The organism is Enterobacter cloacae complex sp. 277I4, assembly GCF_050031465.1.
Lineage (GTDB): Bacteria > Pseudomonadota > Gammaproteobacteria > Enterobacterales > Enterobacteriaceae > Enterobacter > Enterobacter cloacae.
The window spans coordinates 3,997,491-4,112,833 of record NZ_JBLGWC010000001.1 but is presented as its reverse complement, the minus strand read 5'-3'; the positions used below and the strand labels follow the sequence as shown (position 1 = coordinate 4,112,833).

The 115,343-nt window shown below is 55.3% G+C and carries 103 protein-coding genes, 2 tRNA genes and 1 pseudogene (2 of these 106 cut by a window edge); 72 read left to right on the top strand and 34 right to left on the bottom strand.

Annotated features, from left to right (window positions below; genetic code table 11):
* Both ACQG19_RS19985 and ACQG19_RS19980 read left to right on the top strand, forming a co-directional pair.
* Window positions 1–406 carry the 3' portion of a helix-turn-helix domain-containing protein gene (locus tag ACQG19_RS19985; protein WP_058650435.1) on the top strand. It extends 224 nt beyond the left edge of the window, so 406 of the gene's 630 nt are visible here — the last part of the coding sequence; its start codon lies beyond the left edge, outside the window; its stop codon occupies window positions 404–406.
* A gap of 93 nt (window positions 407–499) precedes the next feature.
* Complete coding sequence (locus ACQG19_RS19980) at window positions 500–1,114, top strand: outer membrane beta-barrel protein (protein WP_013098588.1); 615 nt, start codon at window positions 500–502, stop codon at window positions 1,112–1,114.
* Between the two features lie 58 nt (window positions 1,115–1,172).
* Here ACQG19_RS19980 and ACQG19_RS19975 read toward each other — a convergent pair whose 3' ends face one another.
* Window positions 1,173–1,571, bottom strand: a complete 399-nt coding sequence (locus ACQG19_RS19975) for a hypothetical protein (RefSeq protein WP_013098587.1) — start codon at window positions 1,569–1,571, stop codon at window positions 1,173–1,175.
* Window positions 1,572–1,816: 245 nt separating this feature from the next.
* Between ACQG19_RS19975 and yjdI the strand changes: the two genes are divergently transcribed.
* A complete protein-coding gene (yjdI, locus tag ACQG19_RS19970) occupies window positions 1,817–2,047 on the top strand; it encodes a 4Fe-4S mono-cluster protein YjdI (protein ID WP_013098586.1) in 231 nt (76 codons plus the stop codon).
* A 10-nt stretch (window positions 2,048–2,057) separates the two neighbouring features.
* Window positions 2,058–2,330, top strand: a complete 273-nt coding sequence (locus ACQG19_RS19965; RefSeq protein WP_013098585.1) for a GNAT family N-acetyltransferase — start codon at window positions 2,058–2,060, stop codon at window positions 2,328–2,330.
* Window positions 2,331–2,357: 27 nt separating this feature from the next.
* Here ACQG19_RS19965 and ACQG19_RS19960 read toward each other — a convergent pair whose 3' ends face one another.
* Entirely contained in the window at window positions 2,358–2,969 is a 612-nt protein-coding gene (locus tag ACQG19_RS19960; protein WP_020687110.1) for a LysE family translocator, read from the bottom strand.
* 114 nt (window positions 2,970–3,083) lie between these two features.
* Here ACQG19_RS19960 and ACQG19_RS19955 point away from each other — a divergent pair, with 114 nt between their 5' ends.
* A complete protein-coding gene (locus tag ACQG19_RS19955) occupies window positions 3,084–3,536 on the top strand; it encodes an Lrp/AsnC family transcriptional regulator (RefSeq protein ID WP_013098583.1) in 453 nt (150 codons plus the stop codon).
* 39 nt (window positions 3,537–3,575) lie between these two features.
* Here the strand turns inward: ACQG19_RS19955 and ACQG19_RS19950 are convergent, their stop codons facing one another.
* Both ACQG19_RS19950 and ACQG19_RS19945 read right to left on the bottom strand, forming a co-directional pair.
* Window positions 3,576–4,805: an amino acid permease gene (locus tag ACQG19_RS19950; RefSeq protein WP_023620440.1), complete on the bottom strand. Its 1,230-nt coding sequence runs from the start codon at window positions 4,803–4,805 to the stop codon at window positions 3,576–3,578.
* A gap of 120 nt (window positions 4,806–4,925) precedes the next feature.
* A complete protein-coding gene (locus ACQG19_RS19945) occupies window positions 4,926–5,387 on the bottom strand; it encodes a multidrug/biocide efflux PACE transporter (protein ID WP_020687112.1) in 462 nt (153 codons plus the stop codon).
* A 105-nt stretch (window positions 5,388–5,492) separates the two neighbouring features.
* Here ACQG19_RS19945 and ACQG19_RS19940 point away from each other — a divergent pair, with 105 nt between their 5' ends.
* From ACQG19_RS19940 to ACQG19_RS19930, 3 genes are all read left to right on the top strand, one after another.
* Window positions 5,493–6,359 carry a LysR family transcriptional regulator gene (locus tag ACQG19_RS19940; protein WP_246932425.1) on the top strand — a complete coding sequence of 289 codons (867 nt, stop codon included), beginning with the start codon at window positions 5,493–5,495 and terminating at the stop codon, window positions 6,357–6,359.
* 93 nt (window positions 6,360–6,452) lie between these two features.
* Entirely contained in the window at window positions 6,453–7,631 is a 1,179-nt protein-coding gene (locus tag ACQG19_RS19935) for an acetyl-CoA C-acetyltransferase (protein ID WP_023620438.1), read from the top strand.
* Window positions 7,632–7,874: 243 nt separating this feature from the next.
* A complete protein-coding gene (locus ACQG19_RS19930; RefSeq protein ID WP_020687115.1) occupies window positions 7,875–8,558 on the top strand; it encodes a porin in 684 nt (227 codons plus the stop codon).
* A 107-nt stretch (window positions 8,559–8,665) separates the two neighbouring features.
* Here ACQG19_RS19930 and ACQG19_RS19925 read toward each other — a convergent pair whose 3' ends face one another.
* Window positions 8,666–9,841, bottom strand: a complete 1,176-nt coding sequence (locus tag ACQG19_RS19925) for an oligogalacturonate lyase family protein (protein ID WP_013098577.1) — start codon at window positions 9,839–9,841, stop codon at window positions 8,666–8,668.
* Window positions 9,842–10,140: 299 nt separating this feature from the next.
* On the opposite strand from ACQG19_RS19925, the gene kduI reads away from it, so the two are divergent.
* The 3 genes from kduI (at window position 10,141) to araE (ending at window position 13,530) form a co-directional block, all read left to right on the top strand.
* Complete coding sequence (gene kduI / locus ACQG19_RS19920) at window positions 10,141–10,977, top strand: 5-dehydro-4-deoxy-D-glucuronate isomerase (RefSeq protein ID WP_013098576.1); 837 nt, start codon at window positions 10,141–10,143, stop codon at window positions 10,975–10,977.
* 63 nt (window positions 10,978–11,040) lie between these two features.
* A complete protein-coding gene (gene kduD / locus ACQG19_RS19915) occupies window positions 11,041–11,802 on the top strand; it encodes a 2-dehydro-3-deoxy-D-gluconate 5-dehydrogenase KduD (protein ID WP_013098575.1) in 762 nt (253 codons plus the stop codon).
* Window positions 11,803–12,096: 294 nt separating this feature from the next.
* Entirely contained in the window at window positions 12,097–13,530 is a 1,434-nt protein-coding gene (gene araE / locus ACQG19_RS19910) for an arabinose-proton symporter AraE (RefSeq protein WP_286012102.1), read from the top strand.
* 69 nt (window positions 13,531–13,599) lie between these two features.
* On the opposite strand, the gene ACQG19_RS19905 is transcribed toward araE, so the two are convergent.
* The 4 genes from ACQG19_RS19905 to ACQG19_RS19890 are packed head-to-tail and all read right to left on the bottom strand — an operon-like array spanning window position 13,600 to window position 17,822.
* A complete protein-coding gene (locus tag ACQG19_RS19905) occupies window positions 13,600–14,886 on the bottom strand; it encodes an ABC transporter substrate-binding protein (RefSeq protein WP_040021666.1) in 1,287 nt (428 codons plus the stop codon).
* 13 nt (window positions 14,887–14,899) lie between these two features.
* Window positions 14,900–16,024, bottom strand: a complete 1,125-nt coding sequence (locus ACQG19_RS19900; protein WP_058679598.1) for an ABC transporter ATP-binding protein — start codon at window positions 16,022–16,024, stop codon at window positions 14,900–14,902.
* Window positions 16,025–16,036: 12 nt separating this feature from the next.
* Complete coding sequence (locus ACQG19_RS19895; RefSeq protein WP_023620436.1) at window positions 16,037–16,939, bottom strand: carbohydrate ABC transporter permease; 903 nt, start codon at window positions 16,937–16,939, stop codon at window positions 16,037–16,039.
* A complete protein-coding gene (locus tag ACQG19_RS19890; RefSeq protein ID WP_013098570.1) occupies window positions 16,932–17,822 on the bottom strand; it encodes a carbohydrate ABC transporter permease in 891 nt (296 codons plus the stop codon). Before ACQG19_RS19890 ends, ACQG19_RS19895 begins: the two co-directional genes overlap by 8 nt.
* Before the next feature lie 408 nt (window positions 17,823–18,230).
* On the opposite strand from ACQG19_RS19890, the gene wzz(fepE) reads away from it, so the two are divergent.
* Window positions 18,231–19,355 (top strand): LPS O-antigen length regulator Wzz(fepE), encoded by a 1,125-nt coding sequence (gene wzz(fepE) / locus ACQG19_RS19885; RefSeq protein ID WP_013098569.1) that lies wholly within the window; start codon window positions 18,231–18,233, stop codon window positions 19,353–19,355.
* 40 nt (window positions 19,356–19,395) lie between these two features.
* On the opposite strand, the gene ACQG19_RS19880 is transcribed toward wzz(fepE), so the two are convergent.
* Window positions 19,396–19,719, bottom strand: coding sequence for a cupin domain-containing protein (locus tag ACQG19_RS19880; RefSeq protein WP_013098568.1), 324 nt, complete (start codon window positions 19,717–19,719; stop codon window positions 19,396–19,398).
* Window positions 19,720–19,854: 135 nt separating this feature from the next.
* On the opposite strand from ACQG19_RS19880, the gene ACQG19_RS19875 reads away from it, so the two are divergent.
* Window positions 19,855–20,547, top strand: a complete 693-nt coding sequence (locus ACQG19_RS19875; protein ID WP_038983872.1) for an aspartate/glutamate racemase — start codon at window positions 19,855–19,857, stop codon at window positions 20,545–20,547.
* Here the strand turns inward: ACQG19_RS19875 and ACQG19_RS19870 are convergent.
* Entirely contained in the window at window positions 20,542–21,468 is a 927-nt protein-coding gene (locus ACQG19_RS19870) for a LysR family transcriptional regulator (RefSeq protein ID WP_038983870.1), read from the bottom strand. The two genes, ACQG19_RS19875 and ACQG19_RS19870, sit on opposite strands and share 6 nt — an antisense overlap.
* A gap of 122 nt (window positions 21,469–21,590) precedes the next feature.
* Here ACQG19_RS19870 and lysA point away from each other — a divergent pair, with 122 nt between their 5' ends.
* Window positions 21,591–22,853: a diaminopimelate decarboxylase gene (lysA, locus tag ACQG19_RS19865; RefSeq protein ID WP_222168924.1), complete on the top strand. Its 1,263-nt coding sequence runs from the start codon at window positions 21,591–21,593 to the stop codon at window positions 22,851–22,853.
* Here lysA and ACQG19_RS19860 read toward each other — a convergent pair.
* Window positions 22,823–23,860: a LacI family DNA-binding transcriptional regulator gene (locus ACQG19_RS19860; RefSeq protein ID WP_222168925.1), complete on the bottom strand. Its 1,038-nt coding sequence runs from the start codon at window positions 23,858–23,860 to the stop codon at window positions 22,823–22,825. The genes lysA and ACQG19_RS19860 overlap by 31 nt on opposite strands.
* A gap of 300 nt (window positions 23,861–24,160) precedes the next feature.
* Between ACQG19_RS19860 and ACQG19_RS19855 the strand changes: the two genes are divergently transcribed.
* The 4 genes from ACQG19_RS19855 to ACQG19_RS19840 all read left to right on the top strand — a co-directional run bounded on the left by ACQG19_RS19855 (window position 24,161) and on the right by ACQG19_RS19840 (window position 28,258).
* The gene (locus tag ACQG19_RS19855; RefSeq protein WP_013098563.1) at window positions 24,161–25,486 is read left to right on the top strand and encodes a PTS sugar transporter subunit IIC; all 1,326 of its coding nucleotides are present in this window, start codon (window positions 24,161–24,163) and stop codon (window positions 25,484–25,486) included.
* A 7-nt stretch (window positions 25,487–25,493) separates the two neighbouring features.
* On the top strand, window positions 25,494–26,921 hold the full coding sequence (locus ACQG19_RS19850) for a glycoside hydrolase family 1 protein (RefSeq protein WP_222168926.1): 1,428 nt from the start codon (window positions 25,494–25,496) through the stop codon (window positions 26,919–26,921).
* 90 nt (window positions 26,922–27,011) lie between these two features.
* A complete protein-coding gene (locus ACQG19_RS19845; protein ID WP_013098561.1) occupies window positions 27,012–27,785 on the top strand; it encodes a GntR family transcriptional regulator in 774 nt (257 codons plus the stop codon).
* The gene (locus ACQG19_RS19840; protein ID WP_246932423.1) at window positions 27,782–28,258 is read left to right on the top strand and encodes a GNAT family N-acetyltransferase; all 477 of its coding nucleotides are present in this window, start codon (window positions 27,782–27,784) and stop codon (window positions 28,256–28,258) included. The genes ACQG19_RS19845 and ACQG19_RS19840 overlap by 4 nt, the downstream gene beginning before the upstream one ends.
* Here ACQG19_RS19840 and galR read toward each other — a convergent pair.
* Window positions 28,219–29,235 (bottom strand): HTH-type transcriptional regulator GalR, encoded by a 1,017-nt coding sequence (galR, locus tag ACQG19_RS19835; RefSeq protein WP_130626709.1) that lies wholly within the window; start codon window positions 29,233–29,235, stop codon window positions 28,219–28,221. The genes ACQG19_RS19840 and galR overlap by 40 nt on opposite strands.
* Window positions 29,236–29,657: 422 nt before the next feature.
* Here galR and aas point away from each other — a divergent pair, with 422 nt between their 5' ends.
* Window positions 29,658–31,817, top strand: coding sequence for a bifunctional acyl-ACP--phospholipid O-acyltransferase/long-chain-fatty-acid--ACP ligase (gene aas, locus ACQG19_RS19830; RefSeq protein ID WP_062730099.1), 2,160 nt, complete (start codon window positions 29,658–29,660; stop codon window positions 31,815–31,817).
* A complete protein-coding gene (gene lplT, locus ACQG19_RS19825; protein WP_038983856.1) occupies window positions 31,810–33,003 on the top strand; it encodes a lysophospholipid transporter LplT in 1,194 nt (397 codons plus the stop codon). Before aas ends, lplT begins: the two co-directional genes overlap by 8 nt.
* Window positions 33,004–33,093: 90 nt before the next feature.
* On the opposite strand, the gene ACQG19_RS19820 is transcribed toward lplT, so the two are convergent.
* The 4 genes and pseudogenes from ACQG19_RS19820 to ACQG19_RS19805 all read right to left on the bottom strand — a co-directional run.
* The gene (locus tag ACQG19_RS19820; RefSeq protein WP_013098556.1) at window positions 33,094–34,134 is read right to left on the bottom strand and encodes an NADP(H)-dependent aldo-keto reductase; all 1,041 of its coding nucleotides are present in this window, start codon (window positions 34,132–34,134) and stop codon (window positions 33,094–33,096) included.
* A gap of 132 nt (window positions 34,135–34,266) precedes the next feature.
* Window positions 34,267–34,485, bottom strand: coding sequence for a YgdI/YgdR family lipoprotein (locus ACQG19_RS19815; RefSeq protein WP_013098555.1), 219 nt, complete (start codon window positions 34,483–34,485; stop codon window positions 34,267–34,269).
* A gap of 128 nt (window positions 34,486–34,613) precedes the next feature.
* Window positions 34,614–35,306: a DNA mismatch repair endonuclease MutH gene (gene mutH, locus ACQG19_RS19810; RefSeq protein WP_013098554.1), complete on the bottom strand. Its 693-nt coding sequence runs from the start codon at window positions 35,304–35,306 to the stop codon at window positions 34,614–34,616.
* 154 nt (window positions 35,307–35,460) lie between these two features.
* A pseudogene (locus tag ACQG19_RS19805) lies at window positions 35,461–35,547 on the bottom strand (hypothetical protein); the annotation flags it as partial.
* A gap of 442 nt (window positions 35,548–35,989) precedes the next feature.
* Between ACQG19_RS19805 and rppH the strand changes: the two are divergent.
* The 12 genes from rppH (at window position 35,990) to recD (ending at window position 54,478) form a co-directional block, all read left to right on the top strand.
* On the top strand, window positions 35,990–36,520 hold the full coding sequence (rppH, locus tag ACQG19_RS19800; RefSeq protein WP_013098553.1) for an RNA pyrophosphohydrolase: 531 nt from the start codon (window positions 35,990–35,992) through the stop codon (window positions 36,518–36,520).
* 12 nt (window positions 36,521–36,532) lie between these two features.
* Window positions 36,533–38,779, top strand: coding sequence for a phosphoenolpyruvate--protein phosphotransferase (gene ptsP, locus ACQG19_RS19795; protein ID WP_246932420.1), 2,247 nt, complete (start codon window positions 36,533–36,535; stop codon window positions 38,777–38,779).
* Window positions 38,780–39,126: 347 nt separating this feature from the next.
* Window positions 39,127–40,002: a prolipoprotein diacylglyceryl transferase gene (lgt, locus tag ACQG19_RS19790; protein ID WP_013098551.1), complete on the top strand. Its 876-nt coding sequence runs from the start codon at window positions 39,127–39,129 to the stop codon at window positions 40,000–40,002.
* 6 nt (window positions 40,003–40,008) lie between these two features.
* On the top strand, window positions 40,009–40,803 hold the full coding sequence (gene thyA / locus ACQG19_RS19785) for a thymidylate synthase (protein WP_013098550.1): 795 nt from the start codon (window positions 40,009–40,011) through the stop codon (window positions 40,801–40,803).
* Window positions 40,804–40,987: 184 nt separating this feature from the next.
* On the top strand, window positions 40,988–41,452 hold the full coding sequence (locus tag ACQG19_RS19780) for a prepilin peptidase-dependent protein (RefSeq protein ID WP_047351683.1): 465 nt from the start codon (window positions 40,988–40,990) through the stop codon (window positions 41,450–41,452).
* Window positions 41,443–42,006: a prepilin peptidase-dependent protein gene (locus ACQG19_RS19775; RefSeq protein ID WP_222168927.1), complete on the top strand. Its 564-nt coding sequence runs from the start codon at window positions 41,443–41,445 to the stop codon at window positions 42,004–42,006. The genes ACQG19_RS19780 and ACQG19_RS19775 overlap by 10 nt, the downstream gene beginning before the upstream one ends.
* On the top strand, window positions 42,003–42,404 hold the full coding sequence (locus ACQG19_RS19770) for a DUF2509 family protein (RefSeq protein ID WP_102751621.1): 402 nt from the start codon (window positions 42,003–42,005) through the stop codon (window positions 42,402–42,404). Before ACQG19_RS19775 ends, ACQG19_RS19770 begins: the two co-directional genes overlap by 4 nt.
* The gene (locus ACQG19_RS19765; protein ID WP_013098547.1) at window positions 42,389–42,712 is read left to right on the top strand and encodes a prepilin-type N-terminal cleavage/methylation domain-containing protein; all 324 of its coding nucleotides are present in this window, start codon (window positions 42,389–42,391) and stop codon (window positions 42,710–42,712) included. Before ACQG19_RS19770 ends, ACQG19_RS19765 begins: the two co-directional genes overlap by 16 nt.
* Before the next feature lie 12 nt (window positions 42,713–42,724).
* Window positions 42,725–46,099: an exodeoxyribonuclease V subunit gamma gene (gene recC / locus ACQG19_RS19760; RefSeq protein WP_246932418.1), complete on the top strand. Its 3,375-nt coding sequence runs from the start codon at window positions 42,725–42,727 to the stop codon at window positions 46,097–46,099.
* Window positions 46,100–46,239: 140 nt separating this feature from the next.
* Window positions 46,240–49,122, top strand: a complete 2,883-nt coding sequence (gene ptrA / locus ACQG19_RS19755; RefSeq protein ID WP_246932417.1) for a pitrilysin — start codon at window positions 46,240–46,242, stop codon at window positions 49,120–49,122.
* Window positions 49,119–52,661, top strand: a complete 3,543-nt coding sequence (recB, locus tag ACQG19_RS19750) for an exodeoxyribonuclease V subunit beta (protein WP_246932415.1) — start codon at window positions 49,119–49,121, stop codon at window positions 52,659–52,661. The genes ptrA and recB overlap by 4 nt, the downstream gene beginning before the upstream one ends.
* Entirely contained in the window at window positions 52,658–54,478 is a 1,821-nt protein-coding gene (gene recD, locus ACQG19_RS19745; RefSeq protein WP_058679594.1) for an exodeoxyribonuclease V subunit alpha, read from the top strand. The genes recB and recD overlap by 4 nt, the downstream gene beginning before the upstream one ends.
* Before the next feature lie 54 nt (window positions 54,479–54,532).
* On the opposite strand, the gene argA is transcribed toward recD, so the two are convergent.
* A complete protein-coding gene (argA, locus tag ACQG19_RS19740; RefSeq protein WP_013098542.1) occupies window positions 54,533–55,864 on the bottom strand; it encodes an amino-acid N-acetyltransferase in 1,332 nt (443 codons plus the stop codon).
* A gap of 227 nt (window positions 55,865–56,091) precedes the next feature.
* On the opposite strand from argA, the gene amiC reads away from it, so the two are divergent.
* Window positions 56,092–57,345, top strand: a complete 1,254-nt coding sequence (gene amiC, locus ACQG19_RS19735; protein ID WP_013098541.1) for an N-acetylmuramoyl-L-alanine amidase AmiC — start codon at window positions 56,092–56,094, stop codon at window positions 57,343–57,345.
* An 88-nt stretch (window positions 57,346–57,433) separates the two neighbouring features.
* Here the strand turns inward: amiC and ACQG19_RS19730 are convergent.
* Window positions 57,434–57,510 (bottom strand) — tRNA-Met (locus ACQG19_RS19730).
* A gap of 33 nt (window positions 57,511–57,543) precedes the next feature.
* Window positions 57,544–57,620 (bottom strand) — tRNA-Met (locus ACQG19_RS19725).
* Between the two features lie 209 nt (window positions 57,621–57,829).
* On the opposite strand from ACQG19_RS19725, the gene mltA reads away from it, so the two are divergent.
* The gene (gene mltA, locus ACQG19_RS19720; protein ID WP_013098540.1) at window positions 57,830–58,927 is read left to right on the top strand and encodes a murein transglycosylase A; all 1,098 of its coding nucleotides are present in this window, start codon (window positions 57,830–57,832) and stop codon (window positions 58,925–58,927) included.
* 76 nt (window positions 58,928–59,003) lie between these two features.
* Window positions 59,004–59,810 carry a tRNA cyclic N6-threonylcarbamoyladenosine(37) synthase TcdA gene (tcdA, locus tag ACQG19_RS19715; RefSeq protein ID WP_014833111.1) on the top strand — a complete coding sequence of 269 codons (807 nt, stop codon included), beginning with the start codon at window positions 59,004–59,006 and terminating at the stop codon, window positions 59,808–59,810.
* Here tcdA and csdE read toward each other — a convergent pair.
* Entirely contained in the window at window positions 59,801–60,247 is a 447-nt protein-coding gene (gene csdE / locus ACQG19_RS19710) for a cysteine desulfurase sulfur acceptor subunit CsdE (RefSeq protein ID WP_023622033.1), read from the bottom strand. The two genes, tcdA and csdE, sit on opposite strands and share 10 nt — an antisense overlap.
* Window positions 60,247–61,452: a cysteine desulfurase CsdA gene (gene csdA / locus ACQG19_RS19705; RefSeq protein WP_246932411.1), complete on the bottom strand. Its 1,206-nt coding sequence runs from the start codon at window positions 61,450–61,452 to the stop codon at window positions 60,247–60,249. The genes csdE and csdA overlap by 1 nt, the downstream gene beginning before the upstream one ends.
* Before the next feature lie 192 nt (window positions 61,453–61,644).
* Between csdA and ACQG19_RS19700 the strand changes: the two genes are divergently transcribed.
* From ACQG19_RS19700 to rlmM, 4 genes are all read left to right on the top strand, one after another.
* Window positions 61,645–61,872 carry a YgdI/YgdR family lipoprotein gene (locus ACQG19_RS19700; RefSeq protein ID WP_008499648.1) on the top strand — a complete coding sequence of 76 codons (228 nt, stop codon included), beginning with the start codon at window positions 61,645–61,647 and terminating at the stop codon, window positions 61,870–61,872.
* Between the two features lie 349 nt (window positions 61,873–62,221).
* Complete coding sequence (gene gcvA, locus ACQG19_RS19695; protein WP_246932409.1) at window positions 62,222–63,139, top strand: glycine cleavage system transcriptional regulator GcvA; 918 nt, start codon at window positions 62,222–62,224, stop codon at window positions 63,137–63,139.
* Window positions 63,140–63,178: 39 nt separating this feature from the next.
* A complete protein-coding gene (locus ACQG19_RS19690) occupies window positions 63,179–63,574 on the top strand; it encodes a DUF423 domain-containing protein (protein WP_003862756.1) in 396 nt (131 codons plus the stop codon).
* Entirely contained in the window at window positions 63,567–64,667 is a 1,101-nt protein-coding gene (gene rlmM / locus ACQG19_RS19685; RefSeq protein ID WP_013098534.1) for a 23S rRNA (cytidine(2498)-2'-O)-methyltransferase RlmM, read from the top strand. The genes ACQG19_RS19690 and rlmM overlap by 8 nt, the downstream gene beginning before the upstream one ends.
* Window positions 64,668–64,709: 42 nt before the next feature.
* Here rlmM and xni read toward each other — a convergent pair whose 3' ends face one another.
* The 5 genes from xni to queF form a co-directional block, all read right to left on the bottom strand.
* Entirely contained in the window at window positions 64,710–65,465 is a 756-nt protein-coding gene (gene xni / locus ACQG19_RS19680; protein ID WP_044157526.1) for a flap endonuclease Xni, read from the bottom strand.
* 112 nt (window positions 65,466–65,577) lie between these two features.
* A complete protein-coding gene (locus ACQG19_RS19675) occupies window positions 65,578–66,945 on the bottom strand; it encodes an L-serine ammonia-lyase (protein WP_020689323.1) in 1,368 nt (455 codons plus the stop codon).
* A gap of 65 nt (window positions 66,946–67,010) precedes the next feature.
* Window positions 67,011–68,306: an HAAAP family serine/threonine permease gene (locus ACQG19_RS19670; protein WP_426725978.1), complete on the bottom strand. Its 1,296-nt coding sequence runs from the start codon at window positions 68,304–68,306 to the stop codon at window positions 67,011–67,013.
* A 511-nt stretch (window positions 68,307–68,817) separates the two neighbouring features.
* Window positions 68,818–70,182 (bottom strand): nucleotide 5'-monophosphate nucleosidase PpnN, encoded by a 1,365-nt coding sequence (ppnN, locus tag ACQG19_RS19665; protein ID WP_013098530.1) that lies wholly within the window; start codon window positions 70,180–70,182, stop codon window positions 68,818–68,820.
* Between the two features lie 116 nt (window positions 70,183–70,298).
* Window positions 70,299–71,141 carry an NADPH-dependent 7-cyano-7-deazaguanine reductase QueF gene (gene queF / locus ACQG19_RS19660; RefSeq protein WP_013098529.1) on the bottom strand — a complete coding sequence of 281 codons (843 nt, stop codon included), beginning with the start codon at window positions 71,139–71,141 and terminating at the stop codon, window positions 70,299–70,301.
* 68 nt (window positions 71,142–71,209) lie between these two features.
* On the opposite strand from queF, the gene syd reads away from it, so the two are divergent.
* The 8 genes from syd (at window position 71,210) to ACQG19_RS19620 (ending at window position 79,558) form a co-directional block, all read left to right on the top strand.
* Window positions 71,210–71,755 carry a SecY-interacting protein gene (gene syd / locus ACQG19_RS19655; protein WP_246932407.1) on the top strand — a complete coding sequence of 182 codons (546 nt, stop codon included), beginning with the start codon at window positions 71,210–71,212 and terminating at the stop codon, window positions 71,753–71,755.
* 630 nt (window positions 71,756–72,385) lie between these two features.
* Entirely contained in the window at window positions 72,386–72,715 is a 330-nt protein-coding gene (locus ACQG19_RS19650; RefSeq protein WP_013098527.1) for a YqcC family protein, read from the top strand.
* Window positions 72,712–73,497: a tRNA pseudouridine(65) synthase TruC gene (truC, locus tag ACQG19_RS19645; RefSeq protein WP_045902060.1), complete on the top strand. Its 786-nt coding sequence runs from the start codon at window positions 72,712–72,714 to the stop codon at window positions 73,495–73,497. Before ACQG19_RS19650 ends, truC begins: the two co-directional genes overlap by 4 nt.
* 15 nt (window positions 73,498–73,512) lie before the next feature.
* Window positions 73,513–73,959 (top strand): flavodoxin, encoded by a 447-nt coding sequence (locus tag ACQG19_RS19640; RefSeq protein ID WP_013098525.1) that lies wholly within the window; start codon window positions 73,513–73,515, stop codon window positions 73,957–73,959.
* Between the two features lie 334 nt (window positions 73,960–74,293).
* Window positions 74,294–75,649 (top strand): galactarate/glucarate/glycerate transporter GudP, encoded by a 1,356-nt coding sequence (gene gudP / locus ACQG19_RS19635; protein ID WP_013098524.1) that lies wholly within the window; start codon window positions 74,294–74,296, stop codon window positions 75,647–75,649.
* Window positions 75,649–76,989, top strand: a complete 1,341-nt coding sequence (locus ACQG19_RS19630) for a glucarate dehydratase family protein (RefSeq protein WP_222168934.1) — start codon at window positions 75,649–75,651, stop codon at window positions 76,987–76,989. Before gudP ends, ACQG19_RS19630 begins: the two co-directional genes overlap by 1 nt.
* 15 nt (window positions 76,990–77,004) lie before the next feature.
* The gene (gene gudD, locus ACQG19_RS19625) at window positions 77,005–78,342 is read left to right on the top strand and encodes a glucarate dehydratase (protein WP_094916385.1); all 1,338 of its coding nucleotides are present in this window, start codon (window positions 77,005–77,007) and stop codon (window positions 78,340–78,342) included.
* Window positions 78,343–78,418: 76 nt separating this feature from the next.
* Entirely contained in the window at window positions 78,419–79,558 is a 1,140-nt protein-coding gene (locus ACQG19_RS19620) for a glycerate kinase (RefSeq protein ID WP_040021628.1), read from the top strand.
* A gap of 70 nt (window positions 79,559–79,628) precedes the next feature.
* Here the strand turns inward: ACQG19_RS19620 and barA are convergent, their stop codons facing one another.
* Window positions 79,629–82,388: a two-component sensor histidine kinase BarA gene (barA, locus tag ACQG19_RS19615; RefSeq protein WP_013098520.1), complete on the bottom strand. Its 2,760-nt coding sequence runs from the start codon at window positions 82,386–82,388 to the stop codon at window positions 79,629–79,631.
* A gap of 57 nt (window positions 82,389–82,445) precedes the next feature.
* Between barA and rlmD the strand changes: the two genes are divergently transcribed.
* The 5 genes from rlmD to eno all read left to right on the top strand — a co-directional run bounded on the left by rlmD (window position 82,446) and on the right by eno (window position 90,126).
* Entirely contained in the window at window positions 82,446–83,744 is a 1,299-nt protein-coding gene (gene rlmD, locus ACQG19_RS19610) for a 23S rRNA (uracil(1939)-C(5))-methyltransferase RlmD (protein ID WP_040021627.1), read from the top strand.
* A gap of 51 nt (window positions 83,745–83,795) precedes the next feature.
* The gene (relA, locus tag ACQG19_RS19605; protein ID WP_013098518.1) at window positions 83,796–86,027 is read left to right on the top strand and encodes a GTP diphosphokinase; all 2,232 of its coding nucleotides are present in this window, start codon (window positions 83,796–83,798) and stop codon (window positions 86,025–86,027) included.
* 66 nt (window positions 86,028–86,093) lie between these two features.
* Complete coding sequence (gene mazG / locus ACQG19_RS19600; protein WP_029883908.1) at window positions 86,094–86,885, top strand: nucleoside triphosphate pyrophosphohydrolase; 792 nt, start codon at window positions 86,094–86,096, stop codon at window positions 86,883–86,885.
* 223 nt (window positions 86,886–87,108) lie between these two features.
* The gene (gene pyrG / locus ACQG19_RS19595) at window positions 87,109–88,746 is read left to right on the top strand and encodes a glutamine hydrolyzing CTP synthase (RefSeq protein WP_013098516.1); all 1,638 of its coding nucleotides are present in this window, start codon (window positions 87,109–87,111) and stop codon (window positions 88,744–88,746) included.
* Window positions 88,747–88,827: 81 nt separating this feature from the next.
* Entirely contained in the window at window positions 88,828–90,126 is a 1,299-nt protein-coding gene (gene eno / locus ACQG19_RS19590; RefSeq protein WP_013098515.1) for a phosphopyruvate hydratase, read from the top strand.
* Window positions 90,127–90,179: 53 nt separating this feature from the next.
* Here the strand turns inward: eno and ACQG19_RS19585 are convergent, their stop codons facing one another.
* The gene (locus ACQG19_RS19585; protein WP_155022581.1) at window positions 90,180–91,289 is read right to left on the bottom strand and encodes an SDR family oxidoreductase; all 1,110 of its coding nucleotides are present in this window, start codon (window positions 91,287–91,289) and stop codon (window positions 90,180–90,182) included.
* Between the two features lie 356 nt (window positions 91,290–91,645).
* The gene (locus ACQG19_RS19580) at window positions 91,646–92,470 is read right to left on the bottom strand and encodes a MurR/RpiR family transcriptional regulator (protein WP_029883910.1); all 825 of its coding nucleotides are present in this window, start codon (window positions 92,468–92,470) and stop codon (window positions 91,646–91,648) included.
* A gap of 166 nt (window positions 92,471–92,636) precedes the next feature.
* Here ACQG19_RS19580 and ACQG19_RS19575 point away from each other — a divergent pair, with 166 nt between their 5' ends.
* The 3 genes from ACQG19_RS19575 to queE are packed head-to-tail and all read left to right on the top strand — an operon-like array spanning window position 92,637 to window position 95,629.
* Window positions 92,637–94,196, top strand: a complete 1,560-nt coding sequence (locus tag ACQG19_RS19575) for a maltose/glucose-specific PTS transporter subunit IIC (protein ID WP_246932405.1) — start codon at window positions 92,637–92,639, stop codon at window positions 94,194–94,196.
* A complete protein-coding gene (locus ACQG19_RS19570; RefSeq protein ID WP_023620545.1) occupies window positions 94,196–94,903 on the top strand; it encodes an N-acetylmannosamine-6-phosphate 2-epimerase in 708 nt (235 codons plus the stop codon). The genes ACQG19_RS19575 and ACQG19_RS19570 overlap by 1 nt, the downstream gene beginning before the upstream one ends.
* Window positions 94,904–94,957: 54 nt before the next feature.
* Window positions 94,958–95,629, top strand: coding sequence for a 7-carboxy-7-deazaguanine synthase QueE (queE, locus tag ACQG19_RS19565; RefSeq protein ID WP_013098510.1), 672 nt, complete (start codon window positions 94,958–94,960; stop codon window positions 95,627–95,629).
* Between the two features lie 87 nt (window positions 95,630–95,716).
* Here queE and queD read toward each other — a convergent pair whose 3' ends face one another.
* Complete coding sequence (queD, locus tag ACQG19_RS19560; RefSeq protein ID WP_010434567.1) at window positions 95,717–96,079, bottom strand: 6-carboxytetrahydropterin synthase QueD; 363 nt, start codon at window positions 96,077–96,079, stop codon at window positions 95,717–95,719.
* 306 nt (window positions 96,080–96,385) lie between these two features.
* On the opposite strand from queD, the gene cysJ reads away from it, so the two are divergent.
* Genes cysJ through cysH form a run of 3 tightly spaced genes read left to right on the top strand, consistent with a single transcriptional unit; the run spans window position 96,386 to window position 100,653 of the window.
* Complete coding sequence (gene cysJ, locus ACQG19_RS19555; RefSeq protein ID WP_029883171.1) at window positions 96,386–98,191, top strand: NADPH-dependent assimilatory sulfite reductase flavoprotein subunit; 1,806 nt, start codon at window positions 96,386–96,388, stop codon at window positions 98,189–98,191.
* On the top strand, window positions 98,191–99,903 hold the full coding sequence (gene cysI / locus ACQG19_RS19550) for an assimilatory sulfite reductase (NADPH) hemoprotein subunit (protein ID WP_020689304.1): 1,713 nt from the start codon (window positions 98,191–98,193) through the stop codon (window positions 99,901–99,903). Before cysJ ends, cysI begins: the two co-directional genes overlap by 1 nt.
* Window positions 99,904–99,918: 15 nt before the next feature.
* Window positions 99,919–100,653 carry a phosphoadenosine phosphosulfate reductase gene (gene cysH / locus ACQG19_RS19545; protein WP_020689303.1) on the top strand — a complete coding sequence of 245 codons (735 nt, stop codon included), beginning with the start codon at window positions 99,919–99,921 and terminating at the stop codon, window positions 100,651–100,653.
* 71 nt (window positions 100,654–100,724) lie between these two features.
* On the opposite strand, the gene ACQG19_RS19540 is transcribed toward cysH, so the two are convergent.
* Window positions 100,725–101,768, bottom strand: coding sequence for an aminopeptidase (locus ACQG19_RS19540; RefSeq protein WP_013098506.1), 1,044 nt, complete (start codon window positions 101,766–101,768; stop codon window positions 100,725–100,727).
* 246 nt (window positions 101,769–102,014) lie between these two features.
* On the opposite strand from ACQG19_RS19540, the gene cysG reads away from it, so the two are divergent.
* The 13 genes from cysG (at window position 102,015) to rpoS (ending at window position 113,094) form a co-directional block, all read left to right on the top strand.
* The gene (cysG, locus tag ACQG19_RS19535) at window positions 102,015–103,364 is read left to right on the top strand and encodes a siroheme synthase CysG (protein ID WP_161496891.1); all 1,350 of its coding nucleotides are present in this window, start codon (window positions 102,015–102,017) and stop codon (window positions 103,362–103,364) included.
* A 9-nt stretch (window positions 103,365–103,373) separates the two neighbouring features.
* Window positions 103,374–104,282, top strand: coding sequence for a sulfate adenylyltransferase subunit CysD (gene cysD, locus ACQG19_RS19530; protein WP_008499613.1), 909 nt, complete (start codon window positions 103,374–103,376; stop codon window positions 104,280–104,282).
* Between the two features lie 9 nt (window positions 104,283–104,291).
* Window positions 104,292–105,716 (top strand): sulfate adenylyltransferase subunit CysN, encoded by a 1,425-nt coding sequence (cysN, locus tag ACQG19_RS19525; protein ID WP_246932403.1) that lies wholly within the window; start codon window positions 104,292–104,294, stop codon window positions 105,714–105,716.
* Entirely contained in the window at window positions 105,716–106,321 is a 606-nt protein-coding gene (gene cysC / locus ACQG19_RS19520; protein WP_013098503.1) for an adenylyl-sulfate kinase, read from the top strand. Before cysN ends, cysC begins: the two co-directional genes overlap by 1 nt.
* A gap of 58 nt (window positions 106,322–106,379) precedes the next feature.
* Window positions 106,380–106,706, top strand: a complete 327-nt coding sequence (locus ACQG19_RS19515; RefSeq protein WP_013098502.1) for a DUF3561 family protein — start codon at window positions 106,380–106,382, stop codon at window positions 106,704–106,706.
* Window positions 106,707–106,872: 166 nt separating this feature from the next.
* The gene (gene ftsB / locus ACQG19_RS19510) at window positions 106,873–107,184 is read left to right on the top strand and encodes a cell division protein FtsB (protein WP_003862095.1); all 312 of its coding nucleotides are present in this window, start codon (window positions 106,873–106,875) and stop codon (window positions 107,182–107,184) included.
* A 19-nt stretch (window positions 107,185–107,203) separates the two neighbouring features.
* Complete coding sequence (gene ispD, locus ACQG19_RS19505) at window positions 107,204–107,914, top strand: 2-C-methyl-D-erythritol 4-phosphate cytidylyltransferase (RefSeq protein WP_013098500.1); 711 nt, start codon at window positions 107,204–107,206, stop codon at window positions 107,912–107,914.
* Window positions 107,914–108,393, top strand: coding sequence for a 2-C-methyl-D-erythritol 2,4-cyclodiphosphate synthase (gene ispF, locus ACQG19_RS19500; protein ID WP_013098499.1), 480 nt, complete (start codon window positions 107,914–107,916; stop codon window positions 108,391–108,393). Before ispD ends, ispF begins: the two co-directional genes overlap by 1 nt.
* Window positions 108,390–109,439, top strand: coding sequence for a tRNA pseudouridine(13) synthase TruD (truD, locus tag ACQG19_RS19495; RefSeq protein WP_058683705.1), 1,050 nt, complete (start codon window positions 108,390–108,392; stop codon window positions 109,437–109,439). The genes ispF and truD overlap by 4 nt, the downstream gene beginning before the upstream one ends.
* A complete protein-coding gene (surE, locus tag ACQG19_RS19490) occupies window positions 109,420–110,181 on the top strand; it encodes a 5'/3'-nucleotidase SurE (RefSeq protein ID WP_029883175.1) in 762 nt (253 codons plus the stop codon). Before truD ends, surE begins: the two co-directional genes overlap by 20 nt.
* Window positions 110,175–110,801, top strand: coding sequence for a protein-L-isoaspartate(D-aspartate) O-methyltransferase (locus ACQG19_RS19485; RefSeq protein WP_020689296.1), 627 nt, complete (start codon window positions 110,175–110,177; stop codon window positions 110,799–110,801). The genes surE and ACQG19_RS19485 overlap by 7 nt, the downstream gene beginning before the upstream one ends.
* Before the next feature lie 116 nt (window positions 110,802–110,917).
* Window positions 110,918–112,042 (top strand): murein hydrolase activator NlpD, encoded by a 1,125-nt coding sequence (gene nlpD / locus ACQG19_RS19480; protein WP_023620533.1) that lies wholly within the window; start codon window positions 110,918–110,920, stop codon window positions 112,040–112,042.
* A gap of 59 nt (window positions 112,043–112,101) precedes the next feature.
* Entirely contained in the window at window positions 112,102–113,094 is a 993-nt protein-coding gene (gene rpoS / locus ACQG19_RS19475) for an RNA polymerase sigma factor RpoS (protein ID WP_013098493.1), read from the top strand.
* Window positions 113,095–113,145: 51 nt separating this feature from the next.
* Here the strand turns inward: rpoS and ACQG19_RS19470 are convergent, their stop codons facing one another.
* Window positions 113,146–113,523, bottom strand: coding sequence for a DUF4440 domain-containing protein (locus ACQG19_RS19470; RefSeq protein WP_246932401.1), 378 nt, complete (start codon window positions 113,521–113,523; stop codon window positions 113,146–113,148).
* Window positions 113,520–114,728 (bottom strand): MFS transporter, encoded by a 1,209-nt coding sequence (locus tag ACQG19_RS19465; protein ID WP_048971758.1) that lies wholly within the window; start codon window positions 114,726–114,728, stop codon window positions 113,520–113,522. Before ACQG19_RS19465 ends, ACQG19_RS19470 begins: the two co-directional genes overlap by 4 nt.
* A gap of 109 nt (window positions 114,729–114,837) precedes the next feature.
* Between ACQG19_RS19465 and ACQG19_RS19460 the strand changes: the two genes are divergently transcribed.
* Window positions 114,838–115,343 carry the 5' portion of a LysR family transcriptional regulator gene (locus tag ACQG19_RS19460; protein ID WP_246932399.1) on the top strand. 382 nt of this gene lie beyond the right edge of the window, so 506 of the gene's 888 nt are visible here — the first part of the coding sequence; the start codon lies at window positions 114,838–114,840; the stop codon falls past the right edge of the window.

The following is a 115,343-nucleotide window of genomic DNA, read 5'->3' as shown; positions in this document are numbered from 1 at the left end:
TGCCGAGATGATCCAGCCGACGCAAGGACATATACTACGCGCAGAACGGGAGTCTCTGATTTTGCGTGCTGATGCAGATGAAGCCGCCGCGCGATTTCGTGAACAGGGCGTCTGGGAGGATGTGGCAGCCTTGCTGTCGTACCATACGGCCTATCTCATTTATCGTGATGCCCAGGTTGTGCAGCAGCGCACCTATTCCGTGATTCGCAGCTATCTGCAGGAGATGATATTACTGCCCGATGAGGTGCGGATGCGAATAACTATTCTGGAATATATTCAGGATCGTACGCTTCTTTCCCGCAGCAGTATTCTCAATGTATTATCTGCACTTAAGCAAGGTAAATATATCGCGTTCAAACGTGGCGGATATTTACTGGAGGTAGGGCATTTGCCAGAGTCATTTTAAAATTTAAAAATAAACAGAAAATGATTTCGCGATCGTCGTGTTTGTCGATATCGTTTGCTCACTGAAATATTCAACAGAGTAAACGGGATTTCTATGAAAAAGACACTTGTTGCATTAATTCTGGCTAACGCTTTTACCGCAACGTCTGCATTTGCAGCGGCAGATACAGGCACCTGGTATAGCGGTGCTAAATTCGGCTGGTCACACTATTTTGACGCCAACACCGGCTCGAAAGCGAGCGATAATAATAATGGCTCGAACCAGTATAATATCGATCATGATAATGTCGGTGGTGGGGTATACGCGGGTTATCAGATGACTCCGTGGCTGGCACTGGAAGGCGGGTACGATTATTTAGGCAATATGCAGATTAAAGGCAAACATAGCGCGGGGGCACAAATGAAAAGCCAGGGGCTACAGATGTCCTTAAAAGCCAGCTATGCCGTGACCGACAGCTGGGATATCTATGGTCGTGCCGGGGCGATGGCCTATCGTGCTGAATCTGATGTAAGTGGTCACAATCGTTTTGAAACAGGCGTTCGCCCGCTTGCCGCAGTCGGGACGGAGTATGCGTTTAACAAAAATTTAGCGGGCCGTCTGGAATATCAATGGGTAAGCAACGTGGGTAATGCCAACCAGATTGGCGTCAGCAGCGACGTAAGCTCTGTGACTGCAGGTCTGACATGGCGATTTGGACAGCACGATTAATCTTTGCCATCCTTTCCGTTACAAAAGCCCGACTGTTCAGCAGTTGGGCTTTTGGCATTTAACCGGTGACTAAAGGTTGAAGGACAATGTTAATCTTTTGCAGTCCCGTGACGTTTTTATCTTTCAGGTACTGCTGATTAACCATTTCCAGCTGCTCAAGTTTAGTCAGCGAGGCGAAGACCGGCTGAACAGGGCTATCTTCGGTAAAAATATCTTTCGCGGTAGTCTGTTGTAAATAATCTGATTTCAACTGCGCTGTTAAACGGTCGATCTGAACTTTATTTTCCTGATACAGCGCAGCGATATGCGATGCCGGAATTTCTGGCGGTTTTTCTCCGGGTAAAACTAATGGGATCTGCAGATGATGGATTTGTTCAACCTTATCAGGCGCAGAAGCGCTGCAGGCGGTTAATAAACTGAGGCTGAGCAGAGTCAGTAATAATGACCGTTTCTTCATGGGGGACTCGTGTTAAATAAGCAGAGCGGACATTATCGTAAACAACCGATACATCTTCAGATTAAACTTGTTTAATTTTAAATATCCCGGCGGGAATAATCAGCCAGGCTGACGCAGCCACCCCGTCTGCGTCAGTCATGCACGCAGGGGAAACAATCCGGCAAGAAAACGCTATACGTTATAGCCATCAGGATCCCGTAAGGCTATGCTTCATTCAGCACGATAATAATTACAGAGGCAATGTCATGGATAAAGAACTACTGGATGCGGGTTACCGGGCCTATACCGGGGAGAAAATTGACGTCTACTTCAATACCGGGATCTGCAAACACTCCGGTAACTGCGTTCGCGGCAGCGCAAAGCTGTTTAATCTGAAACGTAAACCGTGGATCATTCCTGATGAAGTGGACGTGGAAACCGTTGTACGCGTGATTGATACCTGCCCGAGCGGTGCGCTGCAGTATCGCCAAAAATAAGCGAGGAACCATGGATATTCTGGAAGGCCATAACAAGTTTTATGTAAACGATGCGAACGGCAATCAGGTTGCAGAGATTGTCTTCGTGCCCACAGGTGAGCATCTGAGTATTATTGAGCACACTGATGTCGATCCGAGCCTGAAGGGGCAAGGGGTTGGTAAGCAGCTGGTGGCGAAGGTGGTGGAGAAAATGCGCGGTGAGAATCGCAAAATTATCCCGCTGTGCCCGTTTGCAAAGCATGAGTTTGATAACACGCGGGAATATGACGATATTCGGGCGTAAAACACACCGGCGATGGCCGGTGTTTTTTTATCTCACCTGCTCCAGCAGCAATCCCAGCGCGATCGCCACCATAATCCCCCCTGAGGCCATGCTCACCGCACGTGCCGCCTGCGGACGGGTCGCCAGCACCGCTTTCGAACCATACCCCACCAGCAAATAGACCAGTGTGCAGGTGATAAGATGCATCACACCCAAGGCTGACATCTGCGTGGCAATCGACCAGCTTCCCTTTGGATCGGTAAACTGCGGAAGCAACGCCAGAAACAGTAAGAAGACTTTTGGGTTGAGCCCGCTGATACATAATCCCTTCACCGCCCACTGTTTCCAGTTTCCTGCATGCTGCACGGTGCTTTCCGGCGCAGCAGGATGGCGTAACAGCGTGATGCCGAGCCACAGCAGATAAACCGCCCCCGCAATTGTCAGCCCTGATAATGCCAGTGGATGTTGAGCAATCAACACACCCACGCCCGCCACTACGACCAGCGTGGCGAGCAGATGCCCGGACATCAGCCCCATCACCGCCGGCACTACGCGCCGCCCGTTGATCCCGGCGCTGATCGCATAGGCCCAGTCTGCACCCGGTGTCATGATGAGCAGGAAGGACACCACCCAAAAACCGGCCACAATACTCATTTCCATCGTCTGTGAAACTCCTGTACCTGAATTACCCGGAGAGAAAGAATATCGGTATCGGTACGAAATGAGTTTTCAATGTTATGCTCATAAAACGCTAAAATTGAGAAAATCTTCCATATGGATAGCATTGATCGAAAAATTCTTGCTGAGCTGCAGGCTGATGGCCGTTTATCTCTTACGGAGCTGGCGGAGCGGGTGAACCTGAGTCTCTCTCCGTGTCACCGACGCGTACGTGCGCTGGAGCAGAGCGGAGCCATTACGGGGTATCGCGCCAATCTCGATCCCGCCAAAATGGGGTTTAATTTCCTGGCGATTGTGTTTGCCACCCTGAAAGAGGGTGATAAGAAAGCGGTCAGCGCGTTCGAAGAGGCGGTGGAAGAGATCCCGCAAATCGTGCTGGCCCAGCGATTATTTGGCGATCCCGACTACCTGATGCATGTTGTCACCCGCGATCTGTCGGCTTTTCAGAAACTGTATGATGAGAAACTTTCTGCCATGCCAGGCGTACAGCATCTTCGCTCTACGCTGGTGATGAAAACGGTCGTGCAGGACAGACCGTTTCCACTGTAAAAATCAGACGCGCCCGGCAGAAGGCCGGGCACGCGAGGGTTAGCCGACAAACATCACCGACACGCACAGCACGCCAACAATCAGCGTGAGCAGGCTGCCAATGGAGCGATACGGCTTCAGGGCGGGGATCAGGTACGTCGACAGCGTCGGCATGATAAACAGGATCATGGCGATAAGCGGACCGCTGATGGCGTAAATCATCGAAATGGCGTTCGGGTTAATGCAGCAGACCGCAAAGGTGATCAGCGACACGCCCAGAATAGAAATCGCACGGTTAAAGGCGCGGCTCTTCTTAACGCCGACCTGATTCAGCGACGACTTCACGATTTCCGTCGCCCCTTCAATCACCCCAAAATAGGTGCCCAGGAACGATTTCGACATGGCAATAATCGCCACAATAATGCCGGAAATGCCGAGCCAGGCCGGAGAAGAGGGCATCATCGACAGCGCTGACAGGATCGTCACCCCTTGCTCTTTTGCGGTCACAATATAGGACGGCGGAATCGAGAGCAGGCAGCTGAACACAAAGAACAGCACGCTCAGGCAGATGATCAGATACGCCACCTTCATGATTTTCTTGCATTTGTCCATGGCTGCGTCACCGAACTTCTCGCGGCGATCGACGGCAAAGGTGGAGATAATCGGCGTATGGCTAAACGCGAACACCATCACCGGGATTGAGATCCACACCTGATGCAAAGTGTGGCGATCAAACGCCATCTGGCTGGTGAGCAGTGAGGGTTGCCAGCTGCCGGTCAGGTACAGGGAGACAAACAGGAAATAGGCGATCAGCGGAAATACCAGGAAGCCCATCACTTTGATCGTGATATGACGCCCCATCAGGAAGATAAGATTCAATACCAGTACCACGCCAAAACTGACCAGCACGCGAGTGGCGGTATCCACTGTCATCCTTTTTGCCAGCTGCTCCGTTAATGAATTGGTGATGGCCACGGCGTAAATCTGCACCACCACGAAGAAGGCGATGAAATAGAGCGTGGTGATCAGATTCCCGATTTTCCTGCCGTAGTAGTGGGAGACCGCGCCAGTGATCCCTTCATTGCCTTTCGTTTTTGACGACAGGATAAATTGCGCCAGCGCTTTATGCGGCCAGTAGGTTAATGGGTAGGCCACAAGGGCGGTAATGAACAGGACAATAGCGCCTGCGGAGCCCAGCTGGATGGGCAAGAACAGCGTTCCTGCGCCCACGGCCGTGCCATAGAGAGCGAAACTCCACAGAGTCTCATCTTTTGACCAAATTTTCGACATTAGAGCAACGTATCAACTAGCAAACCATTCAGAATGGAGTGCAATTTACCATAGTTATGCGTTGAGAGCGCAGTTGCTTCGACGGAGTTTGGCCGGACCAGTCGTCCGGCCAGAGGGGAGTTAGCCCGCCAGGGCGCGTCGCTGCTGACGACGCTTCAGGAATTTCTCACGTAACGTGTCATACGCCCAGTTGTAGAACATGGTGTAGGGCAGGAAGAACAGGAAGAAACCTATTTCCAGCGTGAATGCCTGCAGCAGCGTGACGCCAAGAACCGCAGCGACAATCGACACGCCAATCACGATAAACCCACATTCGAACCCCAGGGCATGCAGCGCGCGGACTTTTGCCGTGCGTTTTACGCGCTGGACAGGCCAGAAACGGTCGAAACCGAAGTTATAGATAATGTTCCAGAGCATGGCCGTGGTGGCGAGGATAATGGTCAACCCACCCATCTCCACCACGGAACGCTGCATCAGCCACGCTGCCGTTGGGGCGAGGATCGCCGTGGCAATCCCCTCAAAGCAGACCGCGTGGAAGATCCGCTCCGGCAGTTTACGTTGGAGTGCATCCTGATGTTGCATAGCTTTCGACCTCGTTAATTCGCCGGTATGGGCGTTGATGGTGCCTATTTTTATCGCTAAAGGTGATATATTAAAGATGGTATCCATCGATAAAGTAGATAGGTTATGCGCTACTCACCTGAAGCCCTTACCGCGTTTGTTGAAACCGTGGCGGCGGGCTCTTTTTCTGCTGCCGCACGGCGGCTGCGTAAAAGCCAGTCAACAATCAGTACCTCGATTGCCAATCTTGAAGCTGACCTCGGCTTTGATCTGTTCGACCGTTCGGCGCGCCAGCCGGTGTTAACCGCTCAGGGAGAGCAGGTGCTGGGCTATGTCCAGGCGATCCTCGCCGCCAGCACGCGGCTGGACGAACTGGCGGTATCGTTGACCGCGCAAACGGAGGCGCGCCTGACGTTTGTCCTCTCTGATACGCTTAACCCGGACGTGCTGGAAGATCTGATGAACCAGTTTGACCAGCGTTTTCCCCATACGGAATTTGAGTGCCTGATTGGCGAGGAAGAGGACGTCATCGATCTGCTGCAAAAGGAGAGGGCGCAGGTTGGCCTGACGGAGGCGCGTGACGCTTACCCGACCGATATCGGCGTCACCCGGTTGCCGATGCAAACCCGGATGGCGATTTATGTCGCGACCACGCATTCTCTGGCCGGGCAACATGAAGTGCAGGCCGATGAGCTGCACGGCTGGCGGGAACTGCGGCTCAGCACCTATCTTGAGCGCGAGGCAACGCTCGCCCGGGGGCCGGTCTGGTCGGCACCGAATTACCTGTTACTGCTGAGTATGGCGGTGCAGGGATTTGGCTGGTGCGTGTTGCCGTGTGCGCTGGTGGAAGAATTTGCCGCCGCGAAATCGCTGGTGCAGTTGAATGTCCCTGGCTGGCCTCGCGCGATCGGTATCGATCTGCTGTGGAATAAACGATCCCCTCCCGGCGTCGCCGGAAGCTGGCTGCGGCAGTATCTGCAGGACGCACGCTGATCCTTGTGATTAAACTCACTATTTTTAAACAATTAAGATAAATGCCAGTAACAATCCTCTACTATCGTCATGTCCTTTAACGCAGAGGTGGTGATGAAAGATGTCGTTATAGTGGGTGCGTTGCGTACAGCTATCGGCTGTTTTCAGGGAGCGCTGGCGCGTCACTCGGCTGTTGAACTGGGTAGCGTGGTGGTGAAAGCGCTGGTGGAGCGCAGCGGGATCCCGGCACATGAAGTCGATGAGGTGATCCTCGGACAGGTCCTGACGGCCGGCGCCGGGCAAAACCCTGCCCGTCAGGCGGCGCTAAAAGGCGGCCTGCCCAACACCGTCTCGGCAATCACCATCAACGACGTCTGTGGCTCAGGGTTAAAGGCGCTGCATCTTGCCACGCAGGCCATCCAGTGTGGCGAAGCGGATGTGGTCATTGCCGGTGGGCAGGAGAACATGAGCCGCGCGCCGCATGTCCTCACCGACAGCCGCACCGGCGCGCAGCTGGGTAACAGCCAGCTGCTTGACAGCCTGGTGCATGACGGGCTGTGGGACGCGTTTAATGATTATCATATGGGCGTGACGGCGGAAAACCTGGCGCGTGAGTACGGTATAAGCCGTGAGCTGCAGGATGCTTACGCGTTGAGCTCGCAGCAGAAAGCGCGTGCCGCGATTGATTCCGGGCGTTTTCGCGATGAAATTGTCCCGGTGTGCACCCAGCGCCAGAACGGTCAGACGATTGTCGTCGACACCGATGAGCAGCCGCGAACCGATGCCAGCGCAGAAGGGCTGGCCATGCTCAATCCTGCTTTTGAAACGCAAGGGTCGGTCACGGCGGGAAATGCCTCTTCGATTAACGACGGTGCGGCGGCGGTGATGATGATGAGCGAAAGCAAAGCGCAGGAACTGGATCTCCCCGTGCTGGCCCGGATTAAGGCGTTTGCCAGCGTGGGGGTTGATCCGGCGTTAATGGGGATCGCGCCGGTGTATGCGACCCGCCGCTGCCTGGATCGTGCGGGCTGGCAGCTTTCCGATGTGGATCTGATTGAAGTCAACGAGGCCTTTGCCGCGCAGGCGATCTCAGTGGGCAAAATGCTGGAGTGGGATCCGCTGCGGGTCAATGTCAACGGCGGTGCGATTGCGCTCGGTCATCCCATCGGTGCTTCCGGCTGCCGCATTCTGGTATCGCTGGTTCACGAGATGAAAAAGCGTAACGCCCGTAAAGGCATTGCCACGCTCTGTATCGGCGGTGGGCAAGGAGTAGCGCTGGCTATCGAACGTTAATCCCTTCCTTCATAAAAAAACCTCCCATCGGGAGGTTTTTTTATGCGCGTTATTCCTGCCTGACGTGATCTCCCTCCATTAATTTCGCCTAAATCCCACTTGTTTGTTGACGTGTATCACGCCGATTTGTACCGAAAAAAATGAAACAAATAATTACGATCCTGCTCACTAAAATAGCATTTATTAAAAAATAAACTGCCATTTCATAAAAATGAAACATTATTTTAATTGAGGGTTTTTGTCATGTTTAACAAATCTCTGGTTGTAGCTTCTCTTATTGGTACTTCTTTCGCCGCGCAGGCGGTGACCGTCGATCTGCGTCATGAATACATCGACAACGGCGCAAATGCAGACCGTGTTTCAGTCTCGCATCGCTTTGCGAATGGCGTCGGTTTTTCTGTAGAAGCGAAATGGAAATCGGGTGGTGATAAGGCCGACCAGCCGTTTGCGGATGTGGTGGGTAACGGTCATGAAGATCAAATTAGCTGGCGCTGGAAAGCGACAGAGAATATTGCGCTGACTCCCGCGTTCACGCTTGAGAGTAACGACAGCCGTACCATTTATAAACCGAACCTGCACCTGCAATACAGTTTCGATAATGGCTTTTACGTGGCCGCGCGCTACCGTTATGAATATACCCGTTATCCGTCGAGCTCTAATAAAGACGATGACAAAGTTAACCGTGGTGATGCCTGGGTCGGCTGGGTCATGGGAGACTGGCGTACCGAACTGAATTATGTTTATGCAAAAAGTACGGAAGGGATGGTCCGTAATAATAATAAAGATTATTCCACCGAATATAACGCGAAGCTGGCGTATAAATGGGATAAAAACTGGGCGCCATATGTTGAGGTGGGTAACGTGGGTGTGAAAGAGAGCGATGAACGTCAGACCCGCTTCCGTTTAGGCGTGGCGTATTCCTTCTGATATTTCCCTCCAGGCCCGGTGAGCGCAGCGTCACCGGGCAAAACGTTCAGAGCAAAAAAAGCCCTCCGTAAGGAGGGCAAGGCCAGTTACAGAAACACATTTTTAAATCATGCAGACAACATATCCGGTTGCGCGGGGAGTTTCGCAATATAGAGGGCAGGTTTACCGTCTTTATCGGAACTGAATAGCACCGCTTTCTCGTCCGGTGTAAAGGAGGGATGCGGATGGGTGACCTGGCGGCTATTTTCTACCGTCGCCCAGGAGGTGTCATGACGGGCGATGCGATAGTAGCGCTTTTTGGCCACGTCAAAGGCGTAGAGATAGGGATCGTTATCGATGGTGTAACCGTGGGTGTCTTTCACATCCACCGGTGTGCCGGAACCGTCGCCTACCAGTAACGTGCCGTCGAAATTACTCATCAAATGTGAACAGGATGGCATCTGCATTATCGTCTCATTTACGCCGGTTTGTGGATCGAAGCGGCAGATGGAACGACCCTGCTGGCCTTTCAGATACGAGACGTATACCAGCGCGGAGCCATCCGGGACCCAGAATTCGTGGGTACAGCTTTCACCTTGTGCATGCGTTTTGACTTTACGTATGTCGGTGCCATCTTCGTTGACCAGCCACATCCGGGCATCGACCAGATCGTGTGGTCCCTCGTGACAAAACGCCACCGTATGGTCATCAAACGGACGATAAATAGGATGCCCCAGCCACTTCTTCTCTTCATGAATGATTGAGCTCTCGCCGGTTTTCAGATCCACGCGCAGCAGCCGGCAGTGTGGCCCTTTATGGAAGAAGTCGTGGAAAATTTGCCAGTCGTTCAGCGGTGTCCAGTCGCGTTTCGCAATTTCAATGCCCACAAGGCTGGTGCAGTCGCTGTTCGCCACCCAGGTGCCGTAACCGACCCAGTCATCCGGGACGCGGTACACTTCACGCTCTGCCCGTGTCTCAAGAGAGACCTCCAGAAGCGTGCGATCGTTCTTCACATAGTAGAAGGCGCGATCGTCCGGGGAGAGAAATCCGCCAAAGGTGTTATCGCCTGCGCCCTCCGTCAGCTGTACGGCTTCGGCGTTCTGCAGATCCAGCAGGTAATAGTTCCAGTGACCATCGAACGCTCCGGCGAACAGCAGATGACTGCCGTCATTAAAGAAGCACTTCTGGTAAAAGTAGTTGCGATGACAGGTTACTTCAGGCGGGGTCAGACGCGTGACTTCGACGCCTGTATCCGGATCCCGGCCGATCTCGTAGTTCAGCTTGACCCGCATACCTTTAGCCATAATGCGCTCCTTTCGGCAATAAAAATAAAATTAAAAAGCAGGTGTTAAATTATCAAAACACAGTTTTATTTAGTGTGACTTATCGCGCAGTTTGTCAGTTTGAGTGAGGTGAAGCGGCGAATCCTGACGCTTCCGTGATCGGAACACCATTTCTGGTATAAAGAATCACAAAAAATGAAACGATGTTTTAAATGTAATTGAAAACCCCATTATGGGCGTTTACACTGTGCTTATCCTTAAAACGGAACGTCGTTTCGTTAATTTTCTGCCTTCGGGCACGATCCATTCTGGAGGTTATCGTGGACGTCAGACAAAGCATCCACAGCGCGCACGCCAAAACCCTCGACACGCAGGGGCTGCGCAGTGAATTTTTAGTTGAGCAGGTGTTCGAAGCCGATCGCTACACCATGGTCTACAGCCACATTGACCGCATTATTGTGGGCGGAATTATGCCGGTGACCAAAACTGTCTCCGTGGGTGGGGAAGTGGGTAAGCAGCTCGGCGTGAGCTATTTCCTGGAACGGCGTGAACTGGGCGTGATTAACATTGGCGGGCCGGGCACCATTACGGTTGACGGTCAGTGCTACGAAATTGGTCACCGCGACGCGCTGTATGTCGGCAAGGGCGCGAAAGAGGTGGTTTTTGCCAGCGTCGACGGCAGCACGCCAGCGAAGTTTTACTACAACTGCGCCCCGGCTCACACCACCTGTCCTACCAAAAAAGTTACCCCGGCAGACGTAGCCCCGGTGACGCTGGGCGATAACCTCACCAGCAATCGTCGCACCATCAACAAATACTTCGTTCCGGATGTGCTGGAGACCTGCCAGCTCAGCATGGGGCTGACCGAGCTGGCGCCGGGCAACCTGTGGAACACCATGCCGTGCCATACCCACGAGCGCCGCATGGAGGTCTATTTCTACTTCAACATGGATGAGGATGCCTGCGTATTCCACATGATGGGGCAACCGCAGGAAACACGCCATATCGTGATGCATAACGAGCAGGCGGTTATCTCTCCAAGCTGGTCAATTCACTCCGGTGTGGGGACGAAGGCGTATACCTTCATCTGGGGAATGGTCGGTGAAAACCAGGTCTTTGATGACATGGACCACGTCGCGGTAAAAGATCTGCGCTAGTCGCGGGCAGTTAAGCATAAATCTGCCTGTTGCTGACAGGCATCGAAAGAGTAAGGAACAAACATGATTCTGGATGCATTCTCTCTGCAAGGTAAAGTGGCTGTGGTTTCCGGTTGTGACACCGGTCTGGGCCAGGGCATGGCGTTGGGGCTGGCAGAAGCGGGCTGCGATATCGTGGGCATCAACATCGTCGAGCCTACGGAAACCATCGAGCGCGTGACCGCGCTGGGCCGCCGTTTCCTGAGCCTGACCGCGGATCTGCGTAAAATCGACGCCATTCCTGACCTGCTGGATCGCGCCGTGGCGGAATTCGGTCATATCGATATTCTGGTCAATAATGCCGGGCTGATCCGCCGTGAAGACGCGATTAACTTCAGCGAGCGCGACTGGGACGACGTGATGAACCTGAATATCAAAAGCGTGTTCTTTATGTCTCAGGCGGCGGCGAAACACTTCATCGCTCAGGGGAATGGCGGCAAGATTATCAATATCGCCTCCATGCTCTCCTTCCAGGGGGGCATCCGGGTGCCGTCTTACACCGCGTCAAAAAGCGCAGTGATGGGGGTCACCCGTCTGCTGGCGAACGAATGGGCGAAGCACAATATCAACGTTAACGCCATTGCCCCGGGCTACATGGCGACCAACAATACCCAGCAGCTGCGTGCGGACGAGCAGCGTAGCGCGGAAATCCTTGACCGAATCCCTGCAGGGCGTTGGGGGCTGCCGGACGATCTGAAAGGGCCTGTGGTGTTCCTGGCATCGAAGGCGTCGGACTACATCAACGGTTATACCGTAGCGGTTGATGGCGGCTGGCTGGCGCGTTAATTCGCGCTGACGAAAGAGCCTCTGCCTGCGGGTGGAGGTTTTTTTTGCTCAAAAATTGTCATTATCCATATCGACAAAGATGAAAAATCCATACTAAAAAATCATAAATGACGCGCATCACAGTTTTATTACTTAAATATTAATCAATTAGTAAAATATGGCGATATTTCACCGTGAGTTGAAATTGTAATGTCCATCACAGATCGCCATGCCATAGCGAAATAATCCATATCTTCGCGAATTCAGGCCTGACACTTTTCTTCCCTATCTCGTAATTTCACTTAACGAATTTCTCTGTTCAGGCAGGAAACTATGACATCTATAAATGACTCTACCCTCATGCCCGCGGCGCTGCGCGATACTCGCCGCATGAACCAGTTTGTCTCCATTGCGGCGGCAGTGGCTGGCTTGTTATTTGGACTGGATATCGGCGTCATTGCTGGCGCATTACCGTTTATTACCGATCACTTTACGCTGAGCAGTCGCCTGCAGGAGTGGGTGGTGAGCAGCATGATGCTTGGCGCGGCCATCGGCGCGCTGTTCAACGGCTGGCTCTCGTTCCGTCTCGGGCGCAAATATAGCCTGATGGTTGGGGCAATTCTGTTTGTGGCTGGCTCCATTGGCTCTGCGTTCGCCACCAACGTGGAAGTGCTGCTGCTCTCCCGCGTCCTGCTGGGCGTGGCGGTCGGGATTGCCTCCTACACCGCGCCGCTGTATCTCTCGGAGATGGCGAGCGAGAACGTGCGCGGCAAGATGATCAGTATGTACCAGCTGATGGTCACGCTGGGTATCGTACTGGCGTTTCTGTCAGATACTTACTTCAGCTACAGCGGTAACTGGCGCGCCATGCTGGGCGTGCTGGCGCTGCCGGCGCTGTTGCTGATTGTGCTGGTGATTTTCCTGCCGAACAGCCCGCGCTGGCTGGCGCAGAAAGGTCGTCACGTGGAAGCGGAAGAGGTGCTGCGCATGCTGCGTGATACCTCAGAGAAAGCGCGTGAAGAGCTGAACGAGATCCGCGAAAGCCTGAAGCTGAAGCAGGGCGGCTGGTCGCTGTTTAAAGCCAACCGCAACGTGCGTCGCGCGGTGTTCCTTGGCATGCTGCTGCAGGCGATGCAGCAGTTCACCGGGATGAACATCATCATGTATTACGCGCCGCGTATCTTCAAAATGGCCGGATTTACCACCACTGAACAGCAGATGATTGCAACGCTGGTGGTCGGGCTGACCTTTATGTTTGCCACGTTTATCGCGGTATTTACCGTGGATAAAGCCGGTCGTAAACCGGCGCTGAAGATTGGCTTTAGCGTAATGGCGCTCGGTACGCTGATCCTCGGTTACTGTCTGATGCAGTTTGATAATGGCACCGCCTCAAGCGGTCTCTCCTGGCTCTCTGTCGGGATGACCATGATGTGTATCGCCGGATATGCCATGAGCGCCGCACCGGTGGTGTGGATCCTGTGCTCTGAAATTCAGCCGCTGAAGTGCCGCGACTTTGGCATCACCTGTTCCACCACCACCAACTGGGTGTCGAACATGATCATCGGCGCAACCTTCCTGACGCTGCTGGATGCCATTGGCGCAGCAGGAACGTTCTGGCTCTACACGGTACTGAACGTGGTGTTTATCGGGGTGACCTTCTGGCTGATTCCTGAAACCAAAGGCGTGACGCTGGAGCATATTGAACGCAAGCTGATGAGCGGGGAGAAATTACGTAATATTGGCGTGTAATGTTATTGCCCGGTGGCGCTTCGCTTACCGGGCCTACAATACCTTGTCGGCCCGGTAAGGCGTCGCCTTTTAACGCATCGCCCGCTTCAAAATACGCTCAGCCTGACGCTGGAAATCTGCAGCGGTCTCTTCCACCGATTTCTGACCATAGTCGATATACTGCAGCGAGGTGCCGAACTGCGCCACAATCTGCGGATCGTCAAAGTAAGGGGACACGCTGAGTTTTGCAGGCAGCGACTGCGCCAGACGCAGGCCTGCAACCGACGGGTCGTTTTCTTTAATGGTACCGGCTTCAGTCAGGTACTGAACCGCCACTTTGCTCAGCGGTACGCCACGCTCCAGGCCCAGCGTCTCCACGCCCTCTTTACTGTTCAGCAGGAAGTTAATCAGCTTTGCCGCCGCTTCCGGGTTTTTGGTCGATTTACCGATCGACAGCATCTGTGCCGGTTTGAAGAACAGGCCCGCATCCGTGGCACCCGGCAGCATCGGGTAACTGCCCAGCACCAGTTTTGCCGGTGGCTTGAGGTTATCGGAGTATTTGTTGATGGTGGAGTTCCACATATAGGTGCCGCCCCATTCCCCCTGGATCCACGGCTTCATCTCATACATGTTGCTCTTGCCAAACGACGCATAGTATTTGGTGTCCGGCATCACGTGGCTATCAATCAGTTTTTTGTAGGTCTGGAAGAACTCCACCCATTGCGCCTTGCTGTAGGTGAATTTTTTGGTTTTCTCGTCCACGGCAGGGATGTTGTATTTCTGAACCATGTAAGAATTCAGCAGCGCCAGCGTGTCCTGGTGTTCCAGTATGACAGGGTAATACTGCTTGCCGAGCTTGCTTTCGAAGGTTTTACCGGCGGCCATCAGTTCGTCCCAGGTTTTTGGGTAGTCGATGCCCGCTTTTTTCCACGTTTCGTCGTTAAAGTAGAAGACGCGCGCGGTCACGGAGATTGGGATCCCGTTCAGCTTGCCGTTGACCGTTGTGGACTGGAGCTCTTTGGCATCAAACTGGCTTAGATCTATCACGTCCTTCATTTTGTTCAGATCGTAAAAGCCGTCGCCGGTTTTCGAGAAGATCGGCAGCCAGTTCCAGTTGGTTTGCATCACATCCGGCTCTGTGCCGCCTGCAATCTGGGTGGTCAGACGGGAAAGATGCCCGTCCCAGCCGGTATATTCCGCCTTAACGTTAATGTCCGGGTTCTGTTTATGGAACTCTTCTAACGCTTTCAGCGTCACCTGGTGACGGCCATTACCGCCCCACCAGGACATACGTAAATCGGTATTTTGCGCCATCGATGGCAAAGCAGTAAGGCCCAGGGTCGCGGAGATTGCTGCGCTTAAAAGCACATTTTTCATTTTTCTTGCTCCATCAGAGAGAGAGGTTCAGTTCAGTTTTTGCGTCAAAAATATGGCACTTATTCATGTCGAAGCGGAAATAGACTTTGCGGTTAAGCCCTTTAGCAATCATCGGCTTAGCCTCTTCCGAAGGGATTCTGGCGGTCAGTTCGTTGTCCGCAACCTTCAGGTACACAAAGAATTCGTGGCCCATGTTCTCCACGCGCACCATTTCGCCGCTGCACCCATCCGGGAAAGGCGAGTCTGAGATCGACACAAATTCCGGGCGCACGCCGTAGAACACGTCCTGACCGGCGTAAGCAGCGACTTTTTCCTGCGTTTGCGCATTGAGCGGCATGGTTTCATTGCCGAGGGTGATGTGCAGTTGCCCGGCTTTTTCCACCAGCTGGCTTTTACGAATGTTCATCTCCGGTGCACCGATGAATCCCGCGACGAACATGTTGTTGGGCTTGTGGTAGAGGTTATCCGGGGTATCGACCTGCATGATGTGGCCCAGCTTCATTACACAGATACGGTCGCCCATGGTCATCGCTTCGGTCTGGTCATGCGTGACGTAGACGGTGGTGGCCGGTTTACCGGACTGCTTCAGCTGCTTATGCAGATCTGAAATACGAATACGCATCGAGGCACGGAGCTTGGCATCAAGGTTTGACAGCGGTTCGTCAAAGAGAAACACGTCCGGCTTTTTCACAATCGCGCGGCCAACCGCGACGCGCTGGGCCTGTCCACCGGAAAGCTGACGCGGCAGGCGGTCAAGCAGCGACTCCAGTTCAAGGATTTTGGCCGCTTCGTTTACCTGCGACTCAATTTGCTCTTTCGGCAGTTTGCTCAGCTTCAGACCAAAGGCCAGATTTTCGCGCACCGTCATGTGCGGGTAGAGCGCGTAGTTCTGGAACACCATCGCAATGCCGCGCTCCTTCGGTGCGAGGTTGTTCACGATCTTATCGCCGATCCGCACTTCACCGCCGCTGATGGTTTCCAGCCCCGCCAGCATGCGAAGGGTGGTGGACTTGGCACAGCCGGATGGACCGACGATCACCATAAACTCCCCCTCCGCGATCTTCAGGTCGATAGCATGTACGGCTTTGAAGCCGTTGGAGTAAACCTTTTCCAGTTTATTGAAGACAACTTCAGCCATGATATTTCCCTCTTAACCTTTAATTCCGCTGCTGGAGACGCCCTGCACGAAGTAGCGTTGGGCCAGGAAGAACACAATGATGGATGGCAGAATGGAGATGCTCGCCATTGCCAGAATTTCGTTCCACGGCGCACCTTCGGTAACGTCGATGGACATTTTCAGCGCTAATGCAATCGGGTATTTATCCACGCTGTAGACGTAAATCAGCGGCCCGATAAAGTCATTCATTGACCACATGAACTGGAACAGGGCGACGGAGATAATGGCCGGTTTCAGGATCGGCACCACCACGTACCACAGCACCTGAAGGGAGTTACAGCCGTCGATTTGCGCCGCCTCTTCCATGTCACGCGGCACGCCGCGCAGGAACTGGATCAGCATAAAGACGAAGAACCCCTGCGTGGCGAAGGCCAGCGGCAGGTACAGCGGCATGTAGCTGTTCAACATGCCCATTTCACGGAACATCAGGTACTGCGGAATCAACAGCACGGTGCTGGGCAGCAGCATGGTAGTGATGAGCGTGGCGAACCAGAATTTTTTCCACGGGATCTCAAAGCGGGCAAAACCATACGCCACAATGGTGGAGGAGATAATGGTCAGGATCACTTTGGGGATCACATACTTAAAGGTGTTCAGCATGTAATGGCCGAAGGTGTACTCGGTCCCGGTCTTCCAGCCGTTGATAAACCCGTCCCAGGTGGCATGTGCCGGCCACAGGCTCAGGGTAGTGAAGATCTCGTGGTTCGGTTTGAACGACGCTGAGAACATCCACACCAGCGGGTAGAGCATCAGCAGGCCGACAAACAGCAGGATCGTATAGCGAACGGTGGCGTTGATTTTCTCTCTGCGCTGCGTACGGGCAACCTCGCGTTCGGCAACGCTTCTTGCCGCGGAAAGGTGTTGAATATCAGCCATTTTTGCCTCCTTTATCGGCGGAGTAGAACACCCAGTATTTCGACGACTTAAAGGCGATACCGGCAAAGACGGCCACCACCAGGAACAGGATCCACGCCAGCGCCGCGCCATAACCCATATCGAAATATTTGAACGCCGTGTCGTAGATGTAGAGCGAGAACAGATAGGTCGAGTAGGTTGGCCCGCCGCCGGTAATGACGTACGGCCCGGTAAATTCCTGGAATGCCTGAGTGGTTTGCATGATGAAGTTGAAGAAAATCACCGGCGTAATCAGCGGCACGGTCACTTTCATGAACATTTGCCATCTGGACGCGCCGTCGATCATTGCCGCTTCATACTGTGACTGCGGAACGTTTTGCAGCGCCGCCAGGAAGATGACCATCGCGGAGCCGAACTGCCAGACGCGCAGCAGGGTCACGGACATCAGCGCCAGAGAGGGCTCACCCAGCCAGTTCACCGGGTCGAAGCCAAATACGCCAATAAAGCTGTTCAGCAGACCATCTATCGCAAATAAGGCGCGCCACAACACAGCAATCGCCACGGAACTGCCGAGGATCGACGGAATATAGTAAGCGGTACGGAAAAAGCCGATCCCGCGTAATTTGAAGTTGAGAACAAACGCAATCCCTAATGCAAACGCGAGCTTCAGCGGAATGGTCAAAAATACATACGCGAACGTGACACCCATTGATGTCCAGAAGAGCGTGTCTTCGGTAAACATATAGCGATAGTTTTCGATGCCGTTAAACACCGGTGGGCTCATCAAATCGTAATCCGTAAAACTGAGGAAAAACGATGAGACGAAGGGGAAAGCCGTAAAGAGTATCAACCCAATAATGTAGGGTGATATCCATGCGAGCCCCAGCAGCTTGTTTTCATTCATACAGACCTACCTGGCAATCAGTGGGTGAAATGACGGTATGAGTTTCATGACATCCGAACCGTAGTTTTCGAATAATAAAACAGTGTTTTATTTTATATTATGGCTATTTTTTCCCGCGTCATTCGCTTAATGATGGAAATGTGATCAGCATCGAAACGCTGTTTCAATAAAGTGAGGAGAGTGGCATTTTGCCGCTATTTCTGGCGATCAAGGCAGGTCTTGCATGTAAGCAGAAAGAAAAGCGGATGATTAATAACAATAATACCGGAAAGGTACTAACTACCAACTTTGATAGCCAGTACACAGATAGATCAATATCGCGTTCAGATTATTCTTACTTTCTTGTATCATCGGACCACTTGAACTCACGAGGCAGAAATTACCTGCACTCTTAACAGAAGAACGTCTATGTCAGCGATGGATTTCAAAAAAAACACGGACCTCGATTTTCCTTCTTATGCCACCCCGGCTGTCAGCACTAAAGAAATCGACCTTTTGGGGCTGTTAGACATCCTGCTTGCCGCCAAAAAACGCATCATCGCAATTGCGTTCGCGTTTGCGCTGGCCGGACTGGCGATTGCCTTTTTACTGCCGCAGAAATGGACCAGTAAAGCGGTGATCACGCCTGCCGAACAGACGCAGTGGAACCCGCTGCGCCAGATGATGGTGGCACTCCAGGTTTTGGATGTGGACGTAAAAGTGTCCCGTGATGAAGTGTTTGGACTGTTTATCAAAAAGTTTCAGTCGCAGTCATTGCTTGAAGAGTATATGAAATCCTCCCCTTACGTTATGTCACAGCTTGAGGGGACAAACGTGGATCCGCTGGAGCTGCATCGTGCGGTGGTCAATATCTCTGAGAAGATGAAAGCGATTGATAACACTCAGGTAAAAGACGCGGATAAAGCGCCTTACGTCTCCTGGACGCTCAGCTTTACCGCCCCCACGGCGGGAGATGCGCAAACCGTTCTGGAAGGGTATATCAAGTATATTGCCGCGATTGTCGAGCAAGAGATCATGCTGAATATCCGTAACCAGCTCGCCCTGAAAACGAAGGTGGTAGAGCAGCAGCTGGATCTGGATCGGGTGCGTCTGACCAATATTCACAACACCAATCTGCAGCGTCTTAACTATTCGCTGGAAGTGGCTAACGCGGCGGGTATTAAGAAACCTGTCTACAGCAACGGACAGGCCGTAAAAGACGATCCGGATTACTCCGTTGCCCTCGGCGCTGACGGTATCGCGCAGAAATTGCAGATTGAGAAAAATCTTAAGGATGTGTCTGAGCTGAATGCAGACTTCCAGAACCGTGAATATTATCTGGCGCAGCTGAAAAAACTCTCCGTTGAAGACGTTAAACTGGAACCCTTCAAGTATCAGCTTTCACCTTCCATGCCGGTGAAAAAAGATGGCCCGGGGAAAGCGCTGATTGTCATGCTGGCGGGGATCCTGGGTGGGCTGTTCGCCTGCGGTAGCGTGCTGCTTCGTGAAGCGATGCTTAGCCGTAACCCGCTGCCAGAGCCGGTAGCGGAATAACTGACGCAGAGAAAAAGGGCGCTGAAATCAGCGCCCTTTTTTATTGCAGAAAATCTTCCCGTACGGGGGTAAAGGTATCCAGCAGGGTGCCGGGTTGAAGACATACGCAGCCGTGCATGACATGCGGCGCTTTGTAGAGCGTATCGCCGGCCCTGACAATATGCTTCTCTTCACCAATGGTGAATTCGAACTCACCGGACAGCACATAGGTTAGCTGTTCATGCGGATGGCTATGCATCGGGCCAATCGCGCCCTGGGCGAAATTCACTTCAACCGCCATCATCTTACCGCTATGGGCCAGGATCCGACGGGTTACGCCGTTACCCAGATCGTCAAGCGTGGTCTCGTTGTGGAAAATAAACATGCCTTCCCTCATTATAAAATGAAATATTGTTTCATTTAATTTATATCACCTCTTTTTAAAAAGAAACGGCGCGACAAAGAACTGGAAACGCGATCACAAGTTTGCTTCACTGAGATAAACAGAGAAGGAGGGATAATGAAAACAATCGGCCTGCTGGGTGGCATGAGCTGGGAATCGACCATTCCCTACTATCGTTTAATTAATGAAGGGGTGAAGCAGCGCCTCGGGGGACTGCATTCTGCCAGTTTGCTGCTGCACAGCGTGGACTTCCATGAGATCGAAGCGTGCCAGTCGAGCGGTGAATGGGACAAAGCCGGAGAGATACTGGCGCAGGCGGCACTCGGGCTTCAGCGTGCCGGTGCCGAAGGGATTTTGCTCTGTACCAACACGATGCATAAAGTCGCTTCGCACATTGAAGCGCGTTGCCCGCTGCCGTTTTTGCATATTGCGGATGCGACCGGGCGCGCGATTGGCGCGGCGGGGATGCGTCGCGTGGCGCTGCTGGGTACGCGCTACACCATGGAGCAGGATTTTTACCGTGGCCGGTTGAGCAGTGAGTTTGGTATCGAAAGTCTGATCCCGGATGACGCCGACCGGGCGCGCATTAATCAGATTATTTTTGATGAGCTTTGCCTCGGCACCTTCAGTGAGTCTTCCCGGACGTATTACGTCAGCGTGATTGAACAACTTGCCCGGCAGGGGGCAGAAGGGGTGATCTTCGGCTGTACCGAGATCGGCCTGCTGGTACCGGCTGAGCGAAGCGCGATCCCGGTATTCGACACTGCCGCCATTCACGCTGCCGATGCCGTTGAGTTTATGCTGTCATAACGGATTTTGCCGGTCAGGTAAGCGAAGCGCCACCTCACGCGCATGCTCAATCAAATGCCCGGTAAAGGCATCTACCAGTGCCGACGCCGGGCGATGCAGGGGGCGGATCAGGCTGACGGTAAACGGGACGGAGAGGCTAAACGGGCGAATCACAATCTCGCTCCCGGCATAGTCCAGTGCCGTAAGCGGGTTAACCACGGCTACGCCTACCCCGGCACGTACCATCGCGCATATTGAGGCCGCGCTGTGCGTTTCCACCACCATCCGGCGTTTTACCTGATGTTCGGCAAACAGCGTGTCCAGCAGTTGTCGATAGCTGTCGGTCTGCGACAGGCTAATGTAATTTTCCCCGTGGAAATCAGCGGGGGTCAGCATTGCTTTACTGGCAAGCCGGTGCCCGGCAGGAAGCACGCAAACCTCATCCAGCGTGAGCAGTTCCGTGCGCTCCGTACCTGCGGGGGTAGTGAGGGTTTCGGTTAACCCCAGGTCGTGACGCTGCGCTGAAAGCCACTCTTCCAGCAGCGGAGATTCCTGCGGCACGATAGTGAGACTGACCTCCGGATAGCGGGCCAGAAAAGGCTGCAGCAGCATCGGTAAAAAGGATTGTGAAAAGACGGGCAGGCAGACAATCGACAGTTCGCCCTGACGAAACTCGCGCAGGCTTTCCGCCGCACTGACAATTCTGTCCAGCCCATACCACGAGCGCTGCACTTCCTCGAACAGACGCAGCCCTTGTACCGTTGGGTGCAGCCGGCCCCGGGTGCGTTCAAACAGTTTCAGTCCCAGCACTTTCTCGAACCGTGCCAGCTCGCGGCTTACCGTAGGCTGCGAGGTGTGCAGCATCTGCGCGGCTTCGGTGAGGTTGCCGGCGGTCATCACGGCGTGAAAAATCTCAATATGGCGTAAGTTGACGGCGGGCATAGGGCACCTGGAAGCGAAGGACTGTCCATATCATTTTTGCATAGACTCGCGATAAAACGATATTTTTTATTCTCTTTCTGCTGTGGCGTAATCATAAAAAAGATGACCACCCGGAGAAGACCATGCCACGCCCGCTTAACCAGACTGACACCGATTTAAATGCCGACAACCTGCTGCGCCTGCCTGCCGAGTTTGGCTGCCCGGTATGGGTCTACGATGCGCAAATCGTTCGCGAGAAGATTGCCGCGCTGCATCAGTTTGACGTGGTGCGTTTTGCCCAGAAGGCGTGCTCCAATATCCATATCCTGCGCCTGATGCGCGAGCAGGGCGTGAAGGTTGACTCCGTGTCGCTGGGTGAAATCGAGCGCGCGCTGGCGGCTGGCTTCGATCCTAAAACCGATCCTGACGCAATTGTCTTTACTGCGGATCTGATCGACGACGCGACGCTTGCCCGCGTGCATGAACTGCAGATCCCGGTTAATGCCGGGTCTGTGGATATGCTGGAACAGCTTGGACAGGTTTCCCCCGGCCACCGCGTCTGGCTACGTGTGAACCCCGGTTTTGGCCATGGTCACAGCCAGAAAACCAACACTGGCGGTGAAAACAGTAAACACGGCATCTGGTATGCCGATATGCCAGCCGCCCTAGAGGTATTACAGCGTTACAACCTGAAGCTGGTGGGCATTCATATGCACATTGGTTCGGGCGTGGATTACGGTCACCTGGAACAGGTGTGCGGCGCGATGGTGCGTCAGGTTATCGACTTTGGGCAGGATCTGGAGGCGATCTCCGCCGGTGGTGGCCTCTCGATTCCTTATCGTGAAGGGGAAGAGGCGATCGATACCGATCACTATTACGGCCTGTGGAGTGCCGCCCGCGACAAAGTTGTCGCGCATGTCGGGCATCCGGTGAAGCTCGAAATTGAACCGGGTCGTTTCCTGGTGGCGGAATCTGGCGTGCTGGTTGCTCAGGTGCGTAGCGTGAAAGAGATGGGATCGCGACACTTCGTGCTGATTGATGCGGGCTTTAATGACCTGATGCGTCCGTCCATGTATGGCAGTTACCACCATATTTCAGCGCTCGCCGCCGATGGCCGCGATTTAACCGACGCCCCACGTATTGATACGGTTGTCGCAGGCCCGCTGTGTGAATCGGGCGATGTCTTTACCCAGCAGGAAGGGGGTAAAGTAGAAACCCGCGCGCTGCCGGAGGTGAAACCCGGGGATTATCTGGTGCTGCACGATACCGGCGCTTATGGGGCGTCGATGTCTTCTAACTACAATAGCCGCCCGCTGCTGCCGGAAGTGCTGTTTGATAACGGCAAGGCGCGGCTGATCCGTCGCCGCCAGACCATTCAGGAGCTGCTGGCGCTGGAACTCGTCTGAGTAAAATATGGCCCCGTGGTTACCGAGTCGCGTAGTACCAGCGTACCGGTAAACGGCGGGATCGCTTCTACCGGCTGGTTTTTTGCCAGCCGGATCGCCTGGTCGATGGCCGTGACAATCATATTATCTATCGGCAGATAAACCGATGAGAGCGCAGGCTCCAGCCATTTTGCGCTGGGCGCATCGTCAAAGCCAAACAGTGAAATATCCTGCGGGATCTTCAGCCCTGCCTGGTGCAAGGCTTTGGAGGCTCCCAGCGCCATATCATCGTTACAGGCAAACAGGGCGCTAAACGGCACACCGTTAGCAATCAACTCCCTGCACAGTTCATACCCCCGCGTCATGCCCGCATCGCCGTACTTAATCCGGCGCTCATCCAGACGAATGCCGTGCTTTTCCAGCGCCTTACGGTAGCCCATCAGGCGGGCTTTACCGGTAGGGGTGTGGATAGGGACGGTAATACAGGCGATCTCCCGGTGGCCCTGGTTTATCAGGTAATCCACGGCCTTAAAGGCGGCATCCTGCTGTTCGAAGAAGACGCAGCGATCGGGAGCCTGGCTGACTTCCCGGTTGATGACCACCAGCGGGGTTTGCACGGAGTGGATCAACTTCATGATCGCTTTTTCGCTCATGTAGCGCGTGTAGAGCACAATGGCGTCACACTTGCGATCGGCCAGCATCTGTACCGCCTGTTCTTCCTGTTCCGGCGCGTCATGACCATCGGTGACGATCAGCTGCTTCCCGTGCGTTTCGGTCTGCCGGGAGGCCTGCTGAAGGAGGCGGCCAAAGTAAAAGCCATCGAAGGTAGAGACCACCAGACCAATGCTGTTGCTGGTCTGGTTAGCAAGCGAACGCGCGAGAAAATTCGGGCGATACCCCAGCTCTTCCATTGCCGCGAACACCTGCTGACGCGTGCTCTCTTTGACCTGACCTGTGCCGTTCAGCACGCGCGATACCGTGGCTTTTGATACACCTGCGCGCAGTGAGACATCCAGCATTGTTGCCATTAGACATTCCTGATTCCACGTAACGATCTGCAGTTTAACACAGACCATCCGGCGCATAAGCGACGCGGGAAGGGCAAAACGCCCATCACGATCACGCTTTTCAGTAACGATCTGTCAGAACCGAAGAAATGGCTGCAATTGGTATACCAAATTGGTCATAAATCACGATCTGGAATACCGCTGGTGGTGTTGAGAGCTTAATCACAGAACCATTACCCTCATAAAGCTATTTTTGGTATGCCAATAGTATCCGGCTGTACACCTTATCCAATAAAAGCCCTTTTACTGAGGTAATACCCTATGGCATTGCAGGAAAAACTGATCGACGCTCTGGGCAGTTTCGCCACTAAATTCAACAGTTATCGCTATATCATGGCGATCAAGTCAGCTTTCATTACCTTAATGCCGGTCATCATCGTTGGGGCGTTCTCTGTGCTGATCTCCAATATGGTGCTGGATCCGAAAAACGGCCTGGCGAGCTTCTCGTCGCTGTCGTTCCTCGCCGCGCTAAAGCCGATCACCAGCGCGCTGAATTACGCCACGCTGAACTTCCTTAACATTGGTGCGGTATTCCTGATTGGCATTGAGCTGGGGCGCATCAACGGTATCAAATCCCTTTTCCCGGGGCTGCTGGCGGTGATCTGCTTTATTTGCGTGACGCCCACCACCGTGGAGATGCTGGTGGATGGCGAAATGCACGTGGTGAAAGATGTGCTGCTGCGCCAGTTCTCAGATACCCGCAGCCTGTTCCTCGGCATGTTTATCGCCATTCTGTCCGTTGAAATCTACTGCTGGCTGGAGAACCGCCCGGGGCTGAAGATCCGAATGCCGGACACCGTGCCGCCTAACGTGGCCGCGTCGTTCTCCGCGCTGATCCCGGCGATTATTACCACCACTGCCATTGCCACGCTGGGGTTTGTGTTTCATCAGATCACCGGGATGTATCTCTACGACGCGGTGTATCAGGTGGTGCAACAGCCGCTGGAGCGGGTGGTGCAAAGTCTGCCTGGGATCCTGCTGCTGATGTTCGTTGCACAGCTTTTCTGGGTGATTGGTATCCACGGCAACCAGATGATCAAGCCGATCCGCGAGCCGCTGCTGCTGGGGGCGATCACCGTCAACATGAGCGCGTTTGAGCAGGGTAAAGAGGTGCCGAACATCATCACCATGCCGTTCTGGGATGTATATATGAGCATCGGCGGTTCGGGCCTGACTATCGGCCTGCTGATCGCGGTGATGATTGCCACCAAACGCAAGGAGATGAAAGAGATCGCCAAGCTTTCCATCGGCCCGGGGATTTTTAATATCAACGAGCCGGTGATCTTCGGTATGCCAATCATGCTTAACCCGATCCTCGCCATTCCCTTCATTATCACTCCACTGGTGACGGGCTCCATCGGCTACTTCGCCACCGTGACCGGGTTTGCCGGTAAAGCGGTGGTGATGGTGCCGTGGACGACGCCGCCGCTGATCAACGCATGGCTCTCTACGGCGGGTTCGATGGGGGCGGTGATCACCCAGCTCATCTGCATTGTGACTGCCGTCATTATCTATCTGCCGTTTGTGAAAATCGCTTCACGCCGCGCAGAGCAGGCCGCGCTGCAGCAGGCCACTGACAACCCGTGAGGATGCGATGAGCACAAAACAGATAGCCATACCGCAGGATTTTATTCTCGGCGCGGCCGCATCGGCCTGGCAGACCGAAGGCTGGAGCGGTAAAAAGCCGGGGCAGGATTCATGGATCGATCTCTGGTACAAGAATGACCGTCACGTCTGGCACAACGGCTATGGCCCGGCGGTGGCGACCGATTTTATCAACCGTTTTCGCGAGGATGTGGCCCTGATGAAGCAGGCGGGGCTGACGCACTACCGCACCTCGATCAACTGGTCACGCTTTTTAACCGACTACGAAAACGCGACGGTGGATGAAGAGTACGCTGCCTACTACGACGCGCTGTTCGATGAGATGCACCGTCAGGGCATTGAGCCGATGATCTGCCTCGAACATTACGAACTGCCGGGCGTGCTGCTGGATACCTACGGCGGCTGGGCGTCAAAGCATGTGGTTGAGCTGTTTGTCCGCTATGCGGAAAAGGTCTTTGCACGCTACCACGGTAAAGTGACCCGCTGGTTTACCTTCAACGAGCCGATTGTCGTCCAGACCCGCGTCTATCTGGACGCGCTGCGTTGGCCGTATGAGCAGAACACCGGCACGTGGATGCAGTGGAATCACCATAAGGTGCTGGCGACGGCAAAGGTGGTGAAGCTGTTTCGCGAGAAAGGCTATCGCGGTTCTGTGGGCTGTATTCTCAACCCTGAAGTGACCTATCCCCGCTCCCGCGCACCGCATGACGTGCGGGCCGCTGAGATGTATGACCTGTTCTACAACCGTCTCTTCCTCGACCCCCTGGTGCACGGGCGCTATCCCGCAGAGCTTTTTACCCTGCTGGAGCAGCATCAGGCTGAGTGGGAGTACACCGCGAACGAACTGGCGCTGATTGCGGATAACACCGTCGACGAACTGGGGATTAACCTCTACTACCCGCACCGTGTGAAGGCACCTTCCCGCGCCTGGCATCCGGACACGCCATTCCACCCGGCATACTACTACGAGCCGTTTGAACTGCCGGGGCGGCGCATGAACCGCTCCCGCGGCTGGGAGATCTACCCGCGCATTATTTACGACATGGCGATGCGGATTAAAAATGACTATCGCAATATCGACTGGTTTGTGGCGGAAAGCGGAATGGGAGTGGAAAACGAAGCGCAATTTCGCAATCGCGATGGGATTATCGACGACACTTACCGCATCGATTTCATCAGCGAACACCTCTACTACACGCTGCTGGCGAGGGAGGAGGGGGCGAACTGCCATGGCTATATGCTGTGGGCATTTACCGACAACGTCTCGCCGATGAACGCGTTTAAAAACCGCTACGGGTTGATTGAGATCGATCTGGATAACCAGCGTGCCAGACGAGCAAAAAAATCAGCCTCCTGGTTCCGGCAGCTACGCGATACGCGGAGGCTCACGCTTCAGGTTGATGATGAATGGAAGTAGGCGAAAAGCATGCCGGTTCTGGTAAAATAGCGCACAAACTGGCCGGGAGGACGCCCGGTCTGCGCATTAACTGAAAAAACAGGTGAAAACGTGGATAAGGCTGTCATCCTGCCGGAAAAAAAACAGTACCAGGAAATTGGCGAGGATTTACGGGCGCAGATTATCCAGGGGCACTATCCCGTTGGTTCGCGCCTTCCTCCTGAGCGCAATATTGCCGAGAAGTACGGCGTAAGCCGCACCATCGTGCGTGAGGCCTTACTGATGCTGGAGTTGCAGGGCACGGTGGATATACGCCAGGGCTCCGGTGTTTATGTGATGCGCATCCCCGAAGAGCATGAAAACGAAGAAGAGCGTTTTCTCAATAGCGACGTGGGGCCGTTTGAGATTTTACAGGCCCGTCAGCTCCTCGAAAGCAATATTGCCGCGTTTGCCGCCAAAATGGCGACCCGTGCAGACATCGACAATCTGCGCCGTATTATCGAGCAGGAGCAACGCGCGATTGCCGCCGACGATAATAGTCAGGACAACAATAAGATGTTCCATCTGGTCCTGGCGGGCGCGACGCAAAATCAGATGCTGCTGGCGACGGTGGAGAGTATCTGGCATCACATGGACAGCAGTCCGCTTTGGCAGCAGTTTAATGGCCACATCGCCAGCCGCGCGTACCGCCTGAAATGGCTGGGTGACCGGCAAACCATCCTGGCCGCGCTGCGCCGCCGTGACGTCATGGGCGCCTGGCAGGCAATGTTCCAGCATCTGGAAAACGTGAAAAAAAGCTTACTTGAACTCTCAGACGAAGACGCGCCGGACTTTGACGGCTATCTCTTTGAATCTGTGCCTATTTTCCAGGGGAAGCTGGTATGACTATTCTGCCGCTCTACGCCGCACCGCAGTATGCGGAGCAGGTGACCGACTGGATCTGGCAGGCCTTTGGCGACGGCCTGCCCCGGGCGTTTTTCCACAGTATTGTTGAGCACAGCCAGACGCCGGACGCATTACCGCTGACTTTTATTGCCCTGGAGAACGAACAGCTTGTGGGCACCGTGGGGCTCTGGCGCTGCGATCTGATCACCCGACAGGATCTTTGCCCCTGGCTGGCAGCCCTGTACGTGGATGACGCGGCGCGAGGCAAGGGGCTGGCGGGGCTGCTGCAAAAGCATGTTATCCACTATGCCGCACAGGCCGGGTATGACACGTTGCATCTCTGGTCTGCCTGCCGTGACTTCTACGAACGTTACGGCTGGCAGTATATCGGCGATGCGCTGGAGTACCCGGACAAAACGGTACATCTCTATCGCTATTCGTCCGGGGCTTCGGCGGGTGCCCCAACAGAGTGACGGCGCACTAACGTTGGACTAAACAGGTGGGTGATTTCCGGTGGCTGACGCTGCTCGGCGAGTGCTAACGCCAGCTCGGCCGCCTGCGTGGCCATGGTGATAATGGGGTAGCGGACGGTGGTCAGGCGAGGGCGCACGTAGCGGGAGACCAGCACATCATCGAAGCCAATAAGGGAAATTTCTCCCGGCACCTCAATCCCGTTGTCATTTAACACCCCCATAGCTCCGGCTGCCATTGAGTCGTTATAGCTGGCAACGGCAGTGAAATTCCTTCCACGTCCTAACAGCTCTGTCATTGCCTGTTCGCCGCCGCTCTCGTCGGGTTCACCGTAAGCCACCAGCCGGTCATTGCACGGCAGACCGTTTTCGCGCAGGGCATCGTAATACCCCAGCAGGCGATCTTCGGCATCGGAAATGGGGTGGTTTGAGCAGAGATAACCAATGCGGGTGTGACCCTGTTGAATCAGATGGCGGGTGGCAAGCCAGGCACCGTAGCGGTCGTCGAGCGCCACGCAGCGTTTCTCAAACCCGGGAATAATCCGGTTGATGATCACCATGCCGGGGATCTGCTTCATCAGATGAATGAGTTCGGCGTCGGGGATCATTTTGGCATGGACAACCAGCGCCGCGCAGCGGTGGCGGATCAGTTGCTCGATAGCCTGGCGTTCTTTTTGTTCATTGTGATAGCCATTGCCGATCAGCAAAAAATTCCCGGTCTGATAAGAAACCTGCTCAACCGCTTTCACCATGGCGCCGAAAAAGGGGTCAGAGACATCACCCACAACCAGCCCGATGGTTTCGGTTGACTGTTGAGCGAGCGCACGGGCGTTAGCATTAGGATGGTAGTTCAGAGATTCCATGGCGTTTTGCACCGCCTGGCGTGATGCGTCACTGGCTTTTGGGGAGTCGTTGATCACGCGCGACACGGTCGCGACGGAAACACCTGCCAGACGGGCCACATCCTTTATTGTCGCCATTCATTACCTTCTTAGTGGGGGTAAGCGTTTACACGCCAATAAGTGTTGCGGAAAAGCGCCGTGCATTCAAGGGGGACGCACTTTCCCTCTCCACAAACGTGACGCAGCACAACCCCGGCGGTGTAATCGTTACACGGCCAGACATGTCGGAATAATGTCAATCTGAACCTTTAGTTACACTTTGCCTCAGGCTGTTGCGATTGTCCGATAGCGGGAAAGAAGACGACATTGATAAAGTTGAGATCCCAGAGGTATTGATTGGTGAGATTTCTTAGTACGGTTTCGTACTCATCTCTTGCACCAACCTGCGCGGATGCGCAGGTTTTTTTTCGCCTCTATTTTTGCTGTCGCTCCTGTACCACTTCTCGTGTAATCTGCCACCATTTACTAACCCTTCACACTGGCTGGCAAAGGGAGTTGAGATGCTTTTTGGGTTCTTTCGCACACTGTTCCGTATCCTCTTTCGCGTCCGTTTAACGGGCGATGCAACGGCGCTCCGCGGCGAGCGTGTACTTATCACACCAAACCATGTTTCCTTTATCGACGGCATCCTGCTGGCGCTGTTTCTGCCTGTGCGCCCGGTGTTTGCGGTCTATACCTCTATTAGTCAGCAGTGGTACATGCGCTGGCTCACCCCGCTGATTGATTTTGTGCCGCTCGACCCGACAAAACCGATGATGATTAAACATCTGGTACGTCTGGTTGAGCAGGGACGTCCGGTGGTGATTTTCCCGGAAGGGCGGATCTCGGTCACCGGCTCGCTGATGAAAATCTACGACGGGGCAGGGTTTGTGGCGGCGAAGTCAAAAGCGACCGTTGTGCCACTTCGTATTGAAGGGGCGGAGCTCACCCATTTCAGCCGTCTGAAAGGGTTAGTGAAGCAGCGCCTGTTCCCGAAAATTACCCTGCATATTCTGCCGCCAACCTCATTACCGATGCCCGACGCGCCGCGTGCGCGCGACCGCCGTAAAATCGCCGGTGAAATGCTGCACCAGATCATGATGGAAGCGCGGATGGCCGTCCGCCCGCGCGAAACGCTCTATGAATCTCTGCTGTCGGCGCAGTACCGCTATGGCGCGAAGAAAAACTGCATTGAAGACATTAACTTCACCCCGGACACCTATCGCAAGCTGCTGACCAAAACCCTGTTCGTGGGACGTATCCTTGAGAAATACAGCCAGAAAGGCGAGAAGATTGGCCTGATGCTGCCTAACGCCGGGATCAGCGCGGCGGTGATTTTTGGTGCGGTTTCCCGGGGCCGTATCCCGGCGATGATGAACTACACGGCGGGCGTAAAAGGGCTGACCAGCGCCATCACGGCGGCTCAAATCAATACCGTTTTCACCTCGCGCCAGTTCCTCGATAAAGGCAAGCTGTGGCACCTGCCGGAGCAGCTGACGCAGGTACGCTGGGTCTTCCTGGAAGATCTGAAAGCGGATGTGACGACGGGTGACAAGCTGTGGATTTTCGCTCACCTGCTGATGCCGCGTCTGGCCCAGGTCAAACAGCAGCCGGAAGATGACGCCATTATCCTCTTTACCTCTGGCTCAGAGGGAAACCCGAAAGGGGTGGTTCACAGTCACAAGAGCATTCTGGCAAACGTGGAGCAGATTAAAAGTATTGCTGACTTTACCTCCAATGACCGGTTCATGTCGGCGCTGCCGCTGTTCCACTCCTTTGGCCTGACAGTGGGGCTTTTTACCCCGCTGTTGACCGGTGCCGAAGTGTTCCTTTACCCAAGCCCGCTCCATTATCGCATTGTGCCGGAGCTGGTGTATGACCGTAACTGCACCGTGCTGTTTGGCACCTCAACCTTCCTCGGTAATTACGCGCGCTTTGCCAATCCGTATGACTTTTACCGCGTGCGCTATGTGGTGGCCGGGGCGGAAAAACTGCAGGAGAGCACGCGCCAGATTTGGCAGGACAAGTTTGGTCTGCGCATTCTTGAAGGCTATGGCGTTACCGAATGCGCGCCGGTGGTCTCGATCAACGTGCCGATGGCGGCGAAGCCGGGGACGGTGGGCCGTATTCTGCCGGGAATGGATGCGCGTCTGCTGGCGGTACCTGGCATTGAGGACGGTGGCCGTCTGCAACTCAAGGGGCCAAACGTGATGAACGGTTATCTGCGAGTGGAAAATCCGGGCGTGCTGGAAGTGCCGACGGCGGAAAACGTCAATGGCGAGAGTGAGACGGGCTGGTATGACACCGGAGATATTGTCCGTTTCGATGAACAGGGCTTCGTGCAGATCCAGGGCCGGGCTAAACGCTTCGCCAAAATTGCGGGTGAGATGGTCTCGCTGGAGATGGTTGAGCAACTGGCGACAGCGGTATCCGCTGACAAGCTGCATGCTACGGTTGTGAAGAGCGATGCCAGCAAAGGCGAAGCGCTGGTGTTGTTCACCACCGACAGCGAACTGAAACGCGACCGGTTGCTACAGCATGCGCGTGAACATGGCATTCCTGAGCTGGCGGTACCGCGCGATATTCGTTACCTGAAGCAGCTTCCGGTGCTGGGCAGCGGGAAGCCTGATTTCGTGACCCTGAAGGGTATGGTTGACGAGGCGGAACAGCAAAATGCGTGAGTCAGTACACACTAACACTTCACTCTGGTCGAAGGGCATGATGGCGGTCATTGCCGCCCAGTTTCTCTCTGCCTTCGGTGACAATGCGTTACTGTTTGCCACCCTGGCATTGCTGAAGGCCGAGTTTTATCCAGACTGGAGCCAGCCCATCCTGCAGATGGTGTTTGTGGGTGCTTACATTATTTTCGCTCCGTTTGTCGGACAGGTGGCGGACAGCTTCCCGAAAGGCCGGGTGATGATGTTTGCGAACGGCCTGAAACTGCTGGGCGCCGCCAGTATTTGTTTTGGTATTAACCCGTTTATCGGCTACACGCTGGTGGGCATTGGCGCAGCGGCGTACTCCCCGGCGAAGTATGGCATCCTGGGGGAACTCACGACCGGCGATAAGCTGGTGAAAGCCAACGGGCTGATGGAGTCCTCTACCATTGCGGCGATCCTGCTCGGCTCTGTCGCAGGGGGCGTACTGGCTGACTGGCATGTGCTGGCGGCGCTGAGCGTGTGTGCAGTAGTTTATGGCGGGGCGGTGGTAGCCAACCTGTTTATTCCAAAATTGCCGGTGGCTCGCCCGGGGCAATCCTGGCGCTTTACGCCTATGACAGGCAGTTTCTTCAACGCCTGCCGCGTGCTGTGGCGTAACGGTGAAACGCGCTTCTCCCTGATGGGCACCAGCATGTTCTGGGGCGCAGGCGTCACGCTGCGTTTCCTGCTGGTGCTGTGGGTGCCGGTGGCGCTGGGGATTACTGACAATGCGACACCGACTTATCTTAACGCAATGGTGGCGATTGGGATTGTCGTTGGGGCTGGCGCGGCGGCGAAGCTGGTGACGCTTGAGACCGTTGCACGCTGCATGCCTGCGGGGATCCTGATTGGCGTGGTGGTGCTTATCTTCTCGCTGCAGCACGCCTTGCTACCCGCCTACGCGCTGCTTGTCCTGATTGGTATTCTGGGGGGCTTTTTCGTTGTGCCGCTCAATGCGCTGTTGCAGGAACGCGGCAAGCAGACCGTCGGCGCAGGGAATGCCATTGCAGTGCAAAATCTCGGTGAAAACCTGGCGATGCTGTTAATGCTGGGGCTCTATTCGCTGGCCGTTAAAGTCGGTGTGCCGGTGGTGGGGATTGGCGTAGGATTCGGTGCGCTGTTTGCGCTGGCGATTGCCGGATTATGGCTCTGGCAGCGTCGCCGTTGATAAGAGCGGCCTGACGCCCTCACCACGGCCCTCTCCTACGGGAGAGGGCGCAAATATTAAAAACGGCAACCAGGTTGCCGTTTGCTTTTATCACGGTGCCGGGTAGGTGTATACCTGATGCACCGCTTCAATCTCTGCTAATACCTCTTCACTCAGATTCAGATGGAAACTCTCGATATTCGTTTTCAGCTGTTCCATGGTCGTTGCGCCCAGCAGAGTGCTGGCAACAAACGGCTGACGACGCACGAAGGCCAGGGCCATCTGGGCTGGATCAAGACCGTGACGTTTCGCGATATCCACATAGGCCGCCACGGCTTTTTGTGTCTGCTCACCGCTGTAGCGGGTAAAGCGGCTGAACAAGGTGTTACGCGCTCCGGCAGGTTTCGCGCCGTTAAGGTATTTCCCTGTCAACGTACCAAAGCCCAGACATGAATAGGCGAGCAATTCCACCTCTTCGTATTGCGTCACTTCGGCCAGACCCACTTCATAGCTGCGGTTGAGCAGGCTGTATGGGTTCTGGATGGTGACGATGCGGGGCAGGTCATGTTTGTCCGCCAGGTGCAGATAGCGCATCACGCCAAAGGCCGTTTCGTTAGAGACACCGATGTAGCGGATTTTTCCCGCTCGCTGGCATTCGGCCAGGGCTTCCAGCGTTTCCAGTAGCGTAACGGCCGGGGCGCTCTCATTCCAGCTATAGCCCAGCTTTCCAAAGCAGTTGGTGGGGCGCTGCGGCCAGTGAACCTGATAGAGATCGAGATAGTCGGTTTGCAGGCGCTTCAGGCTGGCATCCAGCGCGGCGCGGATATTTTTGCGATCGAGGATCTGGTTTGGACGGATCCCGGCATCGTTGTTGCGTGCGGGGCCGCTGACTTTTGACGCAACAACCAGCTTTTCGCGATTCCCGCGTTTGGCGAGCCAGTTGCCGACGTAGGTTTCGGTAAGCCCCTGCGTTTCCGGACGAGGCGGTACAGGGTACATCTCTGCAACATCAATCAGGTTAATGCCCTGGCTGACGGCATAATCGAGTTGTGCATGGGCATCGGCTTCGCTGTTTTGTTCACCAAATGTCATCGTGCCCAACCCCAGTTGACTTATTTCCAGAGCGCTGTGGGGGATACGGTGATAATGCATAGCCGGCTTCCTTCATTAGAAATACAGACCACGTCAGGAACCTCCCGACAAAGGAATATAAACATGGCAGAGGGGAAGCAAAAGGGGAAGAAAAAAATCAAAAAGGCCAGCAAGCCACTGACCTTTATCTGTTTATCGCTCGATAATCTGCGAAACTTCGTCGCGATTGATCTGCATTTTATTACCCTGCTGGTCATGGTAGCTGACCAGGCCAGTATCATCGTCGACTTCAGGTTTACCGTCGGTCAGGATCATCCGGCCATCTTTCGTCGCCATAACGTAATCGCTGCTACAGCCCGATACCGCAAACGCTAAACCCACTGCTGAAATCAACACTGCCCATTTTTTCATCGTTATCGTCCTCACCTGGCTCGTATCAAATCATAGTGTAGTATTAACCTGATATATCGAAAGGAGAAAGGGGGAAAATCTTAAATCCCCGTCGATTATGTTTGATAGTTCGCAAAATGAGTAAAAAACTATGTTTTCAGTAAGAAATGGCGAGCCAGCAGCGCACCTGTGAAGTTCTTTTTGAGATAAAAGCCGCGCGGCAACGTGAGTATCGGTTCGCCCTTGGCGCCAATAGCCTCGGTGAGGGCTTTGCTGTTGGCCGCTTTCGGACGCAGCTGTAAAACTTCTCCGTGTCGGGCCGTGATGCGCTCTACCTGTCCAAGGACGATCATATCCATCAGCTCTTCCCAGTCCAGCCTTAGCTGCCGCTCTTCATCTTCATCGGGACTCCAGAGTAGCGGCGCGCCTACCCGGCGTTCAGCCAGCGGGATCTGGCGTTCACCCTCTACCGGAACCCAGAGCACGCGCTTGAGTTTATGGCGAACATGGCTGGTTTCCCACGTCACGCCGGTATTACCGGTTAATGGCGCCACGCAGACAAAGGTGGTTTCAAGGGGCTTTCCCAGACGGTCTATGGGAATGGTTTTTAGCTCAACGCCCAGAGCCGCAAAATCCTGCTCGGGTTTACTCCCCGCACTTGCCCCCAGCCACAACTCAAGCAACATGCCGATCCAGCCCTTATCTCGTTTCAGATCCTTTGGGATCGGCAATCCTGCCATCGCTGCCAGTTCGCCAAGCGAAAAGCCCGCCAGACGCTGCGCCTGCCCAAGCAACTGGGCTTCGCTTGTTGGCGGAGAAAGCATGGGTGAGAGCGCAAGCATGACGGCAACCTTTTGATTAAAAAATAAACTAAGAAACTATCCCCTGTGGATAGAGTTTAACTTTTTCTGTACGAATATGCCATGTGCATGATTTTTAGGTTTTTTTAGTTATGTGCGACCGTCCTTTCAGAAGTGAAAAACGGGTTGTTCAATTCTGGTCACTGACAATAAACAGGATCTTACACCATGTTATCCACAGAAAAGTGGGATAACTGGGAATAACCCTGACTACTGTTTCAATTTACAGCCTTGACGTGCGACGAAAATCGAATTTTCACACAAATTGTGCCTAACTTATTGGCACAATCTGTGGATAAAACCGACGCTGTTCGATCTTTCATCAGCATAACGTTCATAGGTGTGATGATCGTCACGTAATTCCTTCCTGGGGCGCTAAAAACAGAGCTAATTAAATGAAAATTATAGGAATGTTTTCAGCGGGTGACACGGTGTAGCGAGGGGCTCTTCAGGTTGTTCATCGGTAATTCCACACTTCTTCACAACTATATCCACAGAAAAGGTGAATAAAATTGCCCTTGTTGCCGCTTATCTGTTTATAACTCTGCGCATATTTGTGAGTTATTCAAATGTTATTAGGTTGCAGGCCTGTAAGAGAGTGGTTTACCGCCTCCCTGTAGTGTGAAACAATCATTCATATATCAGATTTAGTTTGGGGTAGTCCGGTGATTGATGACGATGGCTACCGCCCGAACGTAGGAATAGTAATTTGTAATCGTCAGGGCCAGGTGATGTGGGCCCGGCGATATGGTCAGCACTCCTGGCAGTTTCCGCAAGGCGGGATCAACCCAGGGGAGTCCCCAGAACAAGCGATGTACCGGGAGCTGTTTGAAGAGGTCGGTTTAAGCCGAAAAGATGTTCGCATCCTGGCTTCGACCCGCAACTGGTTGCGTTACAAGTTACCGAAACGTTTGGTGCGTTGGGACACAAAGCCGGTTTGTATCGGCCAGAAACAGAAGTGGTTTCTGTTGCAATTGGTGGGCAACGATTCAGATATCAATATGCAAACCAGCAGTACGCCGGAGTTTGATGGCTGGCGCTGGGTGAGTTACTGGTATCCTGTTCGTCAGGTCGTGTCATTTAAACGCGATGTTTACCGTAGGGTGATGAAAGAGTTCGCAAGTGTTGTCATGCAGCTTCAGGAGATCCCGCCTAAGCCGCAGAGCGCACCTGCCTGGCGACGTAAAAGAGGTTAAGCTACGCAAATCATGCTCACCCGCTTGCGAGAAATAGTCGAGAAAGTGGCCAGTGCGCCTCGTCTGAACGAGGCGCTGAATATTCTGGTCACTGACATCTGTCTTGCGATGGAAACTGAAGTCTGTTCGGTGTATCTGGCCGATCATGACCGACGTTGCTACTACCTGATGGCGACCCGTGGTTTAAAAAAACCACGCGGTCGTACCGTTACGCTCGCCTTTGATGAAGGTATCGTAGGCCTGGTGGGGCGACTGGCTGAACCCATCAACCTTGCCGACGCGCAAAAGCACCCCAGCTTTAAATACATTCCCTCCGTAAAAGAAGAGCGTTTCCGCGCCTTCCTGGGCGTACCGATCATCCAGCGTCGTCAACTGCTTGGCGTACTGGTCGTTCAGCAGCGCGAACTGCGTCAGTATGACGAAAGCGAAGAGTCTTTCCTCGTGACGCTAGCCACGCAGATGGCTGCGATCCTCTCTCAGTCTCAGCTTGCTGCCCTGTTTGGGCAGTATCGTCACACGCGTATTCGTGCGCTGCCGGCCTCGCCTGGCGTGGCGATTGCTGAAGGCTGGATGGACGCCACCCTGCCGCTGATGGAGCAGGTGTACGAAGCCTCAACGCTGGATGAAGCACTTGAGCGCGAGCGCCTCACCGCGGCGCTGGAAGAGGCAGCCAACGAATTTCGGCGTTACAGCAAACGCTTTGCCGCCGGGGCGCAAAAAGAGACGGCGGCCATTTTTGACCTCTATTCGCACCTGCTCTCCGATGCGCGTCTGCGCCGTGAGCTTTTTGCCGAGGTTGATAAAGGTGCCGTAGCGGAATGGGCCGTTAAAAAGGTCATCGAAAAATTTGCGGAGCAATTTGCCGCACTGACAGACGGTTACCTGAAAGAGCGTGCGGGAGATCTACGTACACTCGGTCAGCGTCTGCTGTTCCACCTTGATGACACGATCCAGTGGCCGAATGCCTGGCCAAAACGCTTTGTGCTGGTTGCCGATGAACTGTCCGCGACCACGCTGGCGGAGCTGCCGCAGGACAGGCTGGCAGGTGTGGTCGTGCGCGATGGCGCAGCTAACTCCCATGCGGCTATTATGGTTCGTGCCCTGGGCATCCCCACCGTTATGGGGGCCGATATTCAGCCCTCGGTGCTGCACCGACGCACGCTGGTGGTTGATGGCTATCGCGGTGAGCTCCTGGTCGATCCTGAGCCGGTCCTGCTCCAGGAATACCAGCGCCTTATCAGTGAGGAGAATGAATTAAGCAAGCTGGCGGAAGATGACGTCGACCTGCCTGCACAACTCAAAAGCGGCGAGCGCATCAAAGTTATGCTCAACGCAGGGTTAAGCCCCGAGCATGAAGAGAAGCTCGGCAGCCGCATTGATGGCATCGGCTTATATCGCACTGAAATCCCGTTCATGCTGCAAAGCGGCTTTCCCTCAGAAGAGGAACAGGTTGCGCAGTATCAGGGCATGTTGCAGATGTTTAACGACAAGCCGGTTACCCTGCGTACCCTGGACGTTGGGGCGGATAAACAGCTGCCGTATATGCCAATCAGTGAAGAAAACCCGTGCCTAGGCTGGCGTGGGATCCGCATTACGCTGGATCAGCCTGAGATCTTCCTGATCCAGGTGCGCGCCATGCTGCGCGCGAATGCGGCGACCGGGAACCTCAGCATCTTACTGCCTATGGTCACCAGCATCGATGAGATCGACGAAGCGCGACGGTTGATCGAACGTGCAGGCCGTGAAGTCGAAGAGATGATTGGTTACGCGATCCCCAAACCGCGGATCGGGGTGATGCTCGAAGTGCCGTCCATGGTCTTCATGCTGCCGCAGCTGGCGAACCGGGTGGATTTTATCTCTGTCGGGACCAACGATCTGACGCAGTATATTCTGGCTGTCGATCGTAACAACACGCGTGTTGCCAGTATTTATGACAGCCTGCATCCGGCCATCATTCGGGCGCTGGCGATGATTGCCCGTGAAGCGGAACAATACGGTATCGATTTGCGGCTGTGTGGCGAAATGGCCGGGGATTCAATGTGCGTTGCGATCCTCATCGGCCTGGGGTATCGCCATCTGTCGATGAACGGCCGCGCTGTCGCACGTGTGAAGTACCTGCTGCGCCATATTGACATCGAGGATGCCCGCGAGCTGGCCGAGCGCAGTCTTGAAGCGCAGCTGGCAACGGAAGTGCGTCATCAGGTCGCCGCGTTTATGGAGCGACGCGGCATGGGCGGCCTGATCCGCGGTGGCCGCTGAAGTTTTTATCTCTCTACCTGTAGGCTGAGGGATCCACAATGATTCATAAACAGAAGCAATAACGCAGCTCTCAGAATGACCACCAGAGCTGTATGTTCCCCCTCACCCCAGCCCTCTCTCAGGTGGCGAGGGAGCCGTCCGTGCGTAATTTTTCGGTGGGGATCCCTCTGCCCCGTGGGAGAGGGCAACATCCCACACCATCCTCTATACACATCTTTTACATCTCTGGCGCATCCTCCGCGTCCGCCTTGTGCTATGATTCGCAACTTTGGAGCCTCTGCTGACTGCCGGGGCGCATCTCTACCGCTGTCCACTTTCAGCGGAATAACAACATCTTGTGGTGACAGATGAACAGTGGTTATCTGCATTTTCCGGAATTTGATCCGGTCATTTTCTCAGTAGGACCCGTTTCGCTTCACTGGTACGGTCTGATGTACCTGGTGGGCTTCATTTTTGCTATGTGGCTTGCTGGCCGTCGCGCCAGTCGTCCTGGCAGCGGCTGGACCAAAAACGAAGTCGAAAACCTGCTTTACGCGGGCTTCCTCGGTGTGTTCCTTGGTGGGCGTATTGGCTATGTCCTGTTCTATAACCTACCGGTATTCCTCAACGATCCGCTCTATCTGTTCCGCGTCTGGGACGGGGGGATGTCCTTCCATGGCGGCCTGATTGGTGTGATTCTGGTGATGGTGATTTTTGCCAAACGCACCAAACGCAACTTCTTCCAGGTATCGGATTTTATCGCGCCATTGATTCCGTTTGGTCTGGGGGCTGGTCGTCTGGGCAACTTTATCAACGGCGAGCTGTGGGGACGTGTCGACCCGAGCGTTTCCTTTACTATGCTGTTCCCGGGCTCGCGCGCGGAAGACCTGGCGCTGCTGCCGTCTCATCCTGAATGGCAATCCATTTTTGATACGTACGGCGTTCTGCCGCGTCACATGTCTCAGCTCTATGAACTGGCGCTGGAAGGCGTGGTGCTGTTTATCATCCTGAATCTGTTTATCCGCAAACCGCGCCCGATGGGGGCTGTCTCCGGCCTGTTCCTGATTGGCTACGGTGCGTTCCGTATCATCGTTGAGTTCTTCCGCCAGCCGGATGCGCAGTTCACCGGCGAGTGGGTACAGTACATCAGCATGGGGCAAATCCTCTCCATTCCGATGATCGTGGCAGGTGCCATTATGATGATTTGGGCGTATCGTCGTCGTCCACAGCAACAACTTTCCTGAGGAACCATGAAACAGTATCTTGAATTGATGAAAAAAGTGCTCGACGAGGGCACGCCGAAAAATGACCGTACCGGAACCGGCACGCTCTCCATTTTTGGCCACCAGATGCGCTTCAACCTGCAAGAAGGCTTCCCCCTGGTGACGACAAAGCGCTGCCACCTGCGCTCGATCATTCATGAACTGCTCTGGTTCCTGCAAGGCGATACCAACGTTGCCTATCTGCACGAAAACAATGTCTCTATCTGGGACGAATGGGCAGATGAAAACGGCAATCTGGGCCCGGTGTACGGCAAGCAGTGGCGTGCGTGGCCAACGCCTGATGGCCGCCATATTGACCAGATCACCACCGTGATGAACCAGCTGAAAAACGACCCGGACTCGCGCCGTATTATCGTTTCTGCCTGGAACGTGGGTGAGCTGGATAAAATGGCGCTGGCACCGTGCCATGCGTTCTTCCAGTTCTATGTGGCTGATGGCAAACTCTCCTGCCAGCTTTACCAGCGCTCTTGCGATGTCTTCCTCGGCCTGCCCTTTAACATCGCCAGCTATGCGCTGTTAGTACATATGATGGCCCAGCAGTGCGATCTGGAAGTGGGCGATTTTGTCTGGACCGGTGGGGATACGCACCTGTACAGCAACCACATGGAACAGACGCATCTCCAGCTGACCCGTGAACCGCGTGCACTGCCGAAGCTGATTATCAAACGTAAACCGGAATCGATCTTCGATTACCGCTTTGACGACTTCGAGATTGAGGGATACGACCCGCATCCGGGCATCAAAGCGCCTGTCGCAATCTGATACGGCAAATCGTTACATAACCGGCGCATTTACGCGCCGGTTTTTTTTCGTCTGTACTCTGTTTCCCGAGGCGTTATCCAGTCGGCGTGCAACGCGCTGCAACGGATAACATTCTCTGGATAACGCCTCGTAAAACCCCGAATTGCGGCTCGTCATGTTCACGGCGTTTCGCCACACTCCCGGCATGAAAAAAGAGCATGGCTTTACGCTTATCGAAACTCTGGTTGCCATTTCGCTGGTTATTATCCTCAGCGCGACAGGGCTCGCCGGCTGGGACAACTGGCAACAGCGGCAGAGGTTGTGGCAGGTCGCCTGTCAGGTCCGCGACTATCTGGTGTTTCTGCGAAACGATGCCAATCGTCACAACCGTGACCACCTGATTACGCTTCAGCAGGACGACAGAGGCGCCTGTTTGATGAGCTCTGCAGTGCAGGGCTGTGAGAACAACAGCCCGTATGTGCTCAGACCGTTGTGGCCTGACGTCGTGCTAAGGGAGGTTACGCCTTCATTAGGATTCTATGGATTAAGGGACACGGCGTGGGCAGGGCGGATACGGGTACAGAGCAGGGCAGGAGAATGGATGATTGTCGTCTCAAACGGAGGGCGTATCAGGATGTGCACTGTTGCAGGGGAAAACTCATGCCGATGAACCAGCACGGCTTCTCACTCACAGAGGTGCTGGTTGCAATGGCGATCAGCAGCATTCTGTTACTCAGCACGTCGCGTTTTTTACCGGAGCTGCAACGGGCAGTTTTGCTGCAATCCAGGGCGCAGGAGCGTGAAGAAGAGATCTGGCAACGCCTGTTCGCGATTGGCAAGCAGTTACAGCGCGCGGGGTATTGCGCGGGTAATTGTCACGGGCAGAGCCTGACCATCGGCAGGGAGGGAAGCTGTGTGATTGTCCGGTGGGATGCAAACAGTAACGGCACCTGGGACACCTCAGCATCGGATAACGAAAGTACGGGGTTTCGTCTGGAATCAGGCGCGCTGGAAACCCTGCGTGGCGCGACGGGGTGTGAAGGAAAAGGATGGGAGAAACTTACCGACCCGGCCCGGCTTATGATCCACACATTTGTGGTACGTAAACATGAGCATCCGGAATTTGCGCCAGCGTTATATCTCGAGCTGTCCGCCAGCGGGGTGAATGATAAGCACGCTGCCCCTTACCAGGCTCGCTATGGCGTGACGGGATTTAACTTGTGAGCCGCCAGCATGGGATTGCCTCACTGACGCTGGTTCTGCTGTTACTGGTGTTAGGCACACTGATCCTGACCGGCCTTAACCAGCAACTCATAACATTTACCATGCTGGTTGGCGACGAGAGCCGCGCCATCCAGCAGCAGGCAGCCACGCAGTCTGCGCTGGAGTGGGGGCGCGTTCAGCGCTGGTCGTTGCAGCCTGATGTACAGTGCAAACAGAGACAAACGCAACGTGTTTGTTTGCGTGTACTGAATGAGTCGCAGGTGTTACTCATCGCTGGAGATGGAGATCTGTTGCTCTGGCGTGGCGGGGAGATTGTCAACGGGCATATACGCTTTTTACCTCATGGCTGGAGTGATTTTTGCCCGCTAAAGGAGCGTGCGTTATGTCGGTTGCCGTAAAGAATGAAAAGGGGTTCAGCATGGTCGACGTGTTGCTGGCGATGATGCTGCTGGTGGCGATCGTAACGGCGCTGTCCGGCTATCACCGGGCGCTGGCTTCCCGCTTTGCCCTGTTTAGCCAGTATCGTCAGCTCTGGCACATCGCCTGGACGCAGTCGCAGATGGATGCTGGTGCGCTGCCAGCGGGCTGGCAGATAAACCGGATGCAGACAACGCAGTCTGGATGTGTCAGCATCACGGTTACACTTATTTCTCCTCTGGGTCGACGCGGTGAGATGACGCGTCTGCATTGCCCGGTTAGCCAGTAGTCGGGAGCGTCTATGTTAAGGGTCTACCACTCAAATCGTCTGGATGTGCTGGAAGCGCTGATGGAATTTATCGTTGAGCGTGAGCGGCTCGACGATCCGTTTGAGCCTGAAATGGTGCTGGTGCAGAGCACCGGTATGGCACAATGGCTGCAGATGTCGCTTTCCCGTAAATTTGGCATCGCGGCGAATATCGATTTTCCGCTTCCCGCGAGCTTTATCTGGGAGATGTTTGTCCGCGTGTTGCCTGACATCCCGGAGCAGAGCGCGTTTAACAAACAGAGCATGAGCTGGAAGCTGATGGCGCTTTTGCCAGATATGCTCACGCATGATGAGTTTGCCATGCTGCGCCACTACCTGCATGACGATACCGACAAACGCAAGCTGTTCCAGCTGGCATCACGTACCGCGGATCTCTATGACCAGTATTTAGTGTATCGTCCGGAATGGCTGACTCGCTGGGAGGCGGGTGAGTTGGTGGAAGGCCTTCCAGAGGCGCAGGTCTGGCAGGCGCCGCTGTGGAAAGCGCTGGTGGCGCATACCGAAAAGCTGGGTCAACCCAAGTGGCACCGTGCGAACCTCTACCAACGGTTCATCTCCATACTGGAAAATAGCACTGACCGACCGGCCCGGCTGCCCTCCCGCGTATTTATCTGCGGTATTTCCGCCTTGCCACCCGTCTATCTGGATGCGCTGAAAGCGCTCGGAAAACACACCGACATCCATATTCTCTTTACTAACCCCTGCCGCCATTACTGGGGCGACATTCAGGATGACCGGTGGCTTTCGCGGCTTGTGACGCGCCAGCGGCGACGTCTCTTTGAAGAACGCACGGTGCCCTTGTTTAAAGACTGTGCCTCTGCCGCGCAGCTTTTTGATGAGCAGGGCATTCAGAACCTGCCAAACCCGCTGCTTGCCTCTTGGGGCAAGCTGGGCCGGGACTACATTCATATGCTCTCTGATATCACCTCGTCAGGCGAAGGCGACGTGGATGCGTTTGTTGAAATCACGCCGGACAGCCTGCTGCACAATATCCAGTCCGATATTCTGGATCTGGAAAATCGCGCGGTGATGGGCGTGACGGCCGAAGAATTTGAACGCAGCGACACGAAACGGAGACTGGATCCCGACGATCGCAGTATCACGGTGCATGTTTGCCACAGTGCGCAGCGTGAAGTCGAAGTCCTGCACGATCAGTTGCTCGCCATGCTGCAGGACGATCCTGACCTGACACCGCGTGATATCGTGGTGATGGTGGCGGATATCGACAGCTACAGCCCCTTTATTCAGGCCGTTTTCGGCAGTGCGACGGGAGAGCGCTACCTGCCTTATGCCATCTCTGACCGTCGGGCTCGCCAGTCTCACCCGGCCTTGCAGGCATTCGTTACCCTGCTGTCACTGCCCGACAGCCGCTTCATTTCCGAAGATGTCCTGGCATTGCTCGATGTCCCCGTGCTGGCCGCTCGTTTCAACATTAACGAAGAGGGGTTGCGCTACCTTCGTCAGTGGGTAAACGAGTCTGGCGTACGTTGGGGGATCGATGACGACAACGTACAGGAGTTTGAGCTTCCCCCTACCGGGCAGCACACCTGGCAGTTTGGTCTGACGCGTATGCTGCTGGGGTATGCCATGGAAAGCAGCCAGGGCGAGTGGAACGAGGTCCTGCCTTATGATGAGTCCAGCGGGCTCATCGCGGAGCTTGTCGGGCATTTAGCCTCGCTGCTGATGCAGCTTAACCGCTGGCGACGTGCGCTAATGCAGCCGCGTCCGCTGGAGGAGTGGCTGCCGGTTTGCCGGGAACTGCTCAATGATTTCTTCCTGCCGGACAGTGACACGGAAGCCGCAATGGCGCTGATTGAAACACAGTGGCAGGCGATAGTCGATGAGGGGGTGAACTCCCACTATAACGAAGCGATCCCGCTTTCGCTTCTGCGGGACGAATTGACCCTGCGCCTCGATCAGGAGCGTATCAGCCAGCGCTTCCTTGCCGGGCCGATCAATATCTGCACGCTGATGCCCATGCGTTCCATTCCCTTCAAAGTGGTGTGTCTGCTTGGTATGAATGACGGTGTTTATCCGCGAGCCCTGCCGCCGCTGGGCTTTGATCTCATGAGCCCGGCACCGAAGCGGGGCGACCGTAGCCGTCGTGATGATGACCGCTACCTCTTCCTTGAGGCGCTTATTTCCGCGCAGAACAAGCTTTACATCAGTTATATCGGTCGGTCGATTCAGGACAACAGCGAGCGTTTTCCCTCTGTTCTGGTGCAGGAACTGGTGGACTATATCGGACAGAGCCACTACCTGCCGGGGGATGAAGAACGTAACTGCGATGAGAGCGACCAGCGGGTGAAAGCGCATATCACCTGTTGTCACAGCCGTATGCCGTTTGACCCGATGAACTACGTCGCCAGCGAATTGCAGAGCTATGCCCAGGAGTGGCTCCCCGCGGCGAAGAAAGAGGGGAGGGCGCATAGCGATTTCATTCAGGAGCTCGACGCGCGGCCCATTGAAACCCTGACCTTCGAACAGCTGCAGCGGTTTTGGGCGCACCCGGTACGCGCCTTCTTCCAGCAGCGGTTGCAGGTAAATTTCCGCTCGGAAGAGAGCGAAATTCCTGACGCAGAACCGTTTACGCTGGAAGGGCTGGAACGTTATCAGTTAAACCTCCAGCTGCTGAATGCGCTGGTGGAGCAGGAAGATGCTGACAAACTGTTCCGCCGCTATCGCGCTGCGGGGCAATTACCGTATGGTGCGTTTGGGGAGATCGTCTGGGAGGCGCAGTGCACAGAGATGAAGGCGCTTGCCGAGCGTGTTATCGAATGCCGACAGCCGGGAACAAGCCTTGAAATCGACCTCAACTGCAACGGTATCCAGCTGACGGGCTGGCTGACGCAGGTTCAACCGGACGGGCTGCTGCGCTGGCGGCCTTCCATGCTGAGCGTTTCACAGGGTTTGCAACTCTGGCTCGAACATCTTGTCTACAGTGCTGGCGGTAACCAGGGTGAAAGCCGGATGTTTGTACGCAAGGAGGGCGAGTGGCGTTTCCCGCCAATGGAGCCGGAGCAGGCGTTACATTACTTATCCTTGTACATTGAAGGTTATCGTCAGGGGATGAACAAGCCGCTGCTGCTGCTGCCTGAAAGTGGCGGGGCGTGGATAAAAGCCTGTTATGACGCGCAGAATGATGCGATGTTAACGGATGACGCTTCACTGCAGAAAGCGCGGAGTAAATTTGTTCAGGCCTGGGAAGGTAACATGATGGTCCGTGGTGAAGGCGATGATGTCTGGTATCAACGGTTATGGCGAACGCTTGAGCCAGAATACTTTGAGACCATCACGGAAGAGGCACAACGTTACCTGTTACCGTTGTTCAAATTTAAACAGTCCTGAGCGCTGTATAAAAATTGCGCAGTAAAGGGTGTTCATTTATGATGCACCTGCTATCACGGACTGATGTACAGAAAGAAAGAGATGCTGGCGTGTCCAGCACGAAGTTTGTTAATGATGTAGCCGTGATAAAGAGGTCGTTAATGCCAGGCAGCACCTTGTTCAAAGCGTTTGTTTTGTTTGTCGCCCTTTGGGCTCCCGTCACTCAGGCAGACTCCGGTTGGCAACCCGTTCAGGAAACTATCCGGAAGAGCGAAAAAGATACCCGTCAGTATCAGGCTGTCCGCCTTGATAACGGGATGACCGTGCTGCTGGTTTCCGATCCGCAGGCGGTGAAATCCCTCTCGGCGCTTGTGGTACCCGTTGGGTCGCTGGAAGATCCCGAAGCGCACCCGGGTCTTGCGCACTATCTGGAACATATGACGCTGATGGGGTCCAAAAAATACCCCCAGCCTGATAGCCTCTCCGAATTTCTGAAAATGCATGGCGGCAGCCACAACGCCAGTACGGCACCGTATCGGACGGCGTTTTATCTGGAAGTCGAAAATGATGCGCTGGAAGGGGCGGTGGATCGTCTCGCCGATGCCATTGCCGCACCGCTGCTGGATAAAAAATACGCTGACCGTGAACGTAATGCCGTCAATGCTGAATTGACCCTGGCCCGTACGCGAGACGGTATGCGCATGGCGCAGGTGAGCGCCGAAACCATCAACCCGGCGCACCCTGGATCCCGTTTTTCCGGGGGGAACCTCGAGACGCTGAGTGACAAACCAAACAGCCCGGTGCTTGATGCGCTGCATGCGTTTCGCGACAAATACTACTCCGCCAACCTGATGAAAGCGGTTATCTACAGCAACAAACCGTTGCCAGAACTGGCTGCCATGGCGGCGCAGACCTTTGGACGGGTACCAAATAAAAACATCGACCTGCCGCAGATAAACGTACCGGTTGTCACCGACGCGCAGAAAGGGATCGTGATCCACTACGTGCCCGCACTGCCGCGCAAGGTGTTACGCGTTGAGTTCCGCATTGATAACAATACCGCACAGTTCCGCAGTAAAACGGATGAACTGGTCACCTATCTTATTGGTAACCGTAGCCCGGGAACGCTTTCTGACTGGCTGCAAAAGCAGGGGCTGGTGGAAGGGATCCGTGCCGACTCCGATCCAGTGGTTAACGGCAACAGCGGTGTGCTGGCGATTTCCGCCACCCTGACCGACAAAGGGCTGGCGCACCGTGATGAGGTGGTCGCGGCTATCTTCAGCTATCTCTCGTTGCTGCGCGATAAAGGCGTCGATAAACGCTACTTTGACGAACTGGCACACGTGCTGGATCTCGATTTCCGCTATCCGTCCATTACCCGCGACATGGACTATGTTGAGTGGCTGGCGGATACCATGATCCGCGTGCCGGTTGAACATACCCTGGACGCGGTCAACATTGCCGACCAGTATGACGCTGAGGCGATAAAAGCGCGCCTGGCAATGATGACCCCACAGAATGCCCGCATCTGGTACATCAGCCCGAACGAGCCGCATAACAAAACGGCCTATTTCGTGGATGCCCCTTACCAGGTGGATAAAATCAGTGAGCAAACGTTCGCAAACTGGCAGAAAAAGGCCAGCGAGATCGCGTTGAAGCTGCCGGAACTGAATCCCTACATCCCGGATGATTTCTCCCTGATTAAAACCGCGAAAGCGTACCCACACCCGCAGCTTATTGTTGATGAGCCGACGTTGCGCGTGGTGTACACCCCAAGCCACTACTTCGCCAGCGAGCCAAAAGCCGATGTCAGCGTTGTTCTTCGCAACCCGAAAGCGATGGATAGCGCCAAAAATCAGGTGATGTTTGCGCTCAATGACTATCTGGCCGGTATCGCACTTGACCAGCTCAGCAACCAGGCCGCTGTAGGTGGGATCAGCTTCTCTACCAACGCCAATAACGGACTGATGGTCAATGCAAACGGCTATACCCAGCGTTTGCCTCAGCTGTTCCAGGCGTTGCTGGAGGGCTATTTCAGCTACACGCCAACGGAAGAGCAGTTTGAGCAGGCGAAGTCCTGGTATGCGCAGATGATGGATTCCGCTGAGAAAGGCAAGGCGTACGATCAGGCGATTATGCCGGCGCAGATGCTGTCGCAAATTCCTTATTTCCAGCGTGAAGATCGCCGGGCGCTGCTGCCATCCATCACATTAAAAGAGGTGTTGGCCTACCGCGACGCGCTGAAAACTAACACGCGTCCGGAGTTTCTTATCGTCGGCAACATGAGCGAGGACCAGGACAAAACGCTGGCAGAGAACGTACGTCAGCAGCTCGGTTCAAAAGGCGACGAGTGGTGCCGTAACCAGGACGTGCTGGTTGAGAAAAAACAGAATGTGATTTTTGAAAAAGCAGGTAACAGCACGGATTCCGCGCTGGCCGCCGTGTTTGTTCCTACGGGCTATGATGAATTTGCCAGCTCTGCGCAGAGTGCCGTTCTGGGGCAAATTATACAGCCGTGGTTCTACAATCAGCTGCGCACAGAAGAGCAGCTTGGCTACGCGGTCTTTGCCTTCTCCATGAACGTTGGCCGCCAGTGGGGGCTGGGTTTCCTGCTGCAGAGCAGCGATAAACAGCCCGCTTATCTCTGGCAGCGTTACCAGGCTTTCTTCCCGCAAGCGGAAGCTAAACTGCGAGCCATGAAGCCGGATGAGTTTGCCCAAATCCAGCAGGCCGTCATCGCGCAGGTGATGCAGCCGCCTCAGACGCTGGGTGAAGAAGCATCCCAACTGAGCAAAGATTTCGATCGCGGTAATCTGAAATTTGATTCGCGTGATAAAGTAGTGGCCGAGATAAAACAGCTGACGCCTCAGAAGGTTGCCGACTTCTTCCATCAGGCGGTGGTTAAACCGCAGGGAATAGCCATTCTGTCTCAGGTTTCTGGTAGCCAGAACGGAAAAACGGACTACGTTAACCCGAAAGGCTGGAAAATCTGGAAGAGCGTCAGCGCCCTGCAGCAATCTATGCCCTGGAGTAAGAAAGAATGACCGACACCGCTGAGTCCCTTGATCCCTTACGTTTACCTCTGCAGGGTGAACGATTGATTGAAGCCTCAGCGGGAACGGGAAAAACCTTCACCATTGCCGCGCTTTATCTGCGTCTGTTGCTGGGGCTTGGCGGCCAGGCCGCTTTTCCGCGTCCGTTAAGCGTGGAGGAGCTGCTGGTGGTGACCTTCACCGAGGCCGCCACCGCTGAGCTGCGCGGCCGTATCCGTGCCAATATTCATGAACTGCGTATCGCCTGTCTGCGCGAAAGCACGGATAACCCTCTCTACGCGAGCCTGCTGGCAGAGATTGCCGATAAACAGCAGGCCGCACAGTGGCTGCTTCTGGCTGAACGGCAAATGGACGAGGCCTCTGTCTTCACCATCCACGGTTTTTGCCAGCGCATGCTGAGCCTGAATGCGTTTGAATCCGGCATGCTGTTTGAACTGCAGCTTATTGAAGATGAGTCTGAGCTTCGCTACCAGGCCTGTGCTGATTTCTGGCGTCGCCACTGCTACCCGTTACAGCGGGAGATCGCCGAAGCGGTACATGCGTTGTGGAAAGGCCCTGAGGAGCTTCTGCGCGCCATTGAGCGCTATCTGCAGGGGGAGGCCCCGGTCATTAAATCTCCACCGCCTGCGGATGAAACGCTGGCCTCGCGCCATGAAAAAATCGTCGCGAAGATTGCAGCCGTTAAGCAAAAATGGATTGAGTCTGTCGGCGAGATCGACGCCATTATCGAAAACTCCGGGATCGACAGGCGCAAGTTTAACCGTGGTAATCAGGGGAAATGGATCGACAAGATCACTGCCTGGGCGCAGGAAGAGACGCGCGGTTACCAGCTCCCGGATGCGCTGGAAAAATTTTCCCGGCGTTTTCTGATTGAGCGAACCAAAGCCGATGGCATTGTTCCGGAGCACCCGCTGTTTGTTGAGATCGAAACCCTGCTGGCAGAGCCATTAACCCTTAACGACCTGATGATCACCCGCGCCATGGCGGAGATCCGTGAAGCGGTGTCGCGTGAGAAACGCCGCCGGGGTGAGCTGGGCTTTGACGATATGCTAAGTCGCCTGGACGCGGCGTTGTGCAGTGAAAATGGCGAGGCGCTTGCCGCCGCCATCCGCACGCGCTTTCCGGTGGCGATGATTGACGAATTTCAGGATACCGATCCCCAGCAGTACCGCATTTTCCGCCGCATCTGGCGACAGCAGCCTAACACGGCACTGTTGCTCATTGGCGATCCCAAACAGGCCATTTATGCCTTCCGTGGCGCGGATATTTTCACTTACATGAAAGCCCGCAGCGAGGTTGAAGCGCACTACACCCTGGACACCAACTGGCGCTCCTCGCCGGGGATGGTGGAGAGCGTCAATGCGCTCTTCAGCCGCATGGATTCGGCGTTTATGTTCAGGGAGATTCCCTTCCAGCCGGTAAAGTTCGCCGCCAGAAATGCTTCGTTGCGCTTTGAATTCAACGGCGTGAACCAGCCCGCCATGAATTTCTGGCTGCTGGACGGCGAGGGGTGCGGTGTTACGGACTATCAACATGCCATGGCTCAGCACTGCGCCGCGCAGATCCGGGACTGGCTCAGCGCAGGTACGCGCGGTGAGGCGTTGCTGTGGAAGGGGGACACATCAGCCCCGGTAAAAGCATCCGATATTACGGTGCTGGTGCGCAGCCGTCAGGAGGCGGCGCTTATCCGTGATGCCCTGACGTCACTGAACATCCCGTCCGTGTATCTCTCTAACCGCGATAGCGTCTTTGAAACGCTGGAAGCGCAGGAGATGCTGTGGCTGCTGCAGGCCGTGATGGCGCCGGAGCGGGAAAGCACCCTTCGCAGCGCGCTGGCAAGCAGCATGCTGGGACTGAACGCGCGCGATATTGATGCGCTAAATTGCGACGAAGCCGCCTGGGATGCGGTGGTCGAAGAGTTTGTGCAGTACCGCGAGCGCTGGCAAAAACGCGGCGTGATGGCGATGCTGCGTGAACTGATGAGGCAGCGTCACATTGCCGAGAATATGCTCGCCACAGTGGGCGGCGAGCGCCGTCTGACCGATATTTTGCATATCAGCGAACTGTTGCAGGAGGCGGGCACGCAGCTGGAGAGCGAGCATGCCCTGGTGCGCTGGCTGGCGCAGCAAATTGCCGATCCGAACAGTAACTCGTCGAGCCAGCAGATGCGTCTTGAGAGTGATAAGCACCTGGTGCAAATCGTCACCATTCACAAGTCGAAAGGCCTGGAGTATCCGCTGGTCTGGCTGCCTTTTATCGCCAATTATCGGGTGCAGGATCAGGCTTTTTATCACGATCGCGAGTCGTTCGAAGCGGTGCTCGATCTCAGCAAAGCAGAGTCCAGCGTAGAACTGGCCGAGGCCGAGCGCCTGGCGGAAGATTTACGCTTGCTCTATGTGGCCCTGACCCGCTCGGTCTGGCACTGCAGTCTGGGTATCGCTCCGCTATTCCGCCGCCGTGGCGAAAAGGCAGGCGAGACCGATTTTCATCTGAGCGCGCTGGGAAGGCTGATTCAGCTTGGTGAGCCAAAAGATGCTGCCGGGCTGCGTCAGTGTATTGAAACACTGTGCGGGGAACATATTGCCCTGCATATCCCGTCGCAACCCGATAACAGTCGCTGGCAGCTGCCAGAACAGCAGACAACCGACCTGCAGGCCCGGCAGATTACGCGAACCGTTGCAGACGACTGGCGCGTGACCAGCTATTCCGGTTTACAGCAGCACGGGCAGAGCATTGCGCAGGATCTGATGCCTAAGCTTGACGTGGATGCCGCAGGTACCGGCAGTGTGCCGGATGAACCGGTGCTGACCCCTCATCAATTTCCGCGCGGCGCGTCACCGGGCACGTTTTTACACAGCCTGTTTGAAGAGCTGGATTTCACGCAACCTGTCTCTGAGGAGTGGGTGCTGAAAATGTTGCAAAGCGGCGGCTACGACGCGCAATGGCAGCCGGTGCTCAGCGAATGGATCACCGCTATCCTTCACGCCCCGCTCACGGCACAGGGTATTTCGCTCAGCCAGCTGACCGCCAGAGATAAGCAGGTGGAGATGGAGTTTTATCTCCCCATCGCCAGCCCGCTAAGAGCCGAGGCACTGGATGCGCTGATCCGCGAGCACGACCCGCTATCCGCCGGTTGCCCGCCACTTAACTTCCGTCAGGTTCAGGGGATGCTGAAGGGCTTTATCGATCTGGTGTTCCGCCATGAAGGGCGTTACTACCTGTTGGATTACAAATCGAACTGGTTGGGTGAAAACAGCGAAGCCTATACCCAACAGGCGATGGCCTCTGCCATGCAGATGCATCGTTACGATCTGCAGTACCAGCTGTATACCCTTGCGCTGCATCGCTATCTGCGTCATCGCATTGCAAATTACCGCTACGAAGACCATTTTGGCGGGGTGATTTACCTCTTCCTGCGCGGGGTGGATGCCGACGATCCGCAGTCTGGTATTTTTAGTACGCGCCCGGACGCGCCACTGATTGAGAAAATGGACAGTTTATTTGCCGCAGGCACGGAGGAGTTGGCATGACGATGCAGGAATTACTGCTGGAAGCCGTAGAACAGCGTTTACTGCGCCATCTTGATGTGCAGTTCGCCATCATGGTGGCTGGCGAGCAGCCGGCCGTAATGCTGGCTGCCGCTATCCTGAGCAACGACGCGGGGGAAGGGCATGTCTGCCTGCCGCTTTCGCGCCTGACCATTGATGAGAAAATGCCTTCGGCTCTTCAGTCCTGTTTTGCCCTGCTGGGCGAGTCGGTAGACTGGCAGAGCGTTTTGCTAAGCTCTCCTGCTGTCAGCAGAGCCGATACCCAGACGCCCATGATCCTCATCGGCGACCGGTTGTACCTTAACCGGCTGTGGCGTAATGAACTGACGGTAGCGCGCTTTTTCAGCGAGACAAATGCGCCGCTTCCCTGTGAAGAAGCGCGGCTCCGGCAAACGCTGGATGCCCTGTTTACCTCAGATGAGGCGACAGACTGGCAGAAAGTGGCGGCGGCCGTCGCCTTAACGCGGCGGATCTCGGTGATCTCGGGCGGACCGGGCACGGGTAAAACCACCACCGTGGCAAAACTGCTTGCCGCGCTGATTCAGCTGTCGGGTGAGCAAAAATGCCGTATTCGCCTGGCGGCGCCCACCGGCAAAGCGGCGGCCAGGCTGACGGAGTCGTTAGGTGGCGCGCTGCAAAAACTGCCGCTCACGCAGGAACAGCTTGCGCTTTTCCCCAATGAAGCCAGCACCCTGCACCGGCTACTGGGCGCCCAGCCGGGCAGCCAGCGCCTGCGTTACCACGCCGGAAACCCGCTGCATCTTGACGTGCTGGTGGTGGATGAAGCGTCGATGATCGACCTGACGATGATGTCGCGGCTGATTGACGCCTTACCTCCCCACGCGCGCGTAATTTTCCTGGGCGATCGTGACCAGCTTGCCTCGGTGGAAGCCGGGGCCGTACTGGGCGATATCTGCACCTATGCGAGTCTTGGGTATACCGCGGAACGTGCTGAGGAGTTAGCCCGCCTCACCGGATGTTCGCTCGCAGCCGAAAGTCAGTCTCTCGCGGCGGCGCTGCGAGACAGCCTCTGTTTGCTGCAAAAAAGCTACCGGTTCGGGAGTGATTCCGGCATTGGCCAACTGGCGGCGGCCGTGAACAGAGGGGATCGGCATGCGACCAGTGCCGTTTTTGACGGCAGCTTCAGTGATATTGAGAAGAAATCGCTGCAAACCGGGGAAGAGTATCAGGCGATGCTGGATGATGCCCTGCTGGGCTATCAGCACTTCCTGACGAGCGTGCAGCAGCAACATACGCCTGCGCAGGTCATTGCCGCGTTTGGCGAATATCAGCTGCTGTGTGCGCTGAGAGAGGGGCCTTTTGGCGTCAGCGGCCTCAACGACAGGCTTGAGCAACTGCTTGCGCAAAAGCGCAAAATCACCCGCACGCCGCATTCACGCTGGTACGAAGGTCGGCCAGTGATGATCTCCCGTAACGATAGCGCGCTGGGGTTGTTTAACGGCGATATTGGCATTGCGCTTGACCGTGGACAGGGTCTACGCGTCTGGTTCCTGATGCCGGACGGAAGCGTGAAGTCTGTGCAGCCCAGTCGCTTGCCTGAACATGAAACAGCATGGGCGATGACGGTACACAAGTCCCAGGGCTCGGAGTTCAACCATGCGGCGTTGATCCTGCCCACCCAGCTTTCACCCGTGATTACCCGCGAGCTCATCTACACCGCCATCACCCGCGCGCGTCAGCGCTTGTCGCTCTATACCGACGAGCGTGTGCTGGTGCAGGCGATTGCCACCCGTACAGAACGGCGAAGCGGCCTGAGCGCGATATTTGAGTCCCTCTGAACGAGGTGAGAAAGAGAGGCCGGGTCGGCGCAACGCCACCCGGCGAAGGATCTGTTATCCCAGGTCGGCCATCAGCACCTTTGAGCGGCGTTGATAGTTGTACATCTCTTTTTTACTTTCAGGCAGCAAATCAATATCCACAGGCGTAAATCCGCGCTCCTGGAACCAGTGAATACTGCGCGTGGTCAAAACGAACAGCTTGCTCAGGCCCATCTGGCGCGCCTGAGCCGCCACGCGCTCAAGCAGCATCTCGCCGCGTGAAGAGCTGCGGTAGTCTGGATGGACGGCAACGCAGGCCATTTCGCCGATCTTCTCCTCCGGGAACGGATAGAGCGCGGCGCAGGCGATGGTCAGATTATCGCGCTGGATAATCGTAAATTTATCGATCTCCATTTCCAGCTGTTCGCGGGAACGGCGTACCAGGATCCCTTGCTGCTCCAGTGGGCGAATTAACTCCAGAATACCGCCGATATCGTTAATGGTGGCGCGGCGGATCTGCTCCGCACTCTCCATTACAATCTGGGTGCCGATACCGTCGCGGGAGAACAGCTCCTGCAGAAGAGCACCGTCTTCCTGATAGCTGATCAGGTGGCTGCGACGCACGCCGCTGCGGCAGGCTTTCACAGCACCGCGCAGGAACCGGACGGTACCAGAGTAGTAATCTCCCTCGGCTTCCAGCGCTTCCACGCGGGCCTGGGCCTCATTCGGGAAGAGCTCTGGCACGATCACCCCTTCTTCGTTCACGACGCCCTGAGAGGAGCAAAACCCAATCATTTTCTCCGCCTTCAGTTTGATCGCCAGCTGGGTGGCAATCTCTTCTGAAGTGAGGTTAAAGCTCTCGCCGGTTACGGAAACGGCCACCGGCCCCATCAGCACAATGGCACCGCTGTCCAGTTGACGATGAATGGCTTCCTCATCAATACGACGAATGCGTCCGCTGTGGCAATAGTCTACCCCGTCGTCCACGCCAAGAGGCTGAGCGATGATGAAGTTACCGCTGACGACGTTGATATGCGCCCCCTGAAGCGGCGTGTTGTTCAGGCTCATGGACAGACGCGCGGTGATATCAAGCTGCAGCAGACCCGCTGCCTGTTTCACCAGCTCAAGGGTTTTGGCATCCGTAACGCGGGTATGCTTGTGATAAATCGGCTCGTGATGGTGTGCGGCCAGGTTCGCATCGATCTGCGGACGCGCACCATACACCACCACCAGGCGGATGCCGAGGCTGTGCAGCAGGCCAATGTCATTGACGATGCTGGAAAAGTTTTCATGCTCAATGGCTTCGCCGCCGAGCATGATGACAAACGTTTTTCCCCGATGGGCGTTGATATAGGGAACAGAATGGCGGAATCCCTGGACCAGTTCGGTTCTACGTTCCTTCACCATGGCACAACCCTTAATGAATGTTTATTCGTAATTTGTGTATTTTTATTCGATTGTGGCCGCATGTGCAAGCCTAAATTTTCTGCGACCCACAGAAAATAATAAGTAATCCGTGCGTTAACGTATGATTGTTTACCCTTTTATAGATGACAGTTTATGCGTCATTCGTTAAAGTTTTCGGTCAATTTTGATGTTTTGTCTGTCAATCAGATTTCTTGCTCGGGAGAAGCATGTCGGGATCCAATTCAGCAATAAGCCGCCGCCGTTTGTTAAAAGGGGCAGGGGCGATGTGGCTGCTCAGCGTCAGCCAGGTGGGTCTTGCCGCCACAAGTCAGGTGGTGGCGGTGCGCGTCTGGCCGTCGTCAACCTATACGCGTGTGACGGTGGAATCCAATCGGGTGCTGAAATATAAGCAATTTGCCCTGAGCAACCCTGAGCGTGTGGTGGTGGATCTCGAAGGCGTTAACCTGAACTCCGTTCTGAAGGGGATGGCGGCGCAGATCCGCGGTGACGATCCGTTTATCAAATCGGCGCGCGTTGGGCAGTTTGATCCGCAAACCGTGCGCATGGTGTTTGAACTCAAGCAGAACGTGAAACCGCAGCTGTTCGCCCTTGCGCCTGTGGCATCGTTCAAAGAGCGTCTGGTGATGGATCTCTATCCGGCGAATGCAACGGACATTCAGGATCCGCTCCTGGCGTTACTGGAAGACTACAACCAGGGCAATCTGGAGAAACAGGTTCCGCCTGCGCAGAGTGGTCCGCAGCCCGGAAAAGCAGGGCGCGATCGCCCGATTGTGATCATGCTCGATCCTGGCCACGGCGGAGAAGACTCGGGTGCGGTAGGCAAATACCGGACGCGGGAAAAAGATGTGGTGTTGCAGATTGCCCGCCGTCTGAAGGCGTTAATCGATAGAGAGGGCAACATGCGCGCCTACATGACGCGTAATGAAGACGTCTTTATTCCGTTGAAAGTCCGCGTGGCAAAAGCCCAGAAGCAGCGGGCGGATCTCTTCGTCTCTATCCATGCTGATGCTTTTACCAGCCGTCAGCCGAGTGGATCGTCAGTATTTGCACTCTCGACCAAAGGGGCGACCAGTACCGCGGCGCGTTACCTCGCGGACACGCAGAACGCCTCGGATCTCATCGGTGGTGTGAGCAAAAGCGGCGACCGCTACGTTGATCACACCATGTTCGACATGGTGCAATCGCTGACCATTACCGACAGCCTGAAGTTTGGTAAAGCGGTACTGGGCAAGCTGGGGCGGGTCAATAAGCTGCACAAAAACAGCGTCGAGCAGGCCGGGTTTGCGGTGCTGAAGGCACCGGATATTCCGTCTATCCTGGTTGAAACGGCGTTTATCAGTAACGTGGAAGAGGAGCGTAAGCTCAAGACGGCCAAATTCCAGCAGGAAGTGGCTGAGTCGATTCTGGCAGGGATCCGGGCGTATTTCTCTGACGGGGCGACGCTGGCACGACGTGGATAGTGCTGAACGCCGGGTTAACCCCCGGCAAATTCACAAACGACAGATACAAAAAAACACCCTTAAGGGTGTTTATTGTTTTTAGAAGTATTGGTTGCGGGGGCCGGATTTGAACCGACGACCTTCGGGTTATGAGCCCGACGAGCTACCAGGCTGCTCCACCCCGCGGCACCGTACTGCTTTTACTTCATCAAATTTGATTGGTTGCGGGGGCCGGATTTGAACCGACGACCTTCGGGTTATGAGCCCGACGAGCTACCAGGCTGCTCCACCCCGCGTCCGTGGAAGCGCACTATACTCGGTTAGGTTTGTGATGCAACCCCTTTTTCACATAATTCATTAATTTTGTATGTAAATTGAACGACGTTGAAACCTTTGGACTATTTTTTGCTCAGAATTTGCCAAAGGGCATGTGATTCCGTTTCATTAGAACAGTGGGTTTGTTATCTTCATCACGCGGAAATGGGCAACTTAAAGACGAGATATAATGAAAGGACGTTGGGCAAAGTATCTGATCACGGGCGCAATGGTAGCCATTCTTGCGGCCTGTTCTTCTAAACCGACCGATCGCGGTCAACAGTATAAAGACGGGAAGTTATCCCAGCCTTTCTCTTTAGTTAACCAGCCGGATGCTGTCGGCGCACCGATCAACGCCGGTGATTTCTCCGAGCAGGTTTACCAGATCCGCAATGCGTCGCCGCGCCTGTATGGTGCCCAGAGTAGCGTCTATAACGCGGTGCAGGACTGGCTGCGCGCGGGCGGCGATACGCGCAATATGCGTCAGTTTGGTATCGACGCCTGGCAGATGGAAGGGGCGGACAACTACGGCAACGTGCAGTTTACCGGCTATTACACCCCGGTTATCCAGGCGCGACATACGCGTCAGGGCGAATTCCAGTATCCTATTTATCGTATGCCGCCAAAACGTGGTCGCCTGCCGTCCCGCGCAGAGATCTACGCCGGTGCGCTTAGCGAAAACTACGTCCTGGCTTACAGCAACTCCCTGATGGATAACTTCATCATGGACGTTCAGGGCAGCGGCTACATCGATTTTGGTGACGGTTCTCCGCTGAACTTCTTTAGCTACGCCGGTAAAAACGGCCATGCCTATCGCAGCATTGGTAAAGTGCTGATCGACCGTGGCGAAGTGAAAAAAGAAGATATGTCGATGCAGGCGATCCGCGAGTGGGGCGAAAAACACAGTGAAGCTGAGGTACGCGAGCTGCTGGAGCAGAACCCGTCGTTCGTCTTCTTCAAACCGCAAAACTTTGCGCCGGTGAAAGGGGCGAGCGCCGTGCCGCTGATTGGCCGTGCGTCGGTAGCATCGGATCGTTCCATCATTCCTGCGGGCACCACGCTGCTGGCAGAAGTGCCGCTGCTGGATAATAACGGTAAATTTAACGGCCAGTACGAGCTACGTCTGATGGTGGCACTGGACGTTGGTGGCGCGATTAAAGGACAGCACTTCGATATTTATCAGGGAATTGGTCCGGATGCCGGTCACCGGGCGGGCTGGTATAACCACTATGGCCGCGTATGGGTGCTGAAGACAGCGCCTGGCGCCGGAAACGTATTCAGCGGCTGATTGTGGTATTCTGAGCGGAATACGGATTACTGTTCAGGGTGAGGAAAAACCTCACCCTTTTTACATCTGAGGTTTTATGTCTGTGGTAATCAGCGACGCCTGGCGCCAGCGTTTTGGCGGTACGGCACGTCTCTATGGTGAAAAAGCCCTGCAGCTGTTTGCGGATGCGCATGTCTGCGTCGTGGGCATTGGTGGTGTGGGCTCGTGGGCTGCAGAAGCGCTGGCGAGAACCGGTATTGGCGCAATCACGCTGATTGATATGGATGACGTGTGCGTCACCAACACCAACCGTCAAATCCATGCCCTGCGTGACAACGTCGGCCTGGCAAAATCTGAGGTCATGGCAGAGCGTATCCGCCTGATCAACCCGGAATGTCGGGTCACGGTGATTGATGATTTTGTGACGGCGGATAATGTCGCAGACTATATGAGTAAGGGCTACAGCTACGTGATTGACGCGATCGATAGCGTGCGTCCAAAAGCGGCGCTTATTGCGTACTGTCGTCGTTACAAGGTGCCACTGGTGACCACCGGTGGCGCAGGCGGACAAATCGATCCCACACAGATCCAGGTGGCCGATCTGGCCAAAACCATTCAGGATCCGCTGGCGGCCAAGCTGCGTGAACGTCTGAAAAGCGATTTTAACGTGGTGAAAAACAGCAAGGGCAAGCTGGGCGTCGACTGTGTTTTCTCGACCGAAGCGCTGGTGTATCCGCAGGCGGACGGCTCGGTGTGTGCAATGAAAAGCACGGCGGAAGGGCCAAAAAGGATGGATTGCGCCTCAGGATTTGGCGCGGCCACTATGGTGACCGCCTCTTTTGGCTTTGTGGCGGTGTCTCACGCACTGAAAAAGATGATGGCGAAGGCGGAACGTCAGGCCTGAGCCTGACGGGCGGCGTCCTGCACCGCTTCGCTAAGGGCGACCAGGCCCTGACCGCGCGAGGCGCTTAGCTGCGCGCGCAGCCCTAACTCATCGAACAGAGCCAGCGGCGAGTGCGCCAGTAGCGTCGCCGCGCTTTTCCCTTCGATGGCGGTTAATAGCACCGCCAGCAGACCGCGAACGATACGTCCTTCGCTGTCGCCAAAGAAATGCAGTTTCTCACCGGATACGCTGAACCCAAGCCAGACGCGGTTTTCACAGCCCGCGATCTCTTTTGCCTGCGCTTTGAGATCGTCAGAAAGGGCCGGAAGCTGCTTACCCAGCAGGATCAGTTGACGATATTTATCTTCCCATTGTGTGAGCGGCGCGAAGGTCTGTTTTAACGTTTCTTCTGTGATCACTGTGCCAAACGGATGTCCGGCTAAAGCTGAGCTAGTCATTAATCCACCAGGAGTTCAAGGGCGCGGTCAACCGCGGAAATCAGCGCGTCGACATCGCTTTGGGTATTGTAAGGTGCAAACGAGGCGCGCAGTGTACCACTCACGCCAAGCGCTGCCAGCAGCGGCTGGGCACAGTGCTGCCCGGCACGCAGCGCAATGCCATATCCTGCCAGCAGGGTCACCATGTCGCTATGGTGTACGCCCGCAAAATCAAAGGCTAACAGGCTTGAATCCTGCACGCGGAACGAACGGAAGCCAGGGCGTTTTTTAAGCTCCTCTTCAGCCAGCGTCGCCAGACCCCGGCTCCAGCTCTCCGCCTGGACAATGTCCGTTTCGGCGAGCCATTCGAGCGCGGCGCTCAGGCCAATGACGCCCGCCACGTTTGGCGTACCCGCTTCCAGCCTGTAAGGGATGTCCTGGGTTTTAAAGCCCTCGAAAGAGACTTCCGCGATCATCTTGCCGCCACCGAGCCACGGCGTCATTTTTGCCAGCAGCTCAGGCTTACCGTACAGCGCCCCGATACCGGTTGGTCCGTAGAGCTTATGCCCTGAGAAGGCATAAAAATCGATATCCAGTTTTTGCACATCGGCCGGGAAATGGACCACGCCCTGCGCGCCGTCAACCATCACTATGATGCCGTTGGCATGCGCGATGCGGATAGCCTGCGCCAAATCCGGGCAGCCACCGGTGACGTTGGACATCTGTCCAAGCGCCAGAATGCGGCTGCGCGGTGTAATCACCTCCGGTAACTGTACTACGTCCGGCAGGTAATCTGTCCCCAGCGGGAGCTTCACCACCCGTGCCCCTGTTTGCTCTGCCACCATCAGCCATGGGACCAGGTTGGCGTGATGTTCCGCTTCACTGACGATGATCTCGTCTCCGGGCTGAAGCAGTGGGCGTGCATAACACTGGGCCACCATGTTTATGGCTTCGGTGGTACCCCGCGTCCAGACGATGTTTTTCCCGCTTTCGGCATTGAGCAGACGAGCAACCTGATCGCGTGCGGCTTCGTAGCGTGCGGTTAAGCGCTGGGCCTCGGCAAACTGGCTACGATGCACATTGCCTGCGCTCAGGCTATAAAACTGCTGCGTTGCCTCAATAACCGCCTGCGGCTTTAAGGCTGTGGCAGCGCTATCGAGATAAATACCGGCATCGGCCAGCGCCGGAAACTGTGCGCGAAACTGCGCAGGGCTGAAAGCGTTCATGGAATTCCTCATTGCATTACTGAGATCGTCGCGCAATTTCAGCGGCAGGGCAAGGAGGTTGATATCTATCAGAATTGTCTGCTTATCCCAACGCCCCTGAAAAAGCAGGTTATGCTAAATAGTGTTAGGCGGATGTTTTAGCCTGTTATAAATCGAGGTTTGAATAGCATTAATTGCTAAAGGAGAAGAATCATGAATAAGACAGCTGCAATCATTTCTGCCTGTGCGTTTACTTTTGCCCTGAGCGCCTGTTCTGGTAACAACTACGTCATGCACACTAACGATGGTCGTTCCATTGTTTCGGAAGGGAAACCGACAACCGATAACGATACCGGGATGATTTCATACAAAGATGCTAACGGGAACAAGCAGCAGATCAACCGCACGGACGTGAAAGAGATGAAAGAGATCGAGCATTAACAGATCGCTAAGCAAAAAAAAGCACCGCAAATTGGCGGTGCTACATTAATCACTATGGACAGACAGGGTAAATGTACAGGAAGTGAAAAATTGGTAGCGTTGCTACCGTGGTCTGAATCGCAGACCAATTGCAAACACAACAACACAACATCACAACCGTAAGCCAAAAGCTCTTCAGAACACGCATTCCAAAAAAAGCTTCTCGTTCCGGCTCAGGAAGTGCCGCCACTATAGGTATTTGCTGGTAGTTCCTCAACGGACAAATTATAATGGCTCAGATAAAAAAAACTAATAGGTTAAACGTTGTTTCCTGTTTGTTAAATCTCGTTAACATCTAAGCCAGATAACCATGTCCAAGCGATTGCCACCCCTAAATGCATTACGTGTTTTTGATGCAGCAGCACGTCATCTAAGCTTCACCCGCGCAGCAGATGAGCTTTTTGTGACACAGGCCGCAGTAAGTCACCAAATCAAGTCCCTGGAGGATTTTCTGGGCCTCAAGCTGTTTCGCCGACGCAACCGTTCGCTGTTGCTGACGGAAGAGGGGCAGAGCTATTTTCAGGATATTAAAGAGATTTTTTCCCAGCTCACGGAAGCCACGCGCAAGCTGCAGGCCAGGAGTGCAAAAGGCGCACTGACGGTCAGTTTATTGCCCAGTTTTGCCATCCAGTGGCTGGTGCCCAGACTCTCAAGCTTTAACTCAGCTTATCCGGGAATTGATGTCAGGATCCAGGCGGTGGATCGTCAGGAAGACAAACTGGCGGACGATGTGGACGTTGCCATTTTTTATGGGCGTGGTAACTGGCCGGGCTTGCGTGTCGAGAAATTATACGCAGAATATCTGCTGCCAGTCTGTTCACCGCTGCTTTTGACAGGCGATAAAGCGTTAAAAACGCCCGCCGATCTGGCACAACATACGCTGTTACACGATGCTTCTCGCCGCGACTGGCAAACTTATACCCGTCAATTAGGTCTTAATCATATAAACGTGCAGCAGGGCCCCATCTTTAGCCACAGTGCGATGGTGCTACAGGCTGCCATTCACGGACAGGGCATTGCGTTGGCGAACAACGTCATGGCGCAGTCCGAAATTGAGGCCGGCCGTCTGGTTTGCCCTTTTAATGATGTACTGGTCAGCAAGAATGCGTTTTATCTGGTTTGTCATGACAGTCAGGCAGAACTGGGTAAAATAGCCGCTTTCCGGCAGTGGATACTGGCGAAAGCGGCGCGCGAGCAAGAAAAATTCCGCTTCAGGTATGAACAATAACTTTTGTGTGCCGGGCACGCATTACTTTAGGACTGAAACATGACCAGCCGATTCATGCTGATTTTTGCCGCGGTGAGTGGCTTTATTTTTGTTGCACTGGGCGCGTTTGGCGCACATGTCTTAAGCAAGTCTTTGGGTGTGGTGGAGATGGGCTGGATCCAGACCGGCCTTGAATACCAGGCGTTCCATACGCTGGCTATTTTTGGGCTGGCGGTAGCGATGCAGCGCCGCATCAGCATCTGGTTTTACTGGAGCAGCGTTTTCCTGGCGCTGGGTACGGTGCTGTTCAGCGGCAGCCTTTACTGCCTTGCGCTCTCGCATTTGCGCCTGTGGGCGTTTGTTACACCTGTCGGCGGCGTCAGCTTCCTGGCAGGGTGGGTATTAATGTTTATCGGAGCTATCCGTCTGAAACGCAAGGGCGTTGTTCATGAATAAGGTTGTTTTATATTGTCGCCCGGGGTTTGAGAAAGAGTGCGCCGCGGAAATTACGGATAAAGCGGCGAAGCGAGAAGTCTTCGGTTTTGCGCGCGTTAAGGATAATGCGGGCTATGTGGTGTTCGAATGCTACCAGCCTGACGATGCGGATAAGCTGGCACGCGAGCTGCCGTTCAGTTCACTGATCTTTGCGCGCCAGATGTTCGTCGCGGGTGAGCTGCTGAAAGATCTCCCGCCAGAAGATCGCATCACCCCGATTGTGGGCATGCTGCAGGGCGTGGTCGAGAAGGGGGGCGATTTGCGCGTTGAAGTGGCCGACACCAACGAAAGCAAAGAGCTGATGAAGTTCTGCCGTAAGTTCACCGTACCGCTGCGCGCGGCGCTGCGTGATGCCGGCGTGCTGACAAACTACGAAACGCCAAAACGTCCGGTCGTGCATATCTTCTTTATTGCCCCGGGCTGCTGCTACGCCGGTTACTCTTATACCAACAACAACTCTCCGTTCTTTATGGGGATCCCACGCCTGAAGTTCCCGGCTGATGCGCCGAGCCGTTCAACCCTGAAGCTGGAGGAGGCGTTTCACGTCTTTATTCCGGCGGATGAGTGGGATGAGCGTCTGGCCAACGGCATGTACGCGGTCGATCTCGGCGCGTGCCCAGGTGGCTGGACCTATCAGCTGGTGAAACGCAACATGTGGGTGTCGTCTGTTGATAACGGCCCGATGGCGCAAAGCCTGATGGACACCGGGCAGGTCACGTGGCTGCGTGAAGACGGTTTCCGCTATCGTCCAACCCGCAATAACATCTCCTGGATGGTGTGCGATATGGTGGAAAAACCAGCGAAAGTGGCGGCACTGATGGCCTCCTGGCTGGTGAACGGCTGGTGCCGTGAGACGATTTTTAACCTCAAGCTGCCAATGAAAAAGCGCTATGAGGAGGTCTCTCAGAACCTGGCCTATATTCAGCAGCAACTGGATGAACACGGCATTAACGTGGAGATCCAGGCGCGTCAGCTGTATCACGATCGCGAAGAGGTGACGGTGCATATTCGTCGCTGGTGGGCGGCCGTGGGCGGGCGTCGCGACGAGCGATAGGCCCCTCACCCTAACCCTCTCCCCAACGGGGAGAGGGGACTTTTAACGCTCTAACCTCAACTGCTGCAAATTCCCGTCCAGCTGTAAATCCGTCTGTAACGTCGCCACATCCCGGCAGATAAAGGCCATTTCTTTATGGGCCTCCAGCTTCTTACGCCATTTTTCCGGAACTTCATCGAGCCGGGCGTAGATCCCTTCCAGGTTCTGAAAATCCGTCAGCAGCTGTGCGGCGCTTTTAGGCCCAATACCGGCAACGCCCGGCACCTTAGAGCTGCTGATCCCCGCCAGCCCCCAGTAGTCAGGAAGTTGCTCAGGCGAGACGCCAAATTCACTGGCAATAAACGGGGCGTCGAGCCAGCGTTTCTGGAAGTAATCACGAATGCGGATAGTGGGTGAGAGCAGCTGGCAGTAGCCTTTATCCGTCGACACAATGGTTGCCTGATGCCCGGCGCTGGCCACTTTGACCGCAAGCGTCGCCGCGAGATCGTCCGCTTCATTGCCCTGGGCGCCCCAGCAGGGCACGCCGCGCTTTTCGAATGCCGAGCGAATCATCGGCATTTCTGAATGCAAATCGTCCGGCATGGGGGCGCGTCCGGCTTTATAGTCTGGCAAACGCTGATGTCGCCAGCCGGAATTACGCGCCTCGTCATCAAATACGGCCACGACATGCGTCGGTTCGCTGTGGCGAATAAGTTGCTCCAGCGCGTGCAAACAGGTGTCCTTACAGGGCGTGCCTTGCACTGCATGGATCCGGCGAATCAGGTTGAGCGCGTCGACGATAAGCAAATGAACAGCCACAGATAATCTCCCTTCTGTCTCATGAAGGAAGGGTAACACTGTCAGCGGTATGAAACTATGCGCGGCGGGGAAAACAGGAAGAAGCCTCGCAAAACGAGGCTTCCTGAGAGGCTTAATCGCAGGTCACGATCTTCATTGCCAGACCACCGCGAGAGGTTTCACGGTATTTGGCGTTCATATCTTTACCGGTTTCGTACATGGTTTCGATAACCTTATCGAGGCAGACGCGTGGCTCGCTGGTGCGGCGCAGTGCCATTCGTGCGGCGTTCACTGCCTTCACGGAGGCGATCGCGTTACGTTCGATACACGGCACCTGAACCTGTCCGGCAACCGGGTCACAGGTCAGCCCCAGGTTATGCTCCATGCCGATTTCGGCGGCGATGCAAACCTGCGCCGGGCTTGCGCCTAACAGCTCTGCCAGACCCGCAGCGGCCATGGAACAGGCCACGCCCACTTCACCCTGACAGCCCACTTCCGCGCCGGAAATGGAGGCGTTCATCTTATACAGAGAACCAATCGCACTGGCGACCAGCAGGTAGCGCGCCAGCGAGTTGGCATTCACTTCACGGATAAACTTGTCGTAGTACGCCAGTACGGCCGGAACGATACCGCAGGCGCCGTTGGTTGGCGCCGTGACCACGCGCCCCCCTGCGGCGTTCTCTTCGTTCACCGCCAGGGCGAACATGTTGATCCAGTCTACGACGGCCATTGGGTCGGTGGTCGTTTTATCGGTGCTCACCAGCATACGGCGCAGCGCGGCCGCACGACGCGGTACGCGAAGCTTACCGGGCAGAACGCCTTCGGTGGTGATCCCGCGTTCAATCCCGCCGCGCATCACCTCCCAGACGTTAGCAAAGTGCTGTTCCAGCTCCGCTTTGCTGTGCAGGGCCAGCTCGTTTTTCATCATCAGACCGGAGAGGGAAAGCCCCGTCTCCTGACAGTGACGCTGGAGATCGGCCGCAGTTTTGTACGGATACGGCACGTCAACAGATGAGGTGCTGGTTTGACCAAAGTGGTCTTCGTCGACGATAAACCCGCCGCCGATAGAGTAATAGGTCTGGCTGTAAACCGCAGTGTCGCCGGCCAGCGCGGTAATGCGCATGCCGTTTTCGTGCAGCGACAGGTTGTCCGCATGGAAATTCATGCAATGGTCAACCGGGAATTCCACTTCGTGTTCGCCGTTTGCCAGCAGCAGGCGACCGTGGGTGTTTACGTCCTGGATAAAGCCAGGGATCGCATCAATATCAACGGTATCCGGCAGGTTTCCCGCCAGGCCCATGATAATGGCGATATCGGTATGGTGGCCTTTCCCGGTCAGGGAAAGCGAGCCGTACACATCGACAACCACGCGGGTGATGTCGTGCAAGATGCCGCGTGCAATCAAGTCATCCGTGAACTGCTTACCGGCTTTCATTGGTCCGACAGTGTGAGAGCTGGAAGGACCAATACCGATTTTGAAGATATCGAATACGCTAATCATGATGCGTCCATTGCTTTCAGTCAGAGAGGAAGGAGTGCGCCGTCCGGGGACGGCGCGGGTGATAATCAGAACATGGTGTACAGGGAGTAGAAGATCGCAGAGATAGCGATAAGCCCCATGATGACCACAAAGATGTTGCTCACATGACCGCTGTACTTACGCATAGCAGGGACTTTCTGAATTGCGTACATCGGCATCAGGAACAGAATCATCGCGATAACCGGACCGCCCAGGGTTTCAATCATGCCCAGGATGCTTGGGTTCAGCGTAGCAACGGCCCAGGTGGTAAGCAGCATGAACAGTGCAGTGATTTTGTTCAGCTTGCTGATTTCAATGCTCTTGCCTTTACCGCGCAGAGATTTGATCACCATACCGTTAAAACCTTCACGTGCGCCCAGGTAGTGGCCGAGGAAGGATTTGGTGATGGCGATAATGGCGATGATCGGTGCCATCCACGCAATAATCGGTGCGTTAAAGTGGTTCGCCAGGTAAGACAGAATGGAGATGTTCTGCTCTTTCGCTGCTGCCAGGTCCGCCGGGGAGAGGCTCAGTACGCAGCTGAAGACGAAGAACATTACGGTCAGCACCATCATGATGTGTGCACGTGCCAGGATGCTGGAGCACTTCTTCTCTGCGCCTGCGCCGTACTCTTCACGCTTCGCCACGGCGAAGGAAGAGATGATCGGGGAGTGGTTAAAGGAGAAGACCATTACCGGAATCGCCAGCCACAGGGTCATCATCAGGCCGTTACCGGTTGCAGATGCGCTGCTCAGGGAGAGGGTTTCCAGCGCCGCACCGTTCCACTGTGGGATCAGGTAGCAGGCCAGCACCATCAGTGCGGCAACAAACGGGAACACCAGAACGCTCATCGCTTTAACGATCATCTGCTCGCCGAAGCGCACGATGGTCATCATACCGACGATCAGGATCAGGGACAGAATGGCACGCGGTGGCGGCGTCATCTGCAGCTGGTGCGTCATGAAGCTTTCAACGGTGTTGGTGATCGCCACGCTGTAAACCAGCAGAATCGGGTAAATGGCGAAGAAGTAGAGCAGGGTAATCAGTTTCCCTGCGCCAACGCCGAAATGCTCTTCAACCACTTCGGTGATGTCTTCGCCCGGGTTTTTACCGGACAGCACGAAGCGGGTCAGACCGCGGTGTGCGAAGAAGGTCATCGGGAACGCGATGATGGCCATAATGATCAGCGGGATCAGACCGCCGACGCCTGCGTTGATAGGAAGGAACAGTACACCAGCGCCGATTGCTGTGCCGTAAAGGCCAAGCATCCACATGTTATCCGTTTTGCGCCAACCACTTCGGGATTCAATCGAAGCAACGGTGCTGGTTTGAGTGGTTTCCATCTGTATCTCCTGGAGGAAGCAAATTGTCAGGTTTGTAGTCAAATCCGATGAAAAAATGCCTGACGGTAATATGAAATTCGTTCAGTGACGGTTTTTTAATAATTTTTACCCGTAACTATTGGCGGGCGGAAAGATACATTCTACTTATGAATGTATCAGTGATCGCGATCCCAAATGCAATAATCCACTCATGATGTGGGTATATTTAGACCATTTCTCTGTTAAAAAAACATCAAAGAGAATTTACGGGCGCGAAGGCTACCATTAACAACATATGTCCGGAAAGAGCGGCCCCGAAGATAGGTGTCTTGCGCTGTAAAGATGGTGGGTTTTAGGATTTTCTGATGAGTAATTTGCTTTAAAGCTGATAATTTATGGTTTTAAAATCCAGGTAATCGTTTGCGTTGGCGTGCAGTTTATAAATTCTATAAGCAATGACTATGAATTGATGCGAAAAAAAGGCCGGGTAACGACAGAACGCGCCCCGGCCCTCAGAAGAACGATTAACGCCTTATGTGCAGATTTCGTAGCAAGGAATATACGCCGAGCCCGGCAGCTTCATACGGTGTTGGGCGACAAAGCCCTGCAGCATGTCGTCCATGCGGCGCATCATCTCCGGGTCACCGTGGATCTTATACGGGCCAAACTGCTCGATGGCGCGGATCCCCACCTCTTTCACGTTACCCGCCACAATGCCCGAGAAGGCGCGTCGCAGGTCGGCAGCCAGCACTTCTACCGGCTGGTCAGGATAGAGTTTCAGGTTCGCCATATTCTCATGCGAAGGCTCGAACGGGATCTGCAGATCCGGCGCAATACGGATTGACCAGTTAAAGCTGTAGGCATCACCGGTATCACGACGGTTCTCTTTCACCAGCGGCATCGCTTTTTTCATCTGACGCGCCACTTCTGCCGCATCGTCAATGATAATGCGATAGTGACGACGCGCGGCTTCACCCAGCGTATGCACGATAAACTCGTCCAGCACGCGGAAGTAGTCGGCACTCTCTTTCGGCCCGGTCAGGATCAGCGGCAGAACCTGATCTTTGTTGGCCGGGTTCATCAGGATCCCCAGCAGATAGAGCAGCTCCTCTGCCGTACCCACGCCGCCCGGGAAGATGATGATGCCGTGAGCGATACGGACAAACGCTTCCAGGCGCTTTTCGATATCCGGCATGATAATCAGCTCGTTGACCAGCGGGTTAGGTGGCTCAGCGGCGATGATCGACGGCTCGGTCATGCCGATAAAGCGCCCCTCTTTATAACGCTGCTGGGCATGACCCACGGCGGCACCTTTCATTGGCGCTTCCATCGCGCCTGGGCCACAGCCGGTGCAGATATTCAGCTCACGCAGACCGAGCTGGGTACCCACCCGACGGGCGTACAGGTATTCGGTTTCGTTAATGGAGTGACCGCCCCAGCAGACGACCATATTCGGTGCTTCGCCAACGTGCAGGGCACGGGCGTTACGCAGAATAGAAAACACCAGGTTGGTGATATGAACCGAGCTTTCCAGGTCAAGATGCTGGAAGCGGCCCGCGTTGTGGATCTGCCCGTTAACAAACAGGATGTCACGCAGCACGGCAAACAGGTTGGCCTGCAGGGAACGAATAATCCGCCCGTCGACGAAGGCCTCTTCCGGCGGGTTGATCACTTCAAGTTTTACGCCGCGCTCGCGGCGCAGCACGTTGATATCAAAGCTTTCGAAGCGGGATAACAGTTCTTTACTGTTGTCTGTCAGGCTTCCGGAGTTCAGTACGGCAAGTGAACAGTTACGAAACAGTTGATAAAGATCGCTGCTGGCCGTGCGTTTAAGCATGTCCACTTCCAGCTGCGACAACATATCCATTGAGCCAAGCGGGCTAATATGTGTAATCAAGTGAGCTCCTTATGGGACGATTATCGTCATTCCCTGCTGATTACAATAGCCCTGCCGCGTGACGTTTCACAACCTAAAGCGCTGCATTACCCGCGCATATTGTGAAAATATTTATATTACTGACGCACCAGTCGGCCCGTTGCAGGTACAAAATCGGTATTGGTGCGCCACGGGTTAATGTCCAGCCCGCCACGACGGGTGTAGCGCGCGTACACGCTCAGCGTTTCTGGCTGGCAGAAGCGCTGAATATCGCTGAAGATGCGCTCCACGCACTGCTCGTGGAATTCGTTGTGATGGCGGAACGACACCAGATAGCGCAGCAGCTTTTCCCGGTCAATTTTGGGGCCGCGATACTGGATTTGCACAGAACCCCAGTCCGGCTGGTGGGTGATCAGGCAGTTGGACTTCAGCAGATGGCTGACGAGCGTCTCTTCCACGATCTTCCCGCTTGCCGCATTTTCCAGGTACCCGGCGCTGAACTCGTAGTTATCCACCTCGATATCCTGATCGTCGATGCAGGTGCCGTTAAAATGGGCGACAGGTTGCCCTTCCAGTTCATTCAGGCGATACAGCGCAACGGTCACGTTGCCCTGGGCACAGGCGCGTAAATCACGCTCCAGCGTGTGCTGAACCTCTTCCAGGCTGGTGAATTTGGTCTGATTAAAACTGTTGAGATACAGCTTGAAGCTTTTGGATTCCACCAGGTTAAGGCTGGCATGATCCAGCTCAACCTGGCCTACCGCCACCTGCGGCAGACCGCGAGCATTCAGCCAGGAGAGCTCATACAGCGTCCAGATATCACCGCCGACAAACGGCAGCGCGTCTGCACGCAGCCCTAAAGGATCGCGGTTAAGGCTGCGCGGAACGCCCTGCAGCAGGCTGGCATCGTAGGTGTCGCGGTAATCGGTCGATTTACCCAGCGTTAAGCCACTTAACGCCTGATGATTTTCGTAAGACATGTTTCATAGTCACTTTACAGGTACACTTAGGGCTGAGTTTATCCTGTCTTACCAGAAGAGAGAAATCGGTGGATATCGAAACTGCAAATGCCCTTAAGACCTTCACGACCCGTTACTGCGACGCATGGCATGACACCCGGGGCACCTGGCCGCAAAGTGCTGATCTCTATGGTGTGCCTTCGCCCTGCATTATCTCTTCGGTGGACGACTACGTTATCTGGCAGCCGCAGCCCTGGTCTGTCGAGGAGAATGTAAATGCGGTTGAACGGGCAATGGACATTGTGGTACAACCAGCGGTTCACGTGTTCTACACCACGCAGTTTGCAGGGGATATGCCTGCCCGCTTTGGTGAGATAACGCTGACGCTGTTGCAGACCTGGAGCGAAGACGATCTGCAGCGTGTTCAGGAAAACCTGATTGGTCATCTGGTCACGCAAAAACGCCTTAAGCTTTCTCCGACACTCTTTATTGCCACGCTGGACAGTGAACTGGATGTTATTTCCGTCTGCAACCTGTCTGGTGAAGTAATCAAAGAGACAATCGGCACCCGCAATCGCGAGACCCTCGCCCCCTCACTTGCGGATTTCCTTACCCGACTTGAGCCGCTTCTGTAATCCATCATGCTACAGCGCGTGTGAGAGATCTCTTACACGGTTTGTGAGAGATCGCCGCAACGATCAGTATTACCTTACGTAATTAAGAAAAATATTATGATAATTATCAAAGGATTAATAAAATTCTGATGCAGCAAACCCGCTTTTCAGAGGCTGACAACGCTTACAGGGTGGGTTGTAAGACGAAGCGGAATAGCGGATTCTATCTCTGTCGACAGGACGCCGACACGAGAAACGAACATCAGGATGATGGCGCTTCTCACACAGGACACGTCAGGATGGCGCTGCAGGAAGGCTTCAGGATGAAGCAAAGGATCACGCAGGACGCGTAAGGGACACCTCCAGGAAGGAGAACGAGAACCGCTCAGGATGATCGGTGGGTCAGGATGGCCAGGACGTTTCAGGATGAAACAGACACATCAGGACGATGTGTGCAGGATGCAAACAGTTTACGGATGAACAGGCCTTCGGGCTTCAGGAAAAGTTGTCACGGAAGAGCAGGGAGCATAAATTGTAGCTGGAATGCTGCGAAACGAACCGGGAGCACTGTTTTTACAGTGCTCCCTTTTTTTATTTCTGCTGCCTGCAATGCTATGCTGCGCGCCGTTCATTTTTTCAGTTGAGGTTACTATGACGCAACACGATAGCGTTCGTGCCCGGTTGCACGCCATCGAAGCTCTTTTGCGCCAACATCAGCTGTGGCAGGAGACCGCGCCGCAGCCAGAGGCGTTCGCAAGTACCCAGCCGTTCTGCCTGGATACGCTGGCACCGTTTGAGTGGCTCCAGTGGGTGTTAATTCCCCGTATGCATGCGCTGCTGGAGGGTGGTCATCCGCTGCCGCAGGCGTTTGCGGTCTCGCCTTACTATGAAATGGCGCTGGAGGCCACCCACCCGGCGCGTGCTGTCATGCTGGCTGAGCTGGAAAAGCTGGATGCGCTGTTTGCCGGTGATGACGCATGACGCTTGAGATCCTCTATCAGGATGAGTGGCTGGTGGCAGTGAACAAACCGTCGGGATGGCTGGTGCACCGCAGCTGGCTGGATCGTGACGAGAAGGTGGTCGTGATGCAGACCGTGCGCGACCAGATTGGTCAGCATGTGTTTACCGCCCATCGCCTGGACAGACCCACCTCCGGTGTACTGCTGATGGGATTGTCCAGCGAAGCGGGTCGTCTGCTGGCGCAGCAGTTTGAGCAGCATCAGATCCAGAAACGCTACCACGCGATCGTGCGTGGCTGGCTGACAGAAGCCGCCACGCTTGACTATCCTCTGGTGGAAGAGCTGGACAAAATCGCCGATAAATATGCCCGTGATGACAAAGGTCCACAACCTGCGGTAACCGAGTATCGCGGTATGGCGACGACTGAAATGCCGGTGGCAACCAGCAAATTTCCCACCACTCGCTACAGCCTGGTTGAGCTTTTGCCCAAAACCGGACGTAAACACCAGCTCCGCCGACACCTGAAGCATTTGCGACATCCGATTATCGGTGACAGCAAGCATGGCGATCTGCGCCAGAACCGCAGTGCGGCTGAACATTTTGGTTGCGATCGTCTGATGCTGCACGCAAGCGAATTGAGCCTGACGCATCCGTTTACCGGCAAACCTCTGACGATCCATGCGGGTCTCGATGATGTCTGGATGCAGGCGCTGTCACAGTTTGGCTGGCTGGGGCAACTCCCCAAAAATGAAAGGGTTGAGTTTGTTCCGGGCAACGTTCAGGATGAACGGCAAGCGCAATAATTAAGGGAACATATCATGGCTGAAGTAGGCATTTTTGTCGGCACAATGTACGGCAACTCGCTGCTGGTTGCGGAAGAGGCGGAAGCGATACTCACAAGCCAGGGTCATAAAGCCACAGTTTATGAAGACCCGGAACTGGCAGACTGGGAAAAGTATAAAGATAAATACATTCTGGTGGTCACCTCCACCACCGGGCAGGGCGATCTGCCGGACAGCATCGTGCCGCTTTTCCAGGGCATTAAAGACATTGGCTACCAGCCGGACGTTCACTACGGCATCATCGCCCTGGGCGACAGCTCTTACGCCAATTTCTGCGGCGGCGGCAAGCAGTTCGACGCACTCCTGCAGGAACAGAGCGCCCAGCGCGTGGGCGACATGCTGCTGATTGACGCCGGAGAACACCCGGAACCCGAAAGCGAATCAAACCCGTGGGTTGAGAACTGGGCCACACTGCTTAAATAACATCCTGCCCGGCGGCGCTTCGCTTGCGCGGGCCTACGGGTTATCCAGGCCGGGTCAGGCGTTGCCGCCACCCGGCGATAACTTCCGCACCAAACGCCAATTCCGTGAACCATCTTCCATTCTTTTAGGCTTTTGCCACAAACAACCTTTCTCATGCCCCTTAATGTTGTGTTTTTGCACGGTGAGAGAACGTGTCACTCCTTCATATACTTTCCCGGTCACAATAAAACGGCTTCAGGCCGTACCAAAACGACAAACACAAATCTCATTCTGATTACCCTACCGGTGCTGTACAGAGTGAACCAGGCGAAAGCTATGTTTCAGGAGTGCAACAATGAGTACATTAAGCCACGCGGCGAGCAGTGCGGAGAAGCGCACTAACGCTCGCTACTGGATAGTGGTGATGCTGTTTATCGTCACGTCCTTTAACTATGGTGACCGCGCCACGCTGTCGATTGCCGGCTCTGAAATGGCAAAAGACATTGGGCTTGATCCGGTTGGCATGGGGTATGTTTTCTCCGCATTTTCATGGGCCTATGTTATTGGACAGATCCCGGGTGGCTGGCTGCTCGATCGTTTTGGATCCAAGCGCGTCTACTTCTGGTCCATCTTTATCTGGTCGATGTTTACCCTGTTGCAGGGCTTCGTCGATATCTTCAGCGGCTTCGGTATTATCGTCGCGCTCTTTACTCTCCGCTTCCTGGTGGGGTTAGCAGAAGCGCCATCCTTCCCGGGTAATAGCCGCATCGTGGCCGCCTGGTTCCCGGCGCAGGAGAGGGGAACGGCGGTGGCGATTTTTAACTCTGCCCAGTATTTCGCGACGGTGATCTTTGCGCCAATCATGGGCTGGCTGACGCATGAAGTGGGCTGGTCACACGTCTTCTTCTTCATGGGCGGATTGGGGATCGTCATCAGCTTTATCTGGCTGAAAGTGATCCACGAGCCGAACCAACATCCGGGCGTGAACAAGAAAGAGCTGGAGTACATTGCGGAAGGCGGGGCGCTGATCAACATGGATCAGAAAAGCCAAAAAGCAAAAGTCCCGTTGAGCCAGAAATGGGCGCAGATCAAGCAGCTTGTCGGTTCGCGCATGATGATTGGCATCTACCTGGGGCAGTATTGCATTAACGCCTTAACCTACTTCTTTATCACCTGGTTCCCGGTCTATCTGGTGCAGGCACGCGGTATGTCGATTCTGAAAGCAGGCTTTGTCGCCTCCGTACCGGCTATCTGCGGCTTTGTGGGGGGCGTACTGGGTGGGGTGATTTCCGACTGGCTGATGCGTCGTACCGGTTCGCTGAACATCGCCCGTAAAACGCCAATTGTGCTCGGCATGTTGCTTTCAATGACCATGGTGTTCTGTAACTACGTCAGCGCGGAGTGGATGATCATCGGCTTTATGGCGATGGCTTTCTTCGGGAAAGGGATTGGTGCGCTGGGCTGGGCAGTGATGGCGGATACCGCGCCAAAAGAGATAAGCGGCCTGAGCGGCGGTCTGTTTAACATGTTCGGCAACATCTCCGGGATTGTCACCCCGATTGCCATTGGCTACATCGTCGGGACCACGGGCTCATTCAACGGTGCGCTGATTTATGTGGGTGTGCACGCCCTGGTGGCGGTCCTGAGCTATCTGGTGCTGGTGGGTGATATCAAACGCATTGAACTCAAACCTGTAGCGGAGCGTGGCTGATGACAACACAATCGAGCCCGGTTATTACCGACATGAAGGTCATCCCGGTGGCCGGCCAGGACAGCATGCTGCTTAATATTGGCGGCGCGCATAACGCCTGGTTTACCCGCAATATCGTGGTGCTGACCGACAGCGCAGGGAACACCGGCGTTGGGGAAGCGCCGGGCGGTGAGGTAATTTTCCAGACGCTGTCAGACGCCATTCCGCAGGTGGTCGGCCAGGAGGTCGCCCGTCTGAATAAAGTGGTCCAGCATGTTCACAAAGGCAACCAGTCGGCGGACTTTGACACCTTCGGCAAAGGCGCCTGGACGTTTGAGCTGCGCGTCAATGCTGTCGCCGCGCTGGAGGCCGCCCTGCTCGATTTGCTCGGTAAGGCGCTGAACGTTCCGGTCTGTGAACTGCTGGGGCCGGGCAAACAGCGTGACGCGGTGACGGTACTCGGCTATCTGTTTTATGTTGGCGATCGGCAAAAAACCGATCTGCCTTATCTGGCGCACTCGCCGGGCCACCATGAGTGGTATCACCTGCGTCACCAGGAGGCGCTCTCCAGTGACGCGGTGGTTCGGCTGGCCGAGGCGGCACAGGACCGCTACGGTTTTAAAGACTTCAAACTCAAAGGCGGGGTATTACCCGGCGAGCAGGAGATTGAAACCGCGCGTGCGCTCAAGAAACGTTTTCCGGATGCCCGCATTACCGTTGACCCTAACGGTGCCTGGCTGCTGGATGAGGCTATCGCCCTGTGCAAAGGACTGGGGGATGTCCTGACCTACGCGGAAGATCCGGTTGGGGCTGAACAAGGCTTCTCGGGTCGCGAGGTGATGGCGGAATTCCGACGTGCCACCGGGCTACCGGTCGCTACGAACATGATCGCCACCAACTGGCGTGAAATGGGCCATGCGGTCATGCTGAATGCGGTCGATATTCCGCTGGCAGACCCGCACTTCTGGACGCTTTCAGGCGCCGTGCGTGTGGCGCAGCTGTGTGATGACTGGGGGCTCACCTGGGGTTGTCACTCCAATAACCATTTCGATATTTCGCTGGCGATGTTTACCCACGTTGGCGCGGCGGCACCGGGTCACCCAACCGCTATCGACACACACTGGATTTGGCAGGAGGGTGAGGCCCGTCTGACGAAAAATCCGCTGGAAATTAAAAACGGCACCATCGCAGTACCGGATGCGCCGGGATTGGGCGTGGAGCTTGACTGGGATCAGGTCCACAAGGCGCATGAAGCGTATAAAAAACTGCCGGGCGGCGCGCGTAATGACGCCGGGCCGATGCAGTACCTGATCCCTGGCTGGACATTTGACCGTAAGCGCCCAGTTTTTGGACGTCACTGATAAAAGGATTGCACCATGAGCACTTTTACCACCCCTGTTGTTACTTCCATGCAGATCATTCCGGTTGCCGGCCATGACAGCATGCTGATGAACCTGAGCGGCGCACATGCGCCGTTTTTCACCCGCAATATTGTCATTATTAAAGATAACGCCGGGCATACCGGCGTGGGGGAAATCCCGGGCGGTGAGAAGATCCGCAAAACGCTTGAAGACGCCATCCCGCTGGTGGTGGGAAAAACGCTGGGCGAATATAAAAACGTCTTAAATACCGTGCGGAATACCTTTGCCGATCGCGATGCGGGTGGCCGTGGGCTGCAAACGTTTGATCTGCGCACCACCATCCACGTGGTGACCGGCATCGAAGCCGCCATGCTGGACCTGTTAGGTCAACACCTGGGGGTTAACGTTGCTTCCCTGCTGGGTGAGGGGCAGCAACGCAGCGAAGTGGAGATGTTGGGCTATCTGTTCTTTGTTGGCGACCGCAACCTGACGCCGTTGCCATACCAGAGCCAGCCGGACGAGCAATGTGACTGGTACCGACTCCGCCACGATGAAGCGATGACGCCGGATGCGGTGGTGCGCCTGGCAGAGGCCGCGTACGAAAAATATGGTTTTAATGATTTCAAACTGAAGGGCGGCGTGCTGGCCGGGGAACAAGAGGCCGAAGCTATCTCAGCCCTGGCTAAACGATTCCCGCAGGCGCGCGTCACGCTGGATCCGAACGGGGCCTGGTCGCTTGATGAGGCGATCGCCATCGGCAAGCAGCTGAAAGGCGTGCTGGCCTACGCGGAGGATCCGTGCGGGGCAGAACAAGGTTTCTCTGGCCGTGAAGTGATGGCGGAGTTCCGCCGCGCCACCGGTTTACCTACCGCGACCAACATGATCGCCACCGACTGGCGTCAGATGGGGCACACTTTGTCCCTGCAGTCTGTCGATATTCCGCTGGCGGACCCGCATTTCTGGACGATGCAGGGCTCTGTACGTGTGGCGCAGATGTGCCATGAGTTCGGTCTGACCTGGGGCTCGCACTCCAATAACCACTTTGATATCTCGCTGGCGATGTTCACCCACGTGGCCGCTGCCGCGCCGGGCACGATCACCGCGATCGACACCCACTGGATCTGGCAGGAAGGCAATCAGCGTCTGACGAAAGCGCCGTTTGAAATCAAAGGGGGGATGGTGCAGGTCCCGTCCACACCGGGTCTGGGCGTGGAGCTGGATATGGATCAGGTGATGAAAGCCCACGAGCTGTACCAGAAACATGGGCTGGGTGCGCGCGATGACGCGATGGCGATGCAGTATCTGATCCCAGAGTGGACATTCGACAATAAACGTCCGTGCATGGTACGATAAACGCATTGGGACCGCTCCCATGGCGGTTCTTTACGTGGTGTATGCTTAACGTAACGACTATGCGTAAGGATGGCTTATGAAAATTGTTATCGCACCGGACTCGTATAAGGAAAGTTTGAGTGCGCTTGAGGTTGCGACAGCGATAGAGCAGGGTTTTCGCGAGATCTTTCCTGAGGCGGTTTACGTCAAACTGCCGGTCGCGGACGGCGGTGAAGGCACCGTCGAAGCGATGATCGCGGCAACGCAGGGACGCATTGTGCATGTTCCGGTGACCGGCCCTCTGGGCCATCGCGTGGAAGGGTTTTACGGGATATCCGGCGACGAGAAGAGCGCCTTTATCGAAATGGCGGCGGCCAGTGGTCTTGAGCTGGTTGCACCTTCGCAGCGCGATCCTCTGAAAACGACCTCCTGGGGCACGGGTGAACTTATCCGTCACGCGCTGGATGCGGGCGTTAAGCATATCATCATCGGCATCGGGGGCAGCGCCACCAATGATGGCGGTGCAGGAATGGTGCAGGCGCTGGGGGCCAGGCTGCTGGACGACCGTGAACAGCCGCTGGGGCAGGGCGGAGGCGAGCTGGGCAAACTTGCCCGTATCGACCTGAGCGGGCTGGACAAGCGTCTGGCCGAGTGCCGCATAGAAGTGGCCTGCGATGTGACGAATCCGCTTACCGGTAAGCTGGGCGCATCAGCGGTTTTTGGCCCGCAAAAGGGGGCCACACCCGAGATGATCATTACTCTGGACAATGCGCTTGCGCACTATGCGCGGATCATTGCCCGGGATCTTGATATGGATGTGCTCAACCTGGCGGGCGGCGGCGCGGCAGGTGGAATGGGGGCGGCGCTGTATGCCTTCTGCGGTGCGCAGCTGCGCCAGGGCATTGAGATCGTCACCGATGCGCTACATCTGGCTGACCAGATTGCCGATGCGGATTTGGTGATAACGGGTGAAGGTCGCATCGACAGCCAGACGATCCACGGCAAAGTGCCGGTTGGGGTGGCGAAGGTAGCTAAACGCTTCAACAAGCCGGTTATCGGGATTGCAGGCAGTCTGACGGCGGACGTTGGCGTCGTGCACGATCACGGCATCGATGCGGTGTTTAGCGTGATTTACACCATCTGCTCGCTGGAAGATGCGCTGGAAAATGCCAGCGAGAACGTCAGGATGGCCGCAAGAAATATCGCGGCGGTACTGAAACTCGGGCAGGGGATGTAGTTCTCCCTCTCCCAGTGGGAGAGGGGTGAGGGTGTAGGCCCGGTAAGCGTCGCGCCACCGGGCATTTACCTCAGTTTCCTAACACCTTCATCGCTTCCCGCGTCACGTTATCCATCTCATCCAGCAGCTCAAGGAACTCCGGTTCCAGTTCAGATTCTGGTGTCCCTGCGCGTAGCTGCTGCTCCAGCAGCTGGCAGAGGTTTTTCAGGCGGGGCACGCCGCTGTAGCCACAGCTACCGTGCAGCTTGTGGATAGCCTGCAGCAGTTCCTCCGGGTTTTCGCCCACCAGCTGTTCTTCTACCTTATTGCGAATTTCCGGTAGAAACGCGACCAGCATCTGTAGCATCTCGCGGGCTAAATCAGGTTTCCCCGCCGCCTGGCGTAACGCAAGCTGCCAGTCAAAGGTGGCGTTCTGATTCACGCTAATCTCAACTGGTTCTGCTGATAAGGTATACGTACCGCCGATATGCCCCGGCTTATAGCGCAGCAGCAGGTTATGCAGTTTCTCTTCGTCGATAGGTTTCGCCAGATAATCATTCATTCCGGCGCCGAGCAGCTTCTCTTTCTGTCCGGCCATCGCATGCGCGGTCACGGCAATGACCGGCGTTTGCTGTTGATGAGGTAGCTGGCGGATGAGCTCGCAGGCGCGAATGCCATCCATACCCGGCATTTGAATATCCATAAGAATCAAATCGAACTGCATCTGTTTGGCCAGTTCAACCGCCTCAGCACCGCTGGTGCAGAGCTCAACATGCTGAACCTGATCCTCAAGCAGCACGCCAATCAGCTTCAGGTTTGCCGGGTTATCATCCACCGCCATCACGCTCATCGGCAGCCTCTGCTCGTCATTAATCAGTGCCACGGCATGCTCATTCAGGCGGCAGTAGGCCGTCAGGGCAGGCAACAAGCGTGTGGCGGTGAGCGGTTTAAGCAGACAGGCGGCCGCCCCGTCGTTTTTCAACTCTTCGGCATTGATTTGCGCATGGCACGGCAGCGCCAGCAGCAGGTAGTCGGTCATTGATGCGGCTTTCGCCAGCCGTTCCTGCTGCATGGTGAGCTCCCCGGTAAAGGTGACCGGGATCCCCATCAGCAGGATGTCGTAATGCTCAACGGTAAGCGCAGAGAAGGTCGGGCTGTAGACCACCTCCAGCGGCGTGGTGCTTAAGATGTCCAGCGTGCACTGGGCCGCGGCGGCGTTCGGCTCCACGTAAGCGAGGCGCTTGCCTTTCAGGCAATCCGTCACCGGGCCGTCCGTCAGCACGTTCGGGTTAAGATCCAGGTTAATATGGAACCAGAACGTCGACCCCCGGTTTGGCTGGCTGTGGAAAGAGATATCGCCGCCCATCTCTTTAACCAATTTTTGCGTGATAACCAGCCCCAGGCCCGTACCACCGTGACGCCGTGAAATACTCGCATCCGCCTGACGAAACGCCTGGAACAGACGGGATTGATCCCGTTCGGGAATGCCAATGCCGGTATCGCGGATCTGAACTTCAATCTGTACTTTGTTATTACTGATGGCACGTTTTTCCACCAGAATGTCGATGTTGCCGCTTTCGGTAAATTTGATGGCATTACCGACAAGATTGGTAATGACCTGCTGCAGGCGCAGCGGATCGCCGATGACGTTATCCGGCACGTCGTTTTTAATGTTCAGCGTCAGCTCAAGCCCTTTGTCGTGCGACGAGTGCGCCAGCAGCGTAACCACCTCATCAAGCGTACTGCGCAGCGGGAACGGAATGCTCTCCAGAATCAGCTTGCCCGCCTCCAGTTTGGAGAAGTCCAGCACGTCATTAATGATCGCCAGCAGATTGTTGGCCGAACGTTCAATGGTGTGCAGGTGATCGCGCTGGGTGGGGTTAAGCTCGCTCTTCAGGGTCAGGCGGGTAAAGCCAATCACGCCATTGAGCGGCGTACGCAGCTCGTGTGACATATTGGCAAGGAACTCCGATTTAATGCGGGCAGCCTCCTGGGCACGCTTTTTCGCCAGATCCAGCTCGACGTTCTGGATCTCCATCTGTTCCAGCGTTTCGCGCAGATCCGAAGTGGCCTGATCCACGTTATGCTGCATCTCTTCGTGATAGGCCGCCAGCGACATCGCCATCGAGTTGATGCCGTTTTTCAGCATGTCCAGTTCGCCCAGCATGAACCCTTCCACGCGGCTATCGAGCTGGCCACGGCGAATGCGGTCAACGGTGTTGACCATATTGCGGATGGGCCCGGTCACATCGCGCATCAGTCGCCAGCCGAAGATAAGCGCAATGCCGATACAGAACAGCATCATCACGCCGGAGATAAAAATCTCTTTGTATTGCTGCAGTCGCACCGACTTGAGGTCCAGCTCCAGCGCCACATATCCGAGCATATTGCTGCTGGACTTGGCGTCGGATTGCGCGGACTCATCCGGCGAATAACTTTCCGAAATTATCGGCGTGCGCAGGATCATAATATCGCCCCGTCGCATCACCGTGAGATGGCGCGGGAAGGGCGAACCGTCAGGAATTTTTAACGCTGCCGGATCAAGATGAAAATTAGAGGTGACGAACAGCCGGTTATGCTCGTCATAGACGGAGATCGCACGCACAATATCCGAGTGGCGGCGATGCAACACACTGATTAACTGACCAATCGATTCGCGGTTTTGCAGGTTCATCCCGTATTCGCTGGACACGGCCAGCGGTTCGATGATGCTGGCTCCGGCATCTTCCAGCTGTCGCTGCAGGTCGTTATAGCGGTGCACAACGAAGAAGATGCTCAGCAGCAAACCGATGAGAACGGTGGGGGCGAGGATCAAAATCATCATGCGCGCGCGCAGGCTGTAGTTGGTCATGGCGTTCCGTTATGGGACAATTAAGATAATTATGTATATTTGAGAAAATTCCCGGCGATGGCGCAATTCTACTCTGCAAAGCGACGCGTGACGACGCGTCAGATCATCACTGTCGAAGCCACGGACCTTGACCCTTTTGGTCAGGGCGTCGCGCATCACAATGGTAAGACACTGTTTATAACAGGTTTGCTGCCCACAGAACGAGCAGAAATTACGCTGACGGAAGATAAACGCCAGTACGCACGCGGGAAGGTGAAGCGCCGTCTGACCACCAGCCCGGAGCGCACAGAGCCACGCTGCCCGCATTTTGGCGTCTGCGGAGGCTGCCAGCAACAACATGCCAGCGTAGTTTTACAGCAAAAAAGTAAGAGTAATGCCCTGGCACGCCTGCTCAGGCATGACGTTGACGAAATCATTGCCGACCAACCCTGGGGCTATCGTCGTCGCGCGCGGCTGAGCCTTAGCTATCAGCCCAAAAACGAGCGGCTGGAGATGGGGTTTCGCAAAGCGGGCTCCAGCGATATCGTCGATATCAGGCAGTGCCCCATTTTGGTGCCCCGTCTTGAGGCATTGCTCCCGGACGTGCACGCGTGCCTGTCCGGGCTGGACAGTGTTCGCCACCTCGGGCATGTGGAACTGGTCCTGGCAAACAATGGTCCGCTGATGGTGCTGCGCCATACCGCGCCGCTGTCCAAAAAAGACCGCGAAAAACTGGAACGCTTTTCGCATTCCCACGAGCTGGCGCTTTTTCTCGCCCCACAAAGCGAGATACTGGAGCAGGTTACAGGTGACGCGCCCTGGTATGCGTCAAACGGACTACGCTTAACGTTCAGTCCGCGGGATTTCATCCAGGTTAATGACGGCGTCAATCAGCAGATGATCGAAACCGCGCTGACGTGGCTGGATGTCCAGCCGACCGACCGCGTGCTTGATCTCTTCTGCGGCATGGGCAATTTCACGCTGCCGCTGGCCCGTAAAGCGGCGAGTGTTGTGGGGGTAGAAGGCGTCGACGCGCTGGTGGCGAAAGGCCAGGAGAATGCGCAACAGAACGGCTTGCAAAATGTGACATTCTTTCATCAAAATCTGGAGGAAGATGTCACGCAGCAGCCCTGGGCAAAACAGGGCTTTGACAAAATCCTGCTCGACCCGGCACGGGCAGGCGCACCGGGCGTGATGCAGCATATAATTAAACTCGCCCCGAAACGCGTGGTCTACGTTTCCTGTAACCCGGCAACGCTTGCCCGGGATAGCGAGGCATTACTCAGCGCGGGTTACCAGATTCAGCGTCTGGCAATGCTGGACATGTTCCCGCACACTGGGCATCTGGAATCAATGGTGTTGTTCGAGCACATCTAATTAGTTTGGCTTGTCGACTTCGACAGGCCCTGGTCCCTAAAGGAGAGGACGATGGTTGCGGTAAGAAGTGCACATCTTAATAAAGCTGGTGAGTTTGACCCTCAAAAATGGATCGCAAGTCTGGGAATTTCCAGCCAGCAGTCGTGTGAACGCTTAACCGAAACCTGGGCCTATTGTCAGCGCACCACGCTGGGGCATCCGGACGCCGAGCTGCTGCTGTGGCGCGGCGTGGAGATGGTCGAAATCTTATCCATGCTCAATATGGATATCGAAACGCTGCAGGCCGCGCTTCTGTTCCCGCTTGCCGATGCGGATGTCGTCACGGAAGACGTGCTGCGTGAAAGCGTCGGAAAATCGGTCGTGGCGCTGATCCACGGTGTCCGCGATATGGCGGCCATTCGTCAGCTCAAAGCCGCGCACACCGATTCCGTCTCCTCTGAACAGGTCGATAATGTTCGCCGGATGCTGCTGGCCATGGTGGATGATTTCCGCTGCGTGGTGATCAAGCTTGCCGAGCGTATCGCCCACCTGCGTGAAGTGAAGGACGCGCCGGAAGATGAGCGCGTACTCGCCGCCAAAGAGTGTACAAACATTTATGCGCCGCTGGCGAACCGCTTAGGCATTGGTCAGCTCAAATGGGAGCTGGAAGACTACTGCTTCCGTTATCTGCACCCGGCGGAATATAAGCGCATTGCGAAACTGCTGCATGAACGCCGTATCGACCGCGAACACTATATTGAAGAATTTGTCAGCGGGTTGCGCCAGTCGATGAAGGAAGAGAACGTCCGTGCCGAAGTGTACGGTCGGCCAAAGCATATCTACAGCATCTGGCGCAAAATGCAGAAGAAACACCTCGCCTTTGACGAGCTGTTCGACGTGCGTGCCGTGCGTATTGTGGCGGAGCGTCTGCAGGACTGCTACGCCGCACTGGGGATCGTGCACACGCACTTCCGCCATCTGCCGGATGAGTTCGATGACTATGTCGCCAACCCGAAACCTAACGGCTACCAGTCTATTCATACCGTGGTGCTGGGCCCCGGCGGTAAAACGGTTGAAATTCAGATCCGTACCAAACAGATGCACGAAGACGCCGAGCTGGGTGTCGCCGCGCACTGGAAATACAAAGAGGGCACCTCGGGCGGAGCGCGCACCGGTCACGAAGACCGCATTGCCTGGCTGCGTAAGTTGATTGCGTGGCAGGAAGAGATGGCCGACTCCGGCGAGATGCTCGACGAAGTGCGCAGCCAGGTCTTCGACGACCGGGTGTACGTCTTTACGCCGAAAGGGGACGTTGTCGACCTGCCTGCAGGGTCAACGCCGCTCGACTTTGCCTATCACATCCACAGCGATGTCGGGCACCGCTGCATTGGTGCGAAAATCGGCGGGCGCATTGTGCCGTTTACCTACCAGCTGCAGATGGGCGATCAGATTGAAATCATCACCCAGAAGCAGCCAAACCCGAGCCGTGACTGGCTGAACCCGAACCTGGGGTATGTCACTACCAGCCGCGGACGCTCCAAAATTCACGCCTGGTTCCGTAAACAGGATCGTGACAAGAACATCCTTGCCGGTCGCCAGATCCTGGATGACGAGCTGGAGCATATAGGCATCAGCCTGAAAGAGGCGGAGAAGTTCCTGCTGCCGCGTTACAACTTTAATGAGCTCGATGAGCTGTTAGCGGCCATTGGCGGCGGCGATATTCGTCTCAACCAGATGGTGAATTTCCTGCAGGCGCAGTTCAACAAGCCAAGTGCGGCAGAGCAGGATGCGGCGGCGCTGAAACAGTTGCAGCAGAAAACCTACGCCCCGCAGCAGCGCAGCAAAGACAATGGCCGCGTGGTGGTGGAAGGCGTCGGCAATCTGATGCACCACATCGCCCGCTGCTGCCAGCCTATCCCGGGGGACGACATCGTCGGCTTTATCACCCAGGGGCGTGGGATTTCGATTCACCGCTCAGACTGTGACCAGCTTGCTGAGCTGCAGTCGCATGCGCCGGAACGCATCGTTGAAGCCGTCTGGGGTGAAAGCTACTCTGCCGGCTACTCGCTGGTGGTGCGCGTCACCGCCAACGATCGCAGTGGACTGCTGCGCGACATTACGACCATTCTTGCCAATGAGAAGGTCAACGTGCTGGGCGTTGCCAGCCGCAGCGATACCCGCGAGCAGCTTGCCACCATCGATATGACCATCGAAATCTACAACCTGCAGGTGCTGGGCCGCGTGCTTGGCAAACTGAACCAGGTCCCGGATGTGATTGACGCGCGTCGTCTCCACGGCGGTTAAACATCCTCTTCTGTAAGCCGGGTAAGGCAACGCCGCCACCCGGCATTTTTTCATCAGGACAGTACTATGACTCAAATCGACCGCCTGCTCGGCATCATGAAACGCCTGCGCGACCCGGAAAACGGCTGCCCGTGGGATAAAGAGCAGACTTTCGCGACTATTGCCCCGTACACCCTCGAAGAGACCTATGAAGTACTGGACGCCATTTCACGTGAGGACTTTGACGACCTGCGCGGCGAACTCGGTGACCTGCTGTTCCAGGTGGTGTTCTATGCGCAGATGGCGCAGGAAGAGGGGCGCTTTAATTTTGACGATATCTGCGCCGCCATTAGCGACAAGCTTGAGCGCCGCCATCCGCATATCTTTGGCGATGCCACGGCGGGCAACAGCGCGGAAGTGCTGGCGCGCTGGGAGCAGATTAAAAGCGCCGAGCGGGCTGAAAAATCCCAACACTCCGCGCTGGATGACATCCCGCTGAGTCTGCCCGCCCTGATGCGTGCCCATAAGATCCAGAAACGCTGCTCGGCAGTAGGGTTTGACTGGCACTCGCTTGGCCCGGTACTGGACAAAGTCCATGAAGAAATCGACGAAGTGATGCACGAAGCGCAGCAGGCCGTGGTGGATGAAGCAAAGCTTGAAGAAGAGATGGGCGATTTGCTGTTTGCCACCGTCAACCTTTCGCGCCACCTGGGTGTAAAAGCGGAAACGGCCCTGCAAAAAGCCAACCTTAAGTTCGAACGACGCTTTCGCGAAGTCGAGCGCATTGTGGCCTCGCGCGGCCTGGAAATGACCGGAATTGACCTCGATGTGATGGAAGAAGTCTGGCAGGAAGTAAAACGCCAGGAATCTGATCTCTAACGGAATTTTGCGATCAAGCGCAATTTGTGTGATTTTTTAAATGACAAGCGCTTGATTTGCGTCAAAAACATTTACCCAAAAGGGGCTATTTTCTCACTCCTTATGTTTGTCATGGCCTGGAATGGAGACGGAGAATGAAAGTTTGTGGCGCTCGCCGTGTTCGGGTATACTACTTTCCCGTCCTGGTTATTCCATCGTTTCACCCTAACTTCTCAGGTTCAGCATGACAACGAACTATATTTTTGTGACCGGCGGGGTCGTATCCTCTCTGGGTAAAGGCATTGCCGCAGCCTCCCTCGCAGCCATTCTTGAAGCCCGTGGCCTCAATGTGACCATGATGAAACTGGATCCGTACATCAACGTCGATCCTGGCACCATGAGCCCAATCCAACACGGGGAAGTGTTCGTTACTGAAGACGGCGCTGAAACCGATCTGGATCTTGGCCACTACGAGCGTTTCATTCGCACCAAAATGACCCGTCGTAACAACTTCACGACTGGCCGTATCTACTCCGACGTTCTGCGTAAAGAGCGCCGTGGTGATTATCTGGGTGCAACCGTTCAGGTTATCCCGCACATCACTAACGCTATCAAAGAACGCATCATTGCGGGTGGCGAAGGCCACGACGTGGTGCTGGTTGAAATCGGCGGTACCGTGGGTGATATCGAATCCCTGCCGTTCCTGGAAGCGATTCGCCAGCTGGCGGTTGATATCGGTCGTGAACACGCGCTGTTCATGCACCTGACGCTGGTGCCTTACATGGCAGCCGCAGGTGAAGTGAAAACCAAACCGACTCAGCACTCCGTGAAAGAGCTGCTCTCCATCGGTATTCAGCCTGACATTCTGGTTTGCCGCTCCGATCGCGCGGTTCCGGCGAACGAACGTGCGAAAATTGCATTGTTCTGTAACGTGCCTGAAAAAGCCGTTATTTCAATGAAAGATGTCGATTCCATTTATAAAATCCCGGGCCTGTTGAAATCACAGGGCCTGGACGATTATATTTGTAAACGATTCAGCTTGAACTGTCCGGAAGCTAACCTGTCTGAATGGGAACAGGTTATTTATGAAGAAGCCAATCCGGCTGGTGAAGTGACTATCGGTATGGTCGGCAAGTACATCGAACTGCCGGATGCCTATAAGTCCGTTATCGAAGCGCTGAAACACGGTGGTCTGAAGAACCGCGTCTCCGTGAACATCAAGCTGATTGATTCGCAGGATGTTGAAACACGTGGCGTCGAAATTCTGAAAGATCTGGATGCGATTCTCATCCCTGGCGGCTTCGGCTACCGTGGTGTAGAAGGCAAGATCGCCACTGCACGCTATGCGCGTGAAAACAATATTCCATACCTCGGCATCTGCCTGGGTATGCAGGTTGCGCTAATCGAATTTGCGCGCAACGTAGCGGGAATGGAAAACGCGAACTCTACGGAATTTGTGCCAGACTGTAAGTACCCTGTAGTGGCGCTTATCACTGAATGGCGCGACGAAGACGGTAACGTCGAAGTCCGTACCGAGAAGAGCGATCTGGGTGGCACTATGCGTCTTGGCGCACAGGCCTGCCAGCTGTCTGACGATAGCGTGGTTCGTAAGCTGTATGGCGAACCGGTCATCACCGAGCGTCATCGTCACCGCTATGAAGTCAACAACATGTTGTTGAAACAAATTGAAGCTGCGGGTCTGCGTGTTGCGGGCCGCTCCGGGGATGATCAGTTAGTCGAGATCATCGAAGTGCCAAACCACCCGTGGTTTGTCGCCTGCCAATTCCACCCGGAATTTACTTCAACGCCACGTGACGGGCATCCGCTGTTTGCAGGTTTCGTGAAAGCCGCCAGCGAGTATCAGAAGCGTCAGGCGAAGTAAAAAAGTTAGAACGGCAACGCGTACCCCCGGTACGCGTTGTTTGTCTGGAGTTTTAGTTTAACTTGTACTGAGGAAAATCTAATGTCCAAAATCGTTAAAGTCATCGGTCGTGAAATCATCGACTCCCGTGGTAACCCGACCGTTGAAGCCGAAGTTCATCTGGAAGGTGGTTTCGTCGGTATGGCAGCTGCTCCATCAGGTGCTTCTACTGGTTCCCGCGAAGCGCTGGAACTGCGCGATGGCGACAAATCCCGTTTCATGGGCAAAGGCGTACTGAAAGCTGTTGGCGCTGTAAACGGTCCTATTGCTCAGGCAATCATTGGCAAAGACGCTAAAGACCAGGCTGGCATCGACAAGATCATGATCGATCTGGACGGTACTGAAAACAAATCTAACTTCGGTGCGAACGCAATCCTGGCGGTTTCCCTGGCGAACGCCAAAGCCGCTGCGGCAGCGAAAGGTATGCCACTGTTCGAGCACATCGCTGAACTGAACGGCACCCCAGGCAAATACTCCATGCCTGTACCAATGATGAACATCATCAACGGTGGTGAGCACGCAGACAACAACGTTGATATTCAGGAATTCATGATTCAGCCAGTTGGCGCGAAAACCCTGAAAGAAGCAGTACGTATGGGTTCTGAAGTGTTCCACAACCTGGCTAAAGTTCTGAAAGCAAAAGGTATGAACACGGCTGTGGGTGACGAAGGTGGCTACGCGCCAAACCTGGGTTCTAACGCAGAAGCACTGGCTGTTATCGCTGAAGCAGTAAAAGCCGCTGGCTATGAGCTGGGCAAAGACATCACTCTGGCGATGGACTGCGCAGCGTCTGAATTCTACAAAGACGGTAAATACGTTCTGGCTGGCGAAGGCAACAAAGCGTTCACCTCTGAAGAGTTCACTCACTTCCTGGAAGACCTGACCAAACAGTACCCAATCGTTTCTATCGAAGACGGTCTGGACGAGTCTGACTGGGATGGTTTCGCATACCAGACTAAAGTACTGGGCGACAAAATCCAGCTGGTTGGTGACGATCTGTTCGTAACCAACACCAAGATCCTGAAAGAAGGCATCGAGAAAGGCATCGTTAACTCCATCCTGATCAAATTCAACCAGATCGGTTCTCTGACCGAAACTCTGGCTGCGATCAAAATGGCGAAAGACGCTGGCTACACCGCTGTTATCTCTCACCGTTCTGGCGAAACTGAAGACGCTACCATCGCTGACCTGGCTGTTGGTACCGCTGCTGGCCAGATCAAAACCGGTTCTATGAGCCGTTCTGACCGTGTTGCTAAATACAACCAGCTGATTCGTATCGAAGAAGCGCTGGGCGAAAAAGCACCATACAACGGTCGTAAAGAGATCAAAGGCCAGGCATAATTGCTTAAGCCTTAAAATGAAAATGCCAGTCGAAAGACTGGCATTTTTTTTGGTTATTTGAAATCAACCGCCATTTGCTCCGGGATGCTCAGCCCCCGGGTAGTTTGTACGCAGCGGGCAATATAGTCCGTAAAACGCGGCGGTTTAGGCATGCCCATACTGAGCAGCTTGTCGTTGCTGAAACGTACATTCAGCGTGGCAAAGGCCCCGTACAAGCGCATTGCTCTCAGCATCAGCCGTTCGTTGCAGGGGCCAAAAATATCCTTCAGCTCACGGCGCATTCTGACCAGCGTTTCGTAACTTACCTGGGCATACTTATCACCGACCGGGGCTTTCTCCAGCGCCTGTGCCATCGCATTATCAATATCTGCAAAGCGCACGCTGTTCTCTTCTCCGGCAGAAATATGTACCACTTCTCCCGGCTGCGCAGCGCTGTTAAGCAGCATCAGCAGTGCATCGGCGCAGTAATCCACCGGGACGACATCTATTTTGTCTTCCATTGAGCACATGAATTTTTGCAGCATTAGCCCCATGCTGAAGACCCAGAAAATACTGCTCGACGGCGTACAGCCATGACGGGTATGGCCGACCACGATGGACGGACGGGCGATGAGCAGCGGCAGGTTGGGGCAGTGCTGGCGCATCAGTTGTTCAATGGTGGATTTCGAATACGTATATTCCACCAGATGCTCAGCGTTCTCTCTGAACTCCGCGCTTTCGGCGACCAGCGAATCCTGCTCCGGCGTGCACGACATGGCTGTTCCCACATGCAGAAAGCGCTGTAAACCGACAACCTGATTCATGCGTCTGGCGAACGCCAGCGTCCCCTCCACATTCACTTTCCAGATCAGCGGATTGTTACCAAATGACGCGACGGCCGCGCAGTTAAGAACATGCGTCACCTGTTCCAGACGCGGGTCGTTCAGGAATCCCTCCGGCTGGCTGAGATCGCCAATAAGGATATTCTCCTCGCTCAACGCGGCCAGCGTCTCCTCTGAAACCTTGAATTTACGCATGTTGTCCCGCACGCGTTCCAGCCCTTGTTGCGGGTCACTGGCGCGCGCAAGCAGCAGTAATTTTACTGAACTATTACTGGTAAGTATTTTTTCAAGTACTGCACCGCCCAGAAAACCAGTCACGCCTGTAATAAATAACATATTAATCTATACCGTCTCATAATGATTGATGAGGCGGATTGTAGGCAGGGAAAAGTAAACGGCATTTAAATAGAAAAATGGCAAAGCTGACGGCGTCTTAAGCTTATTTTAAGGTAAGGAATTCAGGTGGAAATATTGGACACTAGCGGAGTGAGAAAAATTCAATTTATTAATTAAATAATTTTAACTTACTGATTTTGTTCTATTGTTCGTGCGGTTTTATTGCTTTTGACACTCATTGAATATGTAATAAATAAAATAATTTGTTACACCATTATGCCGCGCACGAAATAACCGTATCAGCACTTAAATGGAATCGACATCACGCCATGCAGGCTATTTTATTTAGCCTGCAAAGGGTTTTAGAGTAATAAAGGTAGCGTTGCGCTCGCGGTTTGCTGGCTAACCTCACCGTAATGGCCATCAATCGCAATCAGGGAAGTTGTAAGCAATTCAACCAGTAACATTACGCCCACTTTAGCATTGAGCGCGCCTGCGCTGAGTGGCCCTTCCGGTTTTGCGGCGACCAGCTGCATATCGCTAAGCGAAGCCAGCGGGCTGCGGGGCGTATTGCTAAGGGATAACACCTTAACGCCGCGTTTGCGTGCAAGTTTTACGACGTGGAGCAAATCCCGCGTTGAACCGGAACTGGAAATGGCCACCACCAGCGTCCCTTCTGAAAGCGTTGCTGCATTCATGGCCGCACGATGCATATCGCTAAAAAGCTGTGCAGGTTTGCCGAGTCGCAACAGTTTGTAATGTAAATACTCACCGAGGATCGCGCTGGCGGCCACCCCATATATTTGTACGGCTTGCGCCTGATGCAGCGCCTGAGCGGCCTTTTCCAGCAGTGCTCTGTCGAGCAGTCTGGCGGTATCCTGCAGCGCCTGAACAGACTCATCGACGACGTTATCAATTTCGTCCCCGGCCACGCGTGCGGGCTGACCCTGCTGAATATCCAGCGCCAGTGCCATCTTGAATTCGTTATAGCCTTTGCAGCCGAGCGTCCGGCATAGACGCGTCACGCTGGCTTCACTGGTGTGGCTTTCCCGTGCCAGTTCGGTGATCGTCAGGTAGAGCACCCGGGCCGGATCGTTGAGAACAAACTCTCCCAGTTTTTTTTGCGTGGGGCTGTACCCGGAAGCCTCCTGGCGCAGCTTCAGCAGCAGGTTTTCATGGTCTGACATGCTAGATCCTTAATGCGTTTCTCTGCGTCCTAGTGTGGCGGAAAGCGGGGCAGGGATGCCAGTCATTTCGAAAAAGTATGATCGTCCTCCTGGTTTTTGATGGTAATTTTCACCATTAAGTATAATTATGGTAAAAATTTTCATCGTTAACTAAGGGGATGAAAAAATGATGCAAATGTTCAGTGGTGCTTCGTCCGGCGGATGGTTTGAAAAAGCGCAGCGCTTTGGCAAATCCTTTATGTTGCCCATCGCCGTACTGCCTGCGGCGGGTCTGCTGCTGGGGATAGGCGGCGCGTTATCGAATCCCAATACGCTTACGGCATATCCGTTTTTAGATGTGGGCTGGTTACAGGCTATTTTCACCATCATGAGCAGCGCCGGTTCGATTGTGTTCGCGAATCTGTCGGTGCTGTTTGCCGTTGGGGTTGCCGTCGGGCTGGCAAAAAATGATAAAGGTACGGCAGGGCTGGCGGCGTTACTCGCGTTTCTGGTCATGAATGCCACCATTAACGCACTGCTGATCCTCACCGGAAAACTGGCGCACGAGAATCCCGGGGCGGTCGGGCAAGGCATGACGCTGGGGATCCAGACGCTGGAGACCGGCGTATTTGGTGGGGTGGTCATTGGTCTTGTGACCTGCGCGCTGCATCATCGGTTTAATAAGATCGCGCTGCCACAATTTCTGGGATTCTTTGGCGGGTCACGCTTTGTGCCGATTATCAGCTCACTGGCTGCGATCCTGGTCGGAGCCTTAATGACCGTGGTCTGGCCGCATTTCCAGAAGCTGATCTTTGGTCTGGGCGGGCTGGTGGATGCGACCGGTTATCTGGGAACACTGCTGTACGGCTTCATTTTGCGCATGCTGGGCCCGTTCGGTTTACACCACATCTTTTACCTTCCGTTCTGGACCACCGCGCTTGGCGGCAGCGAGATTGTCAACGGACAACTGGTTGAAGGTACGCAGCGGATCTTCTTCGCTCAGCTGGCCGATCCCACGACGCGCCAGTTTTATGAAGGAACGTCGCGCTTCATGTCCGGGCGCTTTATCACGATGATGTTTGGTTTGCTCGGGGCCTGCCTTGCGATGTATCACACGGCTAAACCGGAGAACAAAAAACGCGTCGCGGGGTTGTTGCTTTCAGCTGCATTAACCTCCTTCCTGACGGGGATCACCGAGCCCATCGAGTTCTCCTTCCTGTTTATCGCGCCGGTGCTGTACGTCATTCACGCATTTTTTGACGGGCTGGCGTTTATGCTCGCGCATATTTTACACATCACCATTGGGCAGACTTTCTCCGGCGGTTTTATCGACTTTGTGCTGTTCGGCATTTTGCAGGGGGAGGCCAAAACCCACTGGATGTTAGTGCCGCTGGTGGGCGTACCGTGGTTCTTCCTCTACTACTTCACGTTCCGCTATCTGATTAATCGCTTTGATTTTGCCACGCCGGGTCGGGAAAAGGAGGCGGTGGCCAATGACGTGACGTTCGCCCAGAACGAACGCGCAAGTGCGGTAATCGCCGGACTGGGCGGAAAAGACAATCTGGAAGAGGTGGACTGCTGCGCCACGCGTCTTCGCGTCACGGTTAAAGATGGCAGCAAAGTGAATGACGCGGCGCTGAAAGCCACCGGTGCGCGCGGCGTGATTGTGCGCGGAAATGGCGTTCAGGTCATTTATGGTCCGCATGTCACGATTATCAAAAACGAAGTGGAAGAGATCTTATCGTAATGAAAACTGTACTGGATACCCTGAAGGGAAAACTGGTCGTCTCCTGTCAGGCGCTTGAGAACGAACCGTTGCATAGCCCGTTTATTATGTCGCGGATGGCGCTGGCGGCGCGTCAGGGAGGGGCCGCGGCCATCCGTGCCAACAGCGTGGTGGATATTGAGGCGATCAAAGAGCAGGTTACGCTGCCGGTTATTGGCATCATCAAGCGGGAGTATCCCGACAGCGAGGTGTTTATCACCGCGACGATGAAAGAGGTGGATGAACTGATGACCGTCTCCCCGGCGATCATTGCGCTTGATGCGACCGACAGGGCGCGGCCTGGTGGGGAATCTCTGGCAACGCTGGTTACGCGCATTCGTACCCGTTACCCCTCGGTGCTGCTTATGGCTGATATAGCCACTGTTGATGAGGCCGTCACGGCGCAGGCGCTGGGGTTTGATTGTGTCGGGACCACGCTTTACGGCTACACCGCGCAGACCGCCGGACACGCCTTACCCGATGATGACTGTCAGTTTCTGAAAGCGGTACTGGCAGCCGTCACGGTACCGGTGGTGGCCGAAGGTAACGTGGACACCCCGGAACGCGCCGCCAGATGTCTTGCGCTGGGGGCGCATATGGTGGTGGTGGGCGGGGCAATCACCCGCCCGCAGCAGATTACGGAACGCTTTATGGCGGCAATTGACGCGCAAAGCACCGATCGAGCATGACCATCTCACGGGGATCTGCGATACTTATCGTTTATCCCCTTAACTGAGATGACTATGCAGTACCCGATTAACGAGATGTTCCAGACCCTGCAAGGCGAGGGTTACTTTACCGGCGTTCCCGCAATTTTTATTCGTTTACAGGGATGCCCGGTTGGCTGTGCCTGGTGTGATACCAAACATACGTGGGATAAACTCGCAGATCGGGAAGTGTCACTGTTTAGCGTTCTGGCGAAAACCAAAGAGAGCGATAAGTGGGGTGCTGGCAGCGCGGAAGATCTGCTGGCCATTATTGGTCGTCAGGGCTGGACGGCGCGCCATGTGGTCATTACCGGGGGCGAACCCTGCATTCACGATCTGACGCCACTGACCGAACTGCTCGAAAAGAACGGCTATAGCTGCCAGATTGAGACCAGCGGCACGCATGAAGTGCGCTGCTCCCACACCACCTGGGTGACGGTATCGCCTAAAGTAAACATGCGCGGCGGCTACGACGTACTGTCTCAGGCGCTGGAACGTGCTGATGAGATTAAACACCCGGTAGGGCGAGTACGTGATATCGAAGCGCTGGATGAACTGCTGGCGACGCTGACGGACGAAAAACAGCGCGTGATTGCGCTGCAACCTATCAGCCAGAAAGAAGACGCCACGCGCCTGTGCATTGAAACCTGTATCGCGCGTAACTGGCGCCTGTCGATGCAGACGCACAAATACCTGAATATTGCCTAAAAAAAGCCCGGTGGCGCTAGCGCTTACCGGGCCTACGGTTCCAGGCTTTTGTTGGCCGGGTAAGGCGAAGCCGACCCCCGGCAAGCATCACTCGCCGCGATACACGCAGCCTGCCGTACAGGTCTCTTTGATCATCACTGCGCTCAGCAGCGGCACCAGCGGTTTCATCTGATCCCAAATCCATTTTGCCAGCACTTCGCTGGTCGGGTTTTCAAGGCCCGGGATATCGTTCAGGTAATAGTGATCCAGACGATCGTAAGTCGGCTTAAATGCCGCCTTCAGCTCAGCAAAATCCATGATCCAACCGGTATGCGGATCAACTTCACCGGTGATCTCAAGACGCACCATAAACGAATGCCCGTGCAGACGGCCGCATTTATGTCCTTCAGGAACATGCGGAAGGTGGTGGGCGGCTTCGAAGGTGAAATCTTTAAACAGTGTGGTGGACATGATCGCTCTCAGTAATGCGGAAAAAACCGCCGCATAGTACCGGAAAGCACAATTTTTAGCATTAACTAAAACGGCCTTTACCTTCATTGCAGCAAAAAAGCCGTCGCTTTGTGATTTATATCCTTATTTTACAGTCGGTTAGTTTATCGCTTTTACCGTTAAGAACGATAACTAAAACAGGTTAGTCCATTTGGTTATTTATTATTTCCATCCCTTCTTTAATTGTTATTATCCTCGCCGTTAACCTTATCTTCAGTTTGGATTTATTCGCTTAAAGTTCGCTTGGCTACTGGAACATAACGACGCATGACAACACAGGCCCCACCTTCAAATTTGCTTCCCCTGAACCCGGAGCAACTGGCGCGCCTTCAGGCTGCCACCTCTGATTTTTCTCCCACCCAGCTTGCCTGGGTCTCTGGCTATTTCTGGGGAATGCTCAACCAGCAGCCTGGCGCTGTGGCTGCGGCTCCGGCAACGGCGGTAGAAATTCCTGCCATTACGCTTATCTCCGCTTCGCAGACGGGCAATGCCCGCCGCGTGGCAGAAGCGCTGCGTGACGACCTGCTGGCCGCCAAACTGAACGTGAACCTGGTAAACGCCGGGGATTATAAATTCAAACAGATCGCGTCAGAAAAACTTCTGGTGGTTGTGGCCTCAACGCAGGGAGAGGGTGAACCCGCTGAAGAAGCGGTCGCGCTGCATAAATTCCTGTTCTCGAAAAAAGCGCCCAGACTCGATGGCACTGCGTTTGCCGTGTTCGGCCTGGGCGATACCTCTTATGAATTCTTCTGCCAGTCCGGCAAAGATTTTGACAGCAAGCTGGCGGAGCTGGGCGCAGAGCGCCTGCTGGACCGCGTTGATGCAGATGTGGAATACCAGGCTGCCGCTGCAGAGTGGCGTGCGCGCATTGTTGACGTGCTGAAAGCACGCGTACCGAAAGAGACACCAGCCCAGGCTGCGATCACCGCGACCGGCGTGGTCAACGACATTCACACCAGCCCGTACACCAAAGAGGCGCCGCTGTCGGCAAGCCTGTCGGTTAATCAAAAAATTACCGGTCGCGACTCTGAAAAAGATGTGCGCCATATCGAGATCGATCTGGGCGACTCGGGTCTGCGCTATCAGCCTGGCGATGCGCTGGGGGTCTGGTATCAAAACGATCCAGCGCTGGTCAAAGAGCTGGTCGAACTGCTGTGGCTGAAAGGCGACGAGCCTGTCACCGTCGAAGGCAAAACGCAGCCGCTCTCTGAAGCGCTGCAGTGGCACTTCGAGCTGACGGTAAATACCGCCAATATCGTTGAGAACTATGCCACCTTAACGCGCAGCGAATCGCTGCTGCCGTTAGTGGGCGATAAGGCGAAGCTGCAGCATTACGCGGCGACCACGCCGATTGTCGATATGGTGCGTTTCTCTCCGGCACAGCTGGATGCCGAGGCGCTGATCGGCCTGCTGCGTCCGCTCACGCCGCGTCTGTACTCCATTGCCTCATCGCAGGCTGAAGTCGAGAGCGAAGTGCACATCACCGTGGGCGTGGTGCGGTACGACCTCGAAGGCCGTGCCCGCGCGGGCGGTGCCTCCAGCTTCCTGGCCGATCGCGTGGAGGAAGAGGGCGAAGTGCGCGTCTTTATCGAGCACAACGACAACTTCCGTCTGCCGGCGAACCCGGAAACGCCGGTAATCATGATTGGCCCGGGTACCGGCATTGCGCCGTTCCGTGCCTTCATGCAGCAGCGTGCGGCGGACGAGGCACGGGGTAAAAACTGGCTGTTCTTCGGTAACCCGCACTTTACCGAAGATTTCCTCTATCAGGTTGAGTGGCAGCGCTACGTGAAAGAAGGGGTGCTGACCCGTATCGATCTGGCCTGGTCGCGCGATCAGAAAGAAAAAGTATACGTACAAGACAAACTGCGCGAACAGGGCGCAGAGCTGTGGCGCTGGATCAATGACGGTGCCCACATTTATGTCTGCGGTGACGCCAATCGCATGGCGAAAGACGTTGAGCAGGCACTGCTGGAAGTGATTGCCGAATTCGGTGGTATGGATGCCGAAGCGGCGGATGAATTTTTAAGTGAGCTGCGCGTTGAGCGCCGTTATCAGCGAGATGTCTACTAATGAGCGAAAAACATCCAGGACCCCTGGTGGTCGAAGGTAAACTGTCAGACGCCGAGCGCATGAAGCTGGAAAGCAACTATCTGCGCGGCACCATTGCTGAAGATCTGAATGACGGTCTCACCGGCGGTTTCAAAGGCGACAACTTCCTGCTGATCCGTTTCCACGGCATGTATCAACAGGACGACCGCGACATTCGCGCCGAGCGTGCTGAACAGAAGCTGGAGCCGCGTCACGCGATGCTGTTGCGCTGCCGTCTGCCGGGCGGAGTGATCACCACGACACAGTGGCAGGCGATTGATAAATTCGCCGGTGAAAACACCATTTACGGCAGCATTCGTCTGACCAACCGTCAGACCTTCCAGTTCCACGGCATTCTGAAGAAGAACGTGAAGCCGGTACACCAGATGCTGCACTCCGTCGGACTGGACGCGCTGGCAACGGCCAACGACATGAACCGTAACGTGCTCTGCACCTCGAACCCGTATGAGTCCGAGCTGCACGCTGAAGCCTATGAGTGGGCGAAGAAGATCTCCGAGCACTTGTTGCCGCGTACCCGCGCCTATGCGGAAATTTGGCTCGATCAGGAAAAAGTTGCGACCACCGATGAAGAACCAATCCTCGGTCAGACCTATCTGCCGCGTAAGTTCAAAACCACGGTGGTGATCCCGCCGCAGAACGACATCGATCTGCACGCCAACGACATGAACTTTGTGGCAATTGCCGAAAACGGCAAGCTGGTGGGCTTTAACCTGCTGGTGGGCGGCGGTCTGTCCATTGAACACGGTAACAAGAAAACCTATGCCCGCACCGCGAGCGAGTTCGGCTTCCTGCCGCTGGAGCATACGCTGGCCGTGGCGGAAGCGGTGGTCACCACCCAGCGCGACTGGGGTAACCGTACCGACCGTAAAAACGCGAAAACCAAATACACCCTGGAGCGCGTGGGCGTTGAGACGTTCAAAGAGGAAGTGGAGCGTCGTGCGGGGATCAAATTTGAGCCGATCCGCCCTTACGAATTCACCGGTCGCGGCGATCGCATCGGCTGGGTAAAAGGCATCGACAATAAATGGCACCTGACGCTGTTTATCGAAAACGGCCGTATTCTGGATTACCCGGGCCGTCCGCTGAAAACCGGCCTGCTGGAAATCGCGAAGATCCACAAAGGTGAGTTCCGCATTACCGCCAACCAGAACCTGATTATTGCTGGTGTGCCGGAAAGTGAAAAGGCGAAAATTGAGGCGCTGGCGCGTGACCATGGGTTGATGAATGCGGTCAAACCGCAGCGCGAAAACTCGATGGCCTGCGTGTCGTTCCCGACCTGTCCGCTGGCGATGGCGGAAGCGGAACGTTTCCTGCCGTCATTTACGGACAAAGTGGAAGCGATTCTGGAAAAACACGGTATTCCGGACGAGCATATTGTTATGCGCGTTACCGGCTGTCCGAACGGCTGTGGCCGCGCGATGCTGGCCGAGCTTGGGCTGGTGGGGAAAGCGCCGGGTCGCTATAACCTGCACCTGGGCGGTAACCGTATCGGCACGCGTATTCCGCGTATGTTCCGCGAGAATATCACTGAGCCAGAAATTCTCGATTCCATCGATGAGCTTGTCGGGCGCTGGGCGAAAGAGCGCGAAGCGGGTGAAGGCTTCGGCGACTTTACGGTGCGTGCGGGCATTATTCGCCCGGTGCTCGATCCCGCAAGGGATTTCTGGGAGTAACCACGAGAGGTAATTATGTCCGTACTCGATCTAAACGCGCTTAACGCATTGCCAAAAGTCGAACGCATTCTGGCACTCGCAGAAACCAACGCCCAACTGGAAAAGCTGGACGCCGAAGGGCGCGTGGCGTGGGCGCTGGAAAACCTGCCGGGTGACTACGTGCTGTCGTCGAGCTTTGGCATTCAGGCGGCGGTCAGTTTGCATCTGGTGAATCAGATCCGCCCGGATATTCCGGTGATCCTCACCGATACCGGCTATCTGTTCCCGGAAACCTACCAGTTTATCGATGAGCTGACGGACAAGCTTAAGCTGAACCTGAAAGTGTACCGCGCGGAGCAGAGCGCGGCCTGGCAGGAGGCGCGCTACGGCAAACTCTGGGAGCAGGGCGTTGAGGGCATTGAGAAATACAATGAGATCAACAAGGTCGAGCCGATGAACCGTGCGCTGAAAGAGCTGAACGCGCAGACCTGGTTTGCCGGTCTTCGCCGCGAGCAGTCCGGCAGCCGGGCCACGCTGCCGGTGCTGGCGGTGCAGCGCGGCGTGTTTAAAGTGCTGCCGATCATCGACTGGGATAACCGTACGGTGTACCAGTACCTGCAAAAACACGGGCTGAAATACCATCCGCTGTGGGATCAGGGCTACCTGTCCGTGGGGGATACCCACACCACGCGCAAATGGGAGCCGGGAATGGCGGAAGAAGAGACGCGATTCTTTGGGCTGAAGCGCGAGTGCGGGTTACACGAAGGGTAATGATCTTTCCTCCCTCTCCCGGTGGGAGAGGGTTGGGGTGAGGGCATCAGGCCGCACAGCGTTCAAAAACCTCAGGCTTTCCCCGCTTTCGCCAGCTCCTTCACCAGCGGCAGCATCACTTTCACTACATCGCGGCTACGGTGCTCAATGCGCTGCGGCAGTGCGCTATCAATATGCTGCTGATTATCCAGCATCACGTTATGCCAGCTCGTCCCGTCCGGAAAGGCTTTCGTTTTAGCCCGCTGCTGATAGCCATCTTTCTTGCCTAACGCCCAGTTGGTGGCTTCGACGTACAGCACCGGGATGCCCGCTTTATCGAACACTTCACCGTCGTTACAGCAGCCCGTTCCGCGCGGATAAGCCGGATTGCCGCCAGGATTGGTCGTGGCATACACGCCATGGCTGCGCGCAATCGCCAGCGCCCGGTCACGGGTCAGTTTACGCACGGTACCCGGCGTACTCTGTCCGCTATTAAAATAGAGCTTATCGCCAACGATTAAATTATCGAGGTTAATCACCAGCAGCGTATTTTTCTTCTCCTCAGCGCTCATGCGCTTAAGGAAATTCTCCGCGCCGAGTTTGCCTTCCTCTTCGCCGCTGGTTGCCACAAAGCGAATACCGTATTTTGTCGGAATGTTTTTCATTCGCTCGGCCAGTTCAAGCATCACGCCCAGACCCGCCGCGTTATCGTCCAGCCCCTGCAGCGTCAGCCCGCCCAGATTGTTATCGGTATCGGCGTCGCTCATGGGCGCGTAAGTGTCCAGGTGCGCCATAATAATGATCTGCTCAGCTGCGCTACCTTCATGTGCCGCAATAACGGTACTGCCGGTCACGTTATGCCAGTTTTTTGTTTTATTTCGTGAGGTGTAGATATAGCGGCTGTGAAACGACCGGATATCGCTCTGGTAGCCCATATCGGCAAACTGCTGGCGAAGATAGTCAGCGGAAAGCATTTCCGCAGGGGAGCCGGTCATGCGTCCGGGAAAAACGGTGGCAATATGCCGCGCCTGCATATTGGCGATTTCACCATACGGTTGATTTTTTGCCTGAGCCGGAAGGATAAAGCAAACGCCGAGCGCCAGGGCAACGTATCGGTGGCGCATTGCGGAAAACATAGTGAGTCCTTAAAAACAGAGCAAAATTATAACCCGCTTAGTATGAAACTGTGATCGGCCATACACAATTTGAATTGCTCTTAAATGCCCGAAATTTCGCGTGTTAAGCACTTTTTGATATTTGCTTTTTCATCGCGTTATTCCATTGAGTAACTACTCATTCCAATTCGTAATTTCATTCGGTCTAAGCCGCCCCCTATAGTCCCTCTATTCCTCGTTGTTAGTGAGTTGTTGCTTGTGGACTATCTGCCCCTTTTTGCTGCGATTAAAGAAAAACCGGTACTGGTTGTGGGTACGGGTGAAATTGCCGATCGCAAAATCGCGTTTCTGCAGCGCGCGGGCGCGCAGGTGCGGGTTGTCGCAGAAGCGGAGTTCGACGAGTCACAAATCGACAGCGTGGTGCTGGTGATTGCAGCGACGGAGGATCGCGAACTCAACCGACGCGTTTCCGAGGCCGCTCAGGCGCGTTACCGCCTGGTGAACGTGGTCGACGACCAGCCTTTGTGCTCGTTTATCTTCCCGTCGATTGTCGACCGCTCGCCGCTGCTGGTGGCGATCTCCTCCGGCGGTACCGCACCGGTGCTGGCGCGCGTGCTGCGGGAAAAGATTGAAGCGCTGTTACCAACCAGTCTCGGACGTATGGCAGAGAAAGCGAGCTACTGGCGGAACCATCTGAAAACCCGCCTGACCAGCGTAACGGAACGCCGTCGCTTCTGGGAGCGGGTATTCCGTGGCCGCTTTGCCAGCCTGATGCACGCCGGTAATGAGACGGCAGCGCAAAAAATCCTCGAAGACGAGCTGGATAACCCCGGCAGCACGGGCGGCGAGATCATTCTGGTAGGTGCTGGTCCGGGTGATGCCGGGTTACTGACCTTACGCGGACTGCAGGTGCTGCAGGACGCGGACGTGGTGTTCTATGACCATCTGGTCACCGACGGTGTGCGCGAGCTAATTCGTCGCGATGCCGAGCAAATCTGCGTGGGTAAACGCGCAGGCGAGCACTCGGTACCGCAGCACGACACCAATCAGATGCTGGTTGCCGCAGCGAAAGCAGGCAAAACCGTGGTGCGCCTTAAAGGGGGCGATCCGTTCATCTTTGGTCGCGGTGGCGAAGAACTGCAGGCGGCAGCCGAAGCGGGCGTGCCGTTCCAGGTGGTGCCGGGGATTACGGCGGCCTCCGCGGTAACGGCCTACGCAGGTATTCCGCTTACGCACCGCGATTACGCCCAGAGTGTGACCTTTGTGACTGGTCATTATAAGGCCGACAGCACGCCGTTTGACTGGTCGCATCTCGCCCAGAGCCGACAGACGCTGGCCATCTATATGGGCACCATGAAGGCGGCGGACATCAGTGAACAACTTATTCAGCACGGTCGCGAGGCGACAACGCCGGTGGCCGTGATTTCTCGCGGTACCCGCGTCGATCAGCGTGTGGTGACCGGTACGCTACAAGACCTTGCAGTCCTGGCGAAAGACGCCCCAATGCCCGCGCTTATTGTGGTGGGCGAAGTGGTACAGCTGCACAGCACGCTCGCCTGGTTTCAACATACAACAGACTCAGAGGGGTTTGGCTCCTCTGTGGTGAATCTGGCTTAAGGAACGGTTATGGACCAAAAACGACTTACTCACCTGCGACAGCTTGAAGCGGAAAGTATCCATATTATCCGCGAAGTGGCCGCCGAGTTCTCTAACCCGGTGATGATGTACTCCATCGGCAAAGATTCCAGCGTGATGCTGCATCTGGCGCGTAAAGCGTTTTATCCGGGTACGCTGCCGTTCCCGCTGCTGCACGTGGATACCGGCTGGAAATTCCGTGAGATGTATGAGTTCCGCGACCGTACCGCCAAAGCCTATGGCTGTGAGCTGCTGGTGCATAAAAACCCGGAAGGGGTGGCGATGGGCATTAACCCGTTTGTTCACGGCAGCGCCAAACACACCGACATCATGAAAACCGAAGGGCTGAAGCAGGCGCTGAACAAGTACGGTTTTGACGCCGCTTTCGGCGGTGCGCGCCGTGACGAGGAGAAATCCCGCGCCAAAGAGCGTATTTACTCCTTCCGCGACCGCTTCCACCGCTGGGATCCGAAAAACCAGCGTCCTGAGCTGTGGCACAACTACAACGGCCAGATCAACAAAGGCGAAAGCATTCGCGTCTTCCCGCTCTCCAACTGGACCGAGCTGGATATCTGGCAGTACATCTATCTGGAAAATATCGAGATCGTTCCGCTTTACCTGGCGGCTGAGCGCCCGGTGCTGGAGCGCGACGGCATGCTGATGATGATCGACGACGATCGCATTGATTTACAGCCGGGCGAAGTGATCAAAAAACAGATGGTACGTTTCCGTACTCTTGGTTGTTGGCCGCTGACCGGCGCGGTGGAGTCCAACGCGCAAACGCTGCCAGAGATCATCGAAGAGATGCTGGTATCGACCACCAGCGAGCGACAGGGGCGCGTCATTGACCGCGACCAGGCAGGCTCGATGGAGCTGAAGAAACGTCAGGGTTATTTCTAAGGAGCCGCCATGAACACCACGATTGCCCAACAAATTGCCAACGAAGGCGGCGTAGAAGCATACCTGCACGCACAACAACACAAGAGCCTGCTGCGCTTTCTGACCTGCGGTAGCGTTGATGACGGTAAAAGCACGCTGATTGGTCGCCTGCTGCACGACACGCGTCAGATCTATGAAGACCAGCTCTCTTCCCTGCATAACGACAGCAAACGTCATGGTACTCAGGGCGAAAAGCTCGACCTGGCGCTTTTGGTGGACGGCCTGCAGGCGGAGCGCGAGCAGGGCATCACCATTGATGTTGCGTACCGCTATTTCTCCACCGAAAAACGCAAATTTATTATTGCCGACACGCCGGGGCATGAGCAGTACACCCGCAACATGGCCACCGGTGCATCAACCTGTGAGCTGGCGATCCTGCTGATCGACGCCCGTAAAGGCGTGCTGGATCAAACCCGTCGTCACAGCTTCATCTCCACGCTGCTGGGGATCAAACACCTGGTGGTGGCGGTGAATAAAATGGATCTGGTGAACTTCAGCGAAGAGACCTTCGAGGAGATCCGCCAGAGCTACCTGACCTTTGCTGAACAGTTGCCGGGTAACCTTGATATTCGCTTTGTGCCGCTCTCGGCGCTGGAAGGGGATAACGTTGCCTCCCAGAGCGCCAACATGCCGTGGTACAGCGGCCCGACGCTGCTGGAAGTGCTGGAGACGGTTGAAATTGAGCGCGTGGTAGATACCCAGCCAATGCGCTTCCCGGTGCAGTACGTGAACCGCCCGAACCTCGATTTTCGCGGCTTCTCCGGCACCCTCGCCTCGGGCACCGTCACGGTGGGGCAGCGCGTCAAAGTGCTGCCGTCGGGTGTGGAGTCGTCCATTGCCCGTATCGTCACCTTTGATGGCGATCTGCAGGAAGCGGGTGCCGGTGAAGCGGTGACGCTGGTGCTGAAAGATGAGATTGATATCAGCCGCGGCGATCTGCTGGTGGATGCGCAGGAAACGCTGGCGGCGGTGCAGGGTGCTGCCGTGGATGTGGTGTGGATGGCTGAACAGCCGCTGACCGCAGGCCAAAGCTACGACATCAAAATTGCCGGTAAGAAAACCCGCGCCCGCGTGGACGGTATCCAGTTCCAGGTGGACATCAACAATCTAACCCAGCGTGAAGTGAGCGAACTGCCGCTGAACGGTATTGGCCTGGTGGATCTCACCTTTGACGAGCCGCTGGTGCTGGACAAATATCAGCAAAATCCGGTAACGGGTGGACTTATCTTTATCGATCGCCTGACCAACGTTACGGTTGGTGCAGGTATGGTCCGCGAGCCTAATCAACAGGCGGCAGCGGTGTCTGAATTCAGCGCCTTTGAGCTTGAGCTGAATGCGCTGGTGCGTAAGCACTTCCCGCACTGGGGCGCACGCGATCTGCTGGGAGGCAAGTAATGGCCGCCCATGATGAGAACGTCGTCTGGCATCCTCATCCGGTCACCGTCGCTCAGCGGGAACAACTCCACGGCCACCGTGGGGTTGTGCTGTGGTTTACCGGGCTGTCCGGCTCCGGTAAATCGACGGTCGCGGGCGCGCTGGAAGAGGCGCTGCATCAGCAGGGGGTGAGCACCTACCTGCTGGATGGCGACAACGTGCGTCACGGCCTGTGCAGTGATTTAGGGTTTAGCGATGAAGACCGCAAGGAGAATATCCGTCGGGTTGGGGAAGTGGCCAGCCTGATGGCGGATGCCGGGCTGGTGGTGCTGACCGCGTTTATCTCGCCTCACCGCGCCGAGCGGCAGATGGTACGCGAGCGCGTCGGTCAGGATCGATTTATCGAGGTGTTTGTCGATACGCCGCTGGAAATCTGCGAAGCGCGCGATCCGAAAGGGCTGTACAAAAAAGCCCGCGCGGGTGAGTTGCGAAACTTCACCGGCATCGACTCGGTCTACGAAGCGCCTGAATCCCCTGAGATTCACCTGGAAGGTCAACAATTGGTAACAAATTTAGTAAGCCAATTATTAGACCTGCTCAGACGGGACGATATTATCAGATCCTGAGACGGTATCGTTCGGGAGCTGTCTTCCCGAACGATGAGTCACGGTCACAGGATTAGCTATGCGCAACAGTGAAAACTACATGATTACCACCGGGTCGGATCCGATAGCGACCGACGACGAGACGACCTGGTCCTTTCCCGGGGCCTTCGTCGGCTTCGTCTCGTGGTTGCTGGCGCTGGGCATCCCGTTTCTCATCTACGGCGGTAACACGCTGTTCTTCTTTCTCTACACCTGGCCCTTCTTCCTGGCGCTGATGCCCGTGGCGGTTGTCGTCGGCATCGCCCTGCATTCACTGCTTAACGGCAAACTGCTGTACAGCACCGTTGTCACGATTGTGACGGTGGTCCTGATGTTTGGTCTGTTATTTTTGTGGCTCATGGGCTAACTTCAGCCATAATTCAAACCGTAACCAACTGTGTGACGATATTGAGCAGGGCGATTCTGCGGAAAAAATGTGGTACATTTGCCCGCGATGTTGCGGCATCTCTGTTACTCCGGCATAGAGCGCCGGGGGCGTTGTGGGATGAAGATGCCGTTTTTCAGGGGGCAGGATGGGTAAACTAACGCTGCTGTTGCTGGCTCTGCTGGTCTGGCTGCAATATTCGCTGTGGTTCGGTAAAAACGGACTGCACGACTATAGCCGGGTAAGCGATGACGTCGCGGCTCAGCAGGCAACTAACGCCAAACTTAAGGCGCGAAACGATCAACTCTTTGCTGAAATTGATGACCTCAATGGCGGGCAGGAGGCGATTGAGGAACGCGCACGCAATGAACTCAGTATGACTAAACCGGGCGAAACCTTTTATCGTCTGGTTCCGGATGCGTCTAAACGCAATCAGGGCTCAGCACAAAACAATCGATAATCAGGCCCAGGATTACGACATGGCAGTGACTTTTTCGGACGTATGCGCCGTGGTGCCGGCCGCGGGTTTTGGCCGGCGCATGCAGACAGAATGTCCTAAGCAATACCTCTCTATTGGCGATAAAACGATCCTCGAACATGCCGTGGCGGCGCTGCTGGCGCACCCCCGAGTGACGCGTGTCATCATCGCCATCAGTCCGGGCGATGCCCGGTTCGCACAGTTACCGCTGGCCGCTCATCCGCAGATCACCGTCGTTGATGGCGGTGCCGAGCGCGCCGATTCCGTGCTGGCGGGCATCCAGGCCGCTGGCGATGCCCAGTGGGTGCTGGTCCACGACGCTGCGCGCCCGTGTCTGCACCAGGACGATCTTGCGCGTCTGCTGGCGCTGAGTGAAACCAGTAAAGTCGGTGGCATTCTGGCCGCGCCGGTACGTGACACCATGAAGCGTGCCGAGCCTGGCAAACAGGCTATCGCGCATACCGTTGAGCGCGTCGATCTCTGGCACGCGCTGACGCCACAATTTTTCCCCCGCGAATTACTCCACGACTGCTTAACGCGCGCGCTTAAAGAAGGTGCGACCATCACCGACGAAGCCTCTGCGCTGGAGTATTGCGGTTTCCACCCAACGCTTGTTGAAGGGCGCGCTGATAATATAAAAGTGACGCGTCCGGAAGATTTACAGCTCGCGGAATTTTATCTTACCCGTTCGACCCATCAGGAGAAGGCATAATGCGAATTGGACACGGTTTTGATGTACACGCCTTTGGAGGCGTTGGCCCAATTATCATTGGCGGCGTGCGCATTCCTTATGAAAAAGGGCTGCTGGCGCATTCTGATGGCGACGTGGCACTACACGCCTTAACCGACGCCTTACTGGGCGCGGCGGCGCTGGGCGATATCGGCAAGCTGTTCCCGGACACCGATCCGGCGTTTAAAGGCGCAGACAGCCGTGCGCTGTTGCGTGAAGCCTGGCGCCGTATTCAGGCGAAGGGCTACACCCTGGGTAACGTCGATGTGACGATCATCGCTCAGGCCCCTAAAATGCTGCCGCATATTCCTCAGATGCGCGTATTTATCGCTGAAGATCTGGGCTGCCATATGGATGACGTCAACGTCAAAGCGACCACCACGGAGAAACTGGGCTTTACCGGTCGCGGCGAAGGCATCGCCTGCGAAGCCGTGGCGCTGCTGGTGAAGGCGAGCAAATGACCGATTTTGACAACCTGACCTACCTGCACGGTAAACCGCAGGTGAGTGGGCTGCTGAAAGCCAGCCCCGAAGATTTCGTGGTCGTGGAAGATTTGGGCTTTGAGCCGGACGGCGAAGGCGAGCATATCCTGGTGCGCATCCTCAAAAATGGCTGCAATACCCGCTTTGTGGCCGATGCGCTGGCTAAATTTCTGAAAATCCATGCCCGCGAAGTGAGCTTCGCCGGGCAGAAAGACAAACACGCGGTCACCGAACAGTGGCTTTGCGCGCGCGTTCCCGGCAATGCGATGCCTGATTTAAGCAAATTTGAGCTTGAGGGCTGTAAGGTGCTGGAGTACGCCCGTCACAAGCGCAAACTGCGTCTGGGGGCGTTGAAAGGTAACAACTTTACCCTCGTACTGCGTGAAGTGACCGACCGTGACGACGTGGAAAAACGCTTGCAGGCCATCAATGAACGCGGTGTGCCTAACTACTTTGGCGCACAGCGTTTTGGCATCGGCGGCAGTAACCTGCAGGGCGCACTGCGCTGGGCGCAGAGCGATGCGCCGGTGCGTGACAGGAATAAACGCAGTTTTTGGTTGTCGGCGGCCCGCAGTGCGTTGTTTAATCAGATCGTAAGCGAACGGCTGAAAAAACCGGACGCGAATCAAGTTGTTGTCGGCGATGCGCTACAATTAGCGGGACGCGGTAGCTGGTTTGTGGCAACGGCCGAAGAAATGGCCGATGTACAGTCGCGCGTGGACGCTAAAACGCTGATGATCACCGCAGCCTTGCCCGGCACGGGCGACTGGGGAACGCAGGGTGACGCGCTGGCCGCGGAGCAGGCAGCCGTGGCCGAAGCGCAAGAATTACAATCATTGCTGGTGCGGGAAAAAGTCGAAGCAGCACGCCGGGCGATGTTGCTCTACCCGCAGCAGTTAAGCTGGAACTGGTGGGATGACGTAACCGTTGAGTTACGTTTCTGGCTGCCGGCAGGTAGCTTTGCCACCAGTGTTGTCAGGGAACTTATCAACACGTCGGGTGATTATGCGAATATTGCTGAGTAACGATGACGGGATCCATGCGCCAGGCATTCAGACGCTGGCGAAACACCTTCGCGAATTTGCGGATGTGCAGGTCGTGGCTCCCGATCGTAACCGCAGTGGAGCGTCTAACTCATTGACGCTGGAGTCGTCGCTTCGCACCTTTGCTTTTGAAAATGGCGATATTGCTGTGCAGATGGGCACGCCAACGGACTGCGTTTTTCTGGGGGTTAATGCCCTGATGCGCCCGCGCCCGGATATCGTCGTTTCCGGGATTAACGCCGGGCCGAATCTGGGTGATGACGTTATCTACTCTGGTACCGTGGCGGCCGCAATGGAAGGCCGTCATCTTGGCTTTCCGGCGCTGGCGGTATCGTTAAATGGTCACACTCATTACGACACGGCGGCAGCGGTAACCTGTTCTATCCTGCGGGCACTTAGCCGTGAACCGCTGCGTACCGGACGCATCCTCAACATCAACGTGCCGGATCTCCCGCTGAATGAAATCAAGGGCATTCGCGTCACGCGTTGCGGAAGCCGTCATCCGGCCGATCAGGTCATCCCGCAGCAGGATCCGCGCGGCAACACGCTCTACTGGATTGGTCCTCCCGGCGATAAGTGCGATGCGGGGCCGGATACCGACTTTGCCGCTGTGGATGAAGGCTATGTCTCGGTAACGCCGCTGCACGTAGATTTAACCGCGTATAGCGCGCATGATGTGGTATCGGGCTGGCTTGATCGCGCAGGAGTGAACGCGCAATGGTAAGCAAACGTGTACAAACTCTTCTGGAACAACTTCGCGCACAGGGGATCCGCGACGAGCATGTGCTTGACGCGCTCGCCCAGGTTCCGCGTGAGAAATTTGTAGATGAGGCGTTTGAACACAAAGCGTGGGAAAACGTGGCGTTGCCCATCGGGCAGGGCCAGACGATTTCGCAGCCCTACATGGTTGCGCGCATGACGGAGCTGCTGGAGCTCACCCCCGACTCCCGCGTGCTGGAGATTGGCACCGGGTCCGGGTATCAAACTGCGATTCTGGCGCATCTGGTGCATCATGTGTGCTCGGTTGAGCGGATCAAAGGTTTACAGTGGCAGGCGCGTCGTCGCCTGAAACAACTTGATTTACACAATGTTTCGACACGACACGGTGATGGATGGCAGGGTTGGCAGGCTCGCGCCCCGTTTGACGCAATCATCGTGACGGCGGCTCCACCGGAGATCCCTGCGGCCCTGTTGTCGCAGCTGGATGATGGGGGCATTCTTGTATTGCCTGTTGGCGATGAGCAGCAGCTGTTAAAGCGCGTTCGTCGACGTGGCGACGAGTTTATTATCGATACCGTAGAAGCCGTGCGCTTTGTGCCTCTGGTAAAGGGGGAACTGGCCTAAGACTCGGAATTATCCAGGGTTATTAAGGCAAATTCAGCGTATGGTGTGGCGCGAAAGAGTCGTGCCATCACGGTTAATTTTAAGTCACTGGTAGTTAACACATTCCTGGGGGATAAATGAGCGCGGGAAGCCCTAAATTCACCATCAGCCGTGTTGCGGCATTATCACTGGTTTCGCTCTGGCTGGCAGGCTGTTCGAGTTCTAACAATGCACCTGCGCCTGTCAGTTCTGTTGGCGGAAACAGCGGCTCCGGTAACACGTCCAGCGGAATGTTGATCACGCCGCCACCTAAAATGGGCACTGCTGCGCCGCAGCAAACACCACAAATTCAGCCTGTGCAACATCCTGTTACACAGCCAACACAGATTCAGCCAGTCGAACAACCTGTTCAGACCCAAAATGGCCGCATAGTGTATAACCGTCAGTATGGGAACATTCCGAAAGGCAGCTATACCGGCGGCAGCACCTATACCGTGAAACGTGGCGATACGCTGTTCTATATCGCGTGGATCACCGGGAACGATTTCCGTGACCTCGCGCAGCGCAACAACGTCCAGGCACCGTATGCGCTGGAAGTCGGGCAGACGCTCCAGGTGGGCAACGCAACGGGTACGCCGCTTACGCCTGGCAATACCGTTTCTGCAGCCGACGTGACCGCGCAAAATAACAGCGTTAAGCCTGCACAAAAATCCACCACGGTGGTTGCTTCACAACCTGTAATTACGTATTCTGAAGATTCAGGTGATCAGACTGCTAACAAAATGTTGCCGAATAATAAAGGGACTGCGACTGTTGTCACAGCACCGGCTACGGCACCTGTGGTTAGCTCTACTGAACCGACTGCCAGCAGTATGAGTTCCAGTTCGCCAATTTCAACCTGGCGCTGGCCAACTGACGGTAAGGTTATCGAGAACTTCTCTTCCTCCGAAGGAGGGAACAAAGGGATCGATATCGCAGGAAGTAAGGGACAGGCTATCATCGCGACCGCAGACGGACGCGTTGTGTATGCCGGTAACGCTCTGCGCGGTTACGGTAATCTTATTATCATCAAACACAACGATGATTACCTGAGTGCCTACGCCCATAACGACACAATGCTGGTCCGGGAACAACAAGAAGTTAAGGCGGGGCAAAAAATCGCTACCATGGGTAGCACCGGAACCAGTTCTACACGCTTGCATTTTGAAATTCGTTACAAGGGGAAATCCGTAAACCCGCTGCAGTACTTGCCGCAGCGATAAATTGACGGGGCATGCCAGCCAGGGTGTCTCGTTCAGGGATCACGGGTAGGAGCCACCTTATGAGTCAGAATACGCTGAAAGTTCATGATTTAAATGAAGATGCGGAATTTGATGAGAACGGAGCAGAGGCTTTTGACGAAAAAGCCTTAGTAGAAGAGGAACCCAGTGATAACGATTTGGCTGAAGAAGAGCTGTTATCGCAGGGTGCCACACAGCGTGTACTGGACGCGACTCAGCTTTACCTTGGGGAGATTGGTTACTCCCCACTGTTAACGGCCGAAGAAGAAGTCTATTTCGCACGTCGTGCTTTGCGTGGTGATGTTGCCTCGCGCCGTCGCATGATTGAAAGTAACTTGCGTCTGGTCGTGAAAATTGCCCGTCGTTACGGTAATCGTGGTCTGGCTCTGCTGGATCTGATTGAAGAGGGCAACTTAGGTCTCATCCGCGCAGTAGAGAAGTTTGACCCAGAACGTGGGTTCCGCTTCTCCACCTACGCGACCTGGTGGATTCGTCAGACCATCGAACGGGCTATTATGAACCAAACCCGTACGATTCGCCTGCCGATTCACATCGTCAAAGAGTTGAACGTCTATCTGCGTACCGCGCGCGAGTTGTCCCATAAACTGGACCACGAGCCAAGCGCAGAAGAGATTGCTGAGCAACTCGACAAACCGGTTGATGACGTAAGCCGCATGCTGCGTCTCAACGAGCGCATTACCTCGGTTGACACCCCGCTGGGTGGCGACTCCGAAAAAGCGCTGCTGGATATCCTGGCCGATGAAAAAGACAACGGCCCGGAAGACACCACGCAGGACGATGACATGAAACAGAGCATCGTCAAATGGCTGTTCGAACTGAACGCCAAACAGCGTGAAGTGCTGGCACGTCGTTTCGGTTTACTGGGGTATGAAGCTGCGACACTGGAAGACGTCGGCCGTGAAATTGGCCTGACCCGTGAACGTGTTCGTCAGATTCAGGTTGAAGGTCTGCGCCGCCTGCGTGAAATTCTGCAGGGGCAAGGTCTGAATATCGAAGCGCTGTTCCGCGAATAAGCAACCTTTCGTCAAAAAAAGGCCCGTCGTGAGACGGGCCTTTTTTATCTCTTACGGCTGCGCCGTTTCGTGCAGCAGACGCCAGCTGATATTCTCGCCATCCCGATTGAGCACCGCGGTTGACCAGCGTACGTTGACGGGCTGGTCCGGGCGGGTCTGCGTCTCCCGGTAATGAAGCACCGCACCGTTATCCCATGACTGAATCGTGGCTAGCTCATCAATGATGATTTTAAGGCCGGGTCGGCTTCCACGCTGGGCGTGCAGAAAACGGACAAGGGCGTCATGGTTTAAAGGCGCCCCACTCGGGGGAACCATCAGAAAGTTTGACTGGAAACGGGCGAGCAGGGCATCAATATGACCTTCACCGGCACCCAGCCACTTTTCCAGTGCGATATGAATATCAATGATGTCGTGTTCGAAAGGCGTCATGGTTTCTCCTGTTGCAGTTGTGCAAGCACCTGCGGGTTGTTAAGACGAAATACAGAGATGACGGGCACCAGGGTGATGGCCGAAGCAACCAGAAACATCCCGTGCCACGCGGCGACGGGGGGCAAATACCTCTGGGCCAGATCCAGCACCTGTGCCAGCAGAAAGGCACCCGCAAAAAAACTCAGCTGACGATTAAGATTCCACAGCGCGCTGGCATCAGCCATCTCTTCCCGACGCGTTGTCAGAAATGCGCTGCTCTGCGCCGTACTGCTGCAAAGACTGCCTCCTGCGCCCATTAATGCAAACGCAACGATCGCTGGCAGCGTGCCCGTGGTCGCACTGACGCTGAGCAAAAGCAGAATACCTGACGCCTGAAGCAGGCAACCCGCGATCAACAGAGGTCGGGGGCCGACACGGTTAAAGTAACGGCCCGTTGCGGTGATGGCCATAAACGATGCCAGAGACCACGGCAGCATCAGCATGCCCGTCGCGGCTGGCGTCATGTTGGCCACGCTCTGCAGATAAAACATGCCGGTGACGTTTATTCCGATAAACATGCCGGGGACACATACATAAACCATCATGGAAACGCGCAGAAGCGGATCGGCGATCAAACTCAGGTTCAGCAGTCGGTTTGCTTTCATCGCGGGCATTTCATGCTTAAGCCACAGACAGGCCAACGCAAAGGTCAGGAGAGCAACCGGGAGGGTAGCAAAAAATACCCACCGCCAGCTTAACGCCTGAACCAGTACGCCCCCTAACGCAGGTGAGCATGCGGGGGCAAGCAGTGCAACCAGCATGACGGCGGAAGAGAGCCTGGCGCGTTCATGCGCTTTAAACTGTTGCCAGGTCAGCGCCTGCCCTACGGGGATCAATAAGCCACCGCCCACGCCCTGCAGCACCCGCCAGGCAATCAGACTTTCAAGTGTGGCAGACAAGCCTGCCGCGGTGGAGGCTACGCTAAAGAGAACCAGCGAGAGAAGGATGACGTGCTTTGCCCCGATGCGGCGCGTCAGGGCACTGCTGAACGGGATCACCAGCGTCAGGCCGGCAATATATCCGTTACTGACCCAGGCGAGTGCAGAGGGCGTGGCGTGATAGGTCTGCGCCATTGCCGGAAAGGCGACGCTGGCAATAAACATGTTGATCAAATCAAGAAAAAAGCCCAGCAGATAGACTACGGCGACTTTGCTGCGATACGTCATGGTGGATCCTCCGGTGAGGGGGCGTATCGTATCGGCTTGTCCGGTGCCGATAAACGCAACAATTCGCGATATACTGTCAAAACTATTTTGACAATTTTGAAGGTTAACGATGCTGAATCTCCAGCGAACGGCGATGTTTGTGGCGGTAGCGGATGCGGGCAGTTTTACTGCCGCCGCAGAGTCGATGGGGCTGACAAAGGCCGTGGTCAGCTTCAATATTCGCCAGCTGGAAGATGAGCTGGGAGTCACGCTACTGTTGCGATCCACCCGTCGCCTGACGTTAACCGAGGCGGGCGTGCTTTTTCATCAGCGAAGCGTCAGGCTTTTACAGGAGGCTGAACGCCTGCAGGACGACGTTCGCGCTAACCATGCCGGCCTGACCGGCGAATTGCGGATCACCACCACGCCCGAGTACGGTTCGCAGGTGGTTGTGCCTTTGCTGGCCGAATTTAGCCATCAGCATCCGGAGCTTCGCGTTCGTCATGTTTCGTCGTCTCAGCATGCCGATCTCATCTCGGAGCGCTTTGATGTCGCCATCCGGCTGGGAACACTCGCTGATTCGCGCTACCACGCCGCCTTGATTTCAAACTTTACTATCCTGCCGGTTGCCGCCCC

Bases quoted from the DNA above. Each gene is read 5' to 3' on its own strand.
- cysI (WP_020689304.1), top strand. From the start codon at position 98,191: ATGAGCGAAAAACATCCAGGACCCCTGGTGGTCGAAGGTAAACTGTCA.
- ACQG19_RS19570 (WP_023620545.1), top strand. From the start codon at position 94,196: ATGAAAACTGTACTGGATACCCTGAAGGGAAAACTGGTCGTCTCCTGT.
- argA (WP_013098542.1), bottom strand. From the start codon at position 55,864: ATGGTGAAGGAACGTAGAACCGAACTGGTCCAGGGATTCCGCCATTCT.
- ACQG19_RS19930 (WP_020687115.1), top strand. From the start codon at position 7,875: ATGTTTAACAAATCTCTGGTTGTAGCTTCTCTTATTGGTACTTCTTTC.
- ptsP (WP_246932420.1), top strand. From the start codon at position 36,533: ATGCTCACCCGCTTGCGAGAAATAGTCGAGAAAGTGGCCAGTGCGCCT.
- csdA (WP_246932411.1), bottom strand. From the start codon at position 61,452: ATGAACGCTTTCAGCCCTGCGCAGTTTCGCGCACAGTTTCCGGCGCTG.
- mutH (WP_013098554.1), bottom strand. From the start codon at position 35,306: ATGCTTGCGCTCTCACCCATGCTTTCTCCGCCAACAAGCGAAGCCCAG.
- ACQG19_RS19690 (WP_003862756.1), top strand. From the start codon at position 63,179: ATGACCAGCCGATTCATGCTGATTTTTGCCGCGGTGAGTGGCTTTATT.
- queE (WP_013098510.1), top strand. From the start codon at position 94,958: ATGCAGTACCCGATTAACGAGATGTTCCAGACCCTGCAAGGCGAGGGT.
- tcdA (WP_014833111.1), top strand. From the start codon at position 59,004: ATGTCTGTGGTAATCAGCGACGCCTGGCGCCAGCGTTTTGGCGGTACG.
- ACQG19_RS19630 (WP_222168934.1), top strand. From the start codon at position 75,649: ATGACAACACAATCGAGCCCGGTTATTACCGACATGAAGGTCATCCCG.
- ACQG19_RS19980 (WP_013098588.1), top strand. From the start codon at position 500: ATGAAAAAGACACTTGTTGCATTAATTCTGGCTAACGCTTTTACCGCA.
- ACQG19_RS19840 (WP_246932423.1), top strand. From the start codon at position 27,782: ATGACTATTCTGCCGCTCTACGCCGCACCGCAGTATGCGGAGCAGGTG.
- ACQG19_RS19540 (WP_013098506.1), bottom strand. From the start codon at position 101,768: ATGTTTTCCGCAATGCGCCACCGATACGTTGCCCTGGCGCTCGGCGTT.
- ACQG19_RS19640 (WP_013098525.1), top strand. From the start codon at position 73,513: ATGGCTGAAGTAGGCATTTTTGTCGGCACAATGTACGGCAACTCGCTG.
- ACQG19_RS19950 (WP_023620440.1), bottom strand. From the start codon at position 4,805: ATGTCGAAAATTTGGTCAAAAGATGAGACTCTGTGGAGTTTCGCTCTC.
- ACQG19_RS19975 (WP_013098587.1), bottom strand. From the start codon at position 1,571: ATGAAGAAACGGTCATTATTACTGACTCTGCTCAGCCTCAGTTTATTA.
- ACQG19_RS19935 (WP_023620438.1), top strand. From the start codon at position 6,453: ATGAAAGATGTCGTTATAGTGGGTGCGTTGCGTACAGCTATCGGCTGT.
- ispD (WP_013098500.1), top strand. From the start codon at position 107,204: ATGGCAGTGACTTTTTCGGACGTATGCGCCGTGGTGCCGGCCGCGGGT.
- ACQG19_RS19470 (WP_246932401.1), bottom strand. From the start codon at position 113,523: ATGACGCCTTTCGAACACGACATCATTGATATTCATATCGCACTGGAA.
- rpoS (WP_013098493.1), top strand. From the start codon at position 112,102: ATGAGTCAGAATACGCTGAAAGTTCATGATTTAAATGAAGATGCGGAA.
- ispF (WP_013098499.1), top strand. From the start codon at position 107,914: ATGCGAATTGGACACGGTTTTGATGTACACGCCTTTGGAGGCGTTGGC.
- relA (WP_013098518.1), top strand. From the start codon at position 83,796: ATGGTTGCGGTAAGAAGTGCACATCTTAATAAAGCTGGTGAGTTTGAC.
- ACQG19_RS19955 (WP_013098583.1), top strand. From the start codon at position 3,084: ATGGATAGCATTGATCGAAAAATTCTTGCTGAGCTGCAGGCTGATGGC.
- ACQG19_RS19485 (WP_020689296.1), top strand. From the start codon at position 110,175: ATGGTAAGCAAACGTGTACAAACTCTTCTGGAACAACTTCGCGCACAG.
- cysH (WP_020689303.1), top strand. From the start codon at position 99,919: ATGTCCGTACTCGATCTAAACGCGCTTAACGCATTGCCAAAAGTCGAA.
- mltA (WP_013098540.1), top strand. From the start codon at position 57,830: ATGAAAGGACGTTGGGCAAAGTATCTGATCACGGGCGCAATGGTAGCC.
- ACQG19_RS19860 (WP_222168925.1), bottom strand. From the start codon at position 23,860: ATGGCAACAATGCTGGATGTCTCACTGCGCGCAGGTGTATCAAAAGCC.
- kduD (WP_013098575.1), top strand. From the start codon at position 11,041: ATGATTCTGGATGCATTCTCTCTGCAAGGTAAAGTGGCTGTGGTTTCC.
- lplT (WP_038983856.1), top strand. From the start codon at position 31,810: ATGCGTGAGTCAGTACACACTAACACTTCACTCTGGTCGAAGGGCATG.
- lgt (WP_013098551.1), top strand. From the start codon at position 39,127: ATGAACAGTGGTTATCTGCATTTTCCGGAATTTGATCCGGTCATTTTC.
- ACQG19_RS19905 (WP_040021666.1), bottom strand. From the start codon at position 14,886: ATGAAAAATGTGCTTTTAAGCGCAGCAATCTCCGCGACCCTGGGCCTT.
- ACQG19_RS19960 (WP_020687110.1), bottom strand. From the start codon at position 2,969: ATGGAAATGAGTATTGTGGCCGGTTTTTGGGTGGTGTCCTTCCTGCTC.
- ACQG19_RS19870 (WP_038983870.1), bottom strand. From the start codon at position 21,468: ATGCCCGCCGTCAACTTACGCCATATTGAGATTTTTCACGCCGTGATG.
- ACQG19_RS19925 (WP_013098577.1), bottom strand. From the start codon at position 9,841: ATGGCTAAAGGTATGCGGGTCAAGCTGAACTACGAGATCGGCCGGGAT.
- aas (WP_062730099.1), top strand. From the start codon at position 29,658: ATGCTTTTTGGGTTCTTTCGCACACTGTTCCGTATCCTCTTTCGCGTC.
- ACQG19_RS19670 (WP_426725978.1), bottom strand. From the start codon at position 68,306: ATGGAAACCACTCAAACCAGCACCGTTGCTTCGATTGAATCCCGAAGT.
- eno (WP_013098515.1), top strand. From the start codon at position 88,828: ATGTCCAAAATCGTTAAAGTCATCGGTCGTGAAATCATCGACTCCCGT.
- ACQG19_RS19775 (WP_222168927.1), top strand. From the start codon at position 41,443: ATGCCGATGAACCAGCACGGCTTCTCACTCACAGAGGTGCTGGTTGCA.
- amiC (WP_013098541.1), top strand. From the start codon at position 56,092: ATGTCGGGATCCAATTCAGCAATAAGCCGCCGCCGTTTGTTAAAAGGG.
- csdE (WP_023622033.1), bottom strand. From the start codon at position 60,247: ATGACTAGCTCAGCTTTAGCCGGACATCCGTTTGGCACAGTGATCACA.
- gudP (WP_013098524.1), top strand. From the start codon at position 74,294: ATGAGTACATTAAGCCACGCGGCGAGCAGTGCGGAGAAGCGCACTAAC.
- pyrG (WP_013098516.1), top strand. From the start codon at position 87,109: ATGACAACGAACTATATTTTTGTGACCGGCGGGGTCGTATCCTCTCTG.
- truD (WP_058683705.1), top strand. From the start codon at position 108,390: ATGACCGATTTTGACAACCTGACCTACCTGCACGGTAAACCGCAGGTG.
- ACQG19_RS19900 (WP_058679598.1), bottom strand. From the start codon at position 16,024: ATGGCTGAAGTTGTCTTCAATAAACTGGAAAAGGTTTACTCCAACGGC.
- ACQG19_RS19465 (WP_048971758.1), bottom strand. From the start codon at position 114,728: ATGACGTATCGCAGCAAAGTCGCCGTAGTCTATCTGCTGGGCTTTTTT.
- lysA (WP_222168924.1), top strand. From the start codon at position 21,591: ATGCCACGCCCGCTTAACCAGACTGACACCGATTTAAATGCCGACAAC.
- barA (WP_013098520.1), bottom strand. From the start codon at position 82,388: ATGACCAACTACAGCCTGCGCGCGCGCATGATGATTTTGATCCTCGCC.
- ACQG19_RS19780 (WP_047351683.1), top strand. From the start codon at position 40,988: ATGAAAAAAGAGCATGGCTTTACGCTTATCGAAACTCTGGTTGCCATT.
- surE (WP_029883175.1), top strand. From the start codon at position 109,420: ATGCGAATATTGCTGAGTAACGATGACGGGATCCATGCGCCAGGCATT.
- ACQG19_RS19765 (WP_013098547.1), top strand. From the start codon at position 42,389: ATGTCGGTTGCCGTAAAGAATGAAAAGGGGTTCAGCATGGTCGACGTG.
- ACQG19_RS19675 (WP_020689323.1), bottom strand. From the start codon at position 66,945: ATGATTAGCGTATTCGATATCTTCAAAATCGGTATTGGTCCTTCCAGC.
- ACQG19_RS19650 (WP_013098527.1), top strand. From the start codon at position 72,386: ATGACGCAACACGATAGCGTTCGTGCCCGGTTGCACGCCATCGAAGCT.
- rlmD (WP_040021627.1), top strand. From the start codon at position 82,446: ATGGCGCAATTCTACTCTGCAAAGCGACGCGTGACGACGCGTCAGATC.
- ptrA (WP_246932417.1), top strand. From the start codon at position 46,240: ATGCCAGGCAGCACCTTGTTCAAAGCGTTTGTTTTGTTTGTCGCCCTT.
- ACQG19_RS19945 (WP_020687112.1), bottom strand. From the start codon at position 5,387: ATGCAACATCAGGATGCACTCCAACGTAAACTGCCGGAGCGGATCTTC.
- cysD (WP_008499613.1), top strand. From the start codon at position 103,374: ATGGACCAAAAACGACTTACTCACCTGCGACAGCTTGAAGCGGAAAGT.
- ACQG19_RS19850 (WP_222168926.1), top strand. From the start codon at position 25,494: ATGAGCACAAAACAGATAGCCATACCGCAGGATTTTATTCTCGGCGCG.
- mazG (WP_029883908.1), top strand. From the start codon at position 86,094: ATGACTCAAATCGACCGCCTGCTCGGCATCATGAAACGCCTGCGCGAC.
- queD (WP_010434567.1), bottom strand. From the start codon at position 96,079: ATGTCCACCACACTGTTTAAAGATTTCACCTTCGAAGCCGCCCACCAC.
- gcvA (WP_246932409.1), top strand. From the start codon at position 62,222: ATGTCCAAGCGATTGCCACCCCTAAATGCATTACGTGTTTTTGATGCA.
- ACQG19_RS19620 (WP_040021628.1), top strand. From the start codon at position 78,419: ATGAAAATTGTTATCGCACCGGACTCGTATAAGGAAAGTTTGAGTGCG.
- ACQG19_RS19580 (WP_029883910.1), bottom strand. From the start codon at position 92,470: ATGTCAGACCATGAAAACCTGCTGCTGAAGCTGCGCCAGGAGGCTTCC.
- queF (WP_013098529.1), bottom strand. From the start codon at position 71,141: ATGTCTTACGAAAATCATCAGGCGTTAAGTGGCTTAACGCTGGGTAAA.
- recC (WP_246932418.1), top strand. From the start codon at position 42,725: ATGTTAAGGGTCTACCACTCAAATCGTCTGGATGTGCTGGAAGCGCTG.
- ACQG19_RS19815 (WP_013098555.1), bottom strand. From the start codon at position 34,485: ATGAAAAAATGGGCAGTGTTGATTTCAGCAGTGGGTTTAGCGTTTGCG.
- ACQG19_RS19515 (WP_013098502.1), top strand. From the start codon at position 106,380: ATGCGCAACAGTGAAAACTACATGATTACCACCGGGTCGGATCCGATA.
- cysN (WP_246932403.1), top strand. From the start codon at position 104,292: ATGAACACCACGATTGCCCAACAAATTGCCAACGAAGGCGGCGTAGAA.
- truC (WP_045902060.1), top strand. From the start codon at position 72,712: ATGACGCTTGAGATCCTCTATCAGGATGAGTGGCTGGTGGCAGTGAAC.
- thyA (WP_013098550.1), top strand. From the start codon at position 40,009: ATGAAACAGTATCTTGAATTGATGAAAAAAGTGCTCGACGAGGGCACG.
- ACQG19_RS19895 (WP_023620436.1), bottom strand. From the start codon at position 16,939: ATGGCTGATATTCAACACCTTTCCGCGGCAAGAAGCGTTGCCGAACGC.
- ACQG19_RS19875 (WP_038983872.1), top strand. From the start codon at position 19,855: ATGAAAACAATCGGCCTGCTGGGTGGCATGAGCTGGGAATCGACCATT.
- ACQG19_RS19890 (WP_013098570.1), bottom strand. From the start codon at position 17,822: ATGAATGAAAACAAGCTGCTGGGGCTCGCATGGATATCACCCTACATT.
- ACQG19_RS19940 (WP_246932425.1), top strand. From the start codon at position 5,493: ATGCGCTACTCACCTGAAGCCCTTACCGCGTTTGTTGAAACCGTGGCG.
- recB (WP_246932415.1), top strand. From the start codon at position 49,119: ATGACCGACACCGCTGAGTCCCTTGATCCCTTACGTTTACCTCTGCAG.
- ACQG19_RS19700 (WP_008499648.1), top strand. From the start codon at position 61,645: ATGAATAAGACAGCTGCAATCATTTCTGCCTGTGCGTTTACTTTTGCC.
- ACQG19_RS19575 (WP_246932405.1), top strand. From the start codon at position 92,637: ATGATGCAAATGTTCAGTGGTGCTTCGTCCGGCGGATGGTTTGAAAAA.
- recD (WP_058679594.1), top strand. From the start codon at position 52,658: ATGACGATGCAGGAATTACTGCTGGAAGCCGTAGAACAGCGTTTACTG.
- cysC (WP_013098503.1), top strand. From the start codon at position 105,716: ATGGCCGCCCATGATGAGAACGTCGTCTGGCATCCTCATCCGGTCACC.
- ACQG19_RS19965 (WP_013098585.1), top strand. From the start codon at position 2,058: ATGGATATTCTGGAAGGCCATAACAAGTTTTATGTAAACGATGCGAAC.
- galR (WP_130626709.1), bottom strand. From the start codon at position 29,235: ATGGCGACAATAAAGGATGTGGCCCGTCTGGCAGGTGTTTCCGTCGCG.
- yjdI (WP_013098586.1), top strand. From the start codon at position 1,817: ATGGATAAAGAACTACTGGATGCGGGTTACCGGGCCTATACCGGGGAG.
- ACQG19_RS19855 (WP_013098563.1), top strand. From the start codon at position 24,161: ATGGCATTGCAGGAAAAACTGATCGACGCTCTGGGCAGTTTCGCCACT.
- rlmM (WP_013098534.1), top strand. From the start codon at position 63,567: ATGAATAAGGTTGTTTTATATTGTCGCCCGGGGTTTGAGAAAGAGTGC.
- nlpD (WP_023620533.1), top strand. From the start codon at position 110,918: ATGAGCGCGGGAAGCCCTAAATTCACCATCAGCCGTGTTGCGGCATTA.
- cysJ (WP_029883171.1), top strand. From the start codon at position 96,386: ATGACAACACAGGCCCCACCTTCAAATTTGCTTCCCCTGAACCCGGAG.
- ftsB (WP_003862095.1), top strand. From the start codon at position 106,873: ATGGGTAAACTAACGCTGCTGTTGCTGGCTCTGCTGGTCTGGCTGCAA.
- ACQG19_RS19880 (WP_013098568.1), bottom strand. From the start codon at position 19,719: ATGTTTATTTTCCACAACGAGACCACGCTTGACGATCTGGGTAACGGC.
- ACQG19_RS19820 (WP_013098556.1), bottom strand. From the start codon at position 34,134: ATGCATTATCACCGTATCCCCCACAGCGCTCTGGAAATAAGTCAACTG.
- gudD (WP_094916385.1), top strand. From the start codon at position 77,005: ATGAGCACTTTTACCACCCCTGTTGTTACTTCCATGCAGATCATTCCG.